General features: G+C 65.8%; 105 protein-coding genes and 1 tRNA gene (1 of these 106 cut by a window edge). 55 read left to right on the top strand and 51 right to left on the bottom strand.

The features are described from left to right. The 11 genes from ACZL02_RS04385 to ACZL02_RS04335 all read right to left on the bottom strand — a co-directional run. Nucleotides 1–921: the 5' portion of a beta strand repeat-containing protein gene (locus tag ACZL02_RS04385; protein WP_472938943.1), read on the bottom strand. The gene continues 1,485 nt to the left of window position 1, outside the view; only the first 921 of its 2,406 coding nucleotides appear in the window; the start codon lies at nt 919–921; its stop codon lies off the left edge, out of view. A gap of 227 nt (nt 922–1,148) precedes the next feature. Then, the gene (locus ACZL02_RS04380; RefSeq protein WP_472938942.1) at nt 1,149–3,299 is read right to left on the bottom strand and encodes a sodium-translocating pyrophosphatase; all 2,151 of its coding nucleotides are present in this window, start codon (nt 3,297–3,299) and stop codon (nt 1,149–1,151) included. Nucleotides 3,300–3,501: 202 nt separating this feature from the next. Then, the gene (gene nusB / locus ACZL02_RS04375) at nt 3,502–3,990 is read right to left on the bottom strand and encodes a transcription antitermination factor NusB (protein ID WP_472938941.1); all 489 of its coding nucleotides are present in this window, start codon (nt 3,988–3,990) and stop codon (nt 3,502–3,504) included. A 4-nt stretch (nt 3,991–3,994) separates the two neighbouring features. Beyond that, on the bottom strand, nt 3,995–4,438 hold the full coding sequence (locus tag ACZL02_RS04370; protein WP_472938940.1) for a 6,7-dimethyl-8-ribityllumazine synthase: 444 nt from the start codon (nt 4,436–4,438) through the stop codon (nt 3,995–3,997). Nucleotides 4,439–4,576: 138 nt separating this feature from the next. Beyond that, a complete protein-coding gene (locus tag ACZL02_RS04365; RefSeq protein ID WP_472938939.1) occupies nt 4,577–5,194 on the bottom strand; it encodes a riboflavin synthase in 618 nt (205 codons plus the stop codon). 130 nt (nt 5,195–5,324) lie between these two features. Then, nucleotides 5,325–6,437: a bifunctional diaminohydroxyphosphoribosylaminopyrimidine deaminase/5-amino-6-(5-phosphoribosylamino)uracil reductase RibD gene (gene ribD, locus ACZL02_RS04360; RefSeq protein WP_472938938.1), complete on the bottom strand. Its 1,113-nt coding sequence runs from the start codon at nt 6,435–6,437 to the stop codon at nt 5,325–5,327. After that, the gene (nrdR, locus tag ACZL02_RS04355; RefSeq protein WP_472938937.1) at nt 6,430–6,966 is read right to left on the bottom strand and encodes a transcriptional regulator NrdR; all 537 of its coding nucleotides are present in this window, start codon (nt 6,964–6,966) and stop codon (nt 6,430–6,432) included. The genes ribD and nrdR overlap by 8 nt, the downstream gene beginning before the upstream one ends. 7 nt (nt 6,967–6,973) lie before the next feature. After that, a complete protein-coding gene (gene glyA / locus ACZL02_RS04350; RefSeq protein ID WP_472938936.1) occupies nt 6,974–8,290 on the bottom strand; it encodes a serine hydroxymethyltransferase in 1,317 nt (438 codons plus the stop codon). Between the two features lie 171 nt (nt 8,291–8,461). After that, on the bottom strand, nt 8,462–9,808 hold the full coding sequence (locus ACZL02_RS04345; RefSeq protein WP_472938935.1) for a L,D-transpeptidase family protein: 1,347 nt from the start codon (nt 9,806–9,808) through the stop codon (nt 8,462–8,464). A 307-nt stretch (nt 9,809–10,115) separates the two neighbouring features. Continuing rightward, a complete protein-coding gene (ldtR, locus tag ACZL02_RS04340; protein WP_472931626.1) occupies nt 10,116–10,625 on the bottom strand; it encodes a transcriptional regulator LdtR in 510 nt (169 codons plus the stop codon). A gap of 184 nt (nt 10,626–10,809) precedes the next feature. Further along, entirely contained in the window at nt 10,810–11,238 is a 429-nt protein-coding gene (locus ACZL02_RS04335; RefSeq protein WP_472938934.1) for a DUF6163 family protein, read from the bottom strand. A 395-nt stretch (nt 11,239–11,633) separates the two neighbouring features. Here ACZL02_RS04335 and hemB point away from each other — a divergent pair, with 395 nt between their 5' ends. The 3 genes from hemB to ACZL02_RS04320 all read left to right on the top strand — a co-directional run bounded on the left by hemB (nt 11,634) and on the right by ACZL02_RS04320 (nt 14,143). Further along, entirely contained in the window at nt 11,634–12,656 is a 1,023-nt protein-coding gene (hemB, locus tag ACZL02_RS04330) for a porphobilinogen synthase (protein ID WP_472938933.1), read from the top strand. Between the two features lie 116 nt (nt 12,657–12,772). Further along, entirely contained in the window at nt 12,773–13,237 is a 465-nt protein-coding gene (locus tag ACZL02_RS04325; RefSeq protein WP_472938932.1) for an RDD family protein, read from the top strand. 129 nt (nt 13,238–13,366) lie between these two features. Next, the gene (locus ACZL02_RS04320; protein ID WP_472938931.1) at nt 13,367–14,143 is read left to right on the top strand and encodes an arginyltransferase; all 777 of its coding nucleotides are present in this window, start codon (nt 13,367–13,369) and stop codon (nt 14,141–14,143) included. Between the two features lie 17 nt (nt 14,144–14,160). On the opposite strand, the gene ACZL02_RS04315 is transcribed toward ACZL02_RS04320, so the two are convergent. Together ACZL02_RS04315 and ACZL02_RS04310 are read right to left on the bottom strand one after the other, a co-directional pair. Next, complete coding sequence (locus tag ACZL02_RS04315) at nt 14,161–14,613, bottom strand: DNA polymerase III subunit chi (RefSeq protein WP_472938930.1); 453 nt, start codon at nt 14,611–14,613, stop codon at nt 14,161–14,163. 21 nt (nt 14,614–14,634) lie between these two features. Then, the gene (locus ACZL02_RS04310; RefSeq protein ID WP_472938929.1) at nt 14,635–16,137 is read right to left on the bottom strand and encodes a leucyl aminopeptidase; all 1,503 of its coding nucleotides are present in this window, start codon (nt 16,135–16,137) and stop codon (nt 14,635–14,637) included. Between the two features lie 292 nt (nt 16,138–16,429). Here ACZL02_RS04310 and ACZL02_RS04305 point away from each other — a divergent pair, with 292 nt between their 5' ends. From ACZL02_RS04305 to rsmA, 6 genes are all read left to right on the top strand, one after another. Then, complete coding sequence (locus tag ACZL02_RS04305; RefSeq protein WP_472938928.1) at nt 16,430–17,623, top strand: LptF/LptG family permease; 1,194 nt, start codon at nt 16,430–16,432, stop codon at nt 17,621–17,623. Continuing rightward, nucleotides 17,620–18,702: an LPS export ABC transporter permease LptG gene (lptG, locus tag ACZL02_RS04300; RefSeq protein ID WP_472938927.1), complete on the top strand. Its 1,083-nt coding sequence runs from the start codon at nt 17,620–17,622 to the stop codon at nt 18,700–18,702. The genes ACZL02_RS04305 and lptG overlap by 4 nt, the downstream gene beginning before the upstream one ends. A gap of 121 nt (nt 18,703–18,823) precedes the next feature. Continuing rightward, on the top strand, nt 18,824–21,097 hold the full coding sequence (locus ACZL02_RS04295; RefSeq protein WP_472938926.1) for an LPS-assembly protein LptD: 2,274 nt from the start codon (nt 18,824–18,826) through the stop codon (nt 21,095–21,097). A gap of 95 nt (nt 21,098–21,192) precedes the next feature. Then, entirely contained in the window at nt 21,193–22,140 is a 948-nt protein-coding gene (locus tag ACZL02_RS04290) for a SurA N-terminal domain-containing protein (protein WP_472938925.1), read from the top strand. Then, on the top strand, nt 22,137–23,180 hold the full coding sequence (gene pdxA, locus ACZL02_RS04285; protein WP_472938924.1) for a 4-hydroxythreonine-4-phosphate dehydrogenase PdxA: 1,044 nt from the start codon (nt 22,137–22,139) through the stop codon (nt 23,178–23,180). The genes ACZL02_RS04290 and pdxA overlap by 4 nt, the downstream gene beginning before the upstream one ends. Beyond that, entirely contained in the window at nt 23,177–24,004 is an 828-nt protein-coding gene (gene rsmA, locus ACZL02_RS04280) for a 16S rRNA (adenine(1518)-N(6)/adenine(1519)-N(6))-dimethyltransferase RsmA (RefSeq protein WP_472938923.1), read from the top strand. Before pdxA ends, rsmA begins: the two co-directional genes overlap by 4 nt. An 86-nt stretch (nt 24,005–24,090) precedes the next feature. Here rsmA and gmk read toward each other — a convergent pair whose 3' ends face one another. From gmk to fabD, 7 genes are all read right to left on the bottom strand, one after another. Continuing rightward, nucleotides 24,091–24,753 (bottom strand): guanylate kinase, encoded by a 663-nt coding sequence (gmk, locus tag ACZL02_RS04275; RefSeq protein ID WP_472931614.1) that lies wholly within the window; start codon nt 24,751–24,753, stop codon nt 24,091–24,093. Beyond that, nucleotides 24,750–25,637 (bottom strand): YicC/YloC family endoribonuclease, encoded by an 888-nt coding sequence (locus ACZL02_RS04270; protein WP_472938922.1) that lies wholly within the window; start codon nt 25,635–25,637, stop codon nt 24,750–24,752. The genes gmk and ACZL02_RS04270 overlap by 4 nt, the downstream gene beginning before the upstream one ends. 70 nt (nt 25,638–25,707) lie before the next feature. After that, a complete protein-coding gene (gene mltG, locus ACZL02_RS04265) occupies nt 25,708–26,865 on the bottom strand; it encodes an endolytic transglycosylase MltG (RefSeq protein WP_472938921.1) in 1,158 nt (385 codons plus the stop codon). Between the two features lie 69 nt (nt 26,866–26,934). Then, complete coding sequence (gene fabF, locus ACZL02_RS04260; protein WP_472938920.1) at nt 26,935–28,200, bottom strand: beta-ketoacyl-ACP synthase II; 1,266 nt, start codon at nt 28,198–28,200, stop codon at nt 26,935–26,937. A gap of 39 nt (nt 28,201–28,239) precedes the next feature. Next, nucleotides 28,240–28,476 (bottom strand): acyl carrier protein, encoded by a 237-nt coding sequence (locus ACZL02_RS04255; protein WP_472931610.1) that lies wholly within the window; start codon nt 28,474–28,476, stop codon nt 28,240–28,242. A 202-nt stretch (nt 28,477–28,678) separates the two neighbouring features. Then, the gene (gene fabG / locus ACZL02_RS04250) at nt 28,679–29,416 is read right to left on the bottom strand and encodes a 3-oxoacyl-[acyl-carrier-protein] reductase (RefSeq protein ID WP_472938919.1); all 738 of its coding nucleotides are present in this window, start codon (nt 29,414–29,416) and stop codon (nt 28,679–28,681) included. A 56-nt stretch (nt 29,417–29,472) separates the two neighbouring features. Next, nucleotides 29,473–30,408: an ACP S-malonyltransferase gene (fabD, locus tag ACZL02_RS04245; RefSeq protein ID WP_472938918.1), complete on the bottom strand. Its 936-nt coding sequence runs from the start codon at nt 30,406–30,408 to the stop codon at nt 29,473–29,475. A 450-nt stretch (nt 30,409–30,858) separates the two neighbouring features. Between fabD and rpsF the strand changes: the two genes are divergently transcribed. The 10 genes from rpsF to ACZL02_RS04195 all read left to right on the top strand — a co-directional run bounded on the left by rpsF (nt 30,859) and on the right by ACZL02_RS04195 (nt 41,050). After that, entirely contained in the window at nt 30,859–31,311 is a 453-nt protein-coding gene (rpsF, locus tag ACZL02_RS04240) for a 30S ribosomal protein S6 (RefSeq protein ID WP_472931942.1), read from the top strand. 6 nt (nt 31,312–31,317) lie between these two features. Continuing rightward, entirely contained in the window at nt 31,318–31,566 is a 249-nt protein-coding gene (gene rpsR / locus ACZL02_RS04235) for a 30S ribosomal protein S18 (protein WP_472931607.1), read from the top strand. A gap of 138 nt (nt 31,567–31,704) precedes the next feature. Then, a complete protein-coding gene (locus tag ACZL02_RS04230) occupies nt 31,705–32,673 on the top strand; it encodes a hypothetical protein (protein WP_472938917.1) in 969 nt (322 codons plus the stop codon). 56 nt (nt 32,674–32,729) lie between these two features. After that, the gene (rplI, locus tag ACZL02_RS04225) at nt 32,730–33,308 is read left to right on the top strand and encodes a 50S ribosomal protein L9 (RefSeq protein WP_472938915.1); all 579 of its coding nucleotides are present in this window, start codon (nt 32,730–32,732) and stop codon (nt 33,306–33,308) included. Nucleotides 33,309–33,569: 261 nt separating this feature from the next. Further along, a complete protein-coding gene (locus tag ACZL02_RS04220) occupies nt 33,570–35,054 on the top strand; it encodes a replicative DNA helicase (protein WP_472931604.1) in 1,485 nt (494 codons plus the stop codon). 92 nt (nt 35,055–35,146) lie between these two features. After that, nucleotides 35,147–36,544 carry a DNA repair protein RadA gene (gene radA / locus ACZL02_RS04215; RefSeq protein WP_472938914.1) on the top strand — a complete coding sequence of 466 codons (1,398 nt, stop codon included), beginning with the start codon at nt 35,147–35,149 and terminating at the stop codon, nt 36,542–36,544. Nucleotides 36,545–36,675: 131 nt separating this feature from the next. Further along, entirely contained in the window at nt 36,676–37,320 is a 645-nt protein-coding gene (locus tag ACZL02_RS04210) for a CvpA family protein (RefSeq protein WP_472938913.1), read from the top strand. 255 nt (nt 37,321–37,575) lie between these two features. After that, nucleotides 37,576–39,036, top strand: a complete 1,461-nt coding sequence (gene purF / locus ACZL02_RS04205; protein WP_472931601.1) for an amidophosphoribosyltransferase — start codon at nt 37,576–37,578, stop codon at nt 39,034–39,036. A gap of 242 nt (nt 39,037–39,278) precedes the next feature. Then, entirely contained in the window at nt 39,279–40,019 is a 741-nt protein-coding gene (locus ACZL02_RS04200) for an SDR family NAD(P)-dependent oxidoreductase (RefSeq protein WP_472938912.1), read from the top strand. After that, a complete protein-coding gene (locus ACZL02_RS04195; protein ID WP_472938911.1) occupies nt 40,016–41,050 on the top strand; it encodes a KpsF/GutQ family sugar-phosphate isomerase in 1,035 nt (344 codons plus the stop codon). The genes ACZL02_RS04200 and ACZL02_RS04195 overlap by 4 nt, the downstream gene beginning before the upstream one ends. 43 nt (nt 41,051–41,093) lie before the next feature. Here ACZL02_RS04195 and eglC read toward each other — a convergent pair whose 3' ends face one another. Next, nucleotides 41,094–42,491 carry an endo-1,3-1,4-beta-glycanase EglC gene (gene eglC, locus ACZL02_RS04190; protein ID WP_472938910.1) on the bottom strand — a complete coding sequence of 466 codons (1,398 nt, stop codon included), beginning with the start codon at nt 42,489–42,491 and terminating at the stop codon, nt 41,094–41,096. 302 nt (nt 42,492–42,793) lie between these two features. Here eglC and lhgD point away from each other — a divergent pair, with 302 nt between their 5' ends. Continuing rightward, nucleotides 42,794–43,987 carry an L-2-hydroxyglutarate dehydrogenase gene (gene lhgD / locus ACZL02_RS04185; protein ID WP_472938909.1) on the top strand — a complete coding sequence of 398 codons (1,194 nt, stop codon included), beginning with the start codon at nt 42,794–42,796 and terminating at the stop codon, nt 43,985–43,987. Between the two features lie 25 nt (nt 43,988–44,012). Here the strand turns inward: lhgD and kdsA are convergent, their stop codons facing one another. From kdsA to ACZL02_RS04160, 5 genes are all read right to left on the bottom strand, one after another. Next, complete coding sequence (kdsA, locus tag ACZL02_RS04180; RefSeq protein WP_472938908.1) at nt 44,013–44,861, bottom strand: 3-deoxy-8-phosphooctulonate synthase; 849 nt, start codon at nt 44,859–44,861, stop codon at nt 44,013–44,015. 19 nt (nt 44,862–44,880) lie between these two features. Further along, a complete protein-coding gene (locus tag ACZL02_RS04175) occupies nt 44,881–45,717 on the bottom strand; it encodes a CDP-alcohol phosphatidyltransferase family protein (RefSeq protein WP_472938907.1) in 837 nt (278 codons plus the stop codon). Then, nucleotides 45,717–46,415: a phosphatidylserine decarboxylase gene (locus tag ACZL02_RS04170; protein ID WP_472939110.1), complete on the bottom strand. Its 699-nt coding sequence runs from the start codon at nt 46,413–46,415 to the stop codon at nt 45,717–45,719. Before ACZL02_RS04170 ends, ACZL02_RS04175 begins: the two co-directional genes overlap by 1 nt. Nucleotides 46,416–46,533: 118 nt before the next feature. Then, a complete protein-coding gene (locus ACZL02_RS04165; protein WP_472938906.1) occupies nt 46,534–48,423 on the bottom strand; it encodes an ABCB family ABC transporter ATP-binding protein/permease in 1,890 nt (629 codons plus the stop codon). A 105-nt stretch (nt 48,424–48,528) separates the two neighbouring features. Next, a complete protein-coding gene (locus ACZL02_RS04160; RefSeq protein WP_472938905.1) occupies nt 48,529–50,040 on the bottom strand; it encodes a LysM peptidoglycan-binding domain-containing protein in 1,512 nt (503 codons plus the stop codon). A 377-nt stretch (nt 50,041–50,417) separates the two neighbouring features. Here ACZL02_RS04160 and ACZL02_RS04155 point away from each other — a divergent pair, with 377 nt between their 5' ends. After that, nucleotides 50,418–51,719 carry a UDP-glucose dehydrogenase family protein gene (locus tag ACZL02_RS04155; protein ID WP_472938904.1) on the top strand — a complete coding sequence of 434 codons (1,302 nt, stop codon included), beginning with the start codon at nt 50,418–50,420 and terminating at the stop codon, nt 51,717–51,719. Nucleotides 51,720–51,764: 45 nt separating this feature from the next. Here ACZL02_RS04155 and ACZL02_RS04150 read toward each other — a convergent pair whose 3' ends face one another. Both ACZL02_RS04150 and ACZL02_RS04145 read right to left on the bottom strand, forming a co-directional pair. Beyond that, nucleotides 51,765–52,691 carry a Gfo/Idh/MocA family protein gene (locus tag ACZL02_RS04150; protein WP_472938903.1) on the bottom strand — a complete coding sequence of 309 codons (927 nt, stop codon included), beginning with the start codon at nt 52,689–52,691 and terminating at the stop codon, nt 51,765–51,767. Between the two features lie 73 nt (nt 52,692–52,764). Next, entirely contained in the window at nt 52,765–53,904 is a 1,140-nt protein-coding gene (locus tag ACZL02_RS04145) for a DegT/DnrJ/EryC1/StrS family aminotransferase (RefSeq protein WP_472938902.1), read from the bottom strand. Between the two features lie 462 nt (nt 53,905–54,366). On the opposite strand from ACZL02_RS04145, the gene ACZL02_RS04140 reads away from it, so the two are divergent. Together ACZL02_RS04140 and ACZL02_RS04135 are read left to right on the top strand one after the other, a co-directional pair. Continuing rightward, on the top strand, nt 54,367–55,650 hold the full coding sequence (locus ACZL02_RS04140; protein WP_472938901.1) for a nucleotide sugar dehydrogenase: 1,284 nt from the start codon (nt 54,367–54,369) through the stop codon (nt 55,648–55,650). A gap of 25 nt (nt 55,651–55,675) precedes the next feature. Beyond that, the gene (locus ACZL02_RS04135; RefSeq protein ID WP_472938900.1) at nt 55,676–56,704 is read left to right on the top strand and encodes an NAD-dependent epimerase; all 1,029 of its coding nucleotides are present in this window, start codon (nt 55,676–55,678) and stop codon (nt 56,702–56,704) included. 29 nt (nt 56,705–56,733) lie between these two features. Here ACZL02_RS04135 and ACZL02_RS04130 read toward each other — a convergent pair whose 3' ends face one another. Genes ACZL02_RS04130 through ACZL02_RS04120 form a run of 3 tightly spaced genes read right to left on the bottom strand, consistent with a single transcriptional unit; the run spans nt 56,734 to nt 59,266 of the window. After that, complete coding sequence (locus ACZL02_RS04130) at nt 56,734–57,990, bottom strand: hypothetical protein (RefSeq protein WP_472938899.1); 1,257 nt, start codon at nt 57,988–57,990, stop codon at nt 56,734–56,736. Beyond that, complete coding sequence (locus ACZL02_RS04125; RefSeq protein ID WP_472938898.1) at nt 57,987–58,913, bottom strand: glycosyltransferase family 2 protein; 927 nt, start codon at nt 58,911–58,913, stop codon at nt 57,987–57,989. The genes ACZL02_RS04130 and ACZL02_RS04125 overlap by 4 nt, the downstream gene beginning before the upstream one ends. After that, nucleotides 58,910–59,266, bottom strand: a complete 357-nt coding sequence (locus tag ACZL02_RS04120; RefSeq protein ID WP_472938897.1) for a GtrA family protein — start codon at nt 59,264–59,266, stop codon at nt 58,910–58,912. The genes ACZL02_RS04125 and ACZL02_RS04120 overlap by 4 nt, the downstream gene beginning before the upstream one ends. Nucleotides 59,267–59,797: 531 nt before the next feature. Here ACZL02_RS04120 and ACZL02_RS04115 point away from each other — a divergent pair. From ACZL02_RS04115 to ACZL02_RS04105, 3 genes are all read left to right on the top strand, one after another. Then, complete coding sequence (locus tag ACZL02_RS04115; RefSeq protein ID WP_472939109.1) at nt 59,798–60,985, top strand: aminotransferase class V-fold PLP-dependent enzyme; 1,188 nt, start codon at nt 59,798–59,800, stop codon at nt 60,983–60,985. A gap of 535 nt (nt 60,986–61,520) precedes the next feature. Beyond that, on the top strand, nt 61,521–62,339 hold the full coding sequence (locus tag ACZL02_RS04110; protein ID WP_472938895.1) for a hypothetical protein: 819 nt from the start codon (nt 61,521–61,523) through the stop codon (nt 62,337–62,339). Nucleotides 62,340–63,541: 1,202 nt separating this feature from the next. Further along, nucleotides 63,542–63,709, top strand: coding sequence for a hypothetical protein (locus ACZL02_RS04105; RefSeq protein ID WP_472938894.1), 168 nt, complete (start codon nt 63,542–63,544; stop codon nt 63,707–63,709). Between the two features lie 238 nt (nt 63,710–63,947). On the opposite strand, the gene ACZL02_RS04100 is transcribed toward ACZL02_RS04105, so the two are convergent. The 4 genes from ACZL02_RS04100 to cysD form a co-directional block, all read right to left on the bottom strand. Continuing rightward, nucleotides 63,948–64,037, bottom strand: a tRNA-Ser gene (locus ACZL02_RS04100). Nucleotides 64,038–64,223: 186 nt separating this feature from the next. Beyond that, nucleotides 64,224–65,063, bottom strand: coding sequence for a 3'(2'),5'-bisphosphate nucleotidase CysQ (gene cysQ, locus ACZL02_RS04095; RefSeq protein WP_472938893.1), 840 nt, complete (start codon nt 65,061–65,063; stop codon nt 64,224–64,226). A 133-nt stretch (nt 65,064–65,196) separates the two neighbouring features. Beyond that, complete coding sequence (cysN, locus tag ACZL02_RS04090) at nt 65,197–67,080, bottom strand: sulfate adenylyltransferase subunit CysN (protein ID WP_472938892.1); 1,884 nt, start codon at nt 67,078–67,080, stop codon at nt 65,197–65,199. Beyond that, nucleotides 67,080–67,988, bottom strand: a complete 909-nt coding sequence (cysD, locus tag ACZL02_RS04085) for a sulfate adenylyltransferase subunit CysD (RefSeq protein WP_472938891.1) — start codon at nt 67,986–67,988, stop codon at nt 67,080–67,082. Before cysD ends, cysN begins: the two co-directional genes overlap by 1 nt. A gap of 266 nt (nt 67,989–68,254) precedes the next feature. Here cysD and rfbA point away from each other — a divergent pair, with 266 nt between their 5' ends. Continuing rightward, on the top strand, nt 68,255–69,127 hold the full coding sequence (rfbA, locus tag ACZL02_RS04080) for a glucose-1-phosphate thymidylyltransferase RfbA (protein ID WP_472938890.1): 873 nt from the start codon (nt 68,255–68,257) through the stop codon (nt 69,125–69,127). A 124-nt stretch (nt 69,128–69,251) separates the two neighbouring features. On the opposite strand, the gene ACZL02_RS04075 is transcribed toward rfbA, so the two are convergent. Continuing rightward, the gene (locus ACZL02_RS04075) at nt 69,252–70,274 is read right to left on the bottom strand and encodes a DUF2793 domain-containing protein (RefSeq protein ID WP_472938889.1); all 1,023 of its coding nucleotides are present in this window, start codon (nt 70,272–70,274) and stop codon (nt 69,252–69,254) included. A 198-nt stretch (nt 70,275–70,472) separates the two neighbouring features. Further along, the gene (gene purU, locus ACZL02_RS04070) at nt 70,473–71,339 is read right to left on the bottom strand and encodes a formyltetrahydrofolate deformylase (protein ID WP_472938888.1); all 867 of its coding nucleotides are present in this window, start codon (nt 71,337–71,339) and stop codon (nt 70,473–70,475) included. 310 nt (nt 71,340–71,649) lie between these two features. Here purU and ACZL02_RS04065 point away from each other — a divergent pair, with 310 nt between their 5' ends. From ACZL02_RS04065 to ACZL02_RS04035, 7 genes are all read left to right on the top strand, one after another. Then, entirely contained in the window at nt 71,650–72,567 is a 918-nt protein-coding gene (locus ACZL02_RS04065; protein WP_472938887.1) for an ABC transporter permease subunit, read from the top strand. Continuing rightward, a complete protein-coding gene (gene livM, locus ACZL02_RS04060) occupies nt 72,567–73,964 on the top strand; it encodes a high-affinity branched-chain amino acid ABC transporter permease LivM (protein WP_472938886.1) in 1,398 nt (465 codons plus the stop codon). The genes ACZL02_RS04065 and livM overlap by 1 nt, the downstream gene beginning before the upstream one ends. A gap of 23 nt (nt 73,965–73,987) precedes the next feature. Continuing rightward, the gene (locus ACZL02_RS04055; protein WP_472939108.1) at nt 73,988–75,001 is read left to right on the top strand and encodes an ABC transporter ATP-binding protein; all 1,014 of its coding nucleotides are present in this window, start codon (nt 73,988–73,990) and stop codon (nt 74,999–75,001) included. Then, on the top strand, nt 74,998–75,747 hold the full coding sequence (locus ACZL02_RS04050; protein WP_472938885.1) for an ABC transporter ATP-binding protein: 750 nt from the start codon (nt 74,998–75,000) through the stop codon (nt 75,745–75,747). Before ACZL02_RS04055 ends, ACZL02_RS04050 begins: the two co-directional genes overlap by 4 nt. Beyond that, nucleotides 75,747–76,109: a DUF6867 family protein gene (locus ACZL02_RS04045; RefSeq protein WP_472938884.1), complete on the top strand. Its 363-nt coding sequence runs from the start codon at nt 75,747–75,749 to the stop codon at nt 76,107–76,109. Before ACZL02_RS04050 ends, ACZL02_RS04045 begins: the two co-directional genes overlap by 1 nt. 157 nt (nt 76,110–76,266) lie before the next feature. Then, complete coding sequence (locus tag ACZL02_RS04040; protein WP_472938883.1) at nt 76,267–77,370, top strand: branched-chain amino acid ABC transporter substrate-binding protein; 1,104 nt, start codon at nt 76,267–76,269, stop codon at nt 77,368–77,370. Nucleotides 77,371–77,600: 230 nt separating this feature from the next. Beyond that, nucleotides 77,601–79,022, top strand: coding sequence for a phosphohexomutase domain-containing protein (locus tag ACZL02_RS04035; protein ID WP_472938882.1), 1,422 nt, complete (start codon nt 77,601–77,603; stop codon nt 79,020–79,022). Between the two features lie 91 nt (nt 79,023–79,113). On the opposite strand, the gene ACZL02_RS04030 is transcribed toward ACZL02_RS04035, so the two are convergent. The 4 genes from ACZL02_RS04030 to xylB all read right to left on the bottom strand — a co-directional run bounded on the left by ACZL02_RS04030 (nt 79,114) and on the right by xylB (nt 83,729). After that, nucleotides 79,114–80,142, bottom strand: a complete 1,029-nt coding sequence (locus ACZL02_RS04030; protein ID WP_472938881.1) for a sensor histidine kinase — start codon at nt 80,140–80,142, stop codon at nt 79,114–79,116. Continuing rightward, nucleotides 80,142–80,591 carry a response regulator gene (locus ACZL02_RS04025; protein ID WP_472938880.1) on the bottom strand — a complete coding sequence of 150 codons (450 nt, stop codon included), beginning with the start codon at nt 80,589–80,591 and terminating at the stop codon, nt 80,142–80,144. Before ACZL02_RS04025 ends, ACZL02_RS04030 begins: the two co-directional genes overlap by 1 nt. Next, entirely contained in the window at nt 80,588–82,069 is a 1,482-nt protein-coding gene (locus tag ACZL02_RS04020; protein ID WP_472938879.1) for a sensor histidine kinase, read from the bottom strand. Before ACZL02_RS04020 ends, ACZL02_RS04025 begins: the two co-directional genes overlap by 4 nt. Nucleotides 82,070–82,286: 217 nt before the next feature. Beyond that, a complete protein-coding gene (xylB, locus tag ACZL02_RS04015; RefSeq protein WP_472938878.1) occupies nt 82,287–83,729 on the bottom strand; it encodes a xylulokinase in 1,443 nt (480 codons plus the stop codon). Between the two features lie 264 nt (nt 83,730–83,993). Here xylB and ACZL02_RS04010 point away from each other — a divergent pair, with 264 nt between their 5' ends. Further along, a complete protein-coding gene (locus ACZL02_RS04010) occupies nt 83,994–84,854 on the top strand; it encodes a D-amino-acid transaminase (RefSeq protein WP_472938877.1) in 861 nt (286 codons plus the stop codon). 63 nt (nt 84,855–84,917) lie between these two features. Here ACZL02_RS04010 and ACZL02_RS04005 read toward each other — a convergent pair whose 3' ends face one another. Continuing rightward, nucleotides 84,918–86,378 carry a diguanylate cyclase domain-containing protein gene (locus tag ACZL02_RS04005; protein ID WP_472938876.1) on the bottom strand — a complete coding sequence of 487 codons (1,461 nt, stop codon included), beginning with the start codon at nt 86,376–86,378 and terminating at the stop codon, nt 84,918–84,920. A gap of 326 nt (nt 86,379–86,704) precedes the next feature. Here ACZL02_RS04005 and ACZL02_RS04000 point away from each other — a divergent pair, with 326 nt between their 5' ends. The 16 genes from ACZL02_RS04000 (at nt 86,705) to ACZL02_RS03925 (ending at nt 102,591) form a co-directional block, all read left to right on the top strand. Beyond that, nucleotides 86,705–87,502: a DeoR/GlpR family DNA-binding transcription regulator gene (locus ACZL02_RS04000; RefSeq protein WP_472938875.1), complete on the top strand. Its 798-nt coding sequence runs from the start codon at nt 86,705–86,707 to the stop codon at nt 87,500–87,502. 88 nt (nt 87,503–87,590) lie between these two features. Further along, nucleotides 87,591–89,108 (top strand): glycerol-3-phosphate dehydrogenase, encoded by a 1,518-nt coding sequence (gene glpD, locus ACZL02_RS03995; RefSeq protein ID WP_472938874.1) that lies wholly within the window; start codon nt 87,591–87,593, stop codon nt 89,106–89,108. Between the two features lie 79 nt (nt 89,109–89,187). Then, nucleotides 89,188–90,264 (top strand): ABC transporter ATP-binding protein, encoded by a 1,077-nt coding sequence (locus tag ACZL02_RS03990; RefSeq protein ID WP_472938873.1) that lies wholly within the window; start codon nt 89,188–89,190, stop codon nt 90,262–90,264. Between the two features lie 9 nt (nt 90,265–90,273). Beyond that, entirely contained in the window at nt 90,274–91,380 is a 1,107-nt protein-coding gene (locus tag ACZL02_RS03985) for an ABC transporter ATP-binding protein (RefSeq protein WP_472938872.1), read from the top strand. After that, on the top strand, nt 91,377–92,264 hold the full coding sequence (locus tag ACZL02_RS03980; RefSeq protein WP_472938871.1) for a carbohydrate ABC transporter permease: 888 nt from the start codon (nt 91,377–91,379) through the stop codon (nt 92,262–92,264). The genes ACZL02_RS03985 and ACZL02_RS03980 overlap by 4 nt, the downstream gene beginning before the upstream one ends. Further along, nucleotides 92,261–93,166 (top strand): carbohydrate ABC transporter permease, encoded by a 906-nt coding sequence (locus ACZL02_RS03975; protein WP_472938870.1) that lies wholly within the window; start codon nt 92,261–92,263, stop codon nt 93,164–93,166. Before ACZL02_RS03980 ends, ACZL02_RS03975 begins: the two co-directional genes overlap by 4 nt. A 124-nt stretch (nt 93,167–93,290) precedes the next feature. Beyond that, nucleotides 93,291–93,575, top strand: coding sequence for a DUF2160 domain-containing protein (locus ACZL02_RS03970; protein ID WP_472938869.1), 285 nt, complete (start codon nt 93,291–93,293; stop codon nt 93,573–93,575). 129 nt (nt 93,576–93,704) lie between these two features. Then, nucleotides 93,705–95,423, top strand: coding sequence for an ABC transporter substrate-binding protein (locus ACZL02_RS03965; RefSeq protein WP_472939107.1), 1,719 nt, complete (start codon nt 93,705–93,707; stop codon nt 95,421–95,423). 104 nt (nt 95,424–95,527) lie between these two features. Beyond that, nucleotides 95,528–97,018: a glycerol kinase GlpK gene (gene glpK, locus ACZL02_RS03960; RefSeq protein WP_472938868.1), complete on the top strand. Its 1,491-nt coding sequence runs from the start codon at nt 95,528–95,530 to the stop codon at nt 97,016–97,018. A 95-nt stretch (nt 97,019–97,113) separates the two neighbouring features. Continuing rightward, a complete protein-coding gene (locus ACZL02_RS03955; RefSeq protein ID WP_472931556.1) occupies nt 97,114–97,695 on the top strand; it encodes a biotin transporter BioY in 582 nt (193 codons plus the stop codon). Nucleotides 97,696–97,723: 28 nt separating this feature from the next. After that, nucleotides 97,724–98,398, top strand: a complete 675-nt coding sequence (locus tag ACZL02_RS03950; RefSeq protein ID WP_472938867.1) for an energy-coupling factor ABC transporter ATP-binding protein — start codon at nt 97,724–97,726, stop codon at nt 98,396–98,398. After that, nucleotides 98,395–98,985, top strand: coding sequence for an energy-coupling factor transporter transmembrane component T family protein (locus ACZL02_RS03945; RefSeq protein WP_472938866.1), 591 nt, complete (start codon nt 98,395–98,397; stop codon nt 98,983–98,985). Before ACZL02_RS03950 ends, ACZL02_RS03945 begins: the two co-directional genes overlap by 4 nt. A gap of 88 nt (nt 98,986–99,073) precedes the next feature. Next, nucleotides 99,074–100,060, top strand: a complete 987-nt coding sequence (locus ACZL02_RS03940) for an ABC transporter substrate-binding protein (protein ID WP_472938865.1) — start codon at nt 99,074–99,076, stop codon at nt 100,058–100,060. Between the two features lies 1 nt (nt 100,061). Continuing rightward, nucleotides 100,062–100,844 carry an ABC transporter permease gene (locus tag ACZL02_RS03935; RefSeq protein ID WP_472938864.1) on the top strand — a complete coding sequence of 261 codons (783 nt, stop codon included), beginning with the start codon at nt 100,062–100,064 and terminating at the stop codon, nt 100,842–100,844. Beyond that, complete coding sequence (locus ACZL02_RS03930; RefSeq protein ID WP_472938863.1) at nt 100,837–101,553, top strand: ABC transporter ATP-binding protein; 717 nt, start codon at nt 100,837–100,839, stop codon at nt 101,551–101,553. Before ACZL02_RS03935 ends, ACZL02_RS03930 begins: the two co-directional genes overlap by 8 nt. Nucleotides 101,554–101,985: 432 nt before the next feature. After that, nucleotides 101,986–102,591 (top strand): LOG family protein, encoded by a 606-nt coding sequence (locus ACZL02_RS03925; RefSeq protein WP_472938862.1) that lies wholly within the window; start codon nt 101,986–101,988, stop codon nt 102,589–102,591. 54 nt (nt 102,592–102,645) lie between these two features. On the opposite strand, the gene rarD is transcribed toward ACZL02_RS03925, so the two are convergent. From rarD to ACZL02_RS03885, 8 genes are all read right to left on the bottom strand, one after another. Beyond that, on the bottom strand, nt 102,646–103,578 hold the full coding sequence (gene rarD, locus ACZL02_RS03920) for an EamA family transporter RarD (RefSeq protein WP_472938861.1): 933 nt from the start codon (nt 103,576–103,578) through the stop codon (nt 102,646–102,648). Nucleotides 103,579–103,662: 84 nt separating this feature from the next. Next, nucleotides 103,663–104,628, bottom strand: a complete 966-nt coding sequence (gene pip, locus ACZL02_RS03915; protein ID WP_472938860.1) for a prolyl aminopeptidase — start codon at nt 104,626–104,628, stop codon at nt 103,663–103,665. Further along, nucleotides 104,625–105,122: a GFA family protein gene (locus tag ACZL02_RS03910; RefSeq protein ID WP_472938859.1), complete on the bottom strand. Its 498-nt coding sequence runs from the start codon at nt 105,120–105,122 to the stop codon at nt 104,625–104,627. The genes pip (ACZL02_RS03915) and ACZL02_RS03910 overlap by 4 nt, the downstream gene beginning before the upstream one ends. A gap of 1 nt (nt 105,123) precedes the next feature. Then, nucleotides 105,124–106,074 (bottom strand): prolyl aminopeptidase, encoded by a 951-nt coding sequence (gene pip, locus ACZL02_RS03905; protein WP_472938858.1) that lies wholly within the window; start codon nt 106,072–106,074, stop codon nt 105,124–105,126. An 87-nt stretch (nt 106,075–106,161) separates the two neighbouring features. Continuing rightward, the gene (locus ACZL02_RS03900) at nt 106,162–107,178 is read right to left on the bottom strand and encodes a hypothetical protein (protein ID WP_472938857.1); all 1,017 of its coding nucleotides are present in this window, start codon (nt 107,176–107,178) and stop codon (nt 106,162–106,164) included. Between the two features lie 48 nt (nt 107,179–107,226). Then, nucleotides 107,227–107,487: a hypothetical protein gene (locus ACZL02_RS03895; RefSeq protein WP_472931542.1), complete on the bottom strand. Its 261-nt coding sequence runs from the start codon at nt 107,485–107,487 to the stop codon at nt 107,227–107,229. Between the two features lie 103 nt (nt 107,488–107,590). Beyond that, nucleotides 107,591–108,046 carry a TIGR02301 family protein gene (locus tag ACZL02_RS03890; protein WP_472938856.1) on the bottom strand — a complete coding sequence of 152 codons (456 nt, stop codon included), beginning with the start codon at nt 108,044–108,046 and terminating at the stop codon, nt 107,591–107,593. A 136-nt stretch (nt 108,047–108,182) separates the two neighbouring features. Further along, complete coding sequence (locus ACZL02_RS03885; RefSeq protein ID WP_472938855.1) at nt 108,183–108,611, bottom strand: NUDIX hydrolase; 429 nt, start codon at nt 108,609–108,611, stop codon at nt 108,183–108,185. A 138-nt stretch (nt 108,612–108,749) separates the two neighbouring features. On the opposite strand from ACZL02_RS03885, the gene ACZL02_RS03880 reads away from it, so the two are divergent. The 3 genes from ACZL02_RS03880 to ACZL02_RS03870 all read left to right on the top strand — a co-directional run bounded on the left by ACZL02_RS03880 (nt 108,750) and on the right by ACZL02_RS03870 (nt 111,459). Next, a complete protein-coding gene (locus ACZL02_RS03880; RefSeq protein ID WP_472939106.1) occupies nt 108,750–109,559 on the top strand; it encodes an SOS response-associated peptidase in 810 nt (269 codons plus the stop codon). Between the two features lie 21 nt (nt 109,560–109,580). Continuing rightward, nucleotides 109,581–110,618: a M42 family metallopeptidase gene (locus ACZL02_RS03875; protein WP_472938854.1), complete on the top strand. Its 1,038-nt coding sequence runs from the start codon at nt 109,581–109,583 to the stop codon at nt 110,616–110,618. A 229-nt stretch (nt 110,619–110,847) separates the two neighbouring features. Then, nucleotides 110,848–111,459 carry a LysE/ArgO family amino acid transporter gene (locus tag ACZL02_RS03870; RefSeq protein WP_472938853.1) on the top strand — a complete coding sequence of 204 codons (612 nt, stop codon included), beginning with the start codon at nt 110,848–110,850 and terminating at the stop codon, nt 111,457–111,459. A 58-nt stretch (nt 111,460–111,517) separates the two neighbouring features. On the opposite strand, the gene ACZL02_RS03865 is transcribed toward ACZL02_RS03870, so the two are convergent. Then, the gene (locus tag ACZL02_RS03865; protein WP_472938852.1) at nt 111,518–111,694 is read right to left on the bottom strand and encodes a hypothetical protein; all 177 of its coding nucleotides are present in this window, start codon (nt 111,692–111,694) and stop codon (nt 111,518–111,520) included. A 275-nt stretch (nt 111,695–111,969) separates the two neighbouring features. On the opposite strand from ACZL02_RS03865, the gene cysS reads away from it, so the two are divergent. Then, nucleotides 111,970–113,400, top strand: a complete 1,431-nt coding sequence (gene cysS / locus ACZL02_RS03860) for a cysteine--tRNA ligase (RefSeq protein ID WP_472938851.1) — start codon at nt 111,970–111,972, stop codon at nt 113,398–113,400. Nucleotides 113,401–113,509: the final 109 nt, after the last annotated feature.

Raw genomic sequence — 113,509 nt, 5'->3', positions numbered from 1 at the left:
CTGCCCCTGCGCGACCGCATCCACGGCCGCTCCGCTCGCGTCGAAAGTCCAACTGACGGCGCCGTTCTGGTCGTTCGCGCCGACGTCGTTCGCGACCTTTGCGGCGAATGTCCCGAGATAGCCTCTACCCGCCGGACTGACGGAGACAGTGTGTACCTCATTGTCGATGTCGTTGAACGGAATGGCGCCGCTGTCTTCATATGTCGCGGGCGTCGCCCCCGGAGCTTCGACGACACGGCCGACGAAATCACCCAAGGTATAATTGTCGACAGCCAAACCGTTGCCAGTCGTCGAGGCGCCACCACTGCCGGGCACGTCGATGCTGGTGAACCAGCCATAGCGGTTACCGCCAGTTTGAGCGATTGCCGGTCCCGTAATGGTCGTGATCGTCTGCGACGCGCCCGTCGCGTCGATCAGGTTCATATCGACAGACAGGTTACCGCCGACGGCGTGGAAGACATGTTCCAGCGTATACCAGCCGGCTGTTGAAATCTGGACCGTCGGTGTCGGCAGATCACCGACAGCCACGGGATCGAAAGTCAGGCCCTTTCCGGCACTGAGGTAGATTGTTCCCTTGCCGTCCGAAGAGGAACGGAAGCCATACTCAGAGAGATAGAGGCCATCCGTGTTGTTATTGACGGCCACAGAGTATTGAAACCCATTTGACTCGGGCATGCTGGGATCGAAGTAAATGCTGACGCTGGTGGCCGAACCATCGACAAATTCTTTGCTGTAAGCGCCGAACTGGGTGTAGGGGCCAGACGGTTTTGGTCCGTCCTCGATTTCTAGCGCGTAATTTCCATCGGCTCCCGACAGGCCACCGCTGACAATGGTAAAATCTCCATAGTCACCGCCGGCTTTAAGACCACCACCGCCGGTGCTAAAATTCTCCACGAAACCAAAATTTGCTGCAACTGCCAACGTACTGCCTCCCTGATAATAAGAGGCACATTACGTTTCGTCATGTCGATGTAAAGAATTACCCGAAAATACATTAGACTTCTTATTCCGCCAGCTAAATACTTTTGTTAGGGCGCTATACGACGGTAACGAATTAACCTGGCCCTTTTTACTAAATAGGCATTTTTTCTGCGCAATAAAAAGGCCGCAAACTCTTAGAGTTTGCGGCCCAATGTCGGAGCTGGCGGTTATAGGTGCGACAGCACCGCCAAGAGCAGCAGAGCGACGATGTTGGTGATCTTGATCGCCGGATTGACCGCGGGGCCGGCGGTGTCCTTGTAGGGGTCGCCGACGGTATCGCCTGTGACGGAGGCCTTGTGGGCCTCCGAGCCCTTCATGTGGCGGGTGCCGGCCACGTCGACGAAGCCATCTTCGAAGCTCTTCTTGGCGTTGTCCCAGGCGCCGCCGCCGGAGGTCATCGAGATCGCGACGAAGATGCCGGTGACGATGACGCCCAGCAGCATGGCGCCGAGCGACGAGAAGGCCTGGCTCTTGCCGGCGATCAGCAGGACGCCGAAGTAGACGACGATCGGTGCCAATACCGGCAGCAGCGAGGGCAGGATCATCTCGCGGATCGCCGCCTTGGTCAGCATGTCGACGGCGCGGGCATAGTCCGGCCGCTCGGTGCCGGCCATGATGCCCGGCTTCTCGCGGAACTGCCGGCGGACCTCTTCCACCACCGCGCTCGCGGCGCGGCCGACGGCGGTCATCGCGATGCCGCCGAAGAGGTAGGGGATCAGGCCGCCGAGCAGCAGACCGACCACCACGAACGGGTTGGTCAGCGAAAAGTCCGGCTGCACGCCCTCGAAGTAGCTGTAGCCCCTCCCCGCCGCGGCTTCCGCCACGAAGTACTGCAGGTCGTAGTTGTAGGCCGCGAAGAGCACGAGCGCGCCGAGACCGGCGGAGCCGATGGCATAGCCCTTGGTGACCGCCTTCGTGGTGTTGCCGACGGCGTCGAGCGCGTCGGTGGACTTGCGGACGTCGGCAGGGAGCCCCGCCATTTCGGCGATGCCCCCGGCATTGTCGGTGACTGGGCCAAAGGCGTCGAGCGCCACGATCATGCCGGCGACGCCGAGCATGGCGGTGACGGCGATGCCGGTGCCGTAGAGGCCGGCGAGCTGGAAGGTGGAGATGATGCCGGCGACGATGACGATGGTCGGCAAGGCGGTCGATTCCAGCGAGACGGCGAGGCCCTGGATCACGTTGGTGCCGTGGCCGGAGACCGAGGCCTGGCTGATCGAGCGGACCGGCCGGAAACCGATGCCCGTGTAGTACTCGGTGATCCAGACGATCAGGCCGGTGACGATCAGGCCGATGACGCCGCAAGCGAAGAGATGCAGCCCGTTGACCATGGAGCCGGCCGACGTCGTGCCGAGGTCACCGAAGCCGACGGTGGCGTAGGTGGCGACGGCAAGGCCCAGGATCGACAGCAGCGTCGTCACCCACAGGCCCTTGTAGAGCGCGCCCATGATCGAACCATTGCGGCCGAGGCGGACGAAGAAGGTGCCGACGATCGAGGTGAGGATGCACGCGCCGCAGATCGCCAGCGGATAGAGCATGACGCTTTCCAGCACCGGCTGGCCGACGAACAGGATGGCGCCGAGGACCATGGTGGCGACGACGGTGACGGCGTAGGTCTCGAACAGGTCGGCGGCCATGCCGGCGCAGTCGCCGACATTGTCGCCGACATTGTCGGCGATGGTCGCGGGATTGCGTGGGTCATCCTCGGGAATGCCGGCCTCGACCTTGCCGACGAGATCGCCGCCGACATCGGCACCCTTGGTGAAGATGCCGCCGCCGAGGCGGGCAAAGATCGAGATCAGCGAGGCGCCGAAGCCGAGCGAGACCAGCGAGTCGATGACGGTCCGGTCGGACGGCGCGAAGCCGAGCTTGCCGGTGAGGAAGAAAAAGTAGCCGGTGACGCCGAGAAGCGCGAGGCCGGCAACCAGCATGCCGGTGATCGCGCCCGACTTGAAGGCGATGTCGAGTCCAGCCGAGAGCGACCGCGAGGCGGCCTGGGCGGTGCGAACATTGGCGCGCACCGAGACGTTCATGCCGATAAAGCCGGCAAGGCCCGACAGGACCGAGCCGATGAGGAACCCGCCGGCGGCATAGCCCGACAGGAGGAACCAGGTGAGCGCGAGGACAACGACGCCGACGATGGTGATGGTGGTGTACTGGCGCGCGAGATAGGCCTGCGCGCCCTCCCGGATGGCGCCGGCAATCTCCTGCATGCGGGCATTGCCCTGATCGGCCGCGAGAACGGATCGCGTCGCCCACGCGGCGTAAACGAGCGACAGCAATCCGCAGGCTAGAACGATAGTCAGTATCGATGACATGCCGTTTCCCCAAACGCAGCCGATACGATGCCGGCCGCTTATTGCCGAAGGCTTGCACGACAGGGGATGATGGGCCCCGGAACGGGAAAGCTGGGGGAGCCTACCTTAGGGCAGCATTACGTCAAGCGGAGCCGGTGACGTCATCCGGCGCGGGGAGGATTTGCAGGCGAGCGGAGCCGGCGCCCGCCGAGAGTGAGCCGGTTCAGCTGGTGCCCCGGCCCTCGCCGCGGGTCCGGCGCGAGATCCGGTCGAGCACGGCATTGACGAGACGCGGCTCGTCCTCGGCATAGAAGGCCTTGGCGACGTCGACATATTCGGTGACGATGACCGCGACCGGAACGTCCTTGCGGTTCATCACCTCGTAGGTGCCGGCGCGCAGGATGGCACGCAACGTGGTGTCGAGGCGGGCGAGCGGCCAGTCGGCGGTCAGCGAGGAGTGGATCAGCGGATCGATCTCGGTCTGCCCCCGCACGACGCCCGAGACGACGTCGCGAAACCAGGCGGCGTCGGCCTCCCGGTAGGTCTCGCCGTCCACTTCCTGGCCGAGCCGGAAGGTCTCGTATTCGGCGACGGTCTCCAGCAGCGGCGTGCCGCCGACATCCATCTGGTAGAGCGCCTGCACGGCGGCAAGACGCGCGGCACCGCGCTTGTTGGCCGGCTTGACGGCTTTCTCGGAAGGGGTATCCGACATCCGATCAGGCCCCGAATTTCTGGCGCAGGGCGATCATCGCAAGGGCAGCATCGGCGGCTGCACCGCCCTTGTTCTTGCGGTCCGGCATTGCCCGGTCCAGCGCCTGCTCCTCGTTCTCGACGGTCAGGATGCCGTTGCCGATGGCGAGCACTTCCTGCACCGAAAGATCCATCAGCGCGCGGCTGGATTCATTGGAGACGATCTCGAAATGATAGGTCTCGCCGCGGATGACGCAGCCAAGCGCCACGAAGCCGTCATACGAAGTACCACCCTCGTCCGCCCCGGTCAGCGCGAAGCTGATTGCCGCCGGAATTTCCAGAGCGCCGGGCACGTTCACCACGTCGTAGGTGGCGCCAGCGGCGTCGAGCGCCGCCTTGGCGCCCTGCAGCTGGGCATCGGCGATGTGGTCGTAGAACCGGGCTTCGATGATGAGGAGATGGGCAGACATGAAAAACCTTTGCAATTTTCAGGGCGACCGGCCGACGCCGGCTGCCCCGAAGCCGAAGCGCCAGTCCATAAAGCAAGTCGCGGGAAAACGATATCGAAGCCGCCCACGATATTGCGGGCCGCTTGGCGAAAAAACGTCTCAGGCCGTTCCGGCGTCTGCAGCGAACAGTCGCTCGGCATAGCGGGCGATCTGGTCGATCTCGAAATTGACGCGGTCCCCGGCCTTCCGCTCGCCCCAGGTTGTGACAGCCAGCGAGTGGCGAATGAGCAGGACATCGAAGATGTCGTCCTCGACGCCGTTGACGGTCAGCGATGTTCCATCAAGGCACACCGAGCCCTTGCGGGCGATGTAGCGCTTGTGCGCCGGGTCGACCTTCAGCCGAAAGCGCGTCGCCTCGCCCTCCTCCTCGACCGACACGATTTCGGCGGTACCGTCGACATGGCCGGAAACGAGGTGGCCACCGAGCTCGTCGCCGACCTTCAGCGCGCGCTCGAGGTTCAGCCGCGTGGCCTCCCCCCAGCCCCCGGCGGTGGTCAGCCGAAGCGCCTCTTCCCAGGCCTCGACCTCGAACCAGCGCTCGCTGCTTCCCCCGGGCGGCAGTGCGGTCACGGTGAGGCAGACACCGGAACAGGCGATCGAGGCGCCGATGGCGATGCCGGCGGGATCATAGGCGGTCTCGATCCGCAGGCGGACGCCCTCGTCGAGAGTTGCGGCGCTGCGGATGCGGCCGATGTCGGTGACGATGCCGGTGAACATGGACGGCCTTTCTGGAAAAACGGGACACTGCCGCATGTGGGAACGGGGCGCCGACATAGCACCCCTTGCGCGGCGTTCCAAAACCGCGTGTCCATCCGTAACGGCGGCAGCGGCAGCAAAGACCGGTGCGTTAGCGCCCGTATTCGCGCCAGATGTCCGCGCCCAGATGCAGCGTTCGGTGCAGCCTGAAGCCGGGCGGCAGGCAGTCCGGCGTCACCGGTGCCAGCAATCCGACCTCGCCGATCAGCCCACGGCCCTCGACGAGCACGATCCGGTCGACCAGATCCTGGTCGATGAAGGCGCGGGCGGCACGGGCACCACCTTCGACGAGGAGGCTAGAAAGTCCCCGCGCGGCGAGATCGTCGAGCAGTTCCTCGAGCGCGATGCGCTCCGTCCCCGGCTCGGCCTCGCAGGCGATGAACTCGCAGCCGGCGCTCCGGAACGGCGCGGCATCGCAGCAGCCGAGCCCGGCGACGACGGCGAGCGCCGTCGGCGTCGCCCGTGCGGTCTTCACCACCTTCGCGTCGATCGGCGTTTCCAGGCGCGCATCGAGAACGATCCGCAGCGGCGAGCGGGCGGTGAGCCCCGGCAAGCGGCAGGTCAGCGAAGGATCGTCCTCGAGCACGGTCCCGACGCCGACGAGGATCGCGTCGCTGCGGGCGCGCAGGAGATGCGTCTGCGCGTTGGCGATCGGCCCGGTGATGGCAATCTGGCCGCCGCCGGTTCGCCCGATCCGGCCATCCCGCGAAACCGCCATCTTCAGAGTCACTTCCGGGCGCTTCTTGAAAAGACGCGTCAGGTAGTTCGACAAAGGGTTCTCAGCCTCGCCGGCCATCAGATGCGGGGTGACGGCAAGTCCAGCCGCGAAGAGGATCGCCGCGCCCTTGCCGCTCACCCGCGCATCGGGATCCCCCGCGGCGTAGACCACGCGGGCGATGCCGGCCCGCACCAGCGCTTCGGCGCAAGGCGGGGTGCGGCCGTGATGGGCGCAAGGTTCAAGCGTCACATAGGCGGTGGCCCCGATGGCGCGATCCCCGGCTTCGGCCAGCGCGATCGTCTCGGCATGCGGCCGCCCGCCCAACGCGGTAATCCCGCTGCCGACGATGACAGGTCCCTGCCCGTCGTCGCGCACGATGATCGATCCGACGGACGGGTTAGTGCCGGACAGGCCGACATGCCGCTCGGACAGGCGGATCACCGCCGCCATGAAGCGGCGGTCGATCTCGTTGCCGGCGTCAGCCACCGTCGGCCTGCGGCGGATGATCTGGATGTGTCACCGGCGGCAGCGGGCGGCCCTCGGCATCCACCAGCGGATCGGCGGCGGCCCGCGCAAGTTCACCGATCACCGCGGCAAAATCCTGAGCCTCGCGGAAATCGCGGTAGACCGAGGCGAAGCGGACATAGGCGACGTCGTCGAGGCCGCGCAGCGCCTCCATGACGAGAAGGCCGACATGATCGGAGGTGATTTCGGACTCGCCCGTCGATTCCAGCTGGCGGACGATGCCCGAGATCATCCGCTCGACCCGGTCGGCATCGACCGGGCGCTTGCGCAAGGCGACATGGACCGAGCGCGCCAGCTTGTCGCGCTCGAACAGGACGCGCCGGCCGGACTTCTTCACCACCATCAGTTCGCGCAGTTGCACCCGCTCGAAGGTGGTGAAGCGCCCCCCGCAATCCGGGCAGACCCGCCGGCGACGGATCGCGCCGCCGTCCTCGGCGGGCCGCGAATCCTTCACCTGGCTATCCTGCGAGCTGCAATAGGGGCAGCGCATGCCTCAGCTAGCCGAGGCCGGCATAGATCGGGAAGCGCGCCGTCATCGCCAGCACCCTCTCCTTCACGCTGGCCTCCACTGCGGAATTGCCCTCGTCGGAGTTCGACGCCTTCAGGCCGTCGAGAACCTCGACGATCAGCTTGCCGACCTCGCGGAACTCCTCGGTGCCGAAGCCGCGCGTGGTCGCCGCCGGCGTGCCGAGACGAATGCCGGAGGTGACGGCCGGCTTTTCCGGATCGTTCGGCACGGCGTTCTTGTTGCAGGTGATGCCGGCACGGCCGAGCGCGGTTTCGGACGACTTGCCGTTCAACAGCTTCGGCCTGAGGTCGACCAGCATCAGGTGCGTGTCGGTGCCGCCGGAGACGATGCCGAGACCGCCCTCCACCAGCGTTTCGGCGAGGACCCTGGCGTTCTCGGCGACGGCGTTCATGTAGCTCTTGTAGGCGGGTGTCAGCGCCTCGCCGAAGGCGACGGCCTTGCCGGCGATGACGTGCATCAGCGGGCCGCCCTGCAGGCCGGGGAAGATCGCCGAGTTGATCTTCTTGGCGATCGCCTCGTCATTGGTCAGCACCAGGCCGCCGCGCGGACCACGCAAGGTCTTGTGCGTCGTCGAGGTCGCGACATGGGCGTGCGGGAACGGGCTCGGATGAACGCCACCGGCGACGAGACCGGCGAAATGCGCCATGTCGACCCAGAGGATCGCGCCGACCTTGTCGGCGATGGCGCGGAAGCGCGCGAAATCGATGACGCGCGAATAGGCCGAGCCGCCGGCGATGATGATGGCCGGCTTCGACTCCTCGGCAAGACGCTCGACCTGATCGTAGTCGATCAGCCCGGTCGCGAGATCGAGACCGTACTGGACGGCGTTGAACCACTTGCCCGACATGTTCGGCTTGGCACCGTGCGTCAGATGGCCGCCGGCGTCGAGGCTCATGCCGAGAAGGGTCTCGCCCGGCTTCGACAGCGCGAGGAGAACCGCCTGGTTGGCCTGGCTGCCGGAGTTCGGCTGGACGTTGGCAAAGCCGCAGCCGAACAGCTCCTTGGCGCGGTCGATGGCCAGCTGCTCGACGACGTCGACATACTCGCAGCCGCCGTAGTAGCGGCGGCCGGGATAGCCCTCGGCATACTTGTTGGTGAGGACGGAGCCCTGCGCTTCCAGGACCGCGCGCGAGACGATGTTCTCGGAGGCGATCAGCTCGATCTCGTGCTGCTGGCGCTTCAGTTCGCCCCGCATCGCGTCGAACAGCGCGGGATCGGCGGTCGCGATGCCGCTGGAGAAGAAGCCGTCGGCGACGGTGCTCGGCGCGGTGTTAGCCTCGGACATTCCGGTCACTCCGATTTCTGGGCGGGCGAATACCCGCGGGAACCCACTCGCCCGATACCATAGGTCCGGAAGCCGCGCCAAGCGTCCGAACGCGACGTTCACCGGTCCTAAAGCGAAACGGCCGGGGACTTGGGGTCCCCGGCCGTTTCAAATATCCGAAATGACGGCGTGTCAGTAAGGCTGATCTTCGGCCGGCGCCTGCGTCTGCACCTGCTCGCCGCTGCTGTAGGCCGTGGTCGACAGGTCGTTCATCGCCAGCAACTCGGAGCCGTCGCGGTGGTAGATATCGTCACGGAACTGCACCACCGACGGATCGGTCGCCCAGGCGCTGATATAGGTGAAGTAGACCGGGACGGGGCTCTTGAGGTCGATGTCCTGGCGCGTCCGCGCCGCGATGATCTTCTCGATGGTCTGGCGATCCCAGCCACCCTCGTCGCGGGCCAGCCAGACAACGAGGTCGCGCACGTTCTGGACGCGCACGCAGCCCGACGATTCGAAGCGCATCAGCTTGGAGAACAGGCTCTGCTGCGGCGTGTCGTGCATGTAGACGGCATGCGGGTTCGGGAAGTTGATCTTCACCGAGCTCATCGCGTTGTTCTTGCCCGGGTTCTGGCGGAACAGGTAGCGCGTCGCGTCGTCCGAATTCCAGTTGATCGACTCCGGCGGGATCTCGCTGCCATCCGGCGCAAAGATGTGGATGTCGTTCTTCGTCAGATATTGCGGGTTCTTCTGCATCAGCGGGATGATGTCCTTGCGGACGATCGAGACCGGAGCATGCCAGTAGGGGTTCAGGTTGAGGTTGGTGATCTTCGAATTGAGGATCGGCGTCTGGCGATCGATCTTGCCGACGACGGCGGTATGGCGCTGGACGACACGGCCGTTCTCGACCGCCTCGATGGCCGCCGCGGGAATGTTCACCATCACGAAGCGGCCGCCGAGGAAGCCGTTCATCGCCTGCAGGCGGACAAGGTTGGTCTGCAGCTGGCCAAGGCGAATATCGGCCGGCACGTTCAGCGCCTTGTAGGAATAGGTCGAGATGACGCCGTCGCTCGGCAGGCCATGGCGCGCCTGGAAACGCTTGGCGGCCGCATCGACATAGGTATCGAACGACTGCGAGAGGCCGGCCGACTGCGGCAGATCGCCCGACACCATCAGGCGCTGGCGGAGCACCGACACGGTCGGGCTCTGGACGCCAAGCTGCAGCTTCTCCTGGTCCGGCACCATCGGCCAGCCGCCGGCGCCGACGATCTGCCGGTACTGCTCGATCGCCTGCTGGAGCGACGTGACGGTATTCTGCGAGAAGACCGGCTCGTTCGAGGCGACGCGGACGGTGTTGGAGCCGCGGGTGTCGAACTGGTCGTCCCAGTTGCCCCGTCCGCTCGAGCGCAGAAGATCGTCCATCGCCGACTGGGCGCGGCTGACACCCGGCAACATCAGCGCGCCCGCAGCGGCCGTCCCTGCGAAGAAGGCGCGGCGTGAGATCGCCGTCGATTCGAAGCCGGTCTTGGCCTTCGTCATGTCTAATCCTATCAAATCGGCTAGGGTCTCGGCCTGGGGCGGACCATCGTTTTCCAACACCCTTATGGAGTGAACTTGGTAAACGGACCGCAAACGGCCTTAGATCCGCGCAAGAACGGTGTGTGCGCCGAGGACGACACGGCAATATGGCCAAAGCGTGGATTTGCCGGCCCCTACAAGTACTTCCTCATGACCGGTGCGACTTTTACGCAACGAAAAGGCCCCGTGTCCCACTGGGGTCACGAGGCCTTGATCTGATGACGTCGAGGTGATCCGGTCGCCGAACGAGAGCAGACCGTCGAAAAACCTAGAGACGATACAGGATCTGGTCGTTCCAGAACCGGTCGAGGCGCTGCAGCGACTTGTTCATCTTGGTGAACTCCTGCTCGTCGAGGCCGCCGACCTTGTCGATCGAGCCGATGTGCCGGTCGTAGAGCTCAGCCACCTTGGCGGCGATCTCGGTGCCGGTCTCGGTCAGCTGGACCCGAACGGCGCGGCGGTCGACCCGCGAGCGCTGATGGTCGATGAAGCCGAGGTCGACGAGCTTCTTGAGGTTATAGGAAACGTTGGAGCCGAGGTAGAAGCCCCGCGAGCGCAGCTCGCCGGCGGTCAGCACCGAGTCGCCGATGTTGAAGAGCAGAAGCGCCTGGACGGCGTTGATGTCGGTACGGCCGCTGCGCTCGAACTCGTCCTTGATCACGTCAAGCAGGCGGCGGTGCAGGCGCTCGACCAGCTGGACGGTTTCCAGGTATAGCGACTTCAGTTCGATCTTCTGTTCCGGCTGGGCATCGACGTCGTGTTTGATCTGCGTGTTCATAGTATAGGCTCCGCTGTTGCTTTTGATGAGTGCTCTCGTTCGGCTTCATCTTGAGACCAACAATAGGCAGCGCGCCTAAAATTCGAATTAAAACGCAGGCTTAATGTGATCTTACCTCGGCAGGATCGCCCCTCTTGCTTAATGAATTCCCCGGGGAATGCTTACTGATTTGTTCAAACTCACGCTAACCTCGGCGGTGCAGGCGTTGGCGGGTTACCCACCAGTCGATGAGCCGCAGCACCAGGAGCATGGACAGGCCGGAAATGTGGAGGATGACGAGGAGTGTCACGCCGCCGAACAGCTCGGGAAAGACCCCGTGCATGATAATTTCCACCGCCGCGACGATCGCCCAGGTGACGGCGCCCCACGAGACGGCCATCCAGAGCCCGACGCCAGCGACCGGATAGAGGACGGCAAGAGCCGGCGCCGCGATCTTCCACCAGAGTGGCATCAGGTCGAATCGGTTGAGCGGCCCGTCATAAATGCCGACGAGCCGGATCCAGGTCTCGACGCCGAGCATGAAGAGACAGACGCCGGCGACTCGCAGCAGCGTGACCGTGAGCAATCGGTTCAGCCTGTCGGCCTTTTCCTCGGGCGGGACGGCGATGGTCATGCAGGGTGGGTTTCCTGGAAGCTGCGGTTCGTCGGCGGGCGCATTCGGACAAACTAGGAAGGCGTGGTGGTCGGCCGATCGAGAAGCGGCCGATATCGCCGACAAATTCGCGTGACGCTCCCATTGCGGAAAGTCGGCACGCGGATATCGGCAGGAGGAAGCTTCGCCCGCCTGCCTGTCCAGCGGTGCCAACGCTAAGGTCCGCTGACGAGGGGGTCAATCACGCCGGCCGGCGGAACCCCGGTTTATCCCTCCCGCAGCCATCCGATCCGAACCGCCGTCCGGCGCAGGCGTTGATGCCGCCCCCCGGTATGCTTTAGAAGACATCTAATCTCCAGAGCCGTCGGCCGACCATGGGCAAGCCGCGACTTCATCCTCGGACCCGGATTTCCCTCATGTCAGACAGCAGCAAGGTAAGCGCCCGCATCAACGCGGCGACCGGCGGGCTTAGGCTTCGGCGCATGCGCCAGAGCGAATGGTCGCGCCGTCTGGTGCGCGAGACATCCGTCGGTGCCAGCGACCTGATCTGGCCGATTTTCGTGCGTGAGGGCGGCGGCCCCGACGAGCCGGTGCCTTCGATGCCGGGGGTGATGCGTTTCTCGGTCGAGCGCAGCGTCGACGCGGCCAAGGAAGCGCGGGACCTCGGCATTCCCGTCGTCGCGCTGTTCCCCTTCACCGAGAACGCGCTGCGCGACGAGCGCGGCAGCGAGGCGCTGAACGAAAACAATCTCGTCTGCCGTGCCACGCGGGCGATCAAGGCCGCGGTGCCGGAAGTCGGCATTATGTGCGACGTCGCGCTCGACCCCTATACCAGCCATGGCCATGACGGCGTCCTGCGCGGCGACCGCATCGACAACGACGAATCGGTCGAAGTGCTCTGCCGGCAGGCGCTGGTGCAGGCGAAGGCTGGCTGCGACATCATCGGCCCGTCCGACATGATGGACGGTCGCGTCGCCTGCATCCGGTCGGAGCTCGACGCGGAAGGTCTCGCGGACACGATGATCATGTCCTACGCCGCGAAATACGCCTCGGCCTTCTACGGCCCGTTCCGCGACGCCGTCGGTTCCGGCGGCATCTTGAAAGGCGACAAGCGCACCTACCAGATGGACTACGGCAATGCCGAGGAGGCCTTCCGGGAGGCCGAGCAGGACATCGCCGAGGGCGCCGACATGATCATGGTCAAGCCGGGCATGCCCTATCTCGACATCCTGTCGCGGCTCGTCGGTGCCTTCAACCTGCCGATCTTCGCCTATCAGACCTCGGGCGAGTACTCGATGATCATGGCGGCGGCCGGCAATGGATGGCTGGACGGCGACAAGGCGATGATGGAGAGCGCCGCCGCGTTCAAGCGCGCCGGGGCTGCAGGCGTGCTCACCTACTTCGCGCCGCGGATCGCCCGCATGCTGAAGGAGCAGTAGGCCAGTACAGGTGATGCGGGCGTTGCAGGCGTCATTGAAGCGGGGCGCCGGGTTTCCCATCTCAAGGGCGTGCCGCCGCTGACTGTCGGCCGCCCTTGAAGGAAACCGGAACCGCCATGAGTGACCAGACCATCGACGGAGCTCGCCGCACCGATCTCGACGCGCCGCGACTGTATGATGGCGTTCGCTCGCGGCGGATCTTCGGCTTCATCGCCGACTACACGCTGATTCTGCTGCTGTCGGTTCCGGCCGCGATCGTGGTCGGCCTCCTCGGCATCCTGACGCTCGGGCTCGGCTGGATGCTCTACGGCATCCTCCTGCCGCTGATCGCCATCCTCTATGTCGGCTTCACCATGGGCGGCAGGGCGCAGGCAACGCCGGGCATGCGGCTCGCCGGCGTTCGGCTGGAACGGCTCGACGGCGGCAAGGTCGACCCGGCCCTCGCCATATTGCACGGCGTCATCTTCTGGGCATCGAACGCTGTGCTGACGCCGTTCGTGCTGCTGGTCGCCCTGTTCACCCCGCGCAAGCAGCTGCTGCAGGACCTGTTGCTCGGCACGGTCGTCGTCCGCAACCGCTAGGCTTGCCCGCAGCCGCACGTCGAGCATCTATCCCAGCGTGAGGCCAGTGTTCCAAAGCTGGCTTTCCTGTGATTATCTCGACACAACACGGTACGGGGACAGTTCCTCGTCAGGAAGGGTCGCGTACTGATGACTGCCCATCCGCAGACACCTCAGTTCTTCCTCACATCGCCCTCTCCTTGCCCGTATCTCGCTGGACAGTTCGAACGGAAGGTATTCACCCATCTCGTCGGGGAACGGGCGCCGGAGCTGCTTGACCTCCTGACGCAAGGCGGATTCAGGCGTAGCCAGAACATCGCCTACCGGCCGGCCTGCGAGCGCTGCCGGTCCTGCATTTCGGTGCGAATCCTCGTCGACCAGTTCCAGCCGACGAAATCGATGAAACGGGTCATGGCGCGCAACCGCGACCTCGTCGGCCGGGTCGACAAGGCGGTGCCCTCGACGGAGCAGTACGCGCTGTTTCGGCGCTATCTCGACGACCGTCACGCCCGCGGCGGGATGTCCGAGATGTCGGTTCTCGACTACGCGATGATGGTCGAGGACAGCCAGGTCGACACCCGCCTCATTCAATACCGTCGCCGTGGGCCGGACTCCGGCTTCCTCGCCTCGTCCGACCGGCAGCTCGTCGCCACGGCGCTGAGCGACGTGATGGGCGACGGGATGTCGATGGTCTACTCGTTCTTCGACCCCGACGAGCACGAGCGCAGCCTCGGCACCTACATGATCCTCGACCACATCGAGCGGACGAAGAAGCTCGGTCTGCCCTACCTCTACCTCGGCTACTGGGTGAAAGGATCGCGCAAGATGGACTACAAGATCCGGTATCTGCCGCAGGAGCACCTGCAGCCGAAAGGCTGGGAGCCCTACGTGCCAGACCCGGAGGAGGACGTGCCCGACGCGGTCTGACCGCCTGGCAGCTGGCCTCAGGCCTTCTTGACCCAGCGACGGTCGTCGGTCTGCTGCCAATAGGTGACGGCATGTCCCGCAGCCTTCTCGATGCTCCAGCGACGCCGGGCGCTCGCGACCTGTTCCTGGTCGTGGCCGTCGAAGAGATAGACGCCCCGCAGATAATGCTCGAGCGAATCGGGTACGGCGCCCTCCACCATGAAGCGGCACTGCGGATCGTTGGCGGCCTGGGCCGGGTCGACCGTTAGGAGGATCGGCTGCAGCGCGCCGCTGGAGTCGGCATCGGTGCCGTGCGGCAGGAAGGACTCTTCGCGAAACACCCAGAGGTGCTGGTCCAGCGCATCGCGGCGCTCGCCGGTCATCGCCTGCACGACGACCCGCCATCCGCGCGCGAGGCTCTTCTCGAGGAGGTCCGGAAGGGCCTCCTCGAGCCGGCTTTCGGTGAGGTGGTAGAACAGCACTTCGGCCACGACCGCCCCTTTGACTTTCCGTTACTTCGCTTCGTAGTCCGCCTCGACCAGCTGGTTCAAGAGCCGTACGCCGAAGCCCGAGGCCCAGGACTGGTTGTACTCGTTGGATGGCGAGCCCATCGCCGTACCGGCGATATCGAGATGCGCCCAAGGCACGTCGTTGACGAAGCGCTGCAGGAACTGCGCGGCGGTGATCGACCCGGCGGCACGGCCGCTGCCGACGTTCTTGATGTCGGCGAACTTGCCTTCGATCAGCTTGTCGTATTCCGGCGCGAGCGGCAGTCGCCAGACCTTCTCCCCGGTCAACTTGCCGGCGGCGTGCAGTCGCTCGGACAGCTCGTCGTTGTTGGAGAAGAGGCCGGCATTGTGGTTGCCGAGCGCGACGATCACCGCGCCCGTCAGCGTGGCGAGGTCGACCATGAACTTCGGCTGGAAACGCTGCTGGCAGTACCAGAGCGCGTCGGCGAGCACGAGCCGGCCCTCGGCATCGGTGTTGATGACCTCGATCGTCGTACCGGACATGGCGGTGACGATGTCTCCCGGCCGCTGCGCGTTGCCGTCAACGGCATTCTCGACGAGGCCGACGATGCCGACGACATTGACCTTGGCCTTGCGGCCGGCGAGCGCGCGCATCAGGCCGACGACCGCCGCCGAGCCGCCCATGTCGCCCTTCATGTCCTCCATGCCGCCGGCGGGCTTGATCGAAACGCCGCCGGTGTCGAAGACGACGCCCTTGCCGACGAAGGCGATCGGCGCCTCGCCCTCGGTCCCGCCGTTCCAACGCATGATGGCAAGTCGGGCCGGACGCGGCGAACCCTGCGCGACGCCGAGGAGCGCCCACATCTTCAGTTCGGTCATCTCGGCTTCGGTAAGGATCTCAATCTCGAGGCCATACGGGGCGAGCGCGGCGATCTGGGCGGCGTACTCGACCGGGCCGAGCACGTTGGCCGGCTCGTTGACGAGGTCGCGGGCGAGCATCACGCCCTCGGTGATCGCCTCGGACCGCGCGAAGGCCGCGGCCGCGGCGGCTGAGTCGCTGACGGCAAGGGTCACGCTTCCCGCGACGTCCTTCGTCTCCTCCTCGTCGCCGTTCTTCGGCTTCTTCGATTTATACCGGTCGAAGTTATAGCCGCGCAGAATCACGCCCGCCGCCAGAGCGGCCGCAGATGCGCCGTCCACCGCCGCATCTGCTGCATCGCACCATAACGTGATGACCTCGGCGCCCTTCGTCTTGGCGGCCGCGATACCGCCGAGCTTCATCCAGTCTTCCTCGCCGAGCGGCGTCTCGCCATGCGTGCCGATGACGAGGATCCGGTCGACGTCGAGGCCCGCGGGTGCCAGCAGTTCGAGGGTCGAAAGCCGCTTGCCGGTGAACTTCGCGATCCCCGCCGCGCGCTGGACGAGATCGCCGATCGCGGCCGGTACGGAGCTGGCCAGCGACGGGCCCTGCCCTGCGAAAACAACGAGAACGCCCGCCGTCGGCAAGGCGAGTGCGGAGAACTGGATGGACGGTTTCTTCGACATGGAAACTCCGTAGGGAAGAGAGCGCTCGCCCGGGCATGCGAGCCTGGTCGCACCTTGTAGCCGCTAAGCCAGCCGTGGTGCAAAGGACACAGGCGCTATCATGGAAGCAGGCGGCCGCTTGGCAAGGCTGTGCAAGGCCCGCCACCCCGGTTAAGGGTTCGTTAACCACCCTTGTTCGCCCTTCTTTAGCCAAGCTGCTGCACTCTCAGGCACGGATGAGCATCAGAACCGACAGGGGGGAACCTCTCCGCACCGTGACCGAGGCCGAGAAGACCATAGAGACGACGACGCCATGAGCCTTCTCGAACGCTACATCTTCAGACGGGCCATGGTGTTCAGCCTGGGCTCTCTGGCGTCTCTCGTCCTGATCGTCTGGGTGGTCCAGGCGCTGCAGCGCATCGATATCGTGCGCACCACAGCCTCGGCTGCCGGCAACATCTTCTGGATTGCCCTGATGCTGATCCCGGATCTTGCGGCCGGCGTCGTGCCGTTCGCGGTGGTGATCGGCGCCGTCCAGGCACTAAATTCTTTGAACGCCGACAGCGAGCGAGCGGTGATCTCCTCGTCTGGCGCCTCCTCGGCGGTGGTCATCCGGCCGATCCTCTACCTCGGCATCGTCGCCGCCATGCTCGTCCTGTTCATCTCGCACGTGCTGGGCCCGATGGCGCAACGCGGATTCTACGATGGCATCCGCACCATCAATGCCGATGCCATCACGCTGTTCCTGCAGCCGGGACGATTCGAGGAAGTGCAGGACGGCATGATCCTCAGCATCGGCGCGGTGAACGGCTCGACGGTGAAAAGCCTGTTCATCTCCGACCAGCGCGACCCGAGCCTCGATCTCACCTACTTCGCCAAGGAAGCAAAAATCCTCGAGCGCGACAAATCCTCGTATCTGCTGCTGTATGACGGCCAGCTGCACCGCCGTACCGCGGCCGACGGCGCGGTCTCGATCATCCAGTTCCAGACCTACGCCTTCGATCTCGCCAGCCTCCGGCCGGCCTCGGATGGCGACTGGGTGCGCACGTCCGAACGCTCGACCGCCGAACTCGCATTCCCCGATCCGAACGATGCCGACTTCCAGGCCAAGCCCAATTCCTACCGCAAGGAATTGGCGCAGCGGCTGTCCGACTGGCTGTACCCGATCGCCATGGCGCTCTGGGCGCTGGTGATGGCGAGCCAGCCACGCACCAACCGGCAAGGCCCGGGCATCGCGATGGCGTTGGGGCTGGCTGGCGCCCTGGTGCTGAAGGCGCTGGGCTTTGTCTCGATGTCGCTGGTCGACCGCGACCCGCGGCTGGTCTTCGTGATCTACCTCGTGCCGCTCTTCTCCATAGTCACCAGCATCGTGCTGCTCCGGCTCGACGTGAACATCTCGCAGCTCAGCCTGTTCGACCGGATCGGCGACGCGGTCGCCCGGGCTGCCCGGAGCCTTCGCGGCCTGGTGCCGATGCTCGCCCCCAGCGACGGGAAGCCACGGCGATGATGCGGCGCACGCTCAACCTCTACTTTTTCAAGCGCTATATCGTCAGCTTCTTCTCGTCGCTGGTGGTGGTGTTCGCGTTGGCCTACCTCATCGACATGATCGAGGTCAGCCGCCGCGGCCGCTTCGCCGATGTCAGCTTCGGCACCATCGCGCTCGTCTCGGCGCTGCGCATCCCGGCCTTCATCGAGCAGGCGTTTCCGTTCGTCATCCTGTTCTCCTCGATCTTCACCTTGCTGACGCTGAACAAGAAGCTGGAGCTGGTGGTAGCGCGGGCGTCGGGCGTGTCGGTCTGGCAGATCCTCGCGCCGTTCATCGTCGGCTCGATCCTGCTCGGGGCCGCGGCGACCTTCCTCTACAACCCGCTGGCGGCGATGGCGCAGGCCCAGTCCGCCAACATCGAGACGCAGCTCGGCAGCGGTAAGACCAAATCCAGCACGGGCCTTGCCCCCTGGCTGCGGCAGAGCGGCGAAGGCGTCGAGTCGATCATCGGTGCCAAGGCGGTGTCGGATGGCGGCCTGAAGCTCGGCGGCGTGACCGCCTTCATCCTCGCCGACGACGGCACGGTGCGGGACCGGATCGACGCTCCCAGCGCGACGCTCGTCGAGAATGCCTGGCTGATCGATTCGCCGACCGTGACCCGGATCGGCTACTCCCCGGAGAAGCCGGCGAACTATCGCCTGCCGACGACGCTGCGCGCGGAGTTCATCGAGCAGAAGCTCGCCGACCCGCAGGCCATTCCGATCTGGGATCTCTATTCCAAGATCGAGGTCGCCCGCAGTCTCGGATACAATGCCGAGGCATTCGCGATGCATTACAACACGCTGGTGGCCAAGCCCGCGCTGTTCGTCGCGATGACCCTCCTGGCCGCGACGGTGGCCATCCAATTTGCCAGAACTGGGCAGTCGAGCCGGACGATAATCGGTGGCATCACCGCCGGCTTCGTGCTTTACGTCGTAACGTTCCTCGCGCAAGCGCTGGGAAGCAATTCGGTTGTTCCACCGGTTGTGGCGGCGTGGTTCCCAGTCTTGGCAGCAGGCCTGTTCGGGGTGACGATCCTGCTTCACCAGGAGGATGGTTAGTATGGTAGCGACGGGGAAAACGCGCTTCATGGTGAGAACGGGCCGACACCTCACGCTTTCGGCGAGCGTGGCGCTGTGCGCCCTTCTGTCCAGCGGTCCCTCTGCTCTCGCTCAGGAACAGATGAACCCGCTCGGTGCGGCCGTAAAGGTCCCGAGCGACGCGCAGCTGTTCCTGGAGGCCGACACCGTCGTCTACGACCGCGACAAGTCGCTGGTGACGGCGGGCGGCGGCGTGCAGATAGACTACGGCGGCTACAAGCTCGTCGCCAAGAAGGTCACCTACAACCAGCAGACCAAGCGTCTCGTCGCCAGTGGTGACGTCGAGATGCTGCAGCCTGATGGCAATAAGGTCTACGCCGACAGCGCCGACATCACCGACGACTTCGCCGACGGCTTCATCACCGCGCTGCGCATCGAGACGCCCGACAACACGCGCTTCGCCGCGCAGGGCGCCGTGCGCGAGAGCGGCAACGTCACGACGTTCGAAAAGGGCATCTACACCGCGTGCGAGGCGTGCAAGAAGCACCCCGAGCGCGCGCCGCTGTGGCAGGTCAAGGCGCGCAAGATCGTCTGGGACCAGCAGGAAAAGGTCATCCGCTACTACGGCGCCAAGTTCGAGTTCTTCGGCCAGCCGATCGCCTACCTCCCCTACTTCCAGCAGGCCGACCCGACCATCAAGCGCAAGAGCGGCTTCCTGACGCCGTCCTTCAAGTCGTCCGACGACCTCGGCTACGGCTTGCGGGTGCCGTACTTCTTCGCGCTGTCCGACAGCTACGACATGACGGTCGCCGGCACCTATTACAGCAAGCAGGGCTTCCTCGGCGAAGTCGAGTACCGCCAGGCGTTCAGCAACGGCTACTTCACCTTGCAGGCCGCCGGCATCTCGCAGAACGACCCGACCAATTTCGACGCCAACAGCGTCGATCTCGGCGAGGTCAAGCGCGGCATGGTCGGCACCACCGGCCGGTTCGATCTCAGCGACCGCTGGACCTTCGGCTGGGACGTGCTGGCGCAGAGCGACAGCAACTTCTCGCAGACCTACGGCATCGAGAACTTCAACCAGACCTTCCACACGTCGGAAATCTACCTCAGCGGTCTCGGCGACCGCAGCTTCTTCGATCTGCGCGCCCAGCGCTTCGACATCCAGTCGAAGTACAACACGGGTGACCTCGACCAGGACAAGCAGCCCGAGATCCTGCCGACGCTCGACTACGAGACGATCAACGATTCACCGATCGGTGGCGGCGAGGTCGAGATCGACACCAATGTGGTTCACCTGCGCCGCCAGGAAGGCGCGCTCGGCCTGATCTGCGAGCCCGGCATGTTCGTCAACGGCAGCTGCGCCGAGTACCGCCGGGACGTCTACAACCGCAATGTACTGGAAGGCGACTACACCCGCGGCTCGACCAATGCCGAATGGCGCCGGACGCTGACGACCGATGGCGGACTGCTGCTGACCCCCTCGCTCGGGCTTCGCGGCGACCTCTATCAGTCCAACATGTCGGTGGCCGATGAGGGCAGCTTCGAGGGCGGGACCACCGTCGACGGCTCCGGCTTCCGGGGCATGGCGACGGCCGCGCTCGAGGCGCGTTATCCTATCCTCATCGAGGCCGCGAACTCCTCGCACGTCATCGAGCCGATCGGCCAGCTGATCATCCGGCCGGACGAGGCGAAGGCCGGCGAGTTGCCGAACGAGGACGCGCAGAGCCTCGTCTTCACCACGGGCAACCTGTTCGAGATGGACAAGTTCTCCGGCTATGACCGGATCGAGGGTGGCAGTCGCGCCAATGTCGGCCTGCGCTATGCCGGTACCTTCGCCACCGGTTACGCTCTTGATGCGATGGTCGGCCAGTCCTACCACATCTCCGGCGACAACCCGTACGACCAGATCGACCTCGCGCTCGTCGGCTTCGACTCAGGCCTCGAGACGGATCGGTCGGACTATGTCAGCTCGGTGACGCTCGGGACGCCGATCGGCCTGCAGTTCGGCGTGCAGGGCCGCTTCGACGAGAAGACGATGGACGTGCGCCGGACCGATCTCAGCACCGGCTACAGCAACAGCCACGGTAGCATCAACGCGACCTACTCCTTCATCGGCGCGCAGCCGATCTACGGCTCGCCGATCGATCGCAGCCAGATCTCGACCGGCGGCAACCTGAAGCTGAACGCGAACTGGACGGCCTATGGCTCGCTGAGCTACGACATCGAGAGCTCGACCCTCATCAGCAAGTCCGCGGGTCTCGGCTATCTCGACGAGTGCTTCAGCCTGCTGGCGACCTACACCAGCACCGAGAGCGCCTACCAGATCAACGACTCCCAGAAGAACACGGTGATGTTCACGCTCGGGCTCCGGACGATCGCCGACTTCGACTACAAGTATAAGATCGACGAGTAGCGGCACCATCGTTTCGACAAAAGAGCGATGTAGCGCAACGACATGCCCATCGTTCGAGACAGCTGCACGTCCAGCATTCCGGAGGCCGAGACGCCATGACTGCATCACGCATCTTCCAGCGGTCCGCACTGGCGTTGTTGCTGACCTGTGCCACCGTCGGCGCGGTCACCAACCTGACGCAGCCGGCCGCGGCGGCGTCGGAGATCGCCGTCATCGTCAACAAGGACCCGGTCACCTCCTTCGCCATCAAGCAGCGCACGAGCTTCCTGAAGCTGCGCCGCGTCAAGGGTGACCTCACCAAGGCCGCGACGGACGAACTGATCGAGGAAGCCCTCAAGAAGCAGGAAGTGCGCCGGCTGGGGATCAGCATCCCGGATAGCGCCGTCAATGCCGCCTTCCTGAAGTTCGCGGCCGACAACAAGCTGCAGCCGGCGCAGCTGGCGCAGGTGCTCGGCCAGGTCGGCTTCTCAGAGAAAGCCTTCAAGGACTACATCCGCGTGCAGATGGGCTGGGGCCAGGCGGTCCAGGCCAGCATGCGCAGCGGTGGCGCCGGTGGGCGGGTCAGCGAGTCCGATGCGGTGCAGCGGATGCTGGCTCAAGGCGGCACGAAGCCGAAGACCACCGAATACACGCTGCAGCAGGTGATCTTCGTCGTTCCCGAGGCCAAGCGCGCCGCGATGAAGGCCGGTCGGATGAAGGAAGCCAACGCGATGCGCTCGCGCTTCCAGTCTTGCCAGGCGAACTACGAGTTCGCCAAGGGCCTCCGCGACGTGACGGTGCGCGAGCTCGGCCGGGTGCCGCAGCCGGCCCTCCCCGAGCGCTGGAAGGATTCGATCTCGGCGATTTCCTCGTCCGGCGCCACGCCGCCGCAGGAGACCGAGCGCGGCGTCGAGTACATCGTCGTGTGCGAGCAGCGCAGTATTTCCGATGACAAGACCGCCGCGATGGTCTTCCAGTCGCAGGACATGGAGAAAGGCAAGTCGGAGCCAGACGCCAAGCTCCTGAAGTCGCTGCGGGACAAAGCCGTGATCACTCGGCGATGACACCCGGCGCACGGCCGCCTCTGGCCGTCACCATTGGCGAGCCGTCGGGCGTCGGGGCCGACGTGACGCTCGCTGCCTATGCCGACCGCCGGGACCGTCCGCTGCCGGTGTTCTTTCTGCTCGCCGATCCCGACATGCTGGCCGCACGCGCTTCGCGCCTCGGCATCGACGTCCGGATCGTCCGTATCGGGCGGCCGGAGGAAGCCTCGGTACATTTCGCGACGGCCCTTCCTGTCCTGCCACTGATCAACCGTCACAGCGAGCTTCCCGGCCAGATCGATCCGCAAAATGCGCTTGGCACCGTCGAGGCGATCGACCGCGCGACCGCCTTCGCCCTCAACGGCACGGCCTCGGCCGTCGTGACGAACCCGATCGACAAGAAGGCGCTCTACGATGCCGGCTTCCGCCATCCCGGTCATACCGAGTATCTGGCCGAGCTCTGCGGCACCGTTCTGCAGCGCTCGTTCACGCCGGTCATGCTGCTGACCGGACCCGATCTCTCCTGCGTTCCCGTCACCATCCACATTCCGCTGGTCGACGTACCCGCGGCCCTGACGGCCGACCTCATCGTCGAGACGGCGGAGATCGTCGCGGCCGAGCTGAAGTCGCGCATGGGCATCGAGTTTCCGCGCATCGCGGTTGCCGGGCTCAATCCGCATGCCGGCGAGCGCGGGGCGATCGGCAAGGAGGACGAGGCCGTCATCCGGCCAGCCGTAGACAGGCTGCGGATGTCGGGCATCGACGCCTTCGGGCCCCTCCCCGCCGACACCATGTTCCATCCCGAGGCACGGGCGCGCTACGACGTCGCGCTTTGCATGTACCATGACCAGGCGCTGATCCCGGCGAAGATGCTGGCCTTCGACGAGACGGTGAACACGACGCTCGGCCTGCCGATCATCCGGACCTCTCCGGACCACGGCACCGCAGCGGACATTGCCGGCACCGGTCACGCCCGCCCGAACAGCTTCATCGCCGCCTTGCGACTCGCCGACCGCATGGCCGACCACGCCGCCCGCACCATTGCCGGGAGCACCTCGTGAGCGCCATCGACGGCCTGCCGCCGCTGCGCGCGGTGATGGCCGAGCATGGGCTCGACCCGAAGAAGGCGCTCGGCCAGAACTTCCTCCTCGACCTCAATCTCACCGGCCGCATCGCCCGCCAGGCGCTGCCCTATGACGGGCACACGGTGATCGAGGTCGGGCCAGGCCCGGGCGGGCTGACGCGGGCGATCCTGGCGCAAGGTGCCGAGCATCTTACGGTCATCGAAAAGGACCGCCGCTGCATCGCGGCGCTCGAAGCCGTCGCCGCGCACTATCCCGGCCGCCTCACCATCATCGAGGGCGATGCCCTGAAGACCGATATCGCCACGCTATCGGGAGGGCGACCGATCAAGATCGTCGCGAACCTGCCCTACAATATCGGCACGCAGCTGCTGCTCGACTGGATTACCGTGCCGCAATGGCCGCCGGTCTGGACCGAGCTGACGCTGATGTTCCAGCGGGAGGTCGCCGAGCGGATCGTCGCCGGGCCGGGCACCGATCATTACGGCCGTCTCGGCGTGCTCGCTGGCTGGCGCACCAGCGCCCGCATGCTCTTCGACGTTGGGCCGGAAGCCTTTACGCCGCCACCGAAAGTGACTTCGTCGGTGATCCAGATCCGGCCTCTGGCGTCGCCGATCGACGTGCCGCTGGCAAAGCTCGAGGCAGTCACCGCTGCCGCTTTCGGCCAGCGCCGCAAGATGCTGCGCCAGAGCGTCAAGTCGCTCGGCGGCGAGCGCATCCTTCTGGCGGCCGACATCGACCCGCAGCGCCGCGCCGAGACGCTGAGCGTCGAGGAGTTCTGCCGCCTCGCCGCATTGGTCTGACGCTCACCCATCGGGCAGCTTCCCGGACTGTGCCCCGGGGCTACGGAACGCGTCAACGTCCCATCATCGTCGATGCAGGAGACCGCTCAGGCCGGCTCTTCGCCGAGCAGCGTGGCGGTGAAATCGAACAGGCCCGGACGCCGGTCGCGGCGCAGGCGCTCGGCCTCGACGATCGCCTTCACCTCGCCAAAGGCTTGGTTCAGGTCGTGGTTGACGACGACATAGTCGTAGTCGCGCCAGCGCTCGATCTCGACGCGGGCGTTCTTCAGGCGCATGGCGATGGTGTCGCTGGAATCCTCGTTGCGCCGGAACAGGCGGCTCTTCAGTTCGGCCATCGAGGGCGGCAGGATGAAGATCGAGACGATGTCGGCACGCGCCTGTTCCTGCAACTGCTTGGCACCCTGCCAGTCGATGTCGAAGAGCATGTCGCGACCTTCCTGCATCGCCTTCTCCGCCGGCTCGCGTGGGGTTCCGTAGAAGTTGCCATGCACCTCGGCCCATTCCAGCAACGCGTCGCCGTGGCGCAGCCGCTCGAACTCATCGGGCTTGATGAAGTGATAGTGCCGACCCTCGATCTCGCTGCCGCGGCGCTGGCGCGTGGTGACGCTGACCGACAGTGAGAAGCGCGGATCGCCTTCGAGCAGGTTGTGCGCGATCGTCGACTTGCCGGCGCCCGAGGGCGAGGACAGGACGAGCATCAGGCCGCGGCGCTTGATTTCCGGGGGCACGGTGGAGGCGGTGTCGGTCATTCGATGTTCTGTACCTGTTCGCGGAATTGGTCGATGACCACTTTGAGCTCCAGCCCGATGGCGGTGAGCGAGGTCGCGTTTGATTTCGAGCAGATGGTATTCGATTCGCGGTTAAATTCCTGCGAAAGGAAATCGAGGCGGCGCCCCACCGGCCCTCCCGCGGCGAGCAGGCTCCGGGCGGCATCGATATGGGCGGCGAGCCGGTCGAGTTCTTCGCGGATGTCGGCTTTGGCGGCGATGATCGCCGCCTCCTGGTGCAGCCGCGCGGCGTCCAGCCCGGCGCTGGTCCCGATCAGCAGCTCGACCTGACCGGCCAGCCGGCGGCGGATCGCCTCGACGCTGCGGGCCGGGTCCCGCTCGGCGGCAGCCACCAGCACCAGCATCTCGTCGAGCCGCTGGTCGAGGAGACCCCGCAGCAAGGCGCCCTCGTCGTCACGGGCGGCGACGAGCCTGTCGAGCGCGAGGGTGAAGCCTTCGAGCACCGCGGCGCGGCGGGCAGCGTCGCGCTCGGGATCGGCGATGGTCTCGGCGACGTCGATGATACCCTTGATCGCCAGGAGCCCGTCGGCGGTCGGCGTCACGGCATGTCCGCCGGCGATCAGCCGCTCCGTCAGCACCAGCACCTGCCCGAGCATCGCCTCGTTGACGCGGAACACCGGCGCATTGTCCGTCTTGCGAAGGCTCAGCGAGATCTGGACGTTGCCGCGAGTCAGCCGGGCGCCGCTCGCCTTGCGGATGTCGCCCTCGATGCCGTCGAGCCCCTGCGGCAGTCGCAGGCGCAGCTCCAGCCCCTTGCCGTTGACCGAGCGCAGTTCCCAGACGAAATCGGTGTCGTCGAAAACGCCCTCGGTGCGGGCAAAACCCGTCATGCTGGCAACGGGCATCCGTTCTCCATCGTTTAAGATCTGGTGGCGAGGCTGGCGCGGGTGAGATCCGCACCGGCACCGCAGTATCCTATTGCGCGACGATCGGGTCGGCGGGATTAGCGTCACCCGCGGCGGCGGCGGCGTTCTGCGCCCGCTCGATCTCGCGGTACCGCCGGACATTGGCATTGTGCTCCTCGAGCGACGACGCGAACACGTGACCGCCATTGCCGTCGGCGACGAAGTAGACGTCCTTGGTCGACGAGGGATTGGCTACAGCTTCCAGCGCCGCCCTGCCGGGGTTGGCGATCGGGCCCGGCGGCAGGCCCTTGATCACATAGGTGTTGTAGGGCGTGTCGCTCTTGATGTGCGACTGGCGGATCGGCTCGTTCGCCGGCTTTCCGGAACCGCCCCAGATGCCATAAATGATTGTCGGGTCGGACTGCAAGCGCATGCCCTGACGAAGCCGGTTGAGGAACACGGAGGCGACGCGCGAGCGCTCATCGGCGCGGCCGGTCTCCTTCTCGACGATCGAGGCGAGCGTCACGAACTCCTTGATGTCCTTGACCTCGGTGACATCCTTGTCGCGGCGGTCCCAGACTTCCTGGACCAAGGCGGCCTGTGCGGTCTGCATCTTGTTGATGACTTCGGTCCGGGTCATTCCCCGCTGGACGCGGTAGGTGTCGGGACGCAGCGAGCCCTCGGCTGGCATGGGCGGCATGTTGCCGGTCAGCACGTCTTCCTGCGCCACCCGGTCGAAGATCTGCTTGACGGTCCAGCCTTCTGGAATGGTCACGGAGTGCAGCACCGACTCGCCACTGCGGATCTTATCCATGATCTCGCGCATGCTGGCGGCCGGTGAGAAGCCGTATTCGCCGGCCTTCAGTTCGCCCGCGACGCCGGACAGGCGCACGCCGTACTCGAAGATCGACGCGTTGGTGATGATGCCGCCCCGCTCAAGGCCGTTGGCGATGCTCTCGAGGCTGGAATTTCTGGGCACGACGTAGGTCGCCTGCGCCGTCAGCGGGCCGGCGCCATCGAACTCCGACTTACCCCAGGCGACGATGCCGACGGCGATCACGGCGACGAACAGCGCTGCGGAGAAAACGAGGTTGAAGAAGACGACGACCTGGTTGCGGGCACCGCGCGAGCGCCGCGGCGGCGTCGGGGCAGCCTTGGGTCGCAGAGCTTCGGTCGCCGACCTTGGAACGATCTTCCGGTCGTCGCCGCCGCGCAGGTCGTCGGTCATGAAATCACCCTTCGAGGATCGGTCGACAAACGATGGTAGCACCACCCGAATGTGGCGAAAGACGGGTGGTCAGTCGACCAGGCGGCGGAACACCAGCGAGGCGTTCGTGCCGCCGAAACCGAAGGAATTCGACAGCGCAACGTCGATCTGCTTCTCGCGCTTCACCAGCGGAACGAGATCGATTTTCGTCTCGACCGACGGGTTCTCGAGGTTGAGCGTCGGCGGCGCGACATTGTCGCGGATGGCCAGCACGCAGAAGATCGCCTCGACCGAACCGGCCGCCCCGAGCAGATGCCCGATCGCCGATTTGGTGGACGACATCAGGACGCCCTCGGCGGCATCCCCTAGGAGACGCTCGATGGCGCGCAGCTCGATCTCGTCGCCCATCGGCGTCGATGTGCCGTGCGCGTTGATGTAGTCGATATCGGAGGCCTGGATCCCCGCGCGCTTCATGGCGGAGGCCATGCAGCGGTAGGCACCGTCGCCGTCCGGCGCGGGTGCGGTGATATGGTAGGCGTCGCCCGACATGCCGTAGCCGACGAGCTCGGCATAGATCTTCGCGCCGCGGGCTTTCGCATGCTCGAGTTCTTCGAGCACCACGATGCCGGCGCCCTCGCCCATGACGAAGCCGTCGCGGTCGCGGTCGTAAGGGCGCGAAGCCCGGGTCGGGTCATCGTTGAAGTTCGTCGACAGCGCCTTGCAGGCGGCAAAGCCTGCCAGCGACAGCCGCGAGACCGGCGATTCGGTGCCGCCGGCCACCATCACGTCGGCATCGCCGAGCGCGATCAGCCGTCCAGCATCGCCGATGGCATGCGCACCCGTCGAGCAGGCGGTGACGATCGACGAGTTCGGACCTTTCAGCCCGTTGCGGATCGACACCTGGCCGGAGGCAAGGTTGATCAAGCTGCCCGGAATGAAAAACGGGCTGACGCGGCGCGGGCCCTTCTCATCGAGGGTCAGCGACATCCGCTCGATCGCCTGCAGGCCCCCGATGCCCGAGCCGATCAGAACGCCGGAGGCGATCTGATCTTCGTAGGATTCGGGATGCCAGTTGGCATCGTCGAGTGCTTCTGCTGCAGCGGCCACCGCATAGATGATGAAGTCGTCGACCTTGCGCTGTTCCTTCGGCTCCATCCACTGATCGGGATCGAAGCTTCCGTCCGTCCCATCCCCGCGGGGGATTTGACACGCGATTCGGCACGGCAGATCCGATGTCTCGAAACTGTCGACCGGCCGAGCGGCGCTATCGCCGTTCAGCAAACGCTTCCAGGTTACGCCAGCGCCGGTCCCGAGGGGACTGATCATTCCGACGCCAGTGATGACCACTCGTCTCATACAACACTCATTTTCCGGGGCGGAGATCCGCCGCCGGGATCAGGACTGATTCTTCTCGATGAACTTGACCGCGTCGCCGACGGTCAGGATCGTCTCGGCCGCATCGTCCGGGATCTCGACGCCGAATTCTTCCTCGAAAGCCATCACGAGTTCGACGGTGTCGAGGCTGTCCGCGCCGAGATCGTCGATGAAGCTCGCATTGTCGGTGACCTTTTCAGCCTCGACGCCGAGATGTTCGACGACGATCTTCTTCACCCGTTCAGCGGTATCGCTCATATTTATTCCTCTGTTGATATTTGCTTCGTCGTTTTCGTTAGACGCGCAAGGCCGGTGAATCAAGCTTTTGCACCATCATACTTCTTGTGTCTGCCGGGCCTTCGACGGACTCGACTGGTGCGGTCGGGTGCGCTTAGCACGGAGATTGCCAAGGGCCAAGCCGCAGAACCCCTGCGCCGGCGGCAATGCCCGGCTTTATGACTCAGATCATCGCCATGCCGCCGTTGACGTGGATCGTCTGCCCGGTGACGTAGCTGGCTTCGTTCGAGGCAAGAAAAAGCGCCGCCGCGGCGATCTCGTCGGCATTGCCGATGCGCTTCATCGGGATGGCGCCGAGGATGCCCTCCTTCTGCTTCTCGTTCAGCTTGTCGGTCATGGCGCTCTGGATGAAGCCCGGCGCGATGCAGTTGACGGTCACGTTGCGCGAGGCGATTTCCTGCGCCAGCGACTTCGAGAAGCCGATCATGCCGGCCTTCGCCGCGCAGTAGTTGGCCTGGCCGGGATTGCCGGTGACGCCGACGATGGAGGTGATGTTGACGATCCGGCCGAACCGGCGGCGCATCATCTGGTGCGTCAGGCCGCGGGTCAGGCGGAAGGCGGCGGTAAGGTCGACCTCGATCACCCGGTCCCAGTCCTCGTCGGACATGCGCACGAACAGTCCGTCCTTGGTGATGCCGGCATTGTTGACGAGGATGTCGACGCCTTCCATGGCGGCGTCCACCGTCTCGGCCAGCGCCTTCTGGGCATCGCGGTCGCCGAGGTCGGCGGGAAAGACGTGGACGCGGTCGCCGAGCGAGGCGGCGACTTCGTCGAGCTTCTCCCGGCGGGTGCCGTGCAGGCCGACGACGGCGCCGGCGCCGTGCAGCACCCGGGCGATGGCTTCGCCGATGCCGCCGCTGGCACCGGTGACGAGGGCCTTGCGGCCGGTCAGATCGAACATGGTCTCTACCTCAGTTTGCGTGGCCGGCCCTATGGCGCGGCGATCGATAGGGATGATCAGGCCTGCAGCGCGTCGATGTCGGCGGGCGTGCCGATGCTCTGCGTCTTCGCCGTCTTGTCGATGCGCTTGACGAGACCGGCCAGCACCTTGCCGCTGCCGACTTCAAGGAAGCTGTCGATCCCGGCACCGACCATGAACTCGACGCTCTCGCGCCAGCGCACCTGGCCGGTCACCTGCTGGACGAGAAGCTGCTTGATCTCGGATGGCTCTTCGATCGGTGCCGCCAGAACGTTGGCGACGAGAGGCACGACCGGGCGGCGCATGTCGGCCGCGTCGAGCGCTTCGCGCATGCGCTCGGCCGCCGGCTGCATCAGGCTGCAGTGGAAGGGAGCGGACACCGGCAGCGGAATGGCGCGCTTGGCACCCTTCTCCAGCGCCATCGCCATCGCCCGCGTCACCGCTGCGGCAGCGCCCGAGATGACGATCTGGCCGCCGCCATTGTCGTTGGCGAGCTCGCAAGGCTCACCCGGCGCCGTGGCGGCCGCGCAGACCTCGGCAACGCCGGCATGATAGAGACCGAGGATCGCCGCCATCGCGCCCTCGCCCGCCGGCACCGCTCGCTGCATCGCCTCGCCGCGGATCCGCAGAAGCTTTGCCGTCTCGCCGATCGACAGGGCACCGGCAGCCGCGAGCGCCGAATACTCGCCGAGCGAATGGCCGGCGACGAAAGTGGCGGATGCCTTGAGGTCGAAGCCGCGCGATTCCATCGCCCGCAGCACCGCGAGCGATACCGCCATCAGCGCCGGCTGGGCATTGGCCGTCAGCGTCAACTCCGCTTCCGGGCCGTCGAAGATCAGCGACGACAGCTTTTCCCCCAGCGCCGCGTCGACCTCCTCGAACACGGCGCGGCTTTCAGGAAAGGCATCGAAGACGGCGCGCCCCATGCCGACGGTCTGGCTGCCCTGGCCCGGAAAGATCAGTGCAAGTGTCATGGTGGCTCCCAAGGGTTTATGGTTTTGTCGGGGGTGTTGAAGGCGAAACCGCCGCGATGTGTCAAGGCGAGCGGGAATCGCTCAGACCTTTGGGTTGAAGGATCAGCTCGCTTCGGATCGGTTGTCCTCTTCAGGATATCGCATCGCCAAGCCCGCCTCTTGCCGTTGTTGCGGCTCGCCTTCCCATGGAGGTGATGAGCGGAGTGTTGCGTTTATCGGCGCATTCCGCTACCAGCCGCACCGTCAATGCCCGGTTTCAAGCCGGGGGCTGAACGGAAGGTGCCGGCTTGCCGGCATGAGGACAGGTTGTCCGCTTCCCGTGTCCCCGCTCTCGACCGTCCCGCAAGACACGCCTTTCCATCGATCCGCAGGATCTCCAGGAGAGTCGCAGAGGCTTAGCCGCTGATCTCGGGCAAGGACATGGAAAACTCATAGTGGAAAGGCGAAACGATGGCTCTGTACGAGCACGTATTCCTCGCCCGCCAGGACATCAGCGGCCAGCAGGTCGATCAACTCGTCGAGCAGTATCGCGGCGTGATCGAAGCCAATGGCGGCAAGGTCGGCAAGGTCGAGAGCTGGGGTCTTAAGACCCTCACCTACCGGGTCAAGAAGAACCGGAAGGCCTACTACACCCTGATGAACATCGACGCCCCGTCGCCTGCCGTGCAGGAAATGGAGCGCCAGATGCGCATCAACGAAGACGTCCTGCGCTACATCACCATCAAGGTCGATGCGCATGACGAGGCACAGTCGGTCATGATGCAGAAGCGTGACGACCGTCCGCGCCGCGGCGACCGCGACGACCGCCCGGGTGGCGAGCGTCCCCGCCGTGACCGTGACGACCGTCCGCGCCGCGAGGACGACGACCGTCCGCGCCGCCCACGCCCAACCGAAGGGGAGTAACGCGACATGAGCGACACTTCTTCCAGCACCGTCCGTCGGCCTTTCCACCGCCGTCGCAAGTCCGATCCGTTCGCGGCGAGCGATAGCCCGAAGATCGACTACAAGGACGTCCGCCTTCTGCAGCGCTACATTTCCGAGCGCGGCAAGATCGTCCCGTCCCGCATCACCGCGGTTTCGCAGAAGAACCAGCGCGCCCTCGCCCAGGCGATCAAGCGCGCCCGCTTCCTCGGCCTGCTGCCTTACGTCCTGCGCTAAGCGCGACGTCTGAACGATCGGCGGCGCGGACCGAAAGGCCCGCGCCGCCCTCTCACCGCCGGCGACCGGTGAGGATAGGACCAGCCAAGCTGGGGCGGCTTTCCCGCCCCTAACTGCGACAAGCAGGACAGCGACGACATGAAACCCTCCGCGATCCTCATTGGACTGGCCGCCGGCTTTGCCGCTGCCTTGCTGTTCGCCGGACTGATTCTTCAGTCGACGACGGCGATCGTCCTGTCGCTCGCGACCCCTATTCCGATCTACATTGCCAGCCTCGGCTGGGGCAGCCGCATCGGCTTCCTCGCTGCGATCACCGCCGCCGGCGCCATCGCCGCCGTCACCGGCTCCTATGGCAGCGGCCTGATTCTGCTCGGCTCGATGGCACTGCCCGCCGCGATCCTCGGCCACCTCGCGGGTCTCGCCCGGCCTGCAGACGAGGCGCCGGCAACCGGCCCCTACCCGGCACCCGCGAACGACCGGCCCGGCCTCGACTGGTATCCGCTCGACCGCATCCTGTTCGCGCTGACGCTGACGGCGATCGTCGCCTGTGTCTTCATCGGCTGGCTGTTCGGCTACAACCCGACGGCGCTCGGGCCAGAGCTCGTCGACGCGCTCGGCGCGCAGATGAACGCCTCGAACGATCCGGCGATGCAGCAGCAGGTGCTCGTCCTCGCGCAGTTGGTCATCAAGCTGATGCCGTTCGTCCAGCCCGCGATCCTCGTCGTCGTGCTCGTCGCCGGACTGCATCTCTCGGCCGCCGTGACGCGCCTTTCCGGACGCCTGCCGCGGCCGAAGGACGACATCCCCGGCACTGCCGGCCTTCCGCGGTCGGCGATGCCGATCTTCGCCCTCGCCATGGCCGCGTGCTTCGCACCGGAGCCCGTGGCGATCATCGCCGCGGTCGTCGCCGGAAGCTTCGGCACCGCGTTCACGCTGGTTGGTCTCGCCAGCTTCCATCGCCGAACCCGCGGCAGCCGCAACCGCGGCTTCATCCTCTTCACCGCCTACATGGCGATCATCCTTCTCTCGTTTCCCCTGCTGGTCGCCACCGTGCTGGGGCTCGTCGAAACGGCACGCAGGCCTGGCGGCCCGCGGCGCCTTTCCTAATCGCCTGCCCAAACAAAACACCCGACCCCATCAAAACACCCGAAAGGAACAGTTCCATGGACGTTATTCTTCTTGAGCGCATCGCCCGCCTCGGCCAGATGGGCGACACCGTCCGCGTCAAGGACGGCTTTGCCCGCAACTTCCTGCTGCCGACCGGCAAGGCGCTGCGCGCCAACGAAGCCAACCGCGCCAAGTTCGAGTCGCAGAAGAGCGAGCACATCGCCCGCAACGAAGAGCGCAAGCGCGAAGCGGGCGACATCGCCGGCACGCTCGAGGGCAAAAGCTTCCTGACCATCCGCTCGGCTGGCGAAACCGGCCAGATGTACGGCTCGGTCTCGGCCCGCGACGTTTCGGACATGCTGAAGGAAGCCGGCTTCCGCGTCGGCCGCAACCAGATCCTCCTGAACACGCCGATCAAGGTCATCGGCCTGCACAAGGTGATGATCCAGCTGCACGCCGACGTCGAAGTCGCCGTCGAGATCAACATCGCCCGTTCGCATGAAGAAGGCGAGCGCCAGTCGAAGGGCGAGAACCTCACCACCGCCGACGCCATCTACGGCCTCGACGAAGAGGAACTCGACGAGGAGGCCGAGGCCACCGACACCGACGAGACCACCGAAGACGAAGCCGTCTAAGCCGGCGCTTCCCGAACAGTCGAAAAGGCCCCGGACATCCGCCCGGGGCCTTTTTTTTGTTCCGGCAGCCGCAGCACGGGTGTCGGCGATGCCGGCTTTCGCGGCAGGGATGGGGTCAAGCCTTTTCACAGCTTCTCCACAGCCTCACCACCCCGCCTGTGCACAGCTTGGATGTGTTCGGGCGCGGCGCATTCGGCCGTGACATCGGCGGGCAACCTTAGGTAAAAGCGTCTCTCTACCGACCGGCGAGGGATGACGGACATGGCCGAGGCGGCGCGCAAGTACGAAGAAGAGGCGGCCCTCTACCGCGAGGCCCCGAACAACATCGAGGCCGAACAGGCCCTGCTCGGCGCCATCCTCGTCAACAACGACGCCTATTACGTCGTGCACGACTTCCTGAAGCCCGACCATTTCTTCGAGCCGCTGCACCGCGAGATCTTCACCAAGACGTCCGAGATGATCCGGATGGGCAAGATCGCCAATCCGGTAACGATCAAGACCTTCCTGCCGGCGAACGACAAGGTCGGCGACATCACCGTCGCCCAGTACCTCGCCCGCCTCGCGGCCGAGGCGACGACGATCATCAACGCCGCCGATTACGGCCGGGCGATCTACGACCTGGCGCTCCGGCGCAACCTCATCCGAATCGGCGAGGACATGGTCAACATCGCCTTCGACGCGCCGCTCGACATGGAGCCGAAGGCGCAGATCGAGGACGCCGAGCGCCGGCTGTTCGAGCTCGCCGAGACCGGCCGCTACGACGGCGGCTTCCAGTCCTTCACCGACGCCGTCACGCTCGCCGTCGAGATGGCCTCCGCCGCCAAGGATCGCGATGGCGGCCTGTCGGGCGTCTCCACCGGCATCATCGCCCTCGACCGGCGACTTGGCGGCCTGCAGCGCTCCGATCTGATCGTCCTGGCCGGTCGCCCGGCCATGGGCAAAACGTCGCTCGCCACCAACATCGCCTTCAACATCGCCGCCGCCTTCGAGCCTGCGGACCAGTCGGACGGGACGTTCGCTGCCAAGAATGGCGGCGTCGTCGGCTTCTTCTCGCTGGAAATGTCGGCCGAGCAGCTGGCGACGCGTATCATCTCCGAGCAGACCGAGATCTCCTCCTCGAAGATCCGCCGCGGCATGATCAACGAAACCGAGCTCGGCAAGCTGATGGCCTGCTCGGAGACGATGCAGCGCCTGCCGCTCTACATCGACCAGACCGGTGGCATCTCGATCGCCCAGCTGGCAGCCCGGGCGCGGCGGCTGAAGCGCCAGCGCGGCCTCGACGTCATGGTGATCGACTACCTCCAGCTGATGCAGGGCTCGTCGAAGAACTCGCAGAACCGCGTGCAGGAAATGACCGAGATCACCACCGGCCTGAAGGCGCTGGCCAAGGAGCTGAACGTGCCGATCATCGGCCTGTCGCAGCTCTCGCGCCAGGTCGAAAACCGCGAGGACAAGCACCCGCAGCTCTCCGATCTCCGCGAATCCGGCTCGATCGAGCAGGACGCCGACGTCGTGATGTTCGTGTACCGGGAGGAATACTACCTTTCGAACAAGGAGCCGAAGATGGGCACCCCGGAGTACATGACCTGGGAGGCCGAGATGCGCGAGGCCAGCGGCAAGGCCGAGGTGATCATCGCCAAGCAGCGCCACGGCCCGACCGGCACCGTCCCCCTCGCCTTCCAGGCCGAGTTCACCCGCTTCACCGATCTTGCCGACGAGAGCTATCTGCCGGAGCGCTTCGAGTAGAAGCATCCGCCTTCCAAGCCTGACCAAAACAACTTGTTTCCGGTTTGTTCTCGTCGCATAGTGCGGGTGCTCCTTTTCATCCGGAAGTCCGCATGGCCAAGCCGAAACTCTCCTTCATCTGCCAGAACTGCGGCAGCGTCACCACGCGCTGGCAGGGCAAGTGCGAGGCCTGCGGCGAGTGGAACACTATCGTCGAGGAGAATGTCGCCGGCGGCATCGGCGGCGGTCCGGCGCGCGGCGGCGCCCGGCGCGGGCGCGTTGCCGCACTCCTCCCGCTCTCGGGCGAAATGGAGGAAGCACCGCGCATCTCCACCGGCATCGACGAGTTCGATCGCGCCTGCGGCGGCGGCATCGTGCGCGGCTCGGCGATCCTCATCGGCGGCGATCCCGGCATCGGCAAGTCGACCCTCCTGATGCAGGCGGCGGCAGGCCTTGCCCGCGGCGGACACCGCGTCGTTTACGTCTCGGGCGAGGAGGCAGTCGCGCAGGTGCGCCTTCGGGCCCAGCGCCTCAAGGCGGCCGACACCGACGTGCTGCTGATGGCCGAGACCAATGTCGAGGACATCCTAGCGACGCTTGCCGACGACAAGCGCCCGGACCTCGTGATCATCGACTCGATCCAGACGCTCTGGTCCGACATGGCGGAATCGGCGCCGGGCACCGTGACGCAGGTCCGCACCGGCGTTCAGGCGCTGGTGAAATACGCGAAATCCAGCGGCGCGGCGGTCATTCTCGTCGGCCACGTCACCAAGGACGGCCAGATCGCCGGCCCGCGCGTCGTCGAGCACATGGTCGACGCCGTGCTCTACTTCGAGGGTGAAGGCGGCCACCATTTCCGCATCCTGCGGACCGTCAAGAACCGTTTCGGCCCGACCGACGAGATCGGCGTCTTCGAGATGTCGGACATCGGCCTGCGCGAGGTGCATAACCCCTCCGAGCTTTTCCTCGGCGAGCGCAATGCCAAGGCGCCGGGCGCTGCCGTCTTCGCCGGCATCGAGGGCACGCGCCCGGTGCTGGTAGAGATCCAGGCGCTGGTCGCCCCCTCCGCCCTCGGCACGCCGCGCCGCGCCGTGGTCGGCTGGGACCAGCCGCGGCTCGCGATGGTGCTGGCGGTGCTCGAGGCGCATTGCGGTGTTCGTCTCGGGCAGCACGACGTCTATCTCAACGTCGCTGGTGGCTTCCGAATCAGCGAGCCGGCGGCCGACCTCGCGGTGGCCGCGGCCCTTGTCTCCTCGCTGTCCGGACTTGCCCTGCCGGCGGATTGCGTCTATTTCGGCGAGATCAGCCTGTCGGGGGCGGTGCGGCCGGTCGCACACTCGGCGCAACGGCTGAAGGAGGCAGCAAAGCTTGGTTTCAGCCAGGCGGTCCTGCCTTCCCTTAGCGCCGATCTGCCGAAAGGCCGGGATGTGGCGACACATGACATCGAGTCCCTGCCGCATCTCGTCGCCCGGGTTGCCGGGGGTGCGCTGGCGGCGAGCGATGAGGGATGACCGGGGCGGCGTTTGCCGAATCGGATGCGATGCGCGATAGCAGCGAATTGACCCGGAAGGCGCCAAAGATTGTCCGTCGAAGGATGGAAGTCTGGAGGCACCTCCGGAAGGGACGACAGGGTTAAATCGCCATGACTATCACGATGCTCGACGCGATCCTGGTCGGGATCATGCTCCTCTCGGCGCTGCTCGCCATGGTGCGAGGATTTTCGCGCGAGGTTTTGTCGGTCGTATCGTGGCTTGCGGCCGCGGCCGCGGCCTTCTTCTTCTACCAGCCGCTGACGCCCTACGTGCAGGAATACGTGACGTCGGAGAAGATCGCGATGGTCGCCGCGGCTCTCGGCATCTTCGTGATAACCCTCATCATAGTGTCCTTCATCACCTTGCGCATTGCCGACTTCATCATCGACAGCCGGATCGGGGCGCTCGACCGGGCGCTTGGGTTTGTCTTCGGGGCGGCGCGTGGCCTGCTGCTCGTCGTCGTGGCGATGCTGTTCTTCAACTGGCTGAGCCCGGCCGACACGCAGCCGACCTGGATCACCAATGCCAAGTCGAAGCCTTATCTCGACGATCTCGGCGCCCGCCTCATCGCCGCCGTTCCCGAGAAGCCGGCCGAGCTTCTGCCGCAGGAGCTGCGCGACAAGCTGGAGCCGCCGGTCGCGCCGACAGGCGACGCGACACCCGGCGAGGTGGCACCTGCCGAGCCGAGCAGCATCGAGGGCGCGATCGAGGGAGCCGAGCCTTCGGGCCAGACAGACACCGCGCCCGCCAACTAAGCGTGTGAAGACAGGGAAGCCCGGGTTCGACTTTTCGAGCCCGGGCTTCTGGCATTTCTGCAGTGAATGGTGTTTTTGCATCGCGAAAGCACAGCGTGCATCCTATATGGCGTTCATGGGACAGTGTCCTGGCGCCGGGCGTGGCAGGGTTTAGCGGTCGCGGCTCTGTTTTATTCTTGGAAGACCGCGACGGTTCCGAGAGGGCGGTCGCGACAGCGGCAGGCCGGCGTGATCCGGTATCAAGGGTGAATTCTGATGGACGAGACCCCTTTCGGCGATCCGGACGACGACAGCCTGCACGAGGAGTGCGGCGTCTTCGGCATCTTCAACCGGCCGGACGCGGCGCCCTTTGTCACGCTCGGCCTGCATGCCCTGCAGCACCGCGGCCAGGAAGCGGCGGGCATCGTCTCGCATGATGGGACCACCTTCCACATCGAGCGCCATGCGGGCCTCATCGGCGATACCTTCACCAAGCAGTCGGTGATGGAGCGCCTGCCCGGCAAGAGCGCCATCGGCCATACCCGCTACTCCACGTCTGGCGGCGGCGGACTGCGCAACGTGCAGCCGTTCTTTGCCGAATTGTCCGCAGGCGGCTTTGCCGTCGCCCACAACGGCAACATCACCAATGCCGTCACCGTGCAGCGCGAGCTGCAGCGCCGCGGCTCGATCTTCTCCTCGACCTCGGACACCGAGACCATCCTGCACCTCGTCGCCACCAGCGCGGCGCGGATGTTCACCGACAAGCTGATCGACGCGCTGTCGCGGCTGGAGGGTGCCTTCTCGCTGGTCGGCCTGTCGCCGAAGAAGATGATCGGCGTCCGGGATGCGCTCGGCATCCGACCGCTGGTGCTGGGCGACCTCGAAGGCTCGCCGATCCTCGCCTCCGAGACCTGCGCGCTCGACATCATCGGCGCGACCTTCGTGCGCGACATCGCGCCGGGCGAGATGGTGATCATCACCGAGGACGGGATCGAGAGTATCTTCCCCTTCCAGGCCCGCCGCCCGCGCTTCTGCATCTTCGAATACGTCTACTTCGCGCGTCCGGACTCCAATATCGAGGGCCGCAACGTCTATGACATCCGCAAGCGCATCGGCGCCGAGTTGGCGCGCGAAAGCCATGCCGAGGTCGACCTGATCGTGCCGGTACCGGATTCGGGCGTGCCGGCGGCGATCGGCTATGCGCAGGAAACCGGCATCCCGTTCGAGCTCGGCATCATCCGCAACCACTATGTCGGCCGGACCTTCATCCAGCCGACGGACGCCATCCGCCACATGGGCGTGAAGCTGAAGCACAACGCCAACCGGGCGATGATCGAGGGCAAGCGGGTCATCCTCGTCGACGACTCGATCGTCCGCGGGACCACTTCGCAAAAGATCGTGCAGATGGTGCGCGATGCCGGCGCCAGCGAGGTGCACATGCGCATCGCCAGCCCGCCGACGCGCTCCAGCTGCTACTACGGCGTCGATACTCCGGAGAAGTCGAAGCTCCTGGCCTCGCGCATGTCGGTCGAGGAGATGGCCGACTTCATCAAGGTCGACTCGCTCGCCTTCCTGTCGATCGACGGCCTCTACCGCGCCGTGGACGAGCCCGCCCGAAATGCACGCGCGCCGCAGTTCTGCGACGCCTGCTTCACCGGCGACTACCCGACGGCGCTGACCGATCACGACGGCATCGACAATGTGCGCCAGCTGTCGCTGCTCGGCGGCAACGGCTGAGATAGCCTTCCCCGCACGGGCTTCCCTGCAAGGACGGTGATGCGGGGGACGCGGGGCCTCGCTCCGACACACTGCGAGGCAGGCTTGACCCGCCTTCACGCCTCCCCCATGGGAGGGACATGGACGGGGCGAGCCCCGGCGCAGATCGATCCACATCCAGCAGCTCCGGCCTCTGCGGGCGAGATCTCCGCCGCTTCCCTCGCCGCCGTGATGTTTGACCCACGGGTATCGGGAGGATTTCCATGACCGGAAAGCTTAAGGACAAGGTGGCGCTCGTCACCGGCGCCTCGCGCGGCATCGGCTACCATCTCGCCAAGCAGCTGGCGGCCGAGGGCGCACATGTCGTGGCCGTCGCGCGGACGGTCGGCGGGCTGGAGGAACTCGACGACGTCATCCGGCGTAACGGCGGCTCGGCAACCCTTGTCCCGCTCGACCTCACCGACATGGGCGGCATCGACCGCCTGGGCGCCGCGATCCACCAGCGCTGGGGCAAGCTCGACGTCCTCGTCGCCAATGCCGGGGTGCTGGGTGTGCTCGCGCCCATCGGCCACATCGAGGCGAAGGTCTTCGACAAGACGATGACCCTTAACGTCACCTCGACCTGGCGGCTGATCCGCTCCGTCGACCCGCTGCTGCGCAAGGCCGAGGCCGGGCGGGCCATCGTTATGTCGTCGGGCGCCGCGCACTCCTGCAAGGCGTTCTGGGGCCTCTACGCCGCATCCAAGGCGGCGACGGAGGCGATGGTGCGTTCCTGGGCGAACGAGACCGAGAACCTTCCCCTCCGCATCAACTCGGTCAATCCCGGCGCGACCCGCACCGCCATGCGGGCGCTCGCAATGCCCGGCGAGGACCCGGATACGCTGCCCAAGGCCGCCGACGTCGCCGCCCGCATCCTGCCGCTGGCGATGCCGGAGGTGACGCAGACCGGCCAGCTCTTCGACGTCCGCCAGAACCGCTTCCTCGCCTACACGGCGCCGGCATGATCGCGATGCCGAGCGACCGCTCGCTGGCAGCGGCCGCCCCGACCGAGCCGGCGCTTCCCGGCGACCGTGATTTCGTGAAAATCGCCCGCGAGACGATCGCGACGGAGATCGCCGGGCTTTCGGCGCTGTCGGACTCGATCGACCAGAAGTTCGCGGATGTCGTCGACCTGGTGCAGGCCTGCCGCGGGCGGGTGATCATCACCGGCATCGGCAAGTCCGGGCATGTCGGGCAGAAGATCGCGGCGACCCTTGCCTCCACCGGCACACCCGCCTTCTTCGTCCACGCCGCCGAGGCCGCGCATGGCGATCTCGGCATGGTCGGCGCCGATGATCTCGTCATCGCCATCTCCAATTCCGGCGAGAGCATCGAGCTTCAGGTCATCGTCGAATACTGCCGCCGTTTCCGGGTGAAGCTGGTGGCGATGACGTCTCGGCCGCAATCGGCGCTGGGCCGTTTCGCCGACGGCATCCTGCAGCTGCCCGATGCGCGCGAGGCTTGCCCGCTGTCGCTCGCGCCGATGACCTCGACGACGATGAGCCTCGTCATCGGCGATGCGCTCGCCGCCGCCTTGATTCGCGCCCGCAATTTCCAGCGGGACGATTTTGCCAAATACCATCCGGCCGGCAAGCTTGGCGCGCAGCTGCTGCGCCTCTACGAGGTGCTGGACCGGCGACCAGAGCTGAGGACGGTACCCCGCGTCGGCCTCGACAGCGTGGTGCCCGAGGTCATCGCGGCGATCAGCAAGGGCCGGCGCGGCGCCACGGCCGTCTGCGACGCATCCGGCCGCCTTGTCGGCGTCGTCACCGATGGTGACCTCCGCCGGGCGATGAGCGACCGCAGCGTCTTCGACAAGACCGCGGCAGAGATCATGACCGCCGCCCCGCGGCAGATCGGCACGGACCGGCTCGCCGTCGACGCCGTGGCGACGTGCGAGGCGCACAAGATCTCCGCGCTCTTCGTCATCGGGGAGGACGGCGAGATCGCCGGCCTCGTGACCTTGCAGGAAATGCTGTCGCTCGGCATCGTCTGAGCGCCGGCGCCCGCCCGAGCGGCGCCGGGGTTCTGCCGGCGCGTCATGTCAGCGTCAGGCCGTCGTCCTCGAGGGCATAGGCCTTGATGTAGTCGATCTTGATCGCGTCGCCGTCGAAGTCGGCCGCCGGATCGCCGGCGAGCCCGCCGACCGCGAGGTTGACCAGCATGTACATGGGCTCGTGCATGTCGGCGGGGGTCTCGGTATTGGCGATCGTCATGCCGTCGAAATACCAAGTGATCTCGTCCTCCTCCCACAACACGCCATAGGTGTGGAAGCCCGACGTATCCATCACGTGGCCGACCGTCAGGTCGCTTGTCTGCTGGCCCGAGGCATTTGAATGCGCGGTCATGTAGAGCGAGTTCGGGTCCTTGCCGTACATCTCGATGACATCGAGCTCGGGTGGCCAGGAGCCGTCTTGCGGGAGCAGCCAGAACGCCGGCCACATGCCCTTGTCCTCCGGCATGTCGGCGCGGATTTCGAAATAGCCGTAGGTCTGCGAGAAGCTCTCGTAGCTGGTCAGCATTCCCGACGTGAACTCATATCCCCCTATCGCCGCCTGGGTCGCTTCGGAAGCGGGAGCCGCCGTGATCGTCAGCACGCCGTTGGCGACGCTGAACGGGTTCACCCCCTTCGTCGGGCCATAATTGGTATCGATGTACCACTGCTGTTCGCCGTTCCCCTCCAGCGAATTGCCGCTCGCGCCGCCCCACCAGTAGTTCGACTCCCATGTCCCGCCCGCCTCGTCCCACAGTGAGAGCTGGTTGAAATCGTCGGAAAAGCTGAGGCTGAGCTTCGACATGTCGATCCCCAGCTCGAACTGGCTGGCACTGAGGTCGGCGAGGTCGGTATTGGCGAGAACAAGGCCCTGGCCGTCCCCGAAGGCGAGGTGAAGATCGCTGCCGGTGTCCGTTATCGCCGCTTTTACCGCGTCGAAGGAGGTGAAGCCGAGGCCGGCCAGCCGCACCACGTCGTCCGACGAGAAGTCGAGGATCAGGTCGGTGCCGAACCCTTTGTTGATGAGGAAGATGTCGCTGCCGGCGCCGCCCGACAGCACGTCGTTGCCGAGGCCTCCGTCGAGCGTCTGGCTGCCGGCGCCACCCTGGATGATGTTGTCGAGCGCATTGCCGAAGGCGTAACGGCCGTCGCCGGTGACGGTCAGGTTCTCGACATTGGCCGGCAGAGTGTAGCTCATCCACGTCTCGATACTGTCGATCCCGCCGCCAGCCGCCTCCGAGACCGTGTTGAGCGAAGAGTAGAGGTGATAAATGTCGTCGCCCGCCCCGCCGACCATTTGCGTGCGAACTGAACTGTCGCCCCAGAACGTGTCGTTGAAGGCCGTTCCCTGCATCGTCGGACCCGCATGGGTGGCCGACAGATGGCTCTTGGTTGCGCCGCTGTAGAACAGGGTGTCGCCGACGGCATTTCGAATGCTGCTCATGAGGTCAATCCGCTTTCACTTCGGTCGCCCCGGGGGACGGGCGCGGGGAACGGGCGCAGACAGTCGGAGGAAGACTATCGATCACCACATGTTGAGTTCATTGAGTAGAAACCATCTTCGCTTCACCATACCACAACATAAAACAGACGCTCCGTCCAAACATACGGCAACATCTAATAGTATTTTTAATAATGCTCAGTAGGCATCTGTCCTAGATTTGCTTCATGATGGGCGTGAGCGGCAGATCGGTGAAGATCCAGCAACTCCGCGAACCACATGCTCACTCGCCGCTTGGATGCTTGATGCGATATGATTACTGCGTGATCGGCGGCGGCATCGTTGGCTTGGCAACGGCGCTGGAACTGCTCTCCCGCCGGCCAGGCGCGTCACTGGTGCTGGTCGAGAAGGAGGAGGCAGTCGCTCGCCACCAGACGGGCCACAACAGTGGCGTGATCCATGCCGGCATCTACTACGCGCCGGGCAGCCTGAAGGCCGAGCTATGCCGGGCCGGCGCCGTCGCCACCGAGGCCTTCTGCCGCGAACATGAGATCCGCTTCGAGCGATGCGGCAAGCTACTGGTCGCGACCACGCCAGGCGAGGTGAAGCGCATGGCCGCGCTGGAGACGAGGGCAGCGGAGAACGGCATTGCGGTGACCCGCCTCTCGGCCGCCGAGCTTCGCGCCGCAGAGCCCAACATCGCGGGTCTCGGCGCCCTGAAGGTCGCGACCACTGGCATCACCGATTATTCCGCCATCTGCCGGCGGATGGCGGAACTCGTTGGCGAGCGCGGCGGCGAGATCCGCCTGTCGACCTCGGTCGAGGGTATCCGCGAGACAGGCGGGGGCATCGAGGTCGAAACGCTTGATGGAGCGATCCTCGCCGACAAACTCGTCGCCTGCGGTGGCCTCCAATCGGACCGACTGGCGACGATGGCGGGCTTTGCGATCGACTTCGCCATCGTCCCGTTCCGCGGCGAGTACTTTGTGCTGCCGCCGGAAAAGTCGGCGATCATCCGGCACCTGATCTATCCCGTCCCCGATCCGGCGCTGCCCTTCCTCGGCATCCACCTGACGCGGATGATCGACGGTCGGGTGACCGTCGGCCCGAACGCCGTCCTCGGACTCTCGCGAGAGGGCTACACGAAAGGCGCCATCGACATCTCCGACGTCGCGGCCATGGCGCGGTTTCCGGGCTTCTGGCGGCTCTTGGGGAAAAACCTGAAGAGCGGGATCGCCGAGGCGCGGAATTCACTCTGGCGCAGCCGTTATCTCGCCGAATGCCAGAAATACTGCCCGAGCCTGCGGCTGGACGATCTCACGCCCTACCCCGCGGGGATCCGCGCTCAAGCCGTGCGGCGCAGCGGCGAGCTCATCCACGACTTCCTGATGCTGCAGAGCCCGCGCTCGCTACATATCTGCAACGCGCCGTCACCTGCCGCTACCTCGGCCATTCCGATCGCCCGGATGATCGCCGACCGGCTGGCCATGTTCACATGACACGTCAGCCGATCGGCTTCGCGTCTCAGGGATAGGCCGGCGACGGCACCGCGTCCTTGGTGATCTCGTCGATGCGCTTCATCGTCTGGAGGAAGCCCGGCATCCAGGTCAGCGGCAGCATGTTCGGGCCATCGCTCGGCGCCGCGTCGGGGTTGTCGTGCGCCTCGACGAAGACCGACGCGATGCCGACCGCCGCCGCAGCCTTGGCAAGCACCGGCGCATAACGCCGGTCGCCGCCAGAGGAGCCGCCCTGTCCCCCAGGCTGCTGCACCGAGTGCGTCGCGTCGAACACCACAGGGTAGCCGGTCTCGGCCATGATCGGCAAAGCGCGGAAATCCGTCACCAGGGTGTTGTAGCCGAAGGAGGCGCCACGCTCGCAGAGCATGATCCGCTCATTGCCGGACTCCGACACCTTGGCCGCAACGTTCTTCATGTCCCAGGGGGCGAGAAACTGCCCCTTCTTGATATTGATCGCCTTGCCGGTATGGGCGGCGGCAATCAGCAGGTCCGTCTGGCGCGAGAGGAAGGCCGGAATCTGTAGGATGTCGACGACGTCGCCCGCGGCGATCGCCTGCGGGATATCGTGGATATCGGTCAGCACCGGGCAACCGAAGGCGTCGCGGATATCGGCGAGGATGCGGAGGCCCGCGTCGATACCGACGCCGCGCGTCCCCTTCAGCGAGGTGCGGTTGGCCTTGTCGTAGGACGCCTTGAAGACGAAGGGCACGCCGGCATCGCCAGCGATCTTCGACAGGCTCTCGGCCATGAAGAACGCGTGCTCGCGGCTCTCGATCTGGCAGGGGCCGCAGATCAGCACGAAGGGGAGCGCATTGCTGAACCGGATCGAGCCGACGCTGAATTCCTTGGCGGTCATGGTGCAGTCCTTGGGTTCGTCAGACGCCGGCGATACCGGCTTCGGCGTCCTGCCGCGCGAGTCGGCGGTACTGGCGCACGGAGAAGATCATCGCGATGAAATAGGCGATCACCGTCGCGGTCAGCGTGTGCCACAGGAAGCTGGTGAGGAGCACCACGTAGAGCACGAGGCCGAGCATGACCGGGATCACCATCTCGCGCCGAAGCGACACGCCGATGGTCTTTCCCGACCAGGTGGGAATACGGCTCGCCATCAGGAAACCGACCAGCAGTAGATAGGCCGCCGAGAGACCTGCCGTTAGAACCGGCCTGTTGAGGTCGACGCCCATGAAGCTCAGATACATCGGAAACAACGCAAGACCGGCACCTGCGGGCGCCGGCACGCCGGTGAAGAAGGCCGACTGCCATTCCGGCCGCTTCGGCCCGTCGAGCATCGTGTTGAATCGGGCAAGACGCAGCGCGCAGGTCGCGGAGAACAGGAGGGCGGCGATCCAGCCGGCCGAGCCGGCATCGCGCAGCGTATAGGCGTAGAGCACCATGCCCGGCACGACGCCGAAATTGACGATGTCGGCGAGCGAGTCCATCTCGGCGCCAAAGCGGCTCTGGCCCTTGAGAAGCCGGGCGATGCGGCCGTCGATGCCATCGAGCAACGCCGCGCCGATCACCAGGCCGACGGCAAACTCGAAGCGCCCCTCGAACGCCAAGCGCATGCCGGTCATTCCCGCGCAGATCGCGAGGATGGTGATGAGGTTCGGCACGATATGCCGGAAGGGAATGCCGCGCCGCGCCACAGGGGCGTCGCCCCCGTCGGGCTCCCCCGTCTCAGGGTCGAAGGGCTCGATCGGGGTGTCCGCCATCAGTCGCGCCTCGCCGAATAGGTCTGAAGGCCGGCGCCGAACTCGGCGATCACCGTCTCGCCGGCAATCGCCGTCTGCCCCTCGGAAACCCGGGCCCGTGCGCCGTCCGGCAGGTAGATGTCGAGGCGCGAGCCGAAGCGGATCAGACCGAAGCGCTCGCCGGCCTCCAGCCTGTCACCCGTGCCGCTCCAGCAAATGATACGCCGCGCGACGAGGCCGGCGATCTGCACCACGCCATACTCGCCTTGCGGCCCCTCGATCACCAGCGAGTTGCGCTCGTTGACGTCGCTCGCCTTGTCGAGTTCGGCATTGCGGAATTCGCCCTCGCGGTAGGCGATGCGGGCGATGCGGCCGCGCATCGGTGCCCGGTTCACGTGACAGTCGAAGACGTTCATGAAGACCGAGATTCGCAGCATCGGCTCGGTGCCGAGCTCGAGTTCCGGCGGCGGCACGATGTGGCCGACCAGCGACACGCGTCCGTCTGCAGGGCTGACGGCAATGTGATCTGCGAGCGGCGTCACGCGCTCCGGATCGCGGAAGAAATAGGCGCACCAGAGCGTCAGCACGAGGCCGATCCAGAACAGCGGCATCCAGAGGAAGCCGAGGATCATCGAGGCCACGAAGAAGGCCGCGATGAACGGGTATCCCGCCTTGTGGATCGGGACGAAAGCGTTTCTGATCGAGGCGATCATGTCCATGAAGTCGGGCACCTGGTTTGAAGAGCGGGCCATGCCTAGCCCGCGGTTCGAGCAAGGTCAAACCGGCCTGCGGTCGCCTTTGCAACGCCGCCGGAAGCCACAAGGCTCCCGGCGCGCGTCAGGCCGGTCGGATCGGTGGCTTGCGGTCGATGATGCCCAGCGCGTCGGCGGCGCGCGCCCGGCGAAGCGTCTCCTCCGCCTCGGTCGCCTCGCGCTGCATCCGCCACATCTCGGCATAGAGGCCGTCGGCGTCGAGCAGCACGCGGTGCGTGCCCCGCTCGACGATCTCGCCGGCCCGCAGCACGATGATCTCGTCGGCGTTGACGATGGTCGACAGCCGGTGAGCGATGGTCAGCGTCGTCCGCTCGGCGGAGACGAGGTCGAGCGCCGACTGGATCTCCTGCTCGGTATGCGTATCGAGCGCCGACGTCGCCTCGTCGAGGATGAGGATCGGCGGCGCCTTCAGGAGCGTGCGCGCGATCGCCACGCGCTGCTTCTCGCCGCCGGAGAGTTTTAGCCCCCGCTCGCCCACCATCGTCTCGAAGCCTTCCGGCAGGATCTCGATGAAGTGCGAGATCTGCGCCCGGTCCGCCGCCTGCTTCAGCTCCGCATCGCTCGCCTCGATCCGGCCGTAGCGGATGTTGTAGGCGATGGTGTCGTTGAAGAGGACCGTGTCCTGCGGGACGATGCCGATCGCCGCGCGCAGGCTCGCCTGCGTCACCTTGGAGATATCCTGGCCGTCGATGCTGATCGTGCCCGAGGCGACGTCGTAGAAGCGAAAAAGGAGACGCGAGATCGTCGACTTGCCGGCGCCGGACGGTCCGACGATCGCCACCGACTTGCCGGGCGGCACCTCGAAGGAAACGCCCTTGAGGATCGCCCGCGCCGGCTCGTAGTGGAAATGCACGTCGTCGAAGCGGATCGCTCCCCTCGGCACCTGCAAGGCGACGGCGTCCGGCGCGTCGAGCACCTCGGCCTCGACGTCCAGCAGCCCGAACATCTGCTCGATGTCGGTGAGGCCCTGGCGGATCTCGCGGTAGACGAAGCCGATGAAGTTCAGCGGGATCGACAGCTGCATCAGGAGCGCGTTGATGAAGACGAAGTCGCCGATCGTCTGCGTGCCCGCCTGCACCTCCATCGCCGACATCACCATGGCGATGCCCATGCCGACCGCGAAGATCACCCCTTGGCCGAAGTTCAGCCAGCCGAGCGAGGTCCAGGTCTCCGTCGCCGCCTTCTCGTAGCGGGCCATCGAGCGGTCGAAGCGCTCGGCCTCCATGCCCTCGTTGCCGAAATATTTCACCGTCTCGAAGTTCAGAAGCGAATCGATCGCCTTGGTGTTCGCCTCGTTGTCGCTGTCGTTCATCTCCTTGCGGATGGTGATCCGCCAGTCGCTCGCCTTAATGGTGAACCAGGAATAGAGCCAGACGGTCACCGCGATGACGATGAGGTAGGAGACGCCGTAGGAGAAGCCGAAGATGGCTGCGGTCAGCGCGAACTCGAAGATCGTCGGGACGGTGTTGAGTATCGTGAAGCGGACGATCGTCTCGATGCCCTTGGTGCCGCGCTCGATGATCCGCGACAGGCCGCCCGTGCGCCGCTCCAGATGGAAGCGCAGCGACAGCCGGTGCATGTGGGTGAAGGTGCGAAAGGCCAGCTGGCGCACGGCATGCTGGCCGACGCGCGCAAACAGCGCATCGCGCAGCTGGTTCAGCGCGACGACGAGGATACGCGCGACGTTGTAGGCGACGACCAGCGTGACAGCGCCGGTCAGGATCAGCGGCAGCCATTCCTCGGCGCTGTCGGTGCCGTTCAGGGCGTCGGTCGCCCATTTGTAGAAGTATGGCACCCCGACCGTCATCAGCTTGGCGATGATGAGGTAGAAGCTGGCCCAGACGACCCGGGCGCGAAGGTCGGGCCTGCCCTCGGGCCACATGTAGGGCCAGAGATTACGGAGCGTCGAGAAGGTCGCTGAACTGTCGACCGTCCTGTTGGGTGCGTCTGCCAAGAAAAACTCGATCCATTCGGCGGCCACGCCGAAAGGCGCAGGCGATTGGAGGCGTTCTAATCGGTAATAGCGGATCGGGAAAGCGAAGAACCTGCGACAGAACCGCTATTGCGCCGGTGTCTCGTCCTTCGGCATCCGGAAAACCTGACCGGGATAGATGCTGTCGGGATCGCGGATCTGGTCGCCATTGGCGAGATAGATCACGGTATAGCGCGCGCCGCGGCCATAGGTGTCGCGCGAGATACGCCAGAGCGAGTCGCCGCGGCGGATGATCACCCGGGAATTGACGCCCTCCAGCGCCGGCTGACGGGTGACGGCCACCGCGGACTGGCCAGCGTCCAGCGGCGCGCCGGGTACGGCGGCTTCCGGAACATCCGACGCCCTGCCCGTCTGATCGGACGCCGTTGCCGTCGACCCGGCGGCCGACGCCTGCGGGGATGATGGAGAGGCCGGCGTGCCGGCTGGCGCATTGCTGTTGGCCTCGGTAGACGGCGCGCGGCCGAGACGCCCCGCCTTGTCGCTGTCCGGGGCCGGCGGCGCCGAGCCTGGCGTCGCGGAGGCTGGAGCCGACGCGGCAGTTCCCGCCGTCTCCACTGTCGGCGACACGGCCGACATCGTCCGGCCATCCGGCTTGAAGAATGGCACCTCGACGCGGGCGATCACCGCCCCGGAGCGGTCGAGCGCATCGGCCCGCACCGTATGGTCGCCGGTGGCAAGCTGTGCCTTCGCCGTCATCAGGAATCGGTCGTTCGCCAGCCGGTCGGCCTGCGACAGGAAATTATTGTCGACATAGACCCGGACCGAGGCGCTGCCGACGGACTTTCCGGCGACGAACACGGCATCGCCATCGATCTCGACAGCGTCCACTGCCAGCGATGGCGCCGCGGCAGCGCCGGCGGTCTGCACTGAAGCGTCGGGCACGGCAGCAGGTGCGGTGGCTGGCGCCGCCGCCTGGGCAGGCGTTTCGACCGGCGCCGAGGGATTGCCCGCCGGCGCTGCCGCGCCCGGTGCTGACGGCAGACTGATCAGCCGCGACGGCTTGTCGGGGGACTCGACCATCGCCAGAAGCTCGCTCTCCCGGCCCTTTTCGGGAATGCTGACGATCGCCGTTTCGGCCGACGTCACCACCCGGCCGTCTGCGGTCCTGGCCTCGATCTGAATTTGATGGTCGCCGACGCCGAGCGGCTTTTCCAGAATGACGACGAAGCTGCCGGCCGCGTCCGCGACCTCCGTACCGAGGACGGTCGCGCCATCGCGCAGCGAAATGACCGACCCAGCGGGCGCCTTGCCGGCGAGGACGGTCGAGCCATCCGGCTCGACGCGGACGACGTCGAAGCTCGGTGTGTCGCTGCCGGGCGCGGCCTGCGGTGTCACCTCGGACGGCAGGGCCGCGGCAGGGTCTGCTGCAGGTGGTGCAGCAGGCGTCGTCGCATCGGGGGAAACCTCGCCATCCACCCGCGGCGCCTTGTCAGCGGAGGCGGTGTCCGAGGATGGCACGTCCGTCATTGGCTCCGGCTTTTCCGGCGAAGCCGGATCGCTGCGGACGACATCGCCGATCTCGCCCACGGCGTTCGTGACCCTGTCACGAACCAGTGTCAGTTTCTCAGTGTTGAGCATGTCCCAATAGCCGGCAATGATCGCTGCCAGCAGAAGGACACAGAATAAGCCGACACCAAGAACTTTGCGGGTCATGTAAATACCACCGGCAGCCACCGAGAAATAGCGTTGAAAGCGGGCTGTCTTCAGGAACATTTAACGAACTGATGCAGGCGTCACAAGCAGCACATCAGGAGATCAGCCAAACTGGTTAAGCCTGCGGTGTTTCTTCGGCTTCACGCTGCAGGATGGCCAAGGCGGCGTCCGCTCGAATGTCGAGGTGTCGGCCGCGGCTCGACAGCCGGACGGGCGGTTGCGGGCGCCTTGCCGCTTGCCTACAAGTCCCCCCTTACCCAAACGTCCCGGCAGCCAGCGGGGACACAGACGAATGGCATAAGATGAAGATCGTGATGATCGGGGCCGGCTATGTCGGCCTGGTGACCGGGGCCTGCTTCTCCGATTTCGGATTTAGCGTCATTTGCGTCGACAAGGATGCCGGCAAGATCGACGCGCTCAAGGAGGGGCGCATTCCGATCTTCGAGCCGGGCCTCGCCGACCTCGTCACCCGCAATGCCAGCGCCGGCCGCCTCGCCTTCTCGACCGAGATCGCCAGCGCCGTGCGCGAGGCCGACATCGTCTTCGTCGCCGTCGGCACCCCGTCGCGGCGCGGCGACGGCCACGCCGACCTCGCCTACGTCTATGCCGCCGCCGCCGAGATCGCCGCTGAGATCGACAGCTACAAGGTGATCGTCATCAAGTCGACGGTGCCGGTCGGCACCGGCGACGAGGTGGCGCGGATCATCGGCGAGACGGTGCCGGCCGACCTCTTCGCCGTCGTCTCCAACCCGGAATTCCTGCGCGAGGGCGCGGCGATCGAGGACTTCAAGCGGCCGGACCGGATCGTCGTCGGCACCACCGACCCCAAGGCCCAGGGCGTGATGGCGAAGCTCTACCGGCCGCTGTCGCTGAACCAGGCGCCGGTGATGTTCACCGACCGGCGGACGTCGGAGCTGACGAAATACGCCGCCAACGCCTTCCTCGCCACCAAGATCACCTTCATCAACGAGATGGCCGACCTCTGCGAAAAAGCCGGCGCCAACGTCCAGGACGTCGCCCGCGGCATCGGCCTCGACCGGCGCATCGGCGGCAAGTTCCTGCATGCCGGTCCCGGCTATGGCGGCTCCTGCTTCCCGAAGGACACGCTGGCGCTGGTCAAGACGGCTCAGGATTTCGGCTCGCCCATGCGGATCGTCGAGACGGTCGCCGCCGTCAACGACACGCGCAAGCGGGCGATGGCCCGCAAGGTGGTCGAAGCCTGCGGCGGCAGCGTGCGCGGTAAGAAGATCGCCGTCCTCGGCCTCACCTTCAAGCCAAACACCGACGACATGCGCGACGCGCCGTCAATCTCGATCATTCGCAGCCTGCAGGACGGCGGCGCCAACGTTCGGGTCTACGACCCCGAGGGCATGGCGAACGCCCGCGCCGTGATCGACGACGTCGACTATGCCGAGGATGCCTATGCCTGTCTCGACGGCGCCGATGCCATGGTGCTGGTCACGGAATGGGACATCTTCCGCGCTCTCGACATGGACCGGGTCAAGCAGTGCCTGACGGCGCCGATCATCGTCGACCTCCGCAACGTCTATCCGCGCGAGGACATGCTCGCGCGCGGCTTCACCTATGTCGGCGTCGGTCGGTAAGAACCGGCGCCAGCACGTTGCCGGTTTAGCTTGAACCTTGCCGGCTCAAGCGCCCGCGAGGCAAGCCAGGGCGATCTCGAGAGCACGCAGCCCGTCGGTGCCCGAAACCGCCACCGGCGCCTCGCCGCGGATCGCGGCCAGAAAGGCGAGGTGCTCGGCCTTCAGCGGCTCGGTCATGCCGACGAAGAGGTTGCGCTGACGGCTGCTGCCGTCCTTGCCGTAGTCGGAATACTCGGTGACCGTCCGCAGCAGCATGTCGCAGACGAGGAACCGGTCGCGGGTCGCCACCTCCATCCGCCGATACCGATACGGCGTCAGCCAGTTGCTGTTCAGGCTGGCGACGACGCCGGTCGCGGTCTCGAACTGCAGGAACGCCGTGTCCTCGTGCGCGCCATGGGTCGACGAGGTCAGCGCCCGCTGCGTGGTGATCTCCGAGCCGGCAATCCAGCGGATCAGGTCGATGTCGTGCACGCCGAGGTCCAGCACGATGCCGACATCGCCGATGCGCGCCGGAAACGGCCCCGCGCGGGTGATGGCGATGGAGCGAACCTCCTCGGGCTTCACCGCGGCCCGCAGCGCCAGGAGCGCCGGGTTGAAGCGCTCGACGAAGCCGACCGTCAGGCGGCGGTCCATCCGCTCGGCGAGCGCGATCAACTCCCGCGACTTCTCGACCGTCGCGGCGATCGGCTTTTCGACCAAAAGGTGGATGCCGGCCTCGAGCAGTTCTGTCGCCACCGCATGGTGGTAGACCGTCGGCGTCGCGACGACCGCGGCGTCGATGCCGGCGGCCAGAAGCTCCGCGACCGTCGCGAAGGCGGCCGAACCGGTGCCGGTGGCGATCGTCTCCCGGCGCGCGGCGTCGGTGTCGACGACGCCGACGAGGGTCGCGCCCGGCAGGTCGGCGGCGATCCGCGCATGGTTGGCGCCCATCGAGCCGCAACCGACGACGCCGATCCTGATGGTGGATGTCACGGCGGATCCTTCCTGTCTGAAACTTCGAACACCCGGCACCGACGGCGGCACCGGGCTCGCAGCTGAAACCGCCTCAGAGACCGCCGAGCGCCGTCTTCACCGCCGCGATGATCCGGTCCTGCGTCGGCTCGTCGAGATAGGGGTGCATCGGCAGGCTGATCACCTCGGCGGCCAGCGCGTCGGAGACCGGCAGGCCGTTGCCGGCGACCGGGAAATGCTTGTAGGCGGTCTGCCGGTGCAGCGGCTTTGGATAATAGATCGCCGTCGGAACGCCGGCCGTCTTGAGGGCCGCGGCCAGCGCGTCGCGCTGCGCGGCCGGGACGCGGATGGTGTATTGCGCCCAGGTCGACAGGGCACCCTCCGCCACCACCTGCGGGGTCGCCACCCCGGCAAGCCCCTCGGCGTAGCGCGCGGCGATGCGGTTGCGGTCCTCGATCTCGCCGGGGAAGATGGCGAGCTTCTCGATCAGGATCGCCGCCTGCATCGTGTCCATACGGGCGTTCATGCCGATGCGCACGTTGTCGTAGCGGTCCTCGCCCTTGCCGTGGATCCGCAGCGAATCCATCACGGCATGCAGCTCCGCATCGTCGGTCTGGATCGCCCCGCCGTCGCCGTAGCAGCCGAGCGGCTTGGCCGGGAAGAAGCTCGTCGCCACCACGTCCGCCCAGACATTGCTATAGCGCTCGCCCCAGGTGCCGCCGAAGCCTTGCGCGGCGTCGGAGATCATCTTCAGGCCGAACTCGTCGGTGATCGCCTTGATCGCGGGATAGTCGGCCGGCTGGCCGAACAGGTCGACGGTGATCACCACCTTCGGCGTCAGCTTGCCTGCCTTCAGCGTCTCCTCGATGGCAGCCCGGAGGTTCGCGGGGTCCATGTTGAAGGTCTCGGGATCGACGTCGACGAACACCGGCGTCGCGCCGAGCCAGGCGACGACCTCGGCCGTGGCGGCGAAGGTGAAGCTCGGGCAGAACACTGCGTCGCCCGGCCGGATGCCCCAGGCCATCAGCGGCAGCGCCAGGGCATCGGTGCCGGAGGCGCAGGAGAGCGTGTGCTTGGCGCCGGTGAAGGCCGAGAGTTGGGTTTCGAGCGCGGCGATCTCCGGGCCCATGATGAAGGCGCCGTGGTCGAGGACGGTCGCGATCGCGCGGTCGATCTTGTCGCGAATGCGGTCGCGCTGCGCGCCGAGGTCGATGAAGGCGATCGGTTTGTCCATGCTGCGAACCCTGTTCCGATGAGAGCGCCGGCGGTTTCGACCGCAGCGGCTGAGGTCGGCACCATTCCCCGAAAGGCATGCTGCGACCGGCAGGCGGCGCGTTGGCTTGCGCCGCGCATGACCGTCCGGATGCGGACGGGCTAAACTGTTTGGCCGGTTTAGCAAGCCTGTCGGCAGTGGCCAACCCGTCACATATTGTGGCGCAGCGGACGCGGGGCGTGAGCGGGCGAGCGGACCGGACGGTCCTCAGCCGGGGGCGCCAGTGGCAATGCGTTGCCCTCGCAGCCCGGCAGCACACGCCGTCCACACCCGCTCGTGCAAGCCCGCCGCGCGCCCGTTGCAAGCCGTGGTGTCAGGCTCTCCCTGCCCCGCTGCATTGACAAGGCGCCCGGTTCTGCCGAGGGATTGCCCGACCCCGCCTCCCCCCGTGGCGGCCATTTTCTCTGCACTGGACCGACCGACTTGGATCTCTCCACCTCCCGCATCGCCGTCATCGGCCTCGGCTATGTCGGCCTGCCGCTCGCCGTCGCCTTCGCCGCCCGAGGCCATCGCGTCGTCGGCTACGACCTCGACGTCAGGCGGATCGAGGCCTTGCGCCGGAGGCACGACATCTCGGGCGAGATGACGCCGGCCGCGATCGCCGCCGCCGCCGGCCTCGGCTTCTCCGCCGATCCCGCGGACCTTACGGGCTACGACGTCTACATCGTCTCGGTGCCGACGCCGGTCGACGACGCCCGTCGCCCGGATCTCGGCCCGCTCAACGCCGCCTGCGCCCTCGTCGGCGCCGCCATGAAGCCGGGGGCAGTGGTGGTGTTCGAGAGCACGGTGTTTCCCGGCTGCACCGAGGAGGTTTGCGTGCCCTTGCTGGAAACGGCCTCCGGCCTCGTCTTCAATCAAGGATTCTTCTGCGGCTACAGCCCCGAGCGGATCAACCCGGGCGACAAGCTGCATGGCCTTGCCGATATCGTGAAGGTGACGAGCGGCTCGACGCCGGACGCCGCCGACGCCATCGACCACCTCTATGCCAGCGTCGTCACCGCCGGCACGCACAAGGCGTCGAGCATCAAGGTCGCCGAGGCGGCGAAGGTGATCGAGAACACCCAGCGCGACGTCAACATCGCCCTGATGAACGAGCTGTCGCTGATCTTCGAGCGGCTTGGCATCGACACCATCGAGGTGCTGGAGGCCGCCGGCACCAAGTGGAATTTCCTGCCGTTCCGGCCGGGCCTCGTCGGCGGCCACTGCATCGGCGTCGACCCCTACTACCTCACCCACAAGGCGCAGCAGGTCGGCTACTATCCCGAGGTGATCCTCGCCGGCCGCCGGATCAACGACGGCGTCGGCGGCGAGATCGCCGAGCGCGTGGTCAAGCTGATGCTCCGCAAGGGCAGCGAACTGCAAGGCGCCCGCGTGCTGGTGCTGGGGCTCGCCTTCAAGGAGAACACCCGCGACATCCGCAATTCCCGCGTCGTCGACATCGTCGCAGCGCTCGAGGCCTTCCGCTGCACGGTCGACGTGCACGACCCGCTGATCGAGGCGGAGGATGCGCTGCACCGCTACGGCATCACCGCCCTCCCCGCCTTGCCGGCCGACGGCGCCTATGACGCGGTGATCGTCGCCGTCGCGCACGATGCGTTCCGCGCCCTCGGCGGCACGGGCCTGCGCCAGCTGCTGAAGGGGCCGGAGGGCGTCCTGTTCGACGTCAAGGCGATCCTGCCGCAAGGCGAGGCGGACGGCAGGCTATGACTGAGACGCACCGGGAAGGCGCCGCATGAAGACCCTCGTCACCGGCAATGCCGGCTTTATCGGCTTCCACACCGCCAAGCGCCTCCTCGAACGCGGCGACGAGGTGGTCGGCGTCGACCTCGTCAACGCCTATTACGACCCGGGCCTGAAGGAGGCGCGGCTCGCGCTCCTCGAAGAGACCGCGGCGGCGACCGGCACGCCCTACCGTTTCGTCCGCGGCAATCTCGCCGACCGAAAGCTTGTCGAGGACCTCTTCGCCGGCGAGCGGTTCGAGCGTGTCATCCACCTCGCCGCGCAGGCGGGCGTGCGCCATTCGCTGATCGATCCCTACTCCTACGTCGAGAGCAACCTCCTCGCCTTCACCGCCCTGCTGGAAGCCTGCCGCTGGAACGAGGTCGGGCACTTCACCTATGCCAGCAGTTCCAGCGTGTACGGTGCCAACACCGCAATGCCGTTCCGCGAGAGCGAGGCCGCCGATCACCCGATCCAGTTCTACGCCGCCACCAAGCGCGCGAACGAGCTGATGGCGCACAGCTACAGCCACCTCTTCACGCTGCCGACGACCGGCCTGCGCTTCTTCACGGTCTACGGGCCGTGGGGACGGCCGGACATGGCGCTGTTCAAGTTCACCAAGGCGATCCTCGCCGATGAGCCGATCGACGTGTTCAACCACGGACGTCACATCCGCGACTTCACCTATGTCGACGACATCGTCGAGGGCGTTCTGCGGGTCAGCGACCAGCCGGCGGCGCCCGATCCCGCCTTCGATCCCGCCCGCCCCGATCCCTCGACCAGCAGCGCGCCCTTCCGCGTCCTCAACATCGGCAACTCCGCCCCGGTGGAGCTCGGCGCCTACATCGAAGCGCTGGAAAAGGCTCTCGGCCGCACCGCCCGGCGCAACCTCCTGCCGCTCCAGCCAGGCGACGTCCCCGACACCTTCGCCGACGTTTCCGCGCTGGAGGCCGCCATCGGCACCTGGCCGCGCACCTCGGTCCAGGAGGGCATCGACCGCTTCGTCACCTGGTACCTCGGCTATCACCGCAGCAACGGCTGAAGGGTGTCGGGCAGAGCTCTTATCTGACGTTATTTCCGAACGAGCGAAGCGGTCCAGCCGCCGGGAGAAATGTTGATCTTCATCGGCGTGCCGCTGGGTTGAGCCAAAAACGTCTCAACGTCCTCGTAGTACGTCGAGCGTGGAAGGGGCGCGATGGAGAAATCACGCAACATGAAGGGGAGCGCTACGGCCGCACATAACCCTGCCGCCCATAGCTTTCGCTGACCCATCTTATAGAGACAAAAAAGGAAGATACAGACGAGGCCCACTTTCGGAATGATGAAGTATCGCCCGCCCATACCCGGATCCAACAAAAATGGCAGTTGAGGCCTTACGAGATCCAGCATCGGGCGAGCGAAAGCAAAACACATAAAAAGCACAACGAATATTGTTCCGACCCAGATACGCCAACCGCCCTTGAGGCCCGCGTAGATGCACGCAGCGACAGTTACGGTACATAAGGAGACGTTCACCCAGTAAGGGATCGCATCGGCATTCATGGCATTGATCGGCAGAAGAGAGTCGATCACGAGCCTATACGACAGGATGTTCACCATCAGCCCGACCTCGAAGCCGAGCGGTGCTGGTGATCGAGCTGACGAGCCTGTCGCAAGGATTGAGACCAACTGAATGGCAAAGCATAACGCCGCCAGCACATCGAAGGTATTGATCCCGACGACGGCATTGACGAGGCCACCACGTTGCGCCCAACGCTTCACGAAGAGGGCGACGGCCATGAAGACGACGAATGGGCCGCTCAGCGCCGAGAGAAGCAACACCGCGTAGTCGTGAAACCTCCACGCGCGCGTCCGAGGTTCGTCCGCCAGAATCACCGCCAGAAGGTAGATTGAAAGGTACCAGTGAGCATTCGTGATATTGACGTAAGCTTCGGAGACGCCGGGCATTAGCAGGATATACGCTACCAATATCCAGCGAAAGCGAACATCCGCAAATGAAAACCGGCCGCTTAGGATGAACAGGACGATCATACAGCGGACAAGAATGGAGATGATGTTCGCAACCAACGGCGCCCATTCCAGTCCGAAAGAGAGGCCGGCACCAAAAGCCAGCCGCGAAATGGACTGAAAGTAGCCGTTCTGTGGCTGGATCAACGAATGCCAGAACCCGTCATTGTAGATCTGCGCCATCCACACTGTGCCATCCTCGGCCCAGGGCTGCGCGTAGAATAGAATATCTGGCCGCCGCGCGACAATGATCGCGAAACTCACCGCCACGACCAGCAGCGGCCACAGGAAGATGGCCGGGCGCCTGACGGTGGAATTCAATTGCTGTTCCTTCCGGACTTCACGACATAGCGAGGCCGATGCTTGCTCTCGATGTAGATGCGGCCGATGTATTCGCCGAGAACGCCGATGCCGATCAGCTGCACCCCGCCGAGAAACAGGACCGCCGCCAGCAGCGACGGATAGCCTGGGACGGCATTGCCGAAGACCATCTTGTCGATCAGCATCGCGGCGCCGTAGAGGAACGACAGTCCGGCGATGGACAGGCCGAGATAGGTCCAGACCCGAAGCGGAAAGGTCGAGAAGCTGGTCAGGCCCTCGAGCGCGAGGTTCCACAGCTTCCAGCCATTGAACTTCGTGTGCCCCGAGCTGCGTGCCGCCCGTGTGTACTCGACAACGGCGACATCCCCGCCCACCCAGCTAAGAATGCCCTTCATGAAGAGGTTCCGCTCCGGCAAGGTGCGGATGATCTCGACGATGCGCCGGTCGAGCAGGCGGAAGTCGCCGACGTCCTCGTTCAGCTTGGGCGAGCTGATGAGGTTGTGCAGCTTGTAGAAGGAAGCCGCGGCATGCCGCTTCATGCGGCTGTCGGCAAGCCGGTCCACACGCTTGGCCAAGACGACGTCGGCCCCGGCGCGCCACTTCTCCACGAGCCTCGGGATGACATCGATGGGGTCCTGGAGGTCGACGTCTATCGGGATCACGGCGTCACCATCGGCATGGTCGAGCCCGGCGAACAGGGCTGCCTCCTTGCCGAAATTGCGAGAAAGCCGGATCAGACGGATAAAAGGATCGAGCGCCATGATCTGGTGGACGGCATCGACAGTCCCGTCCTCGCTGCCATCGTCGACGAAAAGAATTTCCACCTCGGCAGCGGTGTAGGGAAGCTGGGCACGGACTGCGGCGTAGAAGATCGCGATCGTGGCTTGCTCGTTGAAGACCGGGACGACAAGGGTAATCCTCACCGGGCCGTCCTGAAGACGACGAATTTCGAGAAGGCAAACCCGATGGAAAGACTGAGGAAGGAAAACAGGACCAGCGTCACCAGAGGATGAACATTCATCTTTTCCGCACTTTCTCCGACGACGAAAGCTGTCAAGCCCATGAATAAAGTAAAGGCGAAATAGCGCCGCCAGCTAACGTGCGCCTGAAATGTCCACTTGGCGTTTGCCAGAAACGAGAACGTCGCAGCGGTCAGGAACCCGGCGACGTTGGCCCAGCCCTGGCTGAAGGCCAGGCTCAGCAGACCTGCAAACACCGACCAGTGAATCGCGGTGTTGACGACACCGATCGCCGCGTAGACGAGAAACCTCTTCAACCGAACCTCACCTTACGGAATGTCCGCTGCTTTCCTTTCTTTGCATTTCAGAGTCAAGCAGGATGCCTGACATTCAGTGAAATCTCCTGAAGTTACCCGCAGAGAAATAGCTGCCTGACCAAGCTTGATCGGCGCGCCCGGTGTCGGCCGGTCCGAGGTCGGCGAGTTCTGATCCTCGTGGCGCGGATGGGTGGGCGGAGATTCCAACGCCCGTTCGGCATCGCGCAGCGTCCGGTCCGGTATCGGCTTCCGCCTTCGTGCTTCCGCCGCTCGGTAGACTTGCCGCCCGTAAAAGCCGCCGGCGAGATTGCCGGGAAAGCGTCACCCCTAAGAATTACTGTGGCGTCGTGCTGGAAAAACTCACTGTTCAAGGCTTGCCTGCTTCGGCAGTGTTTTCTGCGGGAGAACTTCGTGACGCTGGGCACCGACGCAGGGCAGACCCTCGAGAGGGTCGGCAATCCGGCGGGTCGCGATGACTTCAAGAACCAACAAGGGCGACGCTTCGATCGCCGTGACGGCTTGAGGATCACGATGCACTATCATTCCGGACTGTTCATTCCAGGCCCGACCAATGTGCCGGACGTCGTTCGACGCGCCATGAACCTCCCGCAGGAGGACATGCGCTCGCCGGACTTCCCGAAGCTCACGCTGCCGCTGTTCGCCGACCTGAAGAAGGTGTTCAAGACGCAGACCGGTCAGCCCTTCATCTATCCCGCGTCCGGGACCGGTGGCTGGGAGGCGGTTCTCACCAATACCCTGAACCCCGGCGACAAGGTGCTGGTCTCGACCTTCGGCCAGTTTTCCTCGCTCTGGGCGGACATGTGCCAGCGCCTCGGCTTCGAGACCGAGGTGGTCGAGGCCGACTGGGGCGAAGGCGTGCCGCTGGAGAAGTTCGCCGATATCCTCGCCGCCGACCGCGAGCACCGGATCAAGGCCGTGCTCGGCACGCACAACGAGACCGCGACCGGCGTCACCTCCGATGTCGCGGGCATGCGCAAGGCGATCGACGCCTCGAACCACCCGGCGCTCCTCTACATCGACGGCGTCTCCTCGGTGGCCTCGATCGATTTCCGCATGGACGAATGGGGGGTCGACGGCATCGTGACCGGCAGCCAGAAGGGCTTCATGCTGCCGACCGGCCTTGCCATCATCTGCGTCAGCGAAAAGGCGATGGCGGCGCACCGCTCGTCGCGCTACCCGCGCTGCTTCTTCTCCTTCGAGGACATGCTGCGCACCAACAAGGACGGCTACTTTCCCTACACGCCCGCCACCACGCTGCTGCGGGGCCTGCGCGCCTCGCTCGACCTGCTGTTCGAGGAAGGCCTGGAGAACGTCTTCGCCCGCCACCACCACATCGCCTCGGGCGTGCGCGCGGCGGTCTCGGCTTGGGGCCTCGATCTCGTGGCCAAGGAGCCGAAATGGTACTCCGACACGGTCTCGGCGATTGCGGTTCCCGCGGGCGTCGACGCGGTTGCGGTGCTGCGCCGGGCTTTCGAGCGCTACGGCGTGTCTTTCGGCTCGGGTCTTGCTCGCCTCAACGGCAAGGTCTTCCGCATCGGCCATATCGGCGCAACGAGCGAGTTGATGCTGCTGGGAGCGCTCTCGGTCGCCGAGATGGCGCTGGTCGACTGCGGCGCCAAGATCCAGCTCGGCTCGGGCGTCGCCGCCGCCCAGGCGTCCTACACCGCCGGCCAGCGGATCCTCGCCAAGGCGGCCTAGCGGGCTGACGGCGGTCGGCAACGGGTCCGACCGCCGCTGCCGGCCACCGGCGCGGACAGGGTCGATCTCGCCGCCCCCGAACGCTTCGCCCGTTACTGCGGCTCGCCGCGAGGCCGAAGCGTTGGTGGCTACTTTTCGCTCGATCCCCAGCCTAGCTCAGAATGCAGTTAGATCCTCCTATAGCTCGTCATCGTCCGAAGGCGTATTGAATGCGGATGTCGAAAGGTGAGGCGACGCTTAGGCTCGATACTGGCAGGCAATTGACAAAATGTTCTTCGTAAGGTTGAGCATCCTCCCGCTTGCATCAAATTGTTGCAACGAGAGGATGCTTAATGTTCAGACGCAAAACAGTTTTTATCGTTGGAGCGGGGGCAAGTAAGGAACTCAAGCTTCCAATGGGAGAAGAGCTAAAGACTATCATTGCAACAAAGCTAAAGCGTGCTGCCGGTGCCCCAGAGCGCTATCGCGGCGACAATCGGCTAGGCGGCGCAATAGAGCATTCTGCTCAAGCTAGACAGCAGCGAGATATCAATCCATGGATCGCGGCAGCAATTTCAATCGCAGACGCAATGCCACAGGCAATTCTATAGATAACTATCTCCATAGCCACGCACACGATGAAAAGATTGTTCAAGTCGGCAAGCTTGCTATTGCGGCCGCGATCCTTGAGGCAGAGAAGACCAGTATAATTAAGACAGAAGACCACCGGGTTTTGAATTTTGATGGGCTAGATCGCTCATGGCATCATACATTTTACCAAATGCTGAGTGAAGATGTTAGAAAAGAAGATCTTGGATCGATATTTGATAATGTAAGTTTTATAACCTTTAACTATGATCGCCGTATTGAATATTATATATCTGAAGCCCTTCAGAATTATTTTCTCATAAGCCGAGAAGAGGCGCAGGAGCATTGCCGGAAGCTCAAAGTAATCCATCCATATGGTCAGGTTGGTATCTTACCATGGCAAGATCGTGGCGAGGCAGTAGAATTTGGTTTGCATTACACAAGCCAAAGGCTCCCCGATATCGCAGCGCAGATCCGAACATTTACCGAGCGCGTCGAAGAAGACGGACGCATGGCAGAAATGCACAGCGTCATCTACGAGGCAGAGGTGATTGCGTTTCTGGGATTTTCCTACGGTAAAATGAACCTTGAGCTTTTCAGATTAAGTGAAGAATTCAATATCAGAAATGCGTCTGTCTTCGGAACGTGTTTTGGAATTTCCCATACCAATACCGTAAACATTGAAGCGAGATTACCTGAAATATTAAGGTCTCACTCGAAGGTTGAGTTATCCTCCGAGACATGTATGAAATTTATGCAGAATTACTGGTGGCCGATTTTGTACTAAATAATACCCCATAGCGAATTCCCCTCATTGACTTTATAAATTTTTATTGTCCGTAATTAAAATCGCTATAGGATGATTTTATAAAAAGTGTTACACGGATAACGGAATACCTTGGCTAATATAGGCTAGGACGAGCAAATCCCTTCCTTAATGACCATAAGCAAACCCCTGTCGCTTATGTAGCTGCGGACTCACGACCCTACTGCGGCGCTAGGCCCGACCTGGTCGGCTGTAACAACCTATTACCCTCTTTTTCGATGGCGCAATGTGGCAGAGATCAGGGCTGCGTCCCTGCATGTAGCCGACTATCGGGAAAGGCACCTAACCTGGGGCCGGCAAATACCTGGCTTTTCGTAGTCGCTGATCTTCAGCAGGTCAGCATGTACGTCAAAGCGGATGCTACGATCGTGGATACCACCCCTACGATGACTGTTTGATGTAGCCGCCAAAATGAAACATGGTTGTAATACAGTACATTTCGAGCCTTCCTATTTATCGGATCAACCCAACAGATAAACATTGCGAACCAGATAGCGAGCAATGCTAAGAGATTTCTATCTGAAATGAATGCATGATAATTTGTATGTATTATAAATACGACAGCCAAGATGCAAGTTCCGATAAAGCAACCGATCTTGTAGAATTTGGTCAAGAAATTCCACTTAGATAGGTATGGTAGTAGGCGACTCTCTGCATCGGACACGCAAGCTTCGTCTTCCAATCGGTTTCGTGACCGACCGGTTATCATATTTGACCTGCCATCAAATTTTATTTCTAGGTTTGGAAACTCAAGCTTTGGACAGCCAGCAAGTTTTTCACTGTTTGCAGCAACGTCTTCGAAATTGTCTAGGTAGTGCTGAGAGGTTCTGGCTTTAACACTTCCGCCAGGCCCCGCCAGCGCTTGAATAATAGGGAGTAATTCATCGGTCTTTATTCGAATGAATCCCATTTTCTTTTCTGTGCGCGCCAAGGCGCTTCTCAGAGTTGCCAAATAAAGTAGCTTCCATACGAACAATATCTTTCGTGAAACCTCGCATGCTTGCGGCTTGTAGGGCAAGCTTGTCCGTCAGCAAACTTAGCCATTCGGGTCCACCATTTTACCATTCTAAGCAGCACCGCTAAAATTGTGAGTGAAAACAACGATTTGATGCGCATACGAAAGCTTTCTACCCTAGGTCATTAGCAACCGGGAAGCCAAGCAGATGAACACTGCAGCGACCATCAAGGCCCAGCATGCAGCCGCCGTGGCGAACGATAACTTCGCTTTTGAATGCGTGACGTGTGTTGCATACGGCGACGACGAGGCAATCGTCATGGAGCGCTTCATTTCCGAAGCCGGTCGACGCTACTATGTAGTTCTTGATGTTTGAACGGACTGGATCCGGGCGCTTTCGGAAGCCTCGTTGCGGGCTGCCTAACCTATTCGAACCCGCCTCGGCCCCGGCTCAAACCCGGACCTGCAGCGCAATAGGCCCCTTGGGTTACACCACCCCCAAGGCGCGGCCGGCGCCGTCCTGTCCACCACCAGGGCGGCGTCTTTTTCTCAGTAGGATAGAAGTTATGACAGGCTCCGAAAGAGCCACATAAGTCACTGCATTGCTGGGCTTATGGCGGAGAAGAAGGGATTCGAACCCTCGAAACGGTTCCCCGTTTACGCCCTTAGCAGGGGCGCGCCTTCGACCACTCGGCCACCTCTCCGAGGCGGGGAATACCCAATGAGGGCCGGCATTGCAACAGGCAAGCGACAAGGGGGCGGAATATCGTGCGGGCGTTGCCGGGCGGGCCGTCGTCAGCCGCAAGGCCGGGCGGCGATGGTCAGGCGAAGCGCTGAGGTTGCGCGGCGCTTTTGCTGCCGGTTCCGGCCGGACCGGGCGAGGCCGATGGCTAGAGGGCAGTCGCTGTTGCAGCCGCCTGCCCGCCCGAGGCGATGAAATGCGGGTTGGCGAAGTCGTCGTCGCCGGCCTGGTCGCGCTTGCCGTAGCGCAAAGGGCAACCGTCGAGGCCGCGCACGGCGCCACCGGCCGCCACCAGCACGGCTTGCCCGGCCGCGGTGTCCCATTCCATCGTCCGGCCGAAACGCGGGTAGAGGTCGGCCTCTCCGGTGGCCACCCGGCAGAACTTGAGGGACGAGCCGGCGGCCAGGAGGTCGACAGGGCCGAGCCCCTCGACGTAACGGCGCGTCGCCTCATTGCCGTGTGACCGGCTGGCGACCACCACGGCGCGCGGCGGGCGGGGGCGGACGGCGAGGCGGATGACATCCGCCACGACGCTCCCGGCCTCCGGCATCACCCTCCCGCAAAAGGCGCCCTCACCTGATCCCCAGAAAATCTGTCGCTGGGCCGGCGCATAGACAATGCCGAGCACCGGCTGGTCGCCGGAGATCACCGCGATGTTGACGGTGAAGTCCGGGCGTCCTTCGATGAACTCCCGTGTGCCGTCGAGCGGATCGACGAGGATGAAGAGGTTGCCGAGCACCGGCGGCAGGATGCCGGCCGCGGCCTGCTCCTCCGCGACGATGGGAATGCCGGGGCAAAGCTGCGACAGGCGCTCGCAGATCAGTCTTTCGGCGCGCGCGTCGGCGAGTGTCACCGGACTGCCATCGCCCTTGGACGAGACATCGAGCGGACGGGCGAAAACCGTCATGATCTCGGCGCCGGCGGCAACGGCGATGGCGAGCATCTCCGGCAGGCTCGCCACCAGCTGCCCGGCTGTCATACGCGTCATGGTTTTCATCCGTCCCGTGGGTTCGCCGTCGACCGGTCCGTCATGGCGCGGGGCACGCCATGCAAGTCGGCGTTCTCCGCATGCGGGCATCTGTCTCGCCGCAAGGAACGGTCTTACCCATGCCCCGCCAACGCTACAGGATGCCGCGCTGCGACAGCAGGGCAATCACCTCGTCGGCAAGGTCATCGGCGCTGCGCTCGGCCGACAGAAGCCGCAAGTCCGGGCTCTCCGGCGGCTCGTAGGGGCTGCTGACGCCGGTGAAGTTCGGGAGAGTGCCAGCCCTCGCCTTCCGGTAGAGGCCCTTCGGATCGCGGCCTTCGCAGACGGTCAGCGGCGTATCGACGAAGATCTCGAGGAACTCGCCCTCCTCCAGCAGATCCCGCGCCAGCTGCCGCTCGCTGCGGAACGGCGAGATGAAGCTGACGAGCGTGATGAGGCCGGCCTCGACCATCAGCTTGCCGACCTCGGCGACGCGCCGGATGTTCTCGACGCGGTCCTCGTCAGTAAAGCCGAGATCGCGGTTGAGGCCGTGCCGCACATTGTCGCCGTCGAGCGACATGGTCTGCCGGCCGAGCGCGTGCAGCCGCTGCTCGACGAGATCGGCGATCGTCGACTTGCCGGCGCCCGACAGGCCGGTAAACCATAGGACGCAAGGTGTCTGTCCGGTATTGGCGGCGCGGGCGCGCTTGTCGATCTTCATCTTCTGCCAGCGGATGTTGGCTGAGCGCCGGAGCGCGAAGTCGATCATGCCGGCGCCGACCGTGGCATTGGTCAGCCGGTCGATCAGGATGAAGCTCCCCATCGCGCGACTGTCGCGATAGCGGTCGAAGGGCAGCGGACGGTCGAGCGAGAGGTTGCAATAGCCGATGTCGTTGAGGTCGAGATGCTTTGCAGCGGCATGCTCCAGCGTATCGACGTCGACGCGGTACTTGATCTCGGTGATCTGGGCGGCGATCGAGGAGGTGCCGGAGCGCAGGAGGTAGCGCCGGCCGGGCAGCATCGGCTGGTCGCCCATCCAGACGAGATGCGCGGCGAACTGGTCGGCGACCTCGCAAGGCGCCGAGGAAGACACGATGACGTCGCCCCGGCTGACGTCGACCGCTTCGTCGAGCAGCAGCGTCACCGCCTGGCCGACAGTGCAGCTCCGGCTCTCCCCTTGCATCGTCTCGATCGCAGCGACGCCCGCGGTCTGGCCGGAGGGGAGCACGGTGATGCGCTCGCCGACCTCCAGCCGGCCACGGACCACGCTGCCGGCAAAGCCGCGATAGTCGAGGTTCGGGCGGTTCACCCACTGGACCGGCATGCGGAACGGCGCGTCGACCGCCTCGGCCGGGATGTCGACGGTCTCGAGATGGTCGAGGAGCGTCGCCCCCGCGTACCAGGGCATCGTCGTCGATGGCCGGGAAATGTTCTCGCCGGTCAGCGAGACGACGGGGATGCAGGTGATGGCGCCGATGCCGAGTTTCCCGGCAAAGGCGCGGCAGTCGCCGACGATCTCCCGGTAGATCGCCTCGTCGCCGCCCACGAGGTCCATCTTGTTGACGGCGACGACCAGTCCCCGGATGCCGAGCAGCGAGACAATGTAGGCATGCCGCCGTGTCTGGGTCACGACGCCCTTGCGCGCGTCGACCAGCAGCACGGCAAGGTCCGCCGTCGAGGCGCCGGTCGCCATGTTGCGGGTGTACTGCAGGTGGCCGGGCGTGTCGGCGACGATGAACTTGCGCCGGGCGGTGGTGAAATAGCGGTAGGCGACATCGATGGTGATGCCTTGCTCACGCTCGGCGATCAGCCCGTCGACCAGCAACGCCAGGTCCAGTTCGCCCTCACCTGTGGTGCCGAAGCGGCGGGAATCGGCTTCCAGACCGGACAGCTGGTCCTCGAGCATGCCGGCAGCATCGTAGAGCAGCCGACCGATCAAGGTCGACTTGCCGTCGTCGACGGAGCCGCAGGTGATGAAGCGCAGCAGATCCCGGTTCGCCGCCGCCGGCAGGAAGCCCTCGATACCGCCCGCGCCCATTAGAAATACCCCTCCTGCTTCTTCAACTCCATCGACGCCGCATTGTCCTTGTCGATGACGCGGCCGTGGCGCTCGCTGGTTCTGGTGACCAGCATCTCGTCGATGATCTCCGTCAGCGTCTCGGCACGGCTCTCCACCGCCCCGGTCAGCGGGTAGCAGCCGAGCGTCCGGAAGCGGACCCATTTCATCTCCGGCCTCTCTCCCGGCAGCAGCGGGAGGCGCTCGTCATCGACGAGGATCAGGGCGCCATCGCGCTGGACCACCGGGCGCGGCCTGGCAAAATAGAGCGGCACGACCGGGATCTTCTCCTGGAGGATGTAGAGCCAGATATCGAGCTCGGTCCAGTTCGACAGCGGAAAGACGCGAATGCTCTCGCCCTTGTGGATCCGGCCATTATAGAGCGACCAGAGTTCCGGCCGCTGGTCCTTCGGGTCCCAGCGATGCGCGGCGGTGCGGAAGGAGAAGATGCGCTCCTTGGCACGCGAGCGCTCCTCGTCGCGCCGGGCGCCGCCGAAGGCCGCGTCGAAGCCGTATCGGTTGAGCGCCTGCTTCAGGCCTTGCGTCTTCATCACGTCGGTATGGACAGCCGAGCCGTGCGTGACGGGGCCGACGCCTTGCCTGACGCCCTCCTCGTTGACGTGGACCTTGAGATCGAGGCCGAGCTCGGCCATCCGCCGATCGCGAAACTCGATCATCTCCCTAAACTTCCAGGTCGTATCGACGTGCAGCATCGCAAACGGCGGCTTCGACGGCGCGAACGCCTTCATCGCCAGGTGCAGCATGACGCTGCTGTCCTTGCCGATGGAGTAGAGCATCACCGGGTTATCGAACTGCGCCGCGACCTCCCGCATGATGTGGACGCTCTCGGACTCGAGGCGGGCCAGGTGATGGAGGTGCTGCTCGCCCATAAAGAGGTTCTCTAGCTTATGCTGTTGGCGCCGCTGCGGCTTGCCAAGCTTCGGCGCGCCGCCGTCTAACCGACCCGTCCTGACGGCGCCTGTCCCTTGGCTACCGCGACGGCATGGCGAACGGAAGGGCAGGTCCGCAACGAAATGCTCACCCAGGGGAAGAAACGTTTCCACCCGGCTGCCATTTGTTTCACTGGATGTTGGCGGCCGAGATGTCTAGACAGCTTGGCGATCGTTCAGGCTTCGCGTTGAAAGGCTTTGTGTCCATGAAGGGTATCATTCTCGCCGGCGGCAGCGGCACGCGGCTGCACCCGATGACGCTGACCGCCTCGAAGCAATTGCTGCCGGTCTACGACAAGCCGATGATCTACTATCCGCTGTCGACGCTGATGCTGGCTGGCATCCAGGATGTGCTGATCATCTCGACGCCGCACGACCTGCCGCGCTTCCGCGCGCTGCTCGGCAATGGCGAGAAGTGGGGCATGCGGCTCGACTATGCCGAGCAGCCCAAGCCCGACGGCCTCGCCCAGGCCTATATCATCGGCGAGGACTTCGTCGCCGGCGAGAAGTCGGCGCTCATCCTCGGCGACAACCTCTTCTACGGCCATGGCCTGCCGGAAACCATGCAGCGCGCCATGGCGCGCGAGGACATGGCGAGCGTCTTCGCCTATCACGTCTCAGATCCCGAGCGGTACGGCGTCGTCTCCTTCGATGCCGAAACGCGCGCCACCTCGATCGAAGAAAAGCCCGCCCATCCCGCCTCGAACTGGGCGGTCACCGGGCTGTACTTCTACGACGGACGCGCCTCGGAGATCGCACGTTCGCTGAAACCCTCGCCGCGCGGCGAGCTCGAGATTACCGACCTCAACCGCGTCTATCTCGAGGAGGGCAAGCTGGCGGTCGAGACCATGGGGCGCGGCTTCGCCTGGCTCGACACCGGTACGCCGGATTCGCTGCTCGAAGCTGCCGAGTTCGTGCGCATCCTGGAACGCCGCCAAGGCTTCAAGATCGCCTGCCCCGAGGAAATCGCCTTCAACCAGGGTTTCATCGACGCGGTCCAGCTCCGCGTTCTCGCGCGGGAACTCGGCAAGAGCAGCTACGGCCAGTATCTCCAGCGCGTCGCCGACGAGACCATCTGAGACAGGCCGCCGGCGGCGCACTTTTGCCCGCCGGTGACAGTCCTCTTCGACAGGGGCCACCGCCCCTCACGGCAGGGCACGCGAACGCCCCGTATTCTCCGGCCGCAGGTCTGACACGCTGGCTCTACCGGAAGAGGTAGAGCGTATATCCGATCGCCGCGCTGAGCCGGTTCTCCACCTGCACCCGTCCACCGTCCAGCGCCGCCACGTTGACGCGGCCATTGGTGCCGGTGCTGCCGGTAAGAGCGGTGGTGTAGGTGCCCAGCGTTCCGCCGGCGATCGCGATCGGCACCAGCTGCGGGCTCGGCGCCAGCCGTGCGAACAGGCTGCCGGCCGGCGCGCCGGCAGCGTCGGGGACGAGAAACAGCAAGGCACCGCCGACCGCCGCGCCGAGATTGAGCTCGGCCATGCCGTTCACGGCGATGGCCCCCAGCGGATAGCGCAGGCCGAGGCCCGCCTGGGCACCCAGCGCCGACACGGCGCCGGTGCCGCCTTGCGCAAGGGCCAATGGGGCGGCGAGGCCGTTCGGCAGGCCGACCGCACCGCTCGCCGCGTTGACGGTCAAGGCCGTCCGCCAGGTGCCGCCATCGGCGCTGACCTTCACCGCGAGATCGTCGTTGCCGGCAAGGCCGATCTCGGCGCGGCCGCCATAGCCGGTCTGGAACAGGAGCGAGGCGGTGTCGCCGGCGGCCGCCTTGTTCAGTTTCAGCTGGTGCCCATGTCCGGCATGGTTGAACAGGCTGGCATCGGCCGAGACGGTGAGCCGGCTGACACTGTCGGCTGCCGCATTGATGCCGAGCCTGGCAAATCGCTCGCCCGGCAGGCTCTTCCACTGGCTGCCGTCGAAGACACAGAACAGCGCCTCGTCCGCAATCCAGAGACGCCAGCCCGTTCGCGGCGTCAGAAAGGTCCAGGCGCCGTCCTGGAACGCGGCCAGCGCGCCGGCATGGCCGGTCCACGCCCCAGTGGCCGCCGCGGCAACGAGAAAGGCCTGGCCCTCGGCCGCCACGGGCGGGGCAGCAAGACCGCGCGTGACCACGGCCGTCTGCACCAGCGCATCGAGCATGCCGATCGCCGCGTTGTGGGTGACGTGCTTCTGGGCCTGCGAGGCGGCGAGAAAGGGAAGCTGAAGATTGGCGGTTGGCATGATCGACCTCCTGTGAAGTCGCCATGATACGGCCGCGCGGCCGGGGGGCGGAAAACGCGGCCGCTAAAACCGTCCCCGTCCTGCCGTGATGCTCACCGACAGACGCAGCCAATAGCCGCCCGGGGGGCTTCGCAACGGGCGGCCCCGCTCTGCGGGCGGTCCGCCCGTTGCTCTGCCGCATGTCACCGCAAGAGCGGTTTAAGCGAAGACCACCGTCTTGTGCGCGTTCAGCATCACCCGGCTTTCGAGGTGCAGCTTCACCGCGCGCGCCAGGACCCGGCTCTCGACGTCGCGGCCGACGGCGACGAGATCGTCGGCGGTCATCGCATGCGTCACGCGCTCGGTCTCCTGCTCGATGATCGGCCCCTCGTCGAGATCGGGCGTCACGTAGTGCGCCGTCGCGCCGATCAGCTTGACGCCGCGCTCGTGCGCCTGGTGGTAGGGTTTCGCGCCCTTGAAGCTCGGCAGGAAGGAGTGGTGGATGTTGATCACCTTGCCGAACAGCCGCTTCGACAGGTTGTCGGAGAGCACCTGCATGTAGCGGGCCAGCACCACGAGATCGGCGCCGCTCTCGCGCACGATCGAGAGCAGCTTCTCCTCCTGCTCGGCCTTGTCGGTCTTGCCGACCGGCAGGTGGTGGAAGGGGATGCCCTCGAGCTCGGTGATCCGGCGGGCGTCCTCATGGTTCGAGACGACGGCGACCACTTCGGCATCCATCCAGCCGACGCCGATCTGGTAGAGGAGATGGCGCAGCGCATGGTCGAACTTCGAGACCATGATGATGATCTTCGGCTTTACCGCGGCGTCGACGACCCGCGTCTTGATGTCGAACCGCGAGATCACCGGCTCGATCGCCTTCTCCACCGCCGCGCGCCCGACGCCGCCCGCGGCGGTGAAGGCGATGCGCATGAAGAAGCGGCCGGTGCCGCGGTCCCAGAACTGGCTGGACTCGGCGATGTTCGCGCCGATCGCGGCGAGCTCCGTGGTGACCGCGGCGACGATGCCCGGACGGTCGATGCAGGTCAGCGTCAGCACGAAGGAATTGTCGGCGGCGGTCTCGGACATCACGTCACTCCGGCTGGGGATGCATCTCGGGGCCTCTGGCCCGCCGCTCTACATAGCCGTCCCGCTGCCGGATGCATGAACGAAAATCGACCCTTCGCATCGCGTCCGCGACAGCGGCGTGACGCGGATGGGGCGGACGCAGGTTATCCACATCGCTTTTGTTGATATCAGGCATTTGCAGCCTGAATGCCGGGTTGCATCTGCCTGACTGCTATGAAACTGATCGTGCCTTGGATATCAGCGGGAACGACGCGTGAACGTGCCCCGCGGAAGGTCATGCTTGCGCCGGATCGGCGGACAAAGGCGGTTCATGGAATACTTTCTTCAACAGCTGATCAATGGGCTGACGCTCGGCTCGATCTACGGGCTGATCGCGATCGGCTATACGATGGTCTACGGCATCGTCGGCATGATCAACTTCGCGCATGGCGAAGTGTTCATGGTCGGATCATTCGTAGCCCTTACGACTTTGCTGGCGCTGGCGATGATCGGCGTCACGTTCTTTCCGATCGTGCTGATCATCATGCTGGTCGTGGCGATGGCGGTGACCGCGCTGTGGGGTTGGACGATCGAGCGGATCGCCTACCGGCCGTTGCGCGGCTCGTTCCGCCTGGCGCCGCTGATCACTGCTATCGGCATGTCGATCTTCATCCAGAACTTTGTCCAGGTGACCCAGGGCGCCCGTGCCAAGCCGCTGGCGCCGCAGCTTTCCGGCAACATCCAGCTCTGGCAGGGCAGCGGCAACATCAACGTCCAGATCTCCTACATGCAGATCCTCATCATCGTGACGACCGTCGTCCTGATGACCGTATTCTCGCTGGTGATCGCCAAGACCTCGCTCGGCCGCCAGCAGCGCGCCTGCGAACAGGATGCCAAGATGGCCTCGCTGCTCGGCGTCAACGTCGACCGGACGATCTCGCTGACCTTCGTCATGGGCGCGAGCTTGGCTGCCGTCGCCGGCATCATGTACCTCCTCTACTACGGCGTGATCGACTTTTACATCGGCTTCCTCGCCGGCGTGAAAGCCTTCACCGCGGCCGTCCTCGGCGGCATCGGCTCGCTGCCCGGCGCGATGCTCGGCGGCCTCCTGATCGGCCTTATCGAGACGTTCTTCGCCGGCTACTTCGCCGCCGAGTACAAGGACGTCGCGGCCTTCTCGATCCTGGCGATCGTCCTCATCTTCATGCCCTCCGGGCTGCTTGGCCGTCCGGAAGTGGAGAAGGTCTGATGTCGACGCTTGATCTGACGGGCAAGGCGCCCGCGGCGAAGGACAGCCGTCTCGTGCGCTCGGTGAAGGACGCCTGCGTCGCCGCGACCATTGCCGGCCTCCTCACCTTCTTCTTCTTCCTCCTGCGCACCGATACCGGCATCGGCGGCCTCGTGCTGTCGATCCGGCCGGAAATGTGGGCGATCGCGATCGGCCTCGTCTTCGTCGTCCGGCTCGCCCTCTCCTACTTCATCTTCCGCGCCGAGCCCGATCTGTCGAAGCCGGTGGCAGCGGCCAAGCCCGCCTCCGCTACGGCGGCGCGCAACAGCCGGATCTTCGGCAAGGTCTTCGGCATCCTGATGCTGCTGGTGGCGCTCGGTCTGCCGTTCATCATCAACACGCTGCTGCCGAGCCAGAACCGCTACCTCCTCGACCTCGCCATCCTGATCGTGACCTACGTCATGCTCGGCTGGGGCCTCAACATCGTCGTCGGTCTCGCCGGCTTGCTGGATCTTGGCTACGTCGCCTTCTATGCGGTCGGCGCCTATTCGTTCGCGCTGCTCGCCATCAACTTCGACCTCGGCTTCTGGGTCTGCCTGCCGATGTCCGGCCTGTTCGCCGCGCTCTGGGGCATCATGCTGGGCTTTCCCGTGCTGCGCCTGCGGGGCGACTACCTCGCCATCGTGACGCTTGCCTTCGGCGAGATCATCCGCGTGGTCCTCCTCAACTGGGGCGACGTGACGGGCGGACCAAACGGTCTCCTCGGCATCCCGAAGCCGACGCTCTTCGGCCTCGACTTCGTCCGCGGTCCCGATGGCTTCGCCGCCTATTTCGGCCTCGAGTTCTCCTCGATCCACCGCTTCATCTTCCTCTACTACATCATCCTCGCCCTCGCTCTCCTGACCAACTTCGTCACCGCGCGCATGCGCAAGATGCCGATAGGCCGGGCCTGGGAAGCGCTGCGCGAGGACGAGATCGCCTGCCGCTCGCTCGGCATCAACACCACCAACGTCAAGCTCACCGCCTTTGCGACGGGTGCGATGTTCGGCGGCTTCGCCGGCTCGTTCTTCGCCACGCGCCAAGGCTTCATCTCGCCGGAGAGCTTCACCTTCATCGAATCGGCGATCATCCTTGCCATCGTGGTGCTCGGCGGCCTCGGCTCGCAGCTCGGCGTCGTCATCGCCTCGGTGGTGATGATCGGCGGCATCGAGCTGCTGCGAAACCTCACGGTGCTGAAGCTGGTCTTCGGCGAGGGTTTCGACCCGACGCAATACCGCATGCTGATCTTCGGCCTCGCGATGATCGCCATCATGGTCTGGAAACCGCGCGGGCTGATCTCGTCGCGCATCCCGTCGGCCATCTACAAGGAACGCAAGCGCATTGGTGCCGACATGGTCGCCCAGGGAGAGGGTCACTGATGTCCGCCGCAACCGCCTCCCCGATGACCGCTTCGCCCCTACCCACCCCTGCCTCGCCCGAGCGCTGGCTGCACGACCCGATCCTGAAGGTTGAAAACCTCACCATGCGCTTCGGCGGCCTCACCGCCATCGACGCGCTCTCCTTCCAGGTCGGCCGCGGCGACATCACCGCGCTGATCGGCCCGAACGGCGCCGGCAAGACCACGGTTTTCAACTGCGTCACCGGCTTCTACAAGCCGACCGAAGGCCGCATCGCCTTGAAGCGTGGCCGCAACATCGACGACAGCGTCGTCGACAAGCTGACCGCCAGCGGCGCACAGCATCTCGAGGACACCAGCGGCTCGGTCTACCTGCTCGAGCGGATGGCGGATTTCCGGATTACCGAAAAGGCCGGCGTCGCCCGCACCTTCCAGAACATCCGCCTGTTCGGCGGCATGACCTGTCTCGAGAACCTCCTCGTCGCCCAGCACAACCGGCTGATGACGGCGTCGGGCTTCACCATCGGCGGTCTCATCGGCTTGCCGGGCTATCGCCGCGCCCGCAAGGCGGCGATGGACAAGGCGATCGCCTGGCTCGGCTATGCCGACCTCCTCGACCGTGCCGACGATCCGGCCGCCGACCTCTCCTACGGCGCCCAGCGGCGCCTCGAGATCGCCCGTGCCATGTGCACCAACCCGGCGCTGCTCTGCCTCGACGAGCCTGCCGCCGGCCTCAACCCGCGCGAATCGGGCGAATTGAACAAGCTGCTCCGGCTGATCCGCGACGAGCACGACGTGTCGCTGCTGCTGATCGAGCACGACATGGGCGTGGTCATGGAAATCTCCGACCACATCATCGTCCTCGACTACGGCAAGAAGATCGCCGACGGCACCGCGGAGAGCGTGCGGACCGACCCGAAGGTCATCGCCGCCTATCTCGGCGTCGACGACGAAGAGGTCGAGGCGGTGGAGCAGAGGCTGGAGGTCGGCGACATCGACGCGGCCATCGCGGAAGCGAAGGTCTCCGATACCCCGAGCGCCGAAGGGAAGCCCGCATGAGCGCGCTCGCCGACGCCCCGATGGGCACCCCGATGCTGACCATCCGCGGCCTGCAGACCTTCTACGGCAAGATCCAGGCGCTGCGCGGCGTCGACCTCGACGTCAACGCCGGCGAAATCGTCACCATCATCGGCGCGAACGGCGCCGGCAAGTCGACGCTGATGATGACGATCTGCGGCAGCCCGCGGGCGCGCGAGGGTAGCATCGTCTACCGCGGCGAGGACATCACCCAGCTGCCGACGCACGAGATCATGACCAAGGACATCGCCCAGTCCCCCGAGGGACGGCGTATCTTCGGGCGGATGACGGTGACCGAGAACCTGCAGATGGGCGCCACCTTGCAGGACGAGAAGCATTTCGACGACGACCTGAAGCGTGTGTTCACGCTGTTTCCGCGCCTCAAGGAGCGCGCCACCCAGCGCGGCGGCACGCTGTCGGGCGGCGAGCAGCAGATGCTGGCGATCGGCCGGGCGCTGATGGGCCGGCCCAAACTCCTGCTGCTCGACGAGCCCTCGCTCGGCCTCGCGCCGCTGATCGTCAAGCAGATCTTCGAGGTCATCCAGGAGCTCAACCGCAACGAGGGCCTCACCGTCTTCCTGGTCGAGCAGAACGCCTTCCATGCGCTGCGTCTCGCCCACCGCGGCTATGTCATGGTCAACGGCGCCATCACGATGACCGGCACCGGCCGCGAGCTTCTGGCACGGCCCGAAGTCCGCCAGGCCTACCTCGAAGGAGGAGCACACTGATGCCGCCGGAAATGAGCCTTCTCTGGGAAGTCAGCTGGATCGAGTTCCTGGTCGTCACCATCGCGCTGGGCGGCGGTGGCGCCTGGATGATCGGTCGCTCGACAGCCATCGGCTGGAGCGGCTGGGGCCTTCTGGTGTTCTACGTGCTGCTGCTGACGGTCGCCGCCCGCTTCATCCATTTCAGCCTGTTCGGCGGCAGCTTCTTTCTGCCGGCCTCGACCCTCGGCACCGCGCTCCATTATGCGCTGGTCGACTTCGTCATCCTGATGGCGATCGCTGCGGCGGGACGGCAGTTCATGCGCAACCGCCAGCGGGCACGCCAGTACGGCTTTCTGACCAGGACGAAAGCCTTGCGCTCCTAGACTGCATTTTGTTTGGGCACACGGATAAATATGTGCAGCGGCGCTATTCCGTCGCGGCCGTTCCTGGTCTTTAATCCTGCCCAGGCAGGGGGCTGATGCCCGAACCTGGTCCTCGTACACCGACGCTTACCACCCTCATATCCCTAGGAAAGTTGTCATGAAAAAAGCTCTTTTGGCCGGCGCCGCCCTCAATCTGGTCTTCGCCGGAATGGCCTTCGCCGACATCACCATCGGCGTCGCTGGCCCGATGACCGGCCAGTACGCGACCTTCGGCCAGCAGCTGAAGATCGGCGCGGAACAGGCTGTCGCGGACATCAACGCCGCTGGCGGCGTCAACGGCGAGAAGCTGGTCCTGTCGATCGGCGACGACGCCTGCGATCCGAAGCAGGCCGTGGCCGTGGCTAACTCCTTCGCCGGCCAGGGCGTCTCCTTCGTCGCCGGCCATTTCTGCTCGGGCTCGTCGATCCCCGCGAGCCAGGTCTATGCCGAGGAAGGCATCGTCGAGATCTCGCCGGCCTCGACCAACCCCAAGTACACCGACGACCGTCCGGGTGCCGGCATCTTCCGCGTCTGCGGCCGTGACGATCAGCAGGGCGAAGTCGCCGGCAAGTTCATCTTCGACACCTACAAGGACGGCGTCGTCGCCATCCTCAACGACAAGTCCGCCTACGGTAAGGGCCTCGCCGACGAGACCCAGAAGTACTACGAAGCCGCCGGCGGCAAGCCGGCCGTGGTCGAGTCCTACACCGCTGGTGAAAAGGACTACTCCTCGCTCGTCACCAAGCTGAAGCAGGCCGGCGTCACGCTCGTCTACATCGGCGGCTACCACACCGAGGCCGGCCTCATCGCCCGCCAGATGAAGGATCAGGGCGTCACCGCCAAGATCATGTCGGGCGACGCCATCGTCACCGACGAATACTGGGCGATCACGGGCGACGCCGGCGAAGGCACGCTGATGACCTTCTCGCCGGACCCGCGCAAGAACGAAGTGGCGGCCCCGGTCGTTGCCGCGCTCGACAAGAAGGGCCAGACCGCCGAGGGCTACGTGCTCTACACCTACGCCGCGATCCAGGCCTGGGCTGAAGCTGCCAAGACCGCCAAGGGCACCAAGTTCGAGGACGTGACCCAGGCGCTGAATGAAGGCACCTTCAAGACCGTGCTCGGCGACATCAAGTTCAACGACAAGGGCGACGTCACCTTGCCGGGCTACGTTGTCTACGAGTGGAAGGCCGGCAAGTACGACTACCTCGCCGCCAAGTAAGCAGCGACTGAGACCAGAGGGCCCGGTGCAGCGATGCGCCGGGCCTTTTTCGTTCGAGGCGCCGGGTGCTCAGCAAAGTCCGAGCAGCGCGGGACGCCGTGCGAGATCGGGCAGCCTCTAGCCAGACGAGATCACCCGATCGAGGGATACTGTCGGAGCGCTTGCAGGGCGGCCCGCCTCTCGCCTAGGGAAGGGAAAGCCGGCGCCCTGTCCGGTCCGGGGAGAGCGCGATGTCCAGCCTGAAATTCGGCACCAGCGGCCTGCGCGGCCTTGTCGTCGACCTCTTGGGAACGCCCAGCTACGCCTATACGCGAGCGTTTCTCGACCACCTCGAAGCCACCGGCAGCGCCGGCGCCCGTCGTGTTCTGATCGGCCGCGATCTGCGCGCCAGCAGCCCGGCGATCGCAGCCCTCTGCACGGCGGCGGCAGCCGATGCCGGCTGGGCGGTGCTGGATTGCGGCGCGGTCCCGACACCGGCACTGGCGCTGGCCGCCCTCACCCTCGGCTACCCCGCCATCATGGTCACCGGCAGCCATATCCCGGACGATCGCAACGGACTGAAATTCTACCGCGCGGACGGCGAGATCACCAAGGACGACGAGGCCGGGATCCTCTCGGCTTTCGCATCCCTGCCCGCTCTCCCGACGCCTTCCGTCACCGGCGTAAACCCTGCCGAGCCGTATGATGCCCTCGCCCCCTACATTGCCCGCAGCCTCGGCTTCTTCCGGCCGGACAGCCTCGCCGGCCTCACCATCGGCGTCTACGAGCAGAGCACCGTCGCCCGCGACGTGCTGACCGATGTGCTGCAGCAGCTCGGCGCGGACACCGTTTCGCTTGGCCGCTCGGAGGCCTTCATCCCGGTCGACACCGAGGCGCACCGCGATGAGGACAAGGCACTGCTCGCCGGCTGGGCGGAGGGGGGCGGCTTCGACGCGCTGGTCTCCGCCGATGGCGATGCCGACCGACCGCTGGTGGCCGACGCCGCCGGCACCATCCTGCGCGGCGACATCATCGGGCTGCTGACCGCCGCCCATCTCGGCCTCCAGACCATCGTGACGCCGGTGACGTCGAGTTCGGCGATCGAGTGCACCGGCATTGCCCGGACGGTCATCCGCACCCGCGTCGGCTCGCCTTTCGTCATCGCCGGCATGGCGGAGGCGGACGCCGCCGGCGGCATCATCGGCTTCGAGGCGAATGGCGGCGTCCTCCTCGGCACCGACATCGTCCGCGACGGCCGAACCCTACCCGCCTTGCCGACCCGCGACGCCCTGCTGCCGATCGTCAGCGTGCTCGCCACCATCGCCGCCAGGGGCGAGACGCTCAGCGCCATCGTCGCCAAGCTCGATGCCGGCCACACCGCGGCCTACCGCCTGCAGGACGTCCCAGCGGCCAGGAGCGGCGCGTTTCTGAAAAGCCTCTCGGAGGATGCCGGCTATCGCGAGACATTCATGCGGGACGTCGGCGAGGTGGTAGCGGTCGACCGCCTCGACGGCGTGCACATGCGCCTCGCCGACCACACGGTGGTTCACTACCGCGCCTCCGGCAATGCACCGGAATTGCGGTGCTACGTCGAGGCGGCCAGTGCGGAACGGGCGGCTGAGGTGCTGGCCTGGGGGCTGAAGCAGGCGTCGGAGGCAGTGGCGCAAGGGTAAGACCAGCCGCGTCCCAAGCTGACGCAAGCCCAGCAGATCAGCTGATCTCCCCCCTTGAGGGGGATATCAGCTGCTTCCCTCTTGGCAGCGTCTACAGCGGCGCCCTCAGCACCGCCCGCACCCCGGTCGGCACCGGCTCGTAGATCACTTCCGACTTCAGGCTGTGCGCCATCGCGCCCATCAGCCGGCGGCCGAGGCCGGTGCCGCGGGCGGTGCCGTCGGCGACGAAACCATGGCCGTCATCCTCGACCCGCAGCTCGAAGCCGTCGGCGCCCACCTTGGTCAGGAAAACCCGCACCTCGCCGGCGGTGGCCGGGTCGTAGGCGTATTTGCAGGCGTTGCTGACGAGCTCGTTGACGATCACGCCGACCGAGACCGCCATGTCGGTCTTCAGCCGCATCGGGTCGACCGCGAGCTTCAGCAGCCGCGGTGCGCTCGGGCTGGTCCAGGTCTCCTCGAGCTCTTCCAGCAGCGCGGTGAGGTAGTCGACCATGTCGACATTGTTGACCTCGTCCGAGGTGTAGAGCCGGCGGTGCACCTGGGCGATCGCCAAAATCCGGCGCTGGGTATCGAGGAGCGCGGCTTTCGCCGTCGGCTCGGACAGGCCGCTTGCCTGCATCTGCACGAAGCTTGAGACGATCTGCAGGCTGTTGGCGACGCGGTGGTTCACTTCCTTCAGCAGCGCCTCGAGCCGGGCGTTGGAAGCCTGCAGCGACTGCTCCGCCTCCTCCTTGTCCAGCCGAAGCTGGCGGCGCTCGATCGCCTGCAGGAAGGTCGTCGACAGAAGGTCGAAGAAATCGTCGCCGATCGTTTTCACGACGTAGTCGGTGGCGCCCGCCTTCATCGCGGCGACGGCGATGCGGCTTTCCTCCGAACCGGTGACGTAGACGATCGGCGGCCGGTAGGGCAGCTCGATCAGCATGGCCAGCGTCTCCAGCCCGTCCTGGCCGGGCATGTAGTGATCCACCGCGATAACGTCGAAGACGCTCTCGCTCGCCAGCGCCACGCCGGCGGCGCCCGATTCAGCCGTCACGACCTCATAGCCGCGCCGGCCGAGAGCCTTGGCGGTAATCCGCCGCAAGCCATCGTCGTCGTCGATATAGAGGACGCGCAAGGTCATCAGCCGTCGATTTCCGTCTCGGGCAGCTGGATGACGCTGAGGAACAGGCCGAGCTGCCGGATAGCCTGCGCGAAGGATTCGTAGTTCACCGGCTTGGTGATGTAGACGTTGGCACCCAGATCGTAGCAGCGCTGGATCTCCACCTTGTCGTCGGTCGTCGTCAGGACGACGACCGGGGTGCGGCGCAGCGGGCTGTCCGGGCTCTTCATCCGCGTCAGGATGTCGGTGCCGCTCATGTCGGGCAGGTTCAGGTCGAGCAGCACCAGCGCCGGGCCGTTCATCGCCGGTCCGTCCGGGGCATTGAACAGGTACTCGACCGCCGAGGTGCCATCGGTGAAGTGCTTGATGGCGTTGGTGACGCCGGCGCGGCGGATGTTCTTCTCGATCAGCCGGGCATGGCCGTCGTCGTCCTCGATCATGATGATGTTGACGGGGTGCGATCCGGTCATGGGGTCATCTCCTTGTTGATGCTGTAGCGCGGCGGCAGCGACAGGCTGAACGTCGCGCCTTCCCCGAGCGTCGACGCGCAGGTGATGATGCCGCCCAGACGATAGGCCAACGCCCGCACATGCGCGAGGCCGATGCCCTCACCGGGCTGGTCCTGGGCGCCGGAACGACGGAAAAGGTCGAAAATTCGCTCATGGTCCTTCGGGTCGATGCCGCGGCCATTGTCCGCGACCTCGAAGACGACGCGGCCCTCGGCGTGGCGTCCGCGGACGACGATGCGCCCGGGTCGGCCCGGCTTGAGGTACTTCACCGAATTCTCGACGAGGTTGGAGAGGATCTGCTCGATCGCGACCCGGTCGCTGACGATCCGCGGCATCGGCGTCTCCAGCGCGACCTCGGCGCCGATCTCGGTCAGCCGGTGCTGCAGGCTGCCGACGATGCCACCGAGCATCTCGGCGACGTCGAGCGGCTCCGGCGAGATGACGCGGCGCCCCTCGCGGGATAGCCGCAGGATCGCATTGATCAGCCGGTCCATCTTCTGCGTCGACGAGCGGATGAAGCCGATCGCCTCGGGCAGGTCCTCGCGGACGGCCAGCCGCGCCTCTTCCGTGACGATGCCGGGCGCCTCCTCCTCGGCGCGGGACAGCATGTCCGACAGCGGCTTCACCGAGGCATCGAGCTCGGCGGTGAAACCCATCACGTTCACCAGCGGCGAGCGGAGGTCGTGCGAGACGATGTAGGCGAAGCGCTGGATCTCGTCATTGGCGCGCTGCAGGTCGGCAGTCCGTGCCTGTACGGCGCCCTCGAGGTTCTCGTTGAGGTCCCGCAGCGTATCGCGGGAAAGCTTGACGTCGCGCAGGTTGCGCCGGATGGCCCAGATGGTGACGCCGCCGAGGATAATCACCAGCAAGGCCGATATGCCGAGGACGATGTAGGAGAAGACGAGACTGCGCTGCTCGAACGCCCGCCGCTCGACCAGCAGCGATTGCTCCTCGGTCGTCATCGCCGAGAGGATCTGGCGGAGGCTCAATACCAGATCGATGCCGTCGGAGATGAACTGCTGCGCCGCAACCGCTTCGCCCGCCTCCTGCCGCAAGGTGAAGCTGCGGTTCACCTGCGTGACCTGGCGTCCGCTGGTCTCGCGCAGCGTTTTCATGAGCTCGACCTGGCGCGGATTGTCCCGCGTCAGCTGCTCGAGCTTGTCGAGGCTCTCGCTCAATCCCGACGACGTGCGCGTGAAGGTTTCGACGAAACGCGGATCGGGATTGAGGATGAACCCCCGGCGGGCGGATTCGGCACGCTCCGTCAGACTGCGGACTTCGCTCACCGCCAGCTCGACCTGGTAGGTATGAGTGACCCACTGCCCAAGCTCGCTGTTGCGCAAGATGCCCCAGGCGGTCGCGGACACGGCAATGATCAGCGCCAGGAAACCGAGGGCCAGCGCGCCAAAGACAATACGGTTGAGCCGACGATCGGACATCTTCATTTCACGCAAGTCCGTAACCCCGATGAAGGGCAGCACGAGTCAGCTTTGAGGCGGAAAAGGGCCGACGCTGGCGCCAGCCCTTCCCTCGCTCCTATAGACGACATCTCGCTGCGGGCGATAGTGGATTTGCCGCCCAGCACAATTGAGGCGTTGTTCCCAGCAACAAGGTGGCCGGCACGGTAAACGAGGTACCAAGAGCCTTCGCGAAAGCTTAGGCGTGCCGGACCGCCGGGTAGAGGCGACGGTAGCGGCCATAGGCTTCCTCCACCGCACCGAACAGCGGCGCCTGCGGCTCGAAACGCCGTTCGATCGGCGGCTCCAGCATGACCGTCAGGGGATCGGCACCGGTTGCGGCACAAAGACCGAGGCGCGCGGCGCCGAGGGCCGCCCCGAAGTCGCCGTCTGCCGGCAGCACGATCTCGCAGTTGAGGACGGTCGCCATCAGGTCGAGCCAGTAGGTCGAGCGCGAGCCGGCGCCGACGGCGATCAGCCGGTCGACCTTGCCGCCGCCGGCCTCCAGGCAATCGCGCATCGAGAAGGCGACGCCCTCCAGCACCGCCCGGGTCATATCGGTCCGGTCCGTTCCAGCCTCGAGACCCACCAGAACGCCGCGCATCGCGGCGTCGTTGTGCGGCGTGCGCTCGCCCGAGAGGTACGGCAGGAACGTCAGACGGCCGGGCGCCTGCACCTCGCTGCCGAGCCCCCAGGTCAGCTCGCCCGGCTTCTCGCGCAGAAGCGTGCTCAGCCACTCCAGCGAGCCCGCCGCCGAAAGGGTCACGCCCATCTGGTGCCAGGTATCCGGCAAGGCGTGGCAGAAAGTGTGGACGGCGGTCTCCGGCCGCGGATCGTATCTCTCGGCGGCGGTGAAGAGGACGCCGGACGTGCCGAGCGACAGGAAACCGGAGCCCGGCCTGATGACGCCGACGCCGCAGGCCGACGCGGCATTGTCGCCACCGCCGCCGGCGATCACCACGCCGGACGGCAGGCCCCAGTCCGCCGCGAGCTCGGCGCGCAGCGTGCCGCTGGCCTCGGTGCCCTCGACGAGGCGCGGCATCTGCGCCATCGACAGTCCGGTGCGGGCCAGCATCCGCTCCGACCAGACCCGCCGCCCCGTATCCAGCCAGGACGTTCCCGCGGCGTCCGACATTTCCGACACGGCCTCGCCGGTCAGCCAGAGACGCAGATAGTCCTTCGGCAGGAGGACGAGACGGATCTGCTCGAAGATCTCCGGCTCGTGCCGCTGCACCCAGAGGAGCTTCGGCGCGGTGAAGCCGGGGAAGACGATGTTGCCGGTGATGCCGCGCGACTCGGCATCGTCGAGCTCGGCGGCCTCTGCATGCGAGCGGGTGTCGTTCCAGAGGATGCAAGGGCGCAAGGCGCCATGGTCCGCACCGACCAGCGTCGCGCCGTGCATGTGGCCGGACAGGCCGATGCCCGCGACGGCGGCGAGCGCTGCCGGGTGCGACGCCTTCAGCTGCCGCATCGCCTCGGAACAGGCGTTCAGCCAGCTCGTCGGGTGCTGCTCGGACCAGCCGAAGGCCGGCCGCTCGACGCTCAGCGGCACGCTGACGGTGGCGATCGGGGCCTGGCCCTCGCCGATGACGAGCACCTTCAGCGAGGAGGTGCCGAGGTCGAAACCGAGGTAGTTGGCCATGCTGGCTCCCTGTCTAACGTCGTCGGCCTCCGGGCGGCCGCGCTGCCGCACCGCATCGGGCCATGATCCCGGCCCGGTGATAACGGGTTGGGGTGTGTGCGCCTAGAGTTTGTCGGGCAAAAGTCGCAACCGGGCCTCTGCGGCCGGCGGAAGGGCGGGCGGGAGCGTGCAGACGGTGGCCGGCAGACGAAAGCTTCCCGCGCTGGCGCGACGGCGGTTTTTCCGATAGCTAGCGCCACCCGCCCTGCCCGCCGTGAGGATCCCATGAGCCGCATCGTCTACGTCAATGGCGCCTTCCTGCCCGAGGCCGAGGCCAAGGTCTCGGTGTTCGACCGCGGCTTCCTGATGGCCGACGGCGTCTACGAGGTGACCACCGTCGTCGACGGCAAGCTGATCGACTTCGCCGGCCACATGGCCCGCCTCACCCGCTCGCTCGGTGCGCTCGCGATGACCGCGCCCGCCGATGCCGAGGCGCTGCTGGCGATCCACCGTTCGCTGATCGTGCGCAACAAGCTGGTCGAGGGCATGATCTACCTGCAGGTGACGCGCGGCGTTGCCGACCGCGACTTCGCCTATCCCAAGGAGGGCACGCCGCCGTCCCTGGTGCTGTTCACGCAGGCGGTGCCGGTGCTCGAGCGCGAGAGTGTTCGCCAGGGTCTGAAGGTCGCGTCCGTGCCGGACCTGCGCTGGGCGCGGCGCGACATCAAGACGGTGCAGCTGCTCTATCCCTCGATGGCCAAGATGCAGGCGAAGGCGCAAGGCGCCGACGATGCCTGGATGGTTGCGCCGGACGGGCTGGTCACCGAGGGCTCGTCGAACAATGCCTACATCATCACCACGGACGGCGTCATCGTGACCCGCCCGCTGTCGCAAGAGATCCTGCACGGCATCACCCGCGTCGCGCTGCTGCGGCTGGCGGCCGAGAACGGCATGACGGTCGAGGAACGCGGCTTCACCGTCGACGAGGTCAAGGCGGCAGCGGAAGCCTTCATCACCTCCGCCTCGGCCTTCGTCACCCCGGTGGTCGAGATCGACGGGACGCCGATCGGCAGTGGCACCCCGGGCCCGGCGACGAAGCGGCTGCGCGAGATCTACATCGCCGAAAGCCGCAGGACGTCGATCTGAACGCAGCGGTGCCGTTCGCGAGGGCTCAATCCAGCCGCTGACGCCCGGGCGCGGCGGCCCCTCTCAGGCCTCGGCGGAAACCAGGCGGTGTCCGGCTTGATAGGTCTCGGCGGTGCCCCGTTGCCGGCGCTTGGCCGAGTACAGGGCGACGTCCGCCTGCCGCAGCAATTCGCTCCGGCCGATCGGCTCGCTGCCGAGCCAGGCGATGCCGATCGTGCCTGAAACGGGCAGCACGCCGTGCTCGTGCTCGACCACCATGCGCAAGCCGCAGAGCAGGTTCTGAACGATCCGGTCGATGGCATCGAGATCGGAGGGTTTCGAGAAGACCATCGCGAACTCGTCTCCGCCCAGTCGGGCCGCCAGGCAGTTCGAGAGATATGGCGCCTTGAACACCTCCGCGATCCGCCGAAGGAGATCGTCGCCGACGGCATGTCCGAAGCGATCATTGACGGACTTGAAGCCATCGAGGTCGATGAGGATCACCGCCAGGCGACGATTTTCCGCGCGCGCCTCGGTGATTTCGCCGTCCAGGACGCGGTTGAACTCGGCACGGTTCGCCATCTGCGTCAGCTCGTCGGTGCGCGACAGGCGAAGCAGTTCCTGGCCGAGGAGATGCGTCTCGGTGATATCCTGGAAGACGCCGATCACCGCGGCCAGCCTCTCCCCGTCCCGCTCCAGTTCCCCCATCAGCCGCACGCGCCGCGGATTGCCCCGTGCGGTGATGAAATCAGTCTCGAGTTCGAAGCGATTTCCCGTCGCGATTGTTTCCGCAAGGGCCGCCGCAACGATCTCCCGGTCCGGTTTTGGATAGAACTCGAAAGCCGTCTCGACCGGCACGGGGGCGTTCATCGGCAGTTCGTGGATCGCGAAGACGCCTTCCGACCAGCTCAGCGCGTTTTCGGGCAGCGACAGTCGCCAGGACCCCATCTGCGCCATGCGCTCGGCTTGCTTGAACTGCTGCTGCTCGCGCCCGAGCACGACGGCGACACCGTGGCTCTCCCGCGCAAAGTCGCTCGCCTGCAGCGCCGACGCCCGCGCCTCGATGAGAACCTCTGCAAGCCGGGCGAAGTCCCGCAAGGTGTCGAGTTCGCCGGCCGTCATCGACCGCGGTTCGTCGCCGATCACGCAGATGGTGCCGATCGAAACGCGCTCCCCCTCGGCCGAGACCGCCCGGACGGGAATGGCGGCATAGAAGCGGATGTACGGCGGCCCGAGCACGCCGGGACTGTTGGCGAACATCGGGTCCAGACGCGCGTCGGGCACGACCAGGGCCTCGTCCCTGTCGAGCGCCACGGAACAGAGGGAATTTTGCCGCGGGATCGACGATAGATCCAGACCGCATTTTGCCTTGAACCACAGGCGATCGGCATCGACGAGGCTCAACAGGGATATCTTGGCGCCGAGGGTTCGCCTCGCCATCTCCGCCAGAAGATCGAAGTCATGCTCCGGCGGCGAGTCGAGAAGCTTCAGCCGTGCGAGAATGTCCGCCCGGCTTTTCTCCATCTCCAAAATGCTCTGCCCCATCGCGGCCCTGCTCTCGTTTCCACCTTATAATCAGGGACATCTCTAAATAAAGTTACCTACCTAACAGTGCGCCGATGACGGACGACAACCGCTGCGACGTTTCTGCCGGGGAGCGACAAACTGCTTGTGAACGGGCATTTCCCACCTTTCGGCAGTCCAGCGACCGCAACGGGATAACCGCGTCGACGAAACTTCGTCGCGTCCGCTACAGCCAGCTCGTGGTCCGCCGGAGAACGCGAAAACGCTCGTTTGTTGCAGTGCGCTTTCGCTTTTCATCGAACGGCTTTCGTTTTAAGCAGGACAACCTTTCGTTGCCAGGGCCGCCCATGCTTTCCGATCGACAGCTGCTAATCCTCGAAATCGCCAAGCGTCAGGGCCGCGTGCAGGTCGAGGAGCTGTCGCAGCGCTTCGAGGTCTCGGTGCAGACCATCCGCAAGGATCTGAACGAGCTCTGCGACCAGCGGCTGCTGGCGCGGGTGCACGGGGGCGCCGTGCTGTCCTCCGGGGTCGAGAACGTCGGCTACGACGCCCGGCGGACGATCGCCGCCACCGAGAAGGCCGCGATCGGGCGTGCCGTCGCCGACCTCATCCCCGACCGCGCATCGCTCTTCGTCAACATCGGCACCACGACAGAGGCCGTGGCGCAGGCCCTGCTGCGGCATGCGGGGCTGATGGTCATCACCAACAACATCAACGTCGCCACCATTCTGCGGCCGTATCCGGAGATCGAGGTGGTGATCGCCGGCGGCGTCGTCCGGCGCTCCGACGGGGGCATTGTCGGCGAGGCCGCCGTCGATTTCATCAAGCAGTTTCGGGTCGATTTCGCCGTCATCGGCGTCTCCGCGATCGATGCCGACGGCTCCCTGCTGGACTACGACTACCGCGAAGTCCGCGTCGCGCAGGCGATCATCTCGAATGCCCGACACGTGATTCTGGCCGCCGATGCGACGAAGTTCGAGCGCAGCGCACCGGTGCGCGTCGGCCATCTCAGCCAGATCAACAGCTTCGTCACCGACCACTGCCCGTTGCCGCAGATCCGCCAGATCTGCACCGAGGAGCAGATCCGCCTCGTCGAGGCAGCTCCGGCAGCCCCGTCTTCCACAGGCGGAGAAGATCTAACGTGAATTGCGATTGACTTTCGTTTTACCTTCGCAGAACATCGCCTAAGTTTCGCAAGCGCAAGTTTTATGCTGCAATGCGAAAAGGGATGGCATGGATACGTTCGACATCTTCATCATTGGCGGCGGCATCAACGGCTGCGGCATCGCCCGCGACGCGGCCGGGCGGGGCTATGCGGTCGGCCTTGCCGAGATGAACGATCTGGCGTCCGGCACCTCGTCCTGGTCGACTAAGCTGGTGCATGGCGGCCTGCGCTATCTCGAGCACTACGAGTTTCGCCTGGTGCGCGAGTCGCTGATGGAGCGCGAGGTGCTCTGGCGCATCGCGCCGCATATCATCCGGCCGCTGCGCTTCGTCCTGCCGCATCACAAGGGCCTGCGCCCGGCCTGGCTGCTGCGGCTCGGCCTCTTCCTCTACGACCACCTCGGCGGCCGCAAGGATCTGAAAGCGACGGAGACGGTCGATCTGGCCTCGGGCCCGCTCGGCGCGCCGTTGAAGAAGGGCTATTCGAAAGGCTTCGAATACTCCGACGCGCGGGTCGACGATGCCCGGCTGGTGGTGCTGAACGCCCGCGACGCGCTGGCCCGCGGCGCCGAGATCATGGTGCGCACCATGGTCACCGAGGCCCGCCGCGAGAATGGCGTCTGGCGGATCACTTTGCGCGACAAGGACAGCGGCGCGACCCGCACGGTGACCGCGCGCTTCCTCGTCAATGTCGGCGGCCCGTGGGTCGACCGGATCATCCAGCAGGCGATGGGCCGCAACGAGGCGCGCCACATCCGCCTCGTCCAGGGCTCGCACATCGTCACGCGCAAGCTCTACGACCACGACCGCGCCTACATCTTCCAGAACGCCGACAACCGCATCATCTTCGCCATCCCCTACGAGGACGACTTCACCCTGATCGGCACCACCGACCAGGATTTCGAGGGCGAGCCGGGTGCGGCGAAGATCACGCCGGCCGAGACCGATTACCTCCTGAAGGCCGCGAGCGAGTACTTCGAGACGCCGGTGACCGCCGACCAGATCGTCTGGACCTATTCCGGCGTCCGCCCGCTCTACGACGACGGCGCCTCGAAGGCCCAGGAAGCGACGCGCGACTACGTGCTCAAGGTCGAGGGCGAAGCCGGCCAACCGGCGGTGCTGAATGCCTTCGGCGGCAAGATCACCACCTACCGCAAGCTGTCGGAGGAAGTGCTGGAGAAGATCGGCGAGCGCATCGGCGCCCGCGGAAAATCCTGGACCGGCACCGAACCGCTGCCGGGCGGCGCCTTCCCGATCGACGGCGTGCCCGCGCTGGAGGCAAGGGTACAGGCCGCCGCGCCGACGCTCGACGCCCGCACAGTGCGCCGGCTGGTGCGCAGCTACGGGCTCGACACGCTGTCGATTCTCGGCGGCAAGACATACCGCGCCGGACCACTCGGCGAAGACTTCGGCCATGGGCTGTTTCAGGCCGAGGTCGACTGGCTCATCGCGCGGGAATGGGCCCATACTGCCGAGGATATCCTCTGGCGGCGGACCAAGCTCGGCCTGCGCTTCTCCCAGGGAGGGGAAGAGCGCCTGAAGAATTACACCGCAGAGGCAGTCTCGCAGCGGACCGCCGCGGCCTGACATACCCGGCGGCGTCCGCGGACGCCGAGGGTCCTGTTGAGAATGAACGACAAGGTTGCGACCTGGGAGGGTTAGTTTCGTGCTCGAACTTATCGATGTCAGCAGAAGCGTGGGAGCCGATCGGCACATCGCCGACGTCTCGCTTCGGCTGGCCCGTGGCTCGCTGAACGTGCTGCTCGGCCCGACGCTCGCCGGCAAGACCAGCCTGATGCGGCTGATGGCCGGGCTCGACCGGCCGACATCCGGCCGCATCTTGATGGACGGCAAGGACGTCACCGGCGTGCCGGTGCGTAGGCGTAACGTCGCCATGGTCTACCAGCAGTTCATCAATTACCCCGCGATGACCGTCTACGAGAACATCGCCTCGCCGCTGCGGGTCGCCGGCAAGTCCGGCAAGGAGATCGATGCAGCCGTGCAGAAGGCGGCGGCGCTGATGAAGCTCGGCCCCTATCTCCAGCGCACGCCGCTGACGCTCTCCGGCGGCCAGCAGCAGCGCACCGCGCTCGCCCGGGCCCTTGTCAAGAACGCCGAACTCGTGCTGCTCGACGAGCCGCTCGCCAATCTCGACTACAAGCTGCGCGAGGAACTGCGCGAGGAACTGCCACGGCTTTTCGCCGAGGCCGGCGCCGTCTTCGTCTACGCGACGACCGAGCCGACCGAGGCGCTGCTTCTCGGTGGCAATACGGCGACGCTGTCGGAGGGCCGTGTCACGCAGTTCGGCGCGACGCCCGACGTCTATCGCCGCCCCACCGACCTCGTCACCGCGCGCACCTTCTCGGACCCGCCGCTCAACGTCCTTCCGCTCACCAAGCAAGGCGACCTCCTGACCTCCGCCTCCGGCCTGCGGGTGCCCGTGCCCGGTCGCTTCGGCTACCTCGCGGATGGCCCGTACCAGGTCGGTCTTCGCCCGCACCATCTGTCCCTCGGCGGTGGCGGCGGCACACGACTGCGCGGCAAGGTCGTGATCTCCGAGGTGACGGGGTCGGAAACCTTCCTGCACGTCGACTGGGACGCGTCGCGCATCGTCGCGCTTCTCTCCGGCATCCACCGCGTCGAGCCCGGCGATGCCGTCGAGCTCGGCTTCGATCCCGCCGACATGCAGATCTTCGATGCCTCCGGCCGCGCCGTCGCGCCGCCGACTGCGCTCGCAGCCTGAGGAGAGAGCATGGCCCGTATCCGCCTCGACCACATCCGCCACGCCTACACGCCCGAGCTCGCCCGTGCCGGCAATTACGCCCTTCGCGAAGTCGACCATAGCTTCGACGATGGCGGCGCCTATGCGCTGCTCGGCCCGTCCGGCTGCGGCAAGACCACCCTCCTCAACATCATCTCCGGCCTCCTGACGCCGTCGGAAGGCCGCGTCCTGTTCGGCGACAAGGATATGACGATGCTGACGCCGGAAGCGCGCAACATCGCCCAGGTCTTCCAGTTCCCGGTGATCTACGACACCATGACGGTGCGCGAAAACCTCGCCTTCCCGCTGAAGAACCGCAAGGTGCCGAAGGACGAGATCACCCGCCGGGTCGACGACATGCTGGTCCGCCTCGGCCTCGAGACGAAGGCCGACCGCAAGGCGCAAGGCCTGACCGCCGACGAGAAGCAGAAGATCTCCTTGGGCCGGGGTCTTGTCCGCCCGGACGTCAACGCGATCCTGTTCGACGAGCCGCTGACGGTGATCGACCCGCACATGAAGTGGCAGCTGCGCTCGCAGCTGAAAGAACTGCACCGGCAGTTCCAGATGACCATGGTCTACGTCACCCACGACCAGACGGAGGCGCTGACCTTCGCCGACAAGGTGGTGGTGATGTATGACGGCGAGGTCGTGCAGATCGGCACGCCCGAGGAACTGTTCGAGCGCCCGCAGCACACGTTCGTCGGCTACTTCATCGGCTCACCCGGCATGAACGTGCTCGCCTGCGAGGTCGACGGCACCGACGCGGTGATCTCGGGCACGCGCATCGCTTTGCCCGGCGGCGTCCGTCCGACCGGCGGCGCGGCGAAGACCGAGCTTGGCATCCGGCCGGAGTTCGTCAAGATCGTACCGCGCGGCCAGGGCATGCCGGTCGCCGTCACCCGGGTCGAGGACATCGGCTCGGAGCGCATCGTGCGGGCCGACTTCCAAGGCCAGAAACTCGTCTCGGTGATCGCCGAGGGCGCTGCTCTCGCGACGGATGTGGACGTCGTCTTCGACCCGTCGGCGCTCAATCTCTACGCCGATTCATGGCTGGTCGACCGCTCGGCCGGCACGCCGATTGAGGGGAGAGCGGCATGAACAAGCCCTTCGACAACAAGGCCTGGTTCTTCGTCCTGCCGGTGCTGGTGCTCGTCGCCTTCTCGGCGGTGATCCCGCTGATCACGGTGGTCAACTATTCCGTCCAGGACACGTTCGGCAACAACCAGTTCTTCTGGAACGGTACGAGCTGGTTCGTCGACACGCTGCAGTCGCCGCGCTTCCACGCCGCACTCCTGCGCAACCTCGCCTTCTCCGCGATCATCCTCGCCCTCGAGATTCCGCTCGGCATCCTCGTCGCGCTCGCCATGCCGAAGAAGGGCATCTGGGTGCCGGTCTGCCTCGTGCTGATGGCGCTGCCGCTGCTGATCCCGTGGAACGTCGTCGGCACGATCTGGCAGGTGTTCGGCCGGACCGACATCGGCCTCCTCGGCCGCTTCCTCACCGGCCTCGGCATCAACTACAACTATGTGCAGAACGCGTTCGACGCCTGGGCGACGCTCATCATCATGGACGTCTGGCACTGGACGAGCCTCGTCGTGCTGCTCTGCTACGCCGGCCTCGTCTCGATCCCCGACGCCTACTATCAGGCGGCCAAGATCGACGGCGCCTCGCGCTGGGCGGTGTTCCGCTACATCCAGCTGCCGAAGATGGGACGCGTCCTGTTGATCGCCGTGCTGCTGCGCTTCATGGACAGTTTCATGATCTACACCGAGCCCTTCGTCGTCACCGGCGGTGGCCCCGGCAACTCGACGACCTTCCTCTCGATCGATCTCGTCAAGATGGCGGTCGGCCAGTTCGACCTCGGTCCGGCGGCAGCGATGAGCCTGATCTACTTCCTGATCATCCTGCTGATGTCGTGGATCTTCTACACGGTGATGGAGAATGCGGGCCGCGACCGCAACGTGAAGGAGCCGGTGGAATGAGCACCGAAGCAATTTTCAACGCCCGGGTACCGGCCGGCGGCATCCCCTCTGCCGCCCATTCGGAGACCGCCCTCAAGGAGCGCGCGCGCCGCCGGTCCGGGCGCTTCAAACCGAAGGCGCTGATCCCGATCGTCTATATCCTTTTCCTGTTGCTGCCGATCTACTGGCTGGTCAACATGAGCTTCAAGACCAATACCGAGATCGTCAACCAGTTCACGCTGTTCCCGGCAGCGCCGACGCTCGCCAACTACCGCGTGATCTTCACCGATCCGTCCTGGTACAACGGCTACATCAACTCGATCATCTACGTCGTCATGAACATGGTGATCTCGGTAACGGTTGCCTTGCCTGCGGCCTACGCCTTCTCGCGTTACCGCTTCCTCGGCGACAAGCACCTGTTCTTCTGGCTGCTGACCAACCGCATGGCGCCGCCCGCGGTGTTCGCGCTGCCGTTCTTCCAGCTCTACTCGGCCTTCGGGCTGATCGACACGCACATCGCCGTGGCGCTGGCGCACTGCCTGTTCAACGTGCCGCTGGCGGTGTGGATTCTCGAGGGCTTCATGTCGGGCGTGCCGAAGGAGATCGACGAGACCGCCTATATCGACGGCTACTCCTTCCCGAAGTTCTTCTTCAAGATCTTCACGCCGCTGATCGCGTCCGGCATCGGCGTCGCCGCCTTCTTCTGCTTTATGTTCTCCTGGGTCGAACTCCTGATCGCTCGGACGCTGACGGTGACCGACGCCAAGCCGATCGCCGCGATCATGACCCGCACCGTCTCGGCGTCGGGCATGGACTGGGGCGTGCTCGCCGCCGCCGGCGTCCTCACCATCATCCCCGGCGCCATCGTCATCTGGTTCGTCCGCAACTACATCGCCAAGGGCTTCGCCCTCGGGAGGGTGTGATGGCGAACGGTAGTTTAGCGGCAAGACGAATCGCAGTGTCGGCTACGGCCGGCACGTCCCACAGGCATTTGAGCAGCGGGGATCACCTTGCCGGCCCCCTCGACAGAGACGACGGAGCCTCGGCATGATCAACCTCTCCTGGATGGCCTGGACTTGGCCGACGGCGATCTTCTTCCTGGCGATCTTCTCTTTGATCGCGCTGATGGGTGTCTGGGAATACGCTTCGCCCGGCGGCAATCCGCGCTTCGGAATCCTGCGCTTCGAGACGACGCGCGGCGACCGGCTGTTCCTGTCGCTGCTGGGCTCGGCCTTCATCTGCCTCGGCTGGCTCGGCCTCACCGAGGCGCCGCTTTGGTACGCGCTGATCGTCTGCGCCGCCTACGCGGTTCTGGTTTTCCGCTTCGTCTGAAGCGAACAGTTTCGCCCCGGGGGAACGGGGCGGGATACGGCGCGCGCGATCCTTGCCGGTCGACGCGACAAGCGCCCCTCACCGACCGGCCGTACACCTCTGGGAGGAGAACACGTGAAGAAACATTGGATGGTTTCGGCCGCTGCCATCGCCATGGCGATCGCCACCGGCCCGGCTTTCGCCGACATGGACGCGGCGAAGAAGTTCCTGGACGCCGAGATCAAGGATCTCTCGACGCTGCCCCGCGCCGACCAGGAAAAGGAGATGCAGTGGTACATCGATGCCGCCAAGCCCTTCGCCGGCATGGAGATCAAGGTCGTCTCCGAGACGCTGACCACGCATGAATACGAATCCAAGGTGCTGGCGCCCGCCTTCACCGCGATCACCGGCATCAAGATCACGCACGACCTGATCGGTGAGGGCGACGTCGTCGAGAAGCTGCAGACGCAGATGCAGTCGGGCGAGAACATCTACGACGCCTACGTCAACGATTCCGACCTCATCGGCACGCACTGGCGCTACAATCAGGTCCGCAACCTCACCGACTGGATGGCCGGCGAAGGCAAGGACGTGACCTCGCCGACGCTCGACATCGCCGACTACATCGGCACCTCGTTCACCACCGCGCCGGACAAGAAGCTCTACCAGCTGCCCGACCAGCAGTTCGCGAACCTCTACTGGTTCCGCTACGACTGGTTCAACGACGAGAAGAACAAGGCCGACTTCAAGGCGAAGTACGGCTACGACCTCGGCGTCCCCGTGAACTGGTCCGCCTACGAGGACATCGCCGAATTCTTCACCGGTCGCGAGATCGACGGGAAGAAGGTCTATGGCCACATGGACTACGGCAAGAAGGACCCGTCGCTCGGCTGGCGCTTCACCGATGCCTGGCTGTCGATGGCCGGCAACGGCGACAAGGGCCTGCCGAACGGCCTGCCGGTCGACGAATGGGGCATCCGCGTCAACGACAAGAGCCAGCCCGTCGGCTCCTGCGTCGCCCGCGGCGGCGACACCAACGGACCGGCCGCGGTCTATTCGATCCAGAAGTATCTCGACTGGATGAAGGCCTACGCGCCGCCGACCGCCCAGGGCATGAACTTCTCCGAATCCGGCCCGGTCCCGGCGCAGGGCGAAGTCGCCCAGCAGATCTTCTGGTACACCGCCTTCACCGCGGATGCCGTCAAGAAGGGCCTGCCGGTCGTCAACGAGGACGGCACGCCGAAGTGGCGCATGGCCCCCTCGCCGCACGGCGTCTACTGGAAGGAAGGCATGAAGCTCGGCTACCAGGACGTTGGTTCCTGGACGCTGATGCAGTCGACCCCGGTCGACCGCGCCCAGGCCGCTTGGCTCTACGCCCAGTTCGTCGGCTCGAAGACCGTCGACGTGAAGAAGAGCCATGTCGGCCTGACCTTCACCCGCGAGTCGACCATTCGCGACAAGAGCTTCACCGAGCGCGCCAAGAACCTTGGCGGCCTCGTCGAGTTCTACCGTTCGCCGGCCCGCGTTCAGTGGTCGCCGACCGGAACCAACGTTCCGGATTATCCGAAGCTCGCCCAGCTCTGGTGGCAGGCGATCGGCGATGCGTCCTCGGGCGACAAGACCCCGCAGGAGGCCATGGACTCGCTCTGCGCCGAGCAGGAAAAGGTCATGACCCGCATCGAGAAGTCGGGCGTCCAGGGCGAGAAGGGCCCGATGATGAACGAAGAGCACGACCTCGACTACTGGGTCGCCGAGGCCAAGAAGAACGGCACTCTCGCGCCGCAGCCGAAGATCGAGAACGAGAAGGAAAAGCCCCAGACCGTCAACTATGACGAGCTGGTCAAGAGCTGGGCCGACGCCAAGCAGTAAGGCTTTCGTTCGACAGGGAGAAGGAGAGGCCGGGACGTTCCCGGCCTCTCCTGTATCGGCCTGCGTGTGCCTAACCGGCACGCGCCGCACAAAAGGAGTTCGTCATGTCCGGCTATGTTCTCGCCATCGATCAGGGCACGACCTCGACCCGCGCCATCGTGTTCGACGACGCCTATCGCATCGTCGGCATCGGCCAGCAGGAGTTTCCGCAGATCTTCCCGCGCTCCGGCTGGGTCGAGCACGATCCGGAGGCGATCTGGTCGTCCGTCCTCGCCACCGTCCGGGCGGCGCTCGCCGACGCCTCGCTGTCGGCCTCCGACATTGCCGGCATCGGCATCACCAACCAGCGCGAGACGACGATCGTCTGGGACCGCGAGACCGGCAAGCCGATCTACAACGCCATCGTCTGGCAGGACCGCCGCACCGCCGAGTTCTGCCGGCAGCTGGTCGCCGACGGCGCGGAGCCGATGCTGACCGAGAAGACCGGTCTCATCGCCGACCCCTATTTTTCCGGCACCAAGCTGCGCTGGCTGCTCGACAACGTCGAGGGCGCCCGGGCCGATGCGGAGGCCGGCAAGCTCGCCTTCGGCACCGTCGACAGCTTTCTCCTCTGGCGCCTGACGGGCGGCAGAGTGCACGCGACCGACGCGACCAATGCCAGCCGGACGCTGCTCTTCGACATCGCCCGGAACGAGTGGAGCGAGGAGTTGCTGGCGCTCCTCGGCATTCCCCGGTCGCTGCTGCCGGAGGTGAAGGACTGTGCCGCGGATTTCGGCGTCACCGAACCCTCGCTGCTCGGCGTCGGCATCCCCATCCTCGGCATGGCCGGCGACCAGCATGCCGCGACGCTCGGGCAAGCCTGTTTCCAGCCGGGCATGCTGAAATCGACCTACGGCACCGGCTGCTTTGCGGTCATGAACACCGGCGCGACCAAGGTGACCTCGCAGAACCGCCTGCTGACCACCATCGCCTACCGCCTGGATGGCGTGACCACCTATGCGCTGGAGGGCTCGATCTTCATCGCCGGCGCTGCCGTGCAGTGGCTGCGCGACGGGTTGAAGCTGATGGACCGCGCCGACGTCTCCGGCGCCATGGCGGCGCAGGCGAACCCTGCCGAGGAGGTCTACCTCGTCCCCGCGTTCACAGGCCTCGGCGCGCCGTGGTGGGATGCCGAGGCGCGCGGCGCGATGTACGGCCTCACCCGCAATACCGGCCCGAACGAGATCGCCCGAGCGGCGCTGGAGGCGGTGTGCTTCCAGACCGCGGACCTGCTCGAGGCCATGCGCCTCGACTGGACGGCGGATGGCGGCACCGTGCTGCGCGTCGACGGCGGCATGGTCGCCTCGGACTGGACGATGCAGCGCCTTGCGGATCTCCTCGCCGCCCCGGTCGACCGGCCGGTGGTGCTGGAGACCACGGCGCTCGGCGCCGCCTGGCTTGCCGGGCACAAGGCCGGCGTCTGGCCGGGCCAGGAAGGCTTTGCCGAGCGCTGGCGGCTGGAGCGCCGCTTCGAGCCCGACATGACCGCGGCCGAGCGCACGCGCAAGCTCGGCGGCTGGCGCGATGCGGTGCGGCGGACGCTGACCACGGGGTGAGCGGGAACGCCGAACCGCAGCCGCAGGTCGATTGACCTTTCCCGCCGGATGCGGTCTCACGGAAACACGTCGAGGCCGACGCGGGGAAACCGTCCATGACCACACGCGATATCGTCTACATCGCCCTGTTCGCCGCCGTGATGGCGGTGCTGGCGGTGTTTCCGCCGCTGATCATTCCGGCCCTCGGCGTGCCCATCACCGCCCAGTCGATGGGGCCGATGCTGGCCGGCGGCGTCCTCGGCGCGCGGCGCGGCGGGCTGTCGATGCTGCTCTTCGTGGCGCTGGTGGCGATCGGCTTGCCGCTGCTGTCGGGCGGACGCGGCGGCATCGGCGCGCTGGTCGGTCCCTGGTCGGGCTTCATCTACGGCTGGATCGCCTCGGCCTTCGTCATCGGCTGGCTGACCGAACGCTTCTGGACCCGCCTCTCCTTCGTCTCGGCCTTCGCCATCGCGCTCGTCGGCGGCATCGGCGTCGTCTACGGCATCGGCGTTCCCTGGTTCTGGTGGATGTCGACCGCGAACGCCTCGGCGCCGACGATGAGCCTCGTCGATGCCTTCGTCGCCTCCGGCATCGCCTTCATCCCCGGCGATCTCATCAAGGCCGGCATCGCCGCCGCCGTCATCGTCACGGTCAAGCGCGCCTATCCGCTGATCGCCCCCCGGCTGCAGCGGGCGTGACCGCCAGCCGCCCGATCGCCCGACCGGAATGATCTCGCTCTCGGCGGTCTCGGTGTCGCGCGGCGGGCGCGCGGTGCTGTCGGACCTGACGCTGGCGCTCGGCGAGCGGCGCATCGGCGTCATCGGCGCCAACGGCTCGGGCAAGAGCACCTTCGTGCGGCTTCTCAACGGGCTGATCCTGCCGACCGAGGGAAGCGTTGACGTCGAGGGCATCGACACCCGCACCGACGTCAAAGCGGTCCGGCGGAAGGTCGGCTTCGTCTTTCAGAACCCCGACAGCCAGATCGTCTACCCGACCGTCGGCGAGGACATCGCTTTCGGCCTAAAGCACCGCGGCCTCCGCAAGGCGGAGATCGCCGCCCGCACCGCCGCCGCCCTCGCCCGCCACGGTCTTGACGGATTCGAGGATCGGCTGATCCACGAACTCTCTGGCGGCGAACGCCAGCTGGTGGCGCTGGCCGGGGTCATGGTGATGCAGCCCGAGGTCCTGGTGCTCGACGAGCCGACGACCCTCCTCGACCTCCGCAACACCCGCCGCATCATGGCAGCGGTCGAGGCGAGCGAGAGCCAGGTGGTGATGGTCACCCACGATCTCAGCCTTCTCGCCGACTTCGACCGGGTGCTGGTCTTCGACGCCGGCCGGCTGCAGGCCGACGGGAGGCCCGACGCGGCCGTTGCCGCCTATCTCGACCTCTGCCGGTGATCCAGGCGCTCTACATCGCGGCCGACAGCCCCGTTCACCGCCTCCGGCCAGGCGTGAAGCTCCTGCTGCTGCCGGTCTTCGCCACCGGGCTGTTCGCCACCGCCAACCTCTGGCTGGTGGCGGCCGGCCTCCTCCTGGTGCTCGCCGTCTTCGCTCTGGCGAAGATCCCGGCCGCGGTGCTGCTGCGCCAGCTGCGTCCGGCCGCGATCGCCATCGGCATGATCTTCCTCCTGCAGCTCTGGTTCGGCGGCTGGACCGTCGCGACGCTCGTCAGCCTGCGCTTTCTCGCGCTGATTCTGGCGGCATCGCTGGTGACGCTGACGACCCGCACCGGCGCGATGATCGCCGCGCTGGAAAGCTTCTTCTGGCGGTTCGCCTTTCTCGGCGTCGACGCGGAAAAGCTGAGCCTCGCGATCTCGCTGGTGATCCGCTTCATCCCGGTGATTCAGAGCGTCGCCGCCGAGGTGCGCGAGGCGCAGTCGGCACGCGGCCAGAACGCCAGCCTGTTCCGGCTGGCGGTGCCAGTGGTCGTGCGGACGCTGAAGATGGCCGACGAGATCGCCGAGGCGATCGACGCCCGCTCGTGAAGGAGTGCTTCCGCAGCGGTGACGCCGGTGCGAGACCTGCTATGCTCGCCTGGTGGGCGCCGTGACGACCGGATTCGGGAGAAACGGCATGGGCAGGATCTGGCGGGCAGCGCTGTGCGCGGCGGCGATGGCTTTCGGCTGGACGGGTTTAGCATCGGCCGCGGAAATCGTCAGGATCGGCGTCCTGAAGTTCGGCACCGTCAACTGGGAGCTCGACGCCATGCAGCGGCACGGCATCGACAAGAAGCACGGCGTCACCGTCGAGATGCTGCCCTTTGCCGGCGAGAACGCGACGACGACCGCCTTGCAGGGCGGCAGCGTCGATATGATCGTCTCCGACTGGCTGTTCGTCTCGCGCCAGCGTGCCGAAGGCGGCCGCTACGTCTTCGCCCCCTATTCCACCTCGGTCGGCTCGATCATGGTGCCGAAGGACAGCCCGATCAGGACGCTCGCGGACCTCAAGGGCCGGTCGCTCGGCGTCGCCGGCGGGCCGCTCGACAAGAACTTCCTGCTGATCCGGGCGCTGGCCGTCCGCGATGCCGGGCTCGATCTCACTGAAGACGCCACCATCGTCTACGGCGCCCCGCCGCTGCTGGCCGAAAAGGCCCGGGGCGGCGAACTCGATGCCGTCCTGATCTACTGGAACTATGCCGCCCGCCTCGAGGCCGAGGGATTTCGCCGGCTGGTCTCCGGCGAGGAGGCCGCCGAGGCCGCCGGCGCGCGCGGGCCGATCGCGGCGATCGGCTACGTCTTCGACGAGGCCTGGGCCGCGGCGCACCCAGAAGCCGCGGCGGGCTTCCTCGCCGCCTCGCGCGAGACCAAGGCGCTGCTGAAGGACAGCGACGCCGAGTGGACGGCGCTGCAGCCGCTGGTGCAGGCCGAGGACGACAAGACGCTGGCGGTCATGCGGCAGCGCTACCGCGACGGCATTCCGGCGCGCCCCGTCGAGGACGAGGAGAAGGATGCCGCGACGCTATACGGGGTGCTGGAGAGGCTCGCCGGCGAAAAGCTGGTCGGTCCCGGCAAGACGCTCGACCCCGGCACCTACTGGGCCGGCCTGAAGCGTGGCACCTGACATGGAGAGACTGCGTGCCGGCGCGGGCCGGCGCCGATCGACCTTTCTCGTCACCGCCGGCTCGATCGCCAGCCTCCTCGCCCTCTGGTGGCTGGCGGCGGACCTTGCTGGGTCCCGGCTGTTCCCGGGTCCGCCGGCGGTGCTCGCGGCGTTCTGGAAGGATGCGCGGACCGGCGAATTGCCCTACCACCTCGCGATGACGCTGATGCGCGTTGCCGCCTCCTTCGTGCTGGCGATGGCCATCGGCACGGCGATCGGCATCCTCCTCGGCGCCAGCCGGGGCGCCAACCGGTTCTTCGATCCCTGGCTCATCCTCTTCCTCAACCTGCCGGCGCTGGTGGTGATCTTCCTCCTGTTCATCTGGATCGGCACCAACGAGACCGCGGCGATCCTCGCCATCGCCATCAACAAGATCCCGAACGTCGTGGTGACCCTTCGCGAGGGCACGCGGGCGCTCGACCGGCCGCTGGCCGAGATGGCGACCGTCTACCGCCTCAGCCGGCTCGACCGTCTGCGCCATGTGATCCTACCGCAGCTGCAGCCCTATCTCGCCGCCGCCACCCGCTCCGGCCTCTCGCTGATCTGGAAGATCGCGCTGGTGGTCGAGCTGTTCGGCCTGTCGAGCGGCGTCGGCTTCCAGATCGCGCTGTACTTCTCGCTCTCCAACGTCGCGGCGATTCTCGCCTACTCGCTCTCCTTCGTCGCCGTCATGCTGGTGATCGAAGTGCTCCTCGTCCAGCCGCTCGAGGCGCATGCCACCCGCTGGCGGATGCGGCATGGCTGAGGGGCTCGACGTCAGCATCCGGCAGAAACGCTTTCGCTCGGCCGACGGGGAAGAGCTTCTCGCGATCAACGACATCGCCTTTTCAGCGCCGCCAGGCAGCTTCACCGCGTTGATCGGCCCTTCCGGCTGCGGCAAGACGACCACCTTGCGCATCCTCCTCGGCCTCGACACCGACTTCGACGGCCATGCCCGCCTGCCGGAAGGCCGCGTCGCCGCGGTGTTCCAGGAGCCGCGGCTGCTGCCCTGGCGCGACGTCGAAACCAATGTCCGGCTGGCGCTGCCGCCGGAGTTGCGGCACCTGGAACTCGCGCCGCTGTTCGAAGCGCTCGGCCTGTCCGAGCTGCGCACGCGCTATCCCGGCGAGCTGTCGCTCGGCCTTGCCCGCCGCGTCGCGCTCGCCCGCGCCTTCGCCATCCAGCCATCGCTACTGCTGCTCGACGAGCCCTTCGTCTCGCTCGACGAGACGACGGCCGCCAAGCTCCGGGCACTGCTGCTAGAGGTCTGGTCCGCCCGGCCGACGACCGCGGTCATGGTCACCCACAATCTCCGAGAAGCCGTCGACCTCGCCGACCGCCTCGTCCTCCTGACGCCCCGCCCTTCCCGCATCCGCGGCGTCTTCGACCTGCCGACACCCCGCGCCGAGCGCAACGCCGCCTGGCGCATGCGCGTGGTGGCGGAGGTGGACGCGCTGTTTCCGGGGGTGTTGTAGGGAGTGCGCAAGAGGGACCGTAGGGGTGTGCTTTGGGGAGGGCGACGGGTGGGCCGTCGTGAGTGACGTCGGTGGAAGCGATGGCCGCAGGAGAGCGACGGTTGGGCTTATCCTCAGGGGGATGCAGCGGTGAGCATCCGATCCGGGCCGTCGCTGCATCGACGCCTTCGCTTCAACTCATCGAAGGCTGTGCTACTCCAAAGCCGCAAAGCACGAGCCTCTCGATCTCCGAAAAGGCGAGTTCCCCAGCGTCGTTAAGGCATATCTAGCGTCTAACGTCTGACATATCAGCTATGACCCGTTGGCTGAGAGCGCTCATCTAACCCGTCTCCACGCGCCCCGCGCCTTAATCCCCACCCCTCACCCCCGCCGCATACCCGCTTTGCACGCTTCCCGCTTGACCTCCCGCGCCGCACAGCCGAATTTGCGGACATGAGCTCGATTCAATCCATCTGCGTCTATTGCGGTTCGTCTCCCGGCCGCGATCCCTCCCATCTCCAGGCCGCCGAGATCCTCGGCACCGCGATCGGCAAAGCCGGCATCCGGCTGATCTACGGCGGCGGCACCCGTGGCATCATGGGCGCCGTGTCCGATGCGGTGATCGCCGCCGGCGGCAAGGTCACCGGCGTCATCCCGCGCTTCCTCATCGACATGGAGGCGACCGAGAGCGAGCTGAAGCGGCTGGACGAGCTGATCGTCACCGAGGACATGCACCAGCGCAAGCACATCATGTTCGAGCGTTCGGACGCCTTCGTGGCGCTGCCCGGCGGCATCGGCACGCTGGAAGAGCTGATCGAGATCATGACCTGGGGCCAGCTCGGCCGCCATGCCAAGCCGATCGCCATCGCCAACATCGCCGGCTTCTGGGACCCGCTCTCGGCGCTGCTCGACCATATGCGCGGCGAAGGCTACATCCACACCGGACACCAGGTTCAGCCGCTGGTGATCGACCGCGCCGAAGACATCATCCCGCGCCTCCGGCACAAGGCGCCGGCCGACAACGACGATGGCGAGGCCGCGATCATCCAGCGGCTTTAGGCCGAACGCTCCCGGCTGAGCCGGGAGCCCGCGCAGCGCCGCCTTCCAACTGAGCTATGTCAGGCAGCCCGTCTCTGCGGCGAGGGCCGCCTGCCGGCGCCGTACGCGGCTTTTGCGCAGCATCGACCAGACATAGATCCCGACGGCCAGCCAGATCAGCGCGAAGGCGCCGAGATCGACGGCCGAGAACGGCTCGCCGAAGAAGAACACGGCGGTGACGAAGATCATCGTCGGGGCGATGTACTGCAGGATGCCGATGGTCGAATAGTCGAGCGCCCGCGCGCCGGCGGCGAAGAGGATCAACGGAATGGCGGTCAACGGACCGGCGCCGATCAGCAGCCAGGTCTCCGACGGGTCGACGCCGAAGTGCTGGGTGCCCCGGGCGATGGTCCAGGCGATCACGGCAAGGCACGGCGCCGTCAGCAGCACGACTTCCAGGAAGAAGCCTTCCGCCGCCCCGATCGGCAGAACCTTGCGCAGGAGGCCGTAGGTGGCGAAGGAAAAAGCGAGGACGAGCGAGATCCACGGCAGTCCGCCGGCCTGGAAGGTCAGCACCGCCACCGCCAGCACCGCCAGCAAAATCGCGCCGATCTGCGCACGGGTCGGCCGCTCGCCGAGAAACAGCGCCCCCATCAGCACATTGACCAGCGGGTTGATGTAGTAGCCGAGCGCCGCGTCGATCGCGTGGCCGGAGATGATGGCGTAGACGTAGAGCCCCCAGTTGACCGAGATGATGCTGGCCGTCAGCGCCGCGAAGGCGAGCGTCTTCGGCGAGCGGAACACCGGCCCGAGGCCCTTGAACCCGCCGAGGAAAGCCAGCACCACGGCGGTGAAAGGCACCGCCCAGACGATCCGGTGGGCGATGATCTCCAGCGCCGGAACGCCGGCGAGGAGCTTCATGTAAACCGGCAGGACCAGCCCCCAGATCAGGAAGGCCGACGTCGCCATGATGAAGCCGCGGGACGTCTCGGGAGAGTGTGATGCCATGGCTGATCGTCCGTCAGGGGCGAGCGGGGCCGTCATCACCGCTGCGCTGGAGGCGCCGAGGCATGGAGCCTCTCTCCCCCAAGGTCAAGCCGTCGGCAGTGTCCCCGCAAACCGGTCGGTCGCCGCCAGCAGCTGGTCGAGGATGCCGGGTTCCGAATAAGCGTGGCCGGCGCCCTCGACGAGGTGGAACTCGGCCTCCGGCCAGGCCTTGTGCAGGTCCCAGGCCGAGACGGCGGGCGTCGCGATATCGTAGCGGCCCTGGACGATCACCGCCGGGATGCCGCGCAGCCGCCCAACATCGCGCAGCAGCTGCGCCTCCTCCAGCCAGCCCTGGTGGACGAAGTAGTGATTCTCGATCCGCGCAAACGCCAGCGCGAACTCGTCCTCGTGGAATTTGTCGCTGGTCGCCGGCTCCGGCAAAAGGGTGATCGTCTCGCCCTCCCACTGGCTCCAGGCGCGGGCGGCGGCAATGCGGACGGCCGGGTCGGGATCGACCAGCCGGTTGCGGTAGGCGGTGACGAGGTCGCCTTGCTCGGCCTCCGGGATCGCCGCCAGGAACCGCTCCCACTTGTCGGGAAAGAGCAGCGAGGCGCCCTCCTGATAGTACCAGTGCAGCTCGAAGGCGCGCAGCAGGAAGATGCCGCGCAGCACGATCTCGCTGACCCGCGCTGGGTGCGCCTCGGCATAGGCGAGCCCGAGCGTCGAACCCCAGGAGCCGCCGAACACCAGCCATTGCTCGACGCCCGCCATCTCCCGCAGCCGTTCGATGTCGGCGACGAGGTGCCAGGTCGTGTTGGCCTCGAGCTCGGCATGCGGCGTCGAGCGGCCACAGCCGCGCTGGTCGAACAGCAACACGTCGTAGCGGGCGGGATCGAACAGCCGGCGGTGGCTCGGCGCGCATCCGCCCCCCGGACCGCCGTGCAGGAAGACCGCGGGCTTGCCGCCCGGCGTGCCGACGCGCTCCCAGTAGACGCGGTGCCCGTCGCCGACGTCGAGATGGCCAAAGGCATAGGGCTCGATCTCGGGATAGAGCTTGCGGTTTTCTGTCATCGGGCAAAACCTTCGGCGAAGTCGCTGTCGTCGGTATCGTGGTCGGGGTGCTGGTAGGAGATCAGGGTCGTCAGAAAGCCGGCGCTGTCGGCATCCTCCAGCGTCTTTCGCACCGGCAAGGACGGGATCCGGTCGGCATAGGGCAGCTTGCCCTCGAGGCCGAACTGGATCATCGGGGCGAGCGCCGAGGGATCGTCGAAGGCGCCGATGGCAAGCGCTGCGCCCGCCGGGTCCTCGTAGGTCAGCGGCGTGCCGCAGCCGGCGCAGAAGCCGCGGCGAACATGGTTCGACGACTGGAACAGCGCCCGCTCGCCGCGCGTCCAGGCAAGCGTCGCGTCGCCGAGCGAGACCAGCGGCGCGTAGAGGCCGCCGAACGCCTTCTGGCACATGCGGCAATGGCAGACGGAGGCGCGGCCGAGCGTACCCTCGATGCGAAAGCGCACCGCGCCGCATTGGCACCCGCCGCTGTAGACCGGCCTGTTGTCGAGCGTCATGTCAGACCTCTGGATCGGCGAAGCGGTCGGTGGCCGCGACGAGTTCAACGAGAATCCCGGGCTCGGAGAATCCATGGCCCGCACCCTCCACGAGCCGATAGTCGGCTTGGTGCCACGCCTTGTGCAAGGCCCAGCTGGTGTGCGCCGGCGTCACCACGTCGTATCGCCCCTGGATGATCACGCCGGGGATGCCGTTAAGCCGTCCGGCGTCGCGGATCAGCTGCCCCTCGTCGAACCAGAGCTTGTGCAGGAAGTAGTGATTCTCGATCCGGGCGAAGGCGATGGTGCCGTCGCTGGCCGTGTCCCCGCCGCCATGGCCGCCGCTGCCGCGCAGGCTCACCGTGCGCGCCTCCCACCCGGCCCAGGCGCTGGCGGCGCGGGCGCGCACCGCCCGGTCGGGATCGGTCAGCCGCGAGCGAAAGGCGGTGACGAGATCGCCGCGCTCGGCCTCGGGGATCGGTCGGAGGAAATCCTCCCAGCGGTCGGGAAACAGCAGGCTCGCCCCGCTCTGGTAGAACCAGTCGACCTCCCGCTGCCGGCCGGAGAAGACCCCGCGCAGGATCATCGCCGACACCCGCGCCGGATGGGTCTCGGCATAGGCGAGCGCCAGCGTCGCGCCCCAGGACCCGCCGAACAGCAGCCAGGTCTCCGCGCCGATCATCTCGCGCAGCCGCTCGAGATCGGCGACGAGGTGCCAGGTGGTGTTGGCCTCGAGCCCGCCCTGCGGCGTCGAGCGGCCGGCGCCGCGCTGGTCGAAGAGGAGGATCTTGTAGCGGGCCGGATCGAACAGGCGGCGGTGGTGAGCGCCCGAACCGCTGCCGGGGCCCCCGTGCAGGAACACCGCCGGCTGGCCGTCGGGATTGCCGCACAGCTCCCAGTAGAGTTCATGGCCGTCACCGACGTCGAGGCGGCCGGTGGCATAGGGCTCGATCGGGGGATAGGGCTGGGTCACGGACGGGCCGGGGCGAAGGATGCAGCATGGATCATGCCGCTGTCTTCGCGGATCGGGCGGCGGGTGGCAAGGCGCCAGCCCCGACGATCAATCGCCGGCGACGAAGAACTGCAGCTTGCCGTCGGGCGAGATGCCGACGCGGTAGAAGTTGTAGGCGCCGAAGCCCAGCATTTCCTGATAGTCGCCGGCGGTGACGAGCTCGAACAGCTCGACCTTCTGCGGGTTGGTCAGCTTGTCGATGGGAACGCCGGTGAAATACGGCCAGACGAAAATCTCGCCGTCGGTATCGGGCTCGCTGCGCACGTGCCCGGCCTGCAGGACCTCGAGCAGGATCGCCAGCATCTCGACGCCCTCGCCGTCGCCGGAGGCCGACTTCAGGAGCGTGATCGGATCGCCCTCGGCGCCGCCGAACGTCAGCACGGTCGCATCCTCCCCGCCCTGCAGATACGGGCGGAGCGCCTCGATATTGCCGGTGCGGCAGATCTCGATAAGCTTCTGGCGGAGATCGCGCACCGCCGGCGGCAGGCCGTCATCGCCGTAGAAGATCTGCGCCGGCGGCGTGTTGGCGCTCGCCGCCGCGGCCGGATCGCCGTCCGGCGCCGCCGCTGCAGGATCGGCAGCGCCTTCGCCCGGATCGTCTGTCTCGGCTGGCGCCTCGCCCTCTTCGGTCGTGCCGTCGTCCGGCGCGGGCTCGGCCGAAGGCGGCGCGGGCGCGGTCAGGGGCGAGGCAGCCGGCGCGCCGGACGAAGGCGGCGTCGCGGGCTCGGTCGGTGCCGCGGCCGGGCTCGCCGGTGTGGTAGCGGCCGGAGCGGCGGCGGCGGGGGCGACGCCGGTTGGCGCCGCGCCAGAAGGCGTCACGGCCGGGCTCTCCGCCACGGGCGGAGTGGCGGCACCGGGCAACGGCGGCAGCGGGACGGAGACGATCCCGTCCTTCTGGCGGTCCGAGCCGTCCTGCGATCCGATCTGGGAGAAGGCGGCAGCCGGCAAGGGCGTGGCGAGCAACCAGACGGCGGCCGCAAGCCCTGCGGAAAACCCTGCCGGGCGAATCAGCCTCGGCAGAGAAAGCGAATGCGGCCGGGACCGCCGGAGTGCGTCAGCTGACATGATTTGCGTCCTCGTGACATCCGCCGGACGGTGGCGGTGAAGATGGGCCTAGTGAAGGCCGCGATCGGCACGGAACTCGCCGAAACGGATGCGGTCGCGCAGGCCGTCGAGCAGCTGCAGGACTTCCTCTTCGCCATGCAGCCGAACGAGTTCGGTCAGCGCCGTCGAGATCGCCGTCTCGGCCAGGATTTCCGCTTCGATGCCGTCGGATATTCCGTCTGCCCAAGCTTCATTGTGATACTCGAACGCGACCTGCTTCTTCTCGGCTTCGATCATCGCGTCGAGTTCGGCATTCGGCAAATCGACCATCGCAATTCCTCTCATTTAGCCTTTCGGCTTCACGTGTCGTTAAGGTCCTAACACGATCCGCTGGCGGCAAATCACTGGTTTCTGCTGCATCATTAGCAAATCGTTAATTTCCGTACCTTGCGCTGATCTCGCGGCTGAGGGTCGCTCCCTCCTCCTGATATCGGGCCACCGCCACACGCGCCGCCGGGGTGCATTTCCGGTAGGTCGATTCGAACGCGCGGTACCCGCTGTTGAAGGCGGCGACCAGAATTTCCCGGTCGGCGGGGCTCGGCGACTGCGCCGTCAGGAGATCGCTCATCTTGGTGCGCCAGACATTGGCGTTCTCGTCGCCGCAGAGCTTTCGCAGGAAATGCACCGACCCCAGGATCGACGACAGCCGGCCGAGTGGCTTCATGAAAGCCGCGCCGCTCGCCCGCCCGGGTGTCGCAGCCGCGTCGGGAACAGCGACCTCGGCCGCCGGCGTCTTGCTCTGTGCATCAGCGCCGGTGCTGCCGATGAGGACGGCACACAGCAGCATCGCGCCGAACAATGGCAGGCGGACGGGAATCGAGCATTTCATGCCGCAGGTCTGCCGTCGCGTTAAGAAAATTGCAAGAATCGCGGCGCGCGGGCTTCGGAATGGTTTTCCGCTGCGCCATTCCCGCAACAAGCGCACCGGACGCCTCGCCGATGTCCCGGCGATGAATTGCCGGGGATCAGAGGCCCAGCAGATGGGACCGGTGGGCGCTCTCGACCAGCGGCACGAGACCCGTAGTCAGAAGACCTTGCTCGGCGAGGCCCGGCAGGTCGGCGATCTCAACGAAGTGACAGGATTTGACGTCGTCCGCCGCCACCGGATCCTCGCCGACCGGCACTTCCCGGACGCCGCGGTGAACGGCGATGACGACGTGCAATCCGTCCTCGATCACCTCGTGCAGGCAGAAGAAGGGATAGCTTGGCACTGCGAGGCCGGTCTCCTCTTGCACCTCGCGTGCGACCGCCTCGGCCAGCGGTTCGCCGAAGCGCACCTTGCCGCCGGGCAGCGAGAACTTGCCCGCGAACGGCTCCCGGCCGCGTTCGACCAGCAGCACCTTGCCGGCGCGGAACAGACAGGCGGAAACGGCGAGAAGGGGAAGATCGCTCATGGCAACGCCACCTAACACCCCGGCAGGGCTTGGCAAGGCCCTCCCCTTAGCGAACGGCGGCCGCGCCGCCTCTTGGCTTACCCGCCGGCTGCCCTCACTGCGCTTGACATGGCCGGAGCGCTCGGGCTCAACCGGCGCATGTGCGGTCGCTTCACCCTGACGGCGGCGCCCCGTGAGGTCGCCGAAATGCTGGCCCTCCTCGAGCTCGAGGAGTTTCCACCGCGCTACAACATCGCGCCGACGCAGCCGATCCTCATCGCCCTCGGCGGCACCGAGGCGCGGCCGGATGCCAACCGCCCGGGCCGCGAGGCGCGGCTGGTGCGCTGGGGCTTCATTCCGAGCTGGGTGAAGGAGCTGAAGGGCTTTCCGCTCCTAAACAATGCCCGTGCCGAGACGGCGGCGGAGAAGAACGCCTTCAAGGCGGCGATGAAGTACCGGCGCTGCCTGATCCCGGCGAGCGGCTTCTATGAGTGGCAGCGCGATGCCAAGGGCAAGCCGGTGCAGGCCTTTTTCCTGAAACCCCGTTCCGGCCGGCCGATCGCCTTTGCCGGCGTGATGGAGACCTGGCACGCGCCGGACGGCTCGGAGATCGATACGGCCGCGATCCTCACCACGGCGGCCAACCAGACGCTGCGCCCGATCCACGACCGCATGCCGGTGGTAATTCCCGAGGGCGGCTTCGAGATGTGGCTGAACTGCCGCGACTATGCGCCACCCGACGTCGCCGGCCTGATGGGGCGGGCCAACGAGGACGTGTTCGAAGCCATCGCCGTCTCCGACAAGGTCAACAAGGTGGCGAACGTCACGCCCGACGTCCAGGCACCGATCGCGCTTGCGGCCCGTCCCCGGCACGGGGATCTTGCGGCCCGTCGCCGGCCCGGGGATAAGGAAGGCGACGATGCCGCGCCAGACCTCGACCAGGGGCCGGCCCAGCAAAGCCTGTTCTGATCCCTTCCCAGGAGTTCGCCCGTGAACCTCGATCTTCTCAAGCGCCTGTGCGAAACGCCCGGCATTCCCGGCCGCGAGGAGCGCGTGCGCGCGCTGATCGAGACGGAGGCAAAGCTCCTGTTCGACGAGATCGCCACCGATCCGATGGGGTCCCTCGTCTGCACCCGGAAGGGCAAGGGCAAGAACCCCGAGAAGATCATGCTGGCCTGCCACATGGATGAGATCGGCTTCATCGTCAGCCACGTCACCGACAAGGGTTTCCTGCACGTCCAGCCGCTCGGCGGCTTCGACCCGCGCAACCTGTTCTCGCGCCGCGTCCTCGTGTGCAGCGAGACCGGCGACCACAAGGGCGTGATGAACGCCGAGGGCAAGCCGATCCACATCCAGTCGCCCGAAGACCGCAAGAAGGTACCCGAGCCCGCCGACTTCATCATCGACACCGGCCACGGCGCGGCGGCCAAGGACATCTTCAAGATCGGCGACAGCGTCGTCATGGACGAGCCCTTCACCGAAATGGGCGGCAAGATCGTCTCCAAGGCGCTCGACAACCGCATCGCCTGCTGGCTCGGCCTCGAAGCCGTCCGGCGCATGATCGACAAGGGCTGGTCGCACGACTGCGAGCTGACCGTCGCCTTCACCGTGCAGGAGGAGATCGGCCTGCGCGGCGCGCGCACGGTGGCGTTTGCGGTGAAGCCCGACATCGGCATCGGCGTCGACACCACGCTCTGCTGCGACACCCCCGGCGTGCCGGAGAAGGACCGCACCACGGTCCAGGGCGCCGGCGTCGGCATTCACCTGAAGGACGGCTCTTTCATTTCCGACCGCGGCCTCGTCGCCGAGTTCGAGGCCATCGCCACCGCCAAGGAGATCCCGTTCCAGCGCACCGTGCTGGCCAGCGGCGGCCAGGACGGCGCAGCCCTGCAGCAAGCGGCATCGGGTGCGCGCGCCATCGGCATCGTCGTCGGCACCCGCTACATCCACACCGTCGCCGAGATGATCGACAAGACCGATCTGAAAGCGGCGCGGGACCTGCTGGCGGCGTTCATCGCCAAGCACTGAGGCGGGCGCTCGGGCGGGGACGGGAGCGGCTTGGCGGGGCTCCCACCCCCCTCTGCCTGCCGGCATCTCCCCCTCAAGGGGGGAGATCGAGCGCATGGCCGGCTGGATTATCCGATCTCCCCCCTTGAGGGGGAGATGTCCGGCAGGACAGAGGGGGGTGAATTGCTACCTCCCTCTTTAAGGTGCGTACCACCCATCCCGGACCCCGCGTGACCACGGAACGCCTGATATGATCGAACCCGCCCTCCGCGGCTTTGCGCTCGGCCTCAGCCTGATCGTCGCGATCGGCGCGCAGAATGCTTTCATCCTGGAGCGCGGGCTGGTGCGCAACCATGTCTTCGTTCTGTGTCTGGTGTGCGCGCTCAGCGATGCGCTGCTGATCGCGGCGGGGGTCGCGGGTCTTGGCGCGGCGATCTCGGCGCATCCGACGCTGATTCTGGTTGTGACGCTGGGGGGCGCGGTCTTCCTCGCAGCCTATGCGGTGATCGCCTTACGGAGGGCGCTGAGGCCGGCGGCGATGGCGGTGCGCGGCGGCCGGCAATTATCGCTGAAGGCGGCGCTCGGCACGGTCCTCGGGCTGACTTTCCTCAACCCGCATGTCTATCTCGACACCGTGGTGCTGCTCGGCAGCCTGTCGGCGCGCTATCATGGGCTCGATGAGCGCCTCGCCTATGCCGGCGGGGCGATGCTCGCCTCGTTCGTCTGGTTCTTCGCGCTCGGCTACGGCGCAAGGCTTCTAGCGCCGCTGTTCGCCAGACCCGCTGCCTGGCGTGTTCTCGATGGGCTTATCGCGGCCGTGATGGCAGCCCTGTCGCTCAGCCTGCTGGCCAGCCTCCTCTGACGCTGGCGCGCCAGCGTCTCGTCGAAGGCAATCCTCGCGCGGACCGGCGGCTTTCGACTTAGTCGGCGTAGGCGACGATCTGCTGGCGGCGCGGCTCGGACTTCTGCGTCTTCTTGCGGAAGGTCTGGTTGGCGGCGGCGATGGCGGCGATGCCGATCTCGCGGTACTTGGCGAGCAGGTCGACTTCGTTGGCGCGGTCGCTCTTGGAACGGAACTTGGCGGAATTCTCGGACATGGTTTTTCCTAAGGGGCTCAATGCAGGCTTGAAGATAGCCGCGATTGAGTCAGTTTAGCGACCGAACCTAACTCAAACTTAAACACGTTTCTTATCATTCGGTATTACTCCACAGCAGTGGCGGAGAAGACACAAGATGCGGTGCAGCATGGTAAACCAAAGCTTAACTTGCCTCACCTGTCCGACGGCCCTGATTTGTCTTGGCAGCGAATTGCAGGTACCTGCTGCACTGCAGCATTGACGGAATGATGCCCGGCAGACGGGGAGGACACACGATGGACGACGGATACAGAGGCCTTCGGCTCACCAACACCATGACCCGCGCCAGGCAGGAGTTTCGTCCGCTCGACTGGTCGAACCCGGCCATTCCCGAAGCTGAAAGACAGGTGCGGATGTATGTCTGCGGGCCGACGGTCTACGACTTCGCCCATATCGGCAACGCGCGGCCGGTGATCGTGTTCGACGTGCTGTTCCGCCTGCTGCGCCATCTCTACGGCGCCGACCACGTGACCTATGTCAGAAACCTCACCGACGTCGACGACAAGATCAACGCGCGGGCGGCGCGCGATTTTCCCGGTCTGCCGCTGAACGAGGCGATTCGCCGGGTCACCGAAACGACGGCGGCGCAGTTCCAGAAGGACGCAACCGCGCTCGGCGCCTTGCCCCCGACGCACCAGCCGCGCGCCACCGACTTCGTTGGCGCCCGCAGCGACGGCAAGCCCGACATGGTGTCGATGATCTCCGCCCTCGTCGCCCGCGGCCATGCCTATGTCGCGGGGGGCGAGGTGCTGTTCGACGTCACCTCGATGCCGGACTATGGCAAGCTTTCCAACCGCAAGCTCGAGGACCAGCAGGCCGGAGCGCGCGTGGCGGTCGAGAGCCACAAGAAGAGCCCCGGCGACTTCGTCCTCTGGAAGCTGTCAGACGACAACGAGCCCGGCTGGGACAGCCCCTGGGGCCGCGGCCGGCCGGGCTGGCACATCGAGTGCTCCGTCATGTCGCAAGCCTATCTCGGCGAGGTCTTCGACATCCACGGCGGCGGGCTCGACCTGATCTTTCCGCACCACGAGAACGAGATCGCCCAGTCGCGCTGCGCCCACGGCACGCGCGACATGGCGTCGATCTGGATGCACAACGGCTTCCTGCAGCTCGAGGGCAAGAAGATGTCGAAGTCCGACGGCAACTTCATTACCATCGCCGAGCTCCTGGAGAGCGAGACCTTCGGCGGCCGGAAGTGGGACGGCGCGGTGCTGCGCTTGGCCATGCTGATGACCCACTACAAGGAACCGATCGACTTCTCGGTGAAGCGGCTGGAGGAGGCGGACGAAGCGCTGGCCGCCTGGAGCCGCGCCGCCGAAGGCGTTGCCGCGAGCCAGCCCTCGCAACGCTTCATCGACGCCTGGTCCGACGACCTCGGCGGCTCGGCCGCCATCGCCGAGCTGCACGTCCTGCGCAAGTCCGACCCGGCAGCGCTGAGGGCCTCGGCCGAGCTGATCGGACTCACGCTGGCAGTGGCGCCGACTGAAACCGCGGCGGAAGACCCCACGATTGCGGCCCGGGTGGCGGATCGTCTGGCGCTGTTGAAGGCGAAGGACTTTGCCGGCGCCGATGCGATCCGGGCGGAACTCCTCGCCGAAGGCATCCAGTTGAAGGACGGCAAGGATGCGGCCGGGGAACGCGTGACAACGTGGGAGGCGAAGCGGTAGGCGCCGGCCTACATACGGGCCCTCTTACTCGCCCTTTCGTGTATCGACGCGCACATGCCCTCGTCATCCTGGACTTGATCCGGGATGACGACGGTCGCGGGTGCGAATG

The organism is Mesocryomonas fontinalis (assembly GCF_055730125.2).
This window is presented reverse-complemented; position numbering and strand designations above follow the sequence as displayed.

What these genes read in the sequence shown, in the direction of transcription:
- ACZL02_RS04380 (WP_472938942.1), bottom strand. Translation starts at nt 3,299, where the DNA reads ATGTCATCGATACTGACTATCGTTCTAGCCTGCGGATTGCTGTCGCTC.
- nusB (WP_472938941.1), bottom strand. Translation starts at nt 3,990, where the DNA reads ATGTCGGATACCCCTTCCGAGAAAGCCGTCAAGCCGGCCAACAAGCGC.
- ACZL02_RS04370 (WP_472938940.1), bottom strand. Translation starts at nt 4,438, where the DNA reads ATGTCTGCCCATCTCCTCATCATCGAAGCCCGGTTCTACGACCACATC.
- ACZL02_RS04365 (WP_472938939.1), bottom strand. Translation starts at nt 5,194, where the DNA reads ATGTTCACCGGCATCGTCACCGACATCGGCCGCATCCGCAGCGCCGCA.
- nrdR (WP_472938937.1), bottom strand. Translation starts at nt 6,966, where the DNA reads ATGCGCTGCCCCTATTGCAGCTCGCAGGATAGCCAGGTGAAGGATTCG.
- glyA (WP_472938936.1), bottom strand. Translation starts at nt 8,290, where the DNA reads ATGTCCGAGGCTAACACCGCGCCGAGCACCGTCGCCGACGGCTTCTTC.
- ACZL02_RS04345 (WP_472938935.1), bottom strand. Translation starts at nt 9,808, where the DNA reads ATGACGAAGGCCAAGACCGGCTTCGAATCGACGGCGATCTCACGCCGC.
- ldtR (WP_472931626.1), bottom strand. Translation starts at nt 10,625, where the DNA reads ATGAACACGCAGATCAAACACGACGTCGATGCCCAGCCGGAACAGAAG.
- ACZL02_RS04335 (WP_472938934.1), bottom strand. Translation starts at nt 11,238, where the DNA reads ATGACCATCGCCGTCCCGCCCGAGGAAAAGGCCGACAGGCTGAACCGA.
- hemB (WP_472938933.1), top strand. Translation starts at nt 11,634, where the DNA reads ATGTCAGACAGCAGCAAGGTAAGCGCCCGCATCAACGCGGCGACCGGC.
- ACZL02_RS04325 (WP_472938932.1), top strand. Translation starts at nt 12,773, where the DNA reads ATGAGTGACCAGACCATCGACGGAGCTCGCCGCACCGATCTCGACGCG.
- ACZL02_RS04320 (WP_472938931.1), top strand. Translation starts at nt 13,367, where the DNA reads ATGACTGCCCATCCGCAGACACCTCAGTTCTTCCTCACATCGCCCTCT.
- ACZL02_RS04310 (WP_472938929.1), bottom strand. Translation starts at nt 16,137, where the DNA reads ATGTCGAAGAAACCGTCCATCCAGTTCTCCGCACTCGCCTTGCCGACG.
- ACZL02_RS04305 (WP_472938928.1), top strand. Translation starts at nt 16,430, where the DNA reads ATGAGCCTTCTCGAACGCTACATCTTCAGACGGGCCATGGTGTTCAGC.
- lptG (WP_472938927.1), top strand. Translation starts at nt 17,620, where the DNA reads ATGATGCGGCGCACGCTCAACCTCTACTTTTTCAAGCGCTATATCGTC.
- ACZL02_RS04295 (WP_472938926.1), top strand. Translation starts at nt 18,824, where the DNA reads ATGAACCCGCTCGGTGCGGCCGTAAAGGTCCCGAGCGACGCGCAGCTG.
- ACZL02_RS04290 (WP_472938925.1), top strand. Translation starts at nt 21,193, where the DNA reads ATGACTGCATCACGCATCTTCCAGCGGTCCGCACTGGCGTTGTTGCTG.
- pdxA (WP_472938924.1), top strand. Translation starts at nt 22,137, where the DNA reads ATGACACCCGGCGCACGGCCGCCTCTGGCCGTCACCATTGGCGAGCCG.
- gmk (WP_472931614.1), bottom strand. Translation starts at nt 24,753, where the DNA reads ATGACCGACACCGCCTCCACCGTGCCCCCGGAAATCAAGCGCCGCGGC.
- ACZL02_RS04270 (WP_472938922.1), bottom strand. Translation starts at nt 25,637, where the DNA reads ATGCCCGTTGCCAGCATGACGGGTTTTGCCCGCACCGAGGGCGTTTTC.
- mltG (WP_472938921.1), bottom strand. Translation starts at nt 26,865, where the DNA reads ATGACCGACGACCTGCGCGGCGGCGACGACCGGAAGATCGTTCCAAGG.
- fabF (WP_472938920.1), bottom strand. Translation starts at nt 28,200, where the DNA reads ATGAGACGAGTGGTCATCACTGGCGTCGGAATGATCAGTCCCCTCGGG.
- ACZL02_RS04255 (WP_472931610.1), bottom strand. Translation starts at nt 28,476, where the DNA reads ATGAGCGATACCGCTGAACGGGTGAAGAAGATCGTCGTCGAACATCTC.
- fabG (WP_472938919.1), bottom strand. Translation starts at nt 29,416, where the DNA reads ATGTTCGATCTGACCGGCCGCAAGGCCCTCGTCACCGGTGCCAGCGGC.
- fabD (WP_472938918.1), bottom strand. Translation starts at nt 30,408, where the DNA reads ATGACACTTGCACTGATCTTTCCGGGCCAGGGCAGCCAGACCGTCGGC.
- rpsF (WP_472931942.1), top strand. Translation starts at nt 30,859, where the DNA reads ATGGCTCTGTACGAGCACGTATTCCTCGCCCGCCAGGACATCAGCGGC.
- rpsR (WP_472931607.1), top strand. Translation starts at nt 31,318, where the DNA reads ATGAGCGACACTTCTTCCAGCACCGTCCGTCGGCCTTTCCACCGCCGT.
- ACZL02_RS04230 (WP_472938917.1), top strand. Translation starts at nt 31,705, where the DNA reads ATGAAACCCTCCGCGATCCTCATTGGACTGGCCGCCGGCTTTGCCGCT.
- rplI (WP_472938915.1), top strand. Translation starts at nt 32,730, where the DNA reads ATGGACGTTATTCTTCTTGAGCGCATCGCCCGCCTCGGCCAGATGGGC.
- ACZL02_RS04220 (WP_472931604.1), top strand. Translation starts at nt 33,570, where the DNA reads ATGGCCGAGGCGGCGCGCAAGTACGAAGAAGAGGCGGCCCTCTACCGC.
- radA (WP_472938914.1), top strand. Translation starts at nt 35,147, where the DNA reads ATGGCCAAGCCGAAACTCTCCTTCATCTGCCAGAACTGCGGCAGCGTC.
- ACZL02_RS04210 (WP_472938913.1), top strand. Translation starts at nt 36,676, where the DNA reads ATGACTATCACGATGCTCGACGCGATCCTGGTCGGGATCATGCTCCTC.
- purF (WP_472931601.1), top strand. Translation starts at nt 37,576, where the DNA reads ATGGACGAGACCCCTTTCGGCGATCCGGACGACGACAGCCTGCACGAG.
- ACZL02_RS04200 (WP_472938912.1), top strand. Translation starts at nt 39,279, where the DNA reads ATGACCGGAAAGCTTAAGGACAAGGTGGCGCTCGTCACCGGCGCCTCG.
- ACZL02_RS04195 (WP_472938911.1), top strand. Translation starts at nt 40,016, where the DNA reads ATGATCGCGATGCCGAGCGACCGCTCGCTGGCAGCGGCCGCCCCGACC.
- eglC (WP_472938910.1), bottom strand. Translation starts at nt 42,491, where the DNA reads ATGAGCAGCATTCGAAATGCCGTCGGCGACACCCTGTTCTACAGCGGC.
- lhgD (WP_472938909.1), top strand. Translation starts at nt 42,794, where the DNA reads ATGCGATATGATTACTGCGTGATCGGCGGCGGCATCGTTGGCTTGGCA.
- kdsA (WP_472938908.1), bottom strand. Translation starts at nt 44,861, where the DNA reads ATGACCGCCAAGGAATTCAGCGTCGGCTCGATCCGGTTCAGCAATGCG.
- ACZL02_RS04175 (WP_472938907.1), bottom strand. Translation starts at nt 45,717, where the DNA reads ATGGCGGACACCCCGATCGAGCCCTTCGACCCTGAGACGGGGGAGCCC.
- ACZL02_RS04170 (WP_472939110.1), bottom strand. Translation starts at nt 46,415, where the DNA reads ATGGACATGATCGCCTCGATCAGAAACGCTTTCGTCCCGATCCACAAG.
- ACZL02_RS04160 (WP_472938905.1), bottom strand. Translation starts at nt 50,040, where the DNA reads ATGCTCAACACTGAGAAACTGACACTGGTTCGTGACAGGGTCACGAAC.
- ACZL02_RS04155 (WP_472938904.1), top strand. Translation starts at nt 50,418, where the DNA reads ATGAAGATCGTGATGATCGGGGCCGGCTATGTCGGCCTGGTGACCGGG.
- ACZL02_RS04145 (WP_472938902.1), bottom strand. Translation starts at nt 53,904, where the DNA reads ATGGACAAACCGATCGCCTTCATCGACCTCGGCGCGCAGCGCGACCGC.
- ACZL02_RS04135 (WP_472938900.1), top strand. Translation starts at nt 55,676, where the DNA reads ATGAAGACCCTCGTCACCGGCAATGCCGGCTTTATCGGCTTCCACACC.
- ACZL02_RS04115 (WP_472939109.1), top strand. Translation starts at nt 59,798, where the DNA reads ATGCACTATCATTCCGGACTGTTCATTCCAGGCCCGACCAATGTGCCG.
- ACZL02_RS04110 (WP_472938895.1), top strand. Translation starts at nt 61,521, where the DNA reads ATGGATCGCGGCAGCAATTTCAATCGCAGACGCAATGCCACAGGCAAT.
- ACZL02_RS04105 (WP_472938894.1), top strand. Translation starts at nt 63,542, where the DNA reads ATGAACACTGCAGCGACCATCAAGGCCCAGCATGCAGCCGCCGTGGCG.
- cysQ (WP_472938893.1), bottom strand. Translation starts at nt 65,063, where the DNA reads ATGACGCGTATGACAGCCGGGCAGCTGGTGGCGAGCCTGCCGGAGATG.
- cysN (WP_472938892.1), bottom strand. Translation starts at nt 67,080, where the DNA reads ATGGGCGCGGGCGGTATCGAGGGCTTCCTGCCGGCGGCGGCGAACCGG.
- cysD (WP_472938891.1), bottom strand. Translation starts at nt 67,988, where the DNA reads ATGGGCGAGCAGCACCTCCATCACCTGGCCCGCCTCGAGTCCGAGAGC.
- rfbA (WP_472938890.1), top strand. Translation starts at nt 68,255, where the DNA reads ATGAAGGGTATCATTCTCGCCGGCGGCAGCGGCACGCGGCTGCACCCG.
- ACZL02_RS04075 (WP_472938889.1), bottom strand. Translation starts at nt 70,274, where the DNA reads ATGCCAACCGCCAATCTTCAGCTTCCCTTTCTCGCCGCCTCGCAGGCC.
- purU (WP_472938888.1), bottom strand. Translation starts at nt 71,339, where the DNA reads ATGTCCGAGACCGCCGCCGACAATTCCTTCGTGCTGACGCTGACCTGC.
- ACZL02_RS04065 (WP_472938887.1), top strand. Translation starts at nt 71,650, where the DNA reads ATGGAATACTTTCTTCAACAGCTGATCAATGGGCTGACGCTCGGCTCG.
- livM (WP_472938886.1), top strand. Translation starts at nt 72,567, where the DNA reads ATGTCGACGCTTGATCTGACGGGCAAGGCGCCCGCGGCGAAGGACAGC.
- ACZL02_RS04055 (WP_472939108.1), top strand. Translation starts at nt 73,988, where the DNA reads ATGACCGCTTCGCCCCTACCCACCCCTGCCTCGCCCGAGCGCTGGCTG.
- ACZL02_RS04050 (WP_472938885.1), top strand. Translation starts at nt 74,998, where the DNA reads ATGAGCGCGCTCGCCGACGCCCCGATGGGCACCCCGATGCTGACCATC.
- ACZL02_RS04045 (WP_472938884.1), top strand. Translation starts at nt 75,747, where the DNA reads ATGCCGCCGGAAATGAGCCTTCTCTGGGAAGTCAGCTGGATCGAGTTC.
- ACZL02_RS04040 (WP_472938883.1), top strand. Translation starts at nt 76,267, where the DNA reads ATGAAAAAAGCTCTTTTGGCCGGCGCCGCCCTCAATCTGGTCTTCGCC.
- ACZL02_RS04035 (WP_472938882.1), top strand. Translation starts at nt 77,601, where the DNA reads ATGTCCAGCCTGAAATTCGGCACCAGCGGCCTGCGCGGCCTTGTCGTC.
- ACZL02_RS04030 (WP_472938881.1), bottom strand. Translation starts at nt 80,142, where the DNA reads ATGACCTTGCGCGTCCTCTATATCGACGACGACGATGGCTTGCGGCGG.
- ACZL02_RS04025 (WP_472938880.1), bottom strand. Translation starts at nt 80,591, where the DNA reads ATGACCGGATCGCACCCCGTCAACATCATCATGATCGAGGACGACGAC.
- ACZL02_RS04020 (WP_472938879.1), bottom strand. Translation starts at nt 82,069, where the DNA reads ATGTCCGATCGTCGGCTCAACCGTATTGTCTTTGGCGCGCTGGCCCTC.
- xylB (WP_472938878.1), bottom strand. Translation starts at nt 83,729, where the DNA reads ATGGCCAACTACCTCGGTTTCGACCTCGGCACCTCCTCGCTGAAGGTG.
- ACZL02_RS04010 (WP_472938877.1), top strand. Translation starts at nt 83,994, where the DNA reads ATGAGCCGCATCGTCTACGTCAATGGCGCCTTCCTGCCCGAGGCCGAG.
- ACZL02_RS04005 (WP_472938876.1), bottom strand. Translation starts at nt 86,378, where the DNA reads ATGGGGCAGAGCATTTTGGAGATGGAGAAAAGCCGGGCGGACATTCTC.
- ACZL02_RS04000 (WP_472938875.1), top strand. Translation starts at nt 86,705, where the DNA reads ATGCTTTCCGATCGACAGCTGCTAATCCTCGAAATCGCCAAGCGTCAG.
- glpD (WP_472938874.1), top strand. Translation starts at nt 87,591, where the DNA reads ATGGATACGTTCGACATCTTCATCATTGGCGGCGGCATCAACGGCTGC.
- ACZL02_RS03985 (WP_472938872.1), top strand. Translation starts at nt 90,274, where the DNA reads ATGGCCCGTATCCGCCTCGACCACATCCGCCACGCCTACACGCCCGAG.
- ACZL02_RS03980 (WP_472938871.1), top strand. Translation starts at nt 91,377, where the DNA reads ATGAACAAGCCCTTCGACAACAAGGCCTGGTTCTTCGTCCTGCCGGTG.
- ACZL02_RS03975 (WP_472938870.1), top strand. Translation starts at nt 92,261, where the DNA reads ATGAGCACCGAAGCAATTTTCAACGCCCGGGTACCGGCCGGCGGCATC.
- ACZL02_RS03970 (WP_472938869.1), top strand. Translation starts at nt 93,291, where the DNA reads ATGATCAACCTCTCCTGGATGGCCTGGACTTGGCCGACGGCGATCTTC.
- ACZL02_RS03965 (WP_472939107.1), top strand. Translation starts at nt 93,705, where the DNA reads ATGGTTTCGGCCGCTGCCATCGCCATGGCGATCGCCACCGGCCCGGCT.
- glpK (WP_472938868.1), top strand. Translation starts at nt 95,528, where the DNA reads ATGTCCGGCTATGTTCTCGCCATCGATCAGGGCACGACCTCGACCCGC.
- ACZL02_RS03955 (WP_472931556.1), top strand. Translation starts at nt 97,114, where the DNA reads ATGACCACACGCGATATCGTCTACATCGCCCTGTTCGCCGCCGTGATG.
- ACZL02_RS03950 (WP_472938867.1), top strand. Translation starts at nt 97,724, where the DNA reads ATGATCTCGCTCTCGGCGGTCTCGGTGTCGCGCGGCGGGCGCGCGGTG.
- ACZL02_RS03940 (WP_472938865.1), top strand. Translation starts at nt 99,074, where the DNA reads ATGGGCAGGATCTGGCGGGCAGCGCTGTGCGCGGCGGCGATGGCTTTC.
- ACZL02_RS03935 (WP_472938864.1), top strand. Translation starts at nt 100,062, where the DNA reads ATGGAGAGACTGCGTGCCGGCGCGGGCCGGCGCCGATCGACCTTTCTC.
- ACZL02_RS03930 (WP_472938863.1), top strand. Translation starts at nt 100,837, where the DNA reads ATGGCTGAGGGGCTCGACGTCAGCATCCGGCAGAAACGCTTTCGCTCG.
- ACZL02_RS03925 (WP_472938862.1), top strand. Translation starts at nt 101,986, where the DNA reads ATGAGCTCGATTCAATCCATCTGCGTCTATTGCGGTTCGTCTCCCGGC.
- rarD (WP_472938861.1), bottom strand. Translation starts at nt 103,578, where the DNA reads ATGGCATCACACTCTCCCGAGACGTCCCGCGGCTTCATCATGGCGACG.
- pip (WP_472938860.1), bottom strand. Translation starts at nt 104,628, where the DNA reads ATGACAGAAAACCGCAAGCTCTATCCCGAGATCGAGCCCTATGCCTTT.
- ACZL02_RS03910 (WP_472938859.1), bottom strand. Translation starts at nt 105,122, where the DNA reads ATGACGCTCGACAACAGGCCGGTCTACAGCGGCGGGTGCCAATGCGGC.
- ACZL02_RS03900 (WP_472938857.1), bottom strand. Translation starts at nt 107,178, where the DNA reads ATGTCAGCTGACGCACTCCGGCGGTCCCGGCCGCATTCGCTTTCTCTG.
- ACZL02_RS03895 (WP_472931542.1), bottom strand. Translation starts at nt 107,487, where the DNA reads ATGGTCGATTTGCCGAATGCCGAACTCGACGCGATGATCGAAGCCGAG.
- ACZL02_RS03890 (WP_472938856.1), bottom strand. Translation starts at nt 108,046, where the DNA reads ATGAAATGCTCGATTCCCGTCCGCCTGCCATTGTTCGGCGCGATGCTG.
- ACZL02_RS03885 (WP_472938855.1), bottom strand. Translation starts at nt 108,611, where the DNA reads ATGAGCGATCTTCCCCTTCTCGCCGTTTCCGCCTGTCTGTTCCGCGCC.
- ACZL02_RS03880 (WP_472939106.1), top strand. Translation starts at nt 108,750, where the DNA reads ATGTGCGGTCGCTTCACCCTGACGGCGGCGCCCCGTGAGGTCGCCGAA.
- ACZL02_RS03870 (WP_472938853.1), top strand. Translation starts at nt 110,848, where the DNA reads ATGATCGAACCCGCCCTCCGCGGCTTTGCGCTCGGCCTCAGCCTGATC.
- ACZL02_RS03865 (WP_472938852.1), bottom strand. Translation starts at nt 111,694, where the DNA reads ATGTCCGAGAATTCCGCCAAGTTCCGTTCCAAGAGCGACCGCGCCAAC.
- cysS (WP_472938851.1), top strand. Translation starts at nt 111,970, where the DNA reads ATGGACGACGGATACAGAGGCCTTCGGCTCACCAACACCATGACCCGC.